Source organism: Streptacidiphilus sp. MAP12-16, from assembly GCF_041262165.1.
Taxonomy (GTDB): Bacteria; Actinomycetota; Actinomycetes; order Streptomycetales; family Streptomycetaceae; genus Streptacidiphilus.
In genome coordinates this window covers 57116-168056 of record NZ_JBGCBY010000011.1, presented here as the reverse complement: position 1 = coordinate 168056, position 110941 = coordinate 57116, and the positions used below count along the sequence as shown (strand labels likewise).

Genomic DNA, 110941 nt, shown 5'->3' with positions numbered 1-110941 from the left:
TGGTCGGCGACGTGGAGCTGCACGGCGAGGCGGGCGTGGCCCGTCCCGGGGAGACGGTCGAGATGACCGTGGAGCTGGGACGGCCCGTACCGCTGGAGCCGGGGCTCGGGTTCGCCGTCCGCGAGGGCGGCCGCACCGTCGGCGCGGGCAGCGTGACCGCGCTGCTCGACTGAGCAGCGCGCGCGGAGCCGTTCACGTCCGGTGGGGCCGGGGCGCACAGCCCCGGCCCCACCGAGGCGGCCGGTATTGGACGCAGACCGACCGGTCTCAGTACCGCTGGGCCTGGGCGACCTTCGGGATCAGCACCTGGTCGGCCGGCTTGGTGCTGAAGGCGATCGGCTGGGCCTTCTTGCCCGGGTCGAGGTTCTCGGCGCCCACGACGGCGCTGTCGACGACGTTGCCGGCGTTGTCGTCGAAGTCGATCTTCACCGCATAGGAGGCCCTTTGGCCGCTGTTGTTGGTGATGGTGACCACCACGGCGTGCAGACCCCCGGTCTGGGACCTGTTGATTCCGGTGAGGCCCACGTCCGCCACGGCGTTGCCTGTGCCGGACACCCCCGCCAGCTCTGCCCGGGCGGCTGCGGCGGCCCGGCTGGACTCCGCGGACACGGACGACGAGAACGCCGACGCGGCGGCCTGTGCGGATGAGGCGGCGGCTTGCACCGACGCCTGGGCGGCCGAGGCGAGCGATGCCAGTGCGGAGGGGGGCTCCCCGGAGAACGACGCCGTCGCAGGCGAGAAGGTGGACACGCCGGCCGAGGGAAGGCTCGTGCCGGTCGAGGAACTGCTGCAGGCCGACAGGCCGGCCGCGCTCCCGGCCGCGCCGAGCAGCGCGGCTACGGCCCCTACCCAAGATCTGTTCACTCGTCCGCCCAAGTCCACGGCCGGGGACCGGCTCCCACGCGACCTCTCCCCACCCTCGCTCCGCCCCACCCCGGCCGCGACCTGCGCTGGCCCATCCGGGGTGACGGCCGAGTGGCTGCGAGTCGCGCGACCGCGCAGCATGAGACCACCGGCTCAACACTCGTGGGGTTACCCCCGTGAGATCGCCCTCATGAGATCGCCCGCGTGAGATCGTCGCGCTTCGCCCGAAGGAGGCATCAGCGAATGGACACCGATGTCGGACCTGTGGAGTACATAGTCGTCGCCTTCCCCGGATCCCGGTTCCGAGGTGAGATCGTGCCGGAACTGAAGAGGCTCGTCGATGCCGGCATCGTGCGAATCCTCGATCTCACCTTCATCAAGCGCGACGCCGACGGCACCGTGCGGTACTTCGAACTGGACAGCGTGGAGGCCGACGAGGCGGCGATGTTCGCCGACCTCGACGGCGAGGTGGGCGGCCTGCTCAGCGAGGAGGACCTCGCCGTGATCGCCGAGGAGATCCCGGCAGGATCCTCGGCGGCCCTGCTGGTGTGGGAGAACACCTGGGCCGGTGCCATCGTCCGGGCGATCCGGGACGCGGACGGCGTGCTGGTGACCCATGAGCGGATTCCGGCCTCGGTGGTCGAGAAGGCCCTGCTTGCCATCGGCTCGAACGGAGCGGCGTCATGATCGGCCGACGACTCTCCCGAGGCGGCCGCCCCGGGCTGATCGGCGCCGCGGCGCGCACCGCCGTCGTCGCCGGCACCGCCACCGCGGTCAGCGGACGAGTGGCCGCCCGCCAGCAGGGACGCGCGGCAGCGGAGGAGGCGGCGCCGCCGCAGCCGGCCGCCGCTCCCCCCGCCGCGCCCGCTCCCGACGCCGCCTCCCCCGCCCTGGACGCCGAAGCCCTGTCCACGCTGGAGCGGCTCGGGAACCTCTACGGGCAGGGGCTCCTGTCGGAGGCCGAGTTCGCCGCCGCAAAGCAGCGCGTCCTTGGCACGTGACGGAGCAACGGGGTGATCCGTCCGGCGAAGGCAGCCGCCGACGCCGTCGCGACACTGCGGGCCCGGCTGCCCTTCACCAGCCGGGTGACCGAACAACTGCTGCATGTCGGCATCCTGGACCGGGGGACCAGGATCGCCGCGCAGCTCTTCCTGAGCGTCCTGCCCGCCCTGTTCGTCTTCGCCGCCTTCGCGCCCGCGGCCCTACGCGAGCAGTTGCTGTCCTCGCTGCGCGAGGAGGTCGGCCTGCGCGGTGAGGCACTCCACGAGGTGCAGCAGGTGATCTACTCGGGGACGGGCGAGACCAGGGACACGTTCGGGGTGCTCGGAGTGGTCGTGACGCTGCTCTCGGCGACAGCGTGCAGCCGGGCCCTGCAACGCGTCTGCGAGATCTCCTGGCGGCTGCGCAGGGCCCATGCCCGGGTCGCCGCCCTGCGCTGGTTCCTGTGGCTCGCGGTGTGGACGGCCACGCTCGTCGTGCAGGGACCGTTCTTCAACGCGTTCGGCGGCGGTCCGGTCCTGGGCTTCCCGCTGTCGTTGGCGGCGAGCACGCTGCTGTGGTGGTGGACCCAGCACCTGCTGCTGATCGGCAGGGTGCCCTGGCTGCCGCTGCTGCCGGGTGCGCTGTTGTGCGGCTTGGCGGGAGTCGGGTTCAGCTGGGCGGCGCGCCTCTATCTGCCCGGGGCGCTCGACCGCAGCGTGGCGCAGTTCGGCCCCTACGGCGCCGTGTTCACCCTGCTGTCGTGGCTGATCCTGCGCTGCGCCGGGCTCAGCGCGGCCATCGCGCTGGGCTACGTCATCGCCACCGAGAAGCCGGTGGCACAGTGGTTGGGGACCCCGCTGAGCGGCCGGCGGCAAACGCCCGCTGAGTGAAGGCACCCCCCTCTTCGGCCGAAGCCGCCGGGCAGGTCGTGGGGAGAGGACGCACAGTGGTGTCCGGGCCGAGCCGCGCGACGCGCAGCGCCCGCACGGCCGCGAGCGGGCCCGTCCGAGCGTCCCGCGACAAGCACGAGGGGGCACGCATGGACCATCGGTCCGATGCCGAGCGCGACACATCTGCCTCTGCCTCGAGTCCTGGCTCTACCTCTGCCCCACCGGATCGGCTCCCCCGCGCCGCCGTGAGCTTCCGGGTGAACGGAACCGGGTACCGGCTGGAGGAGGACACCCGGCTGACCCTGCTGGACGCGCTGCGCGAGCGGCTCGGCCTCACCGGCCCGAAGAAGGGCTGCGACCAGGGCGGATGCGGTGCGTGCACGGTCGTGGTCGACGGCAGACCGGTGCTTTCGTGCCTGATGCTGGCGGTGCAGGCGCAGGGCCGGGAGGTCACCACGATCGAGGGCCTGGCCACCGCGGACGACTCCGGCCCCGACTCCGGCGGCCTGCATCCGATGCAGCGGGCGTTCCTCCGCCACGACGCCCTGCAGTGCGGCTTCTGCACACCGGGTCAGATCATGTCCGCGGTCTGCCTGATCGCCGAGGGGCGGGCCGGCAGTGACGAGGAGATCCGCGAGTACATGAGCGGCAACCTGTGCCGCTGCGGCGCGTACCCGAACATCGTCGCGGCGATCCGGGAGGTCGCCGGGGCCGGTGGCGGTGACCGTGCGGGCGTTTGAGTACATCCGGGCCACGGACGTCGCCGAGGCGGTCGCGGCGGTGTCCTCGGACCCGCACGCGTCCTTCCTCGCCGGCGGCACCACCCAGCTGGACCTGATGAAGGACGGAGTGCTCCGCCCGCACCGGCTGATCGACATCGGCGCGCTGCCGCTGGGCGGCGTCACCCGGCTGGCGGACTCGATCCGGGTGGGCGCGCTCACCACCATGGAGGAACTGGCGGCCCACCCCGTCGTCGTCGAACGCCTCCCCCTGGTGCGTGAGTCCCTGCTGCTCGGCGCGTCCACCCAGCTGCGGAACATGGCCACGATCGGCGGGAACCTGCTCCAGCGAACCCGTTGTGGCTACTTCCGCGATCCCACCGTGCCGGCGTGCAACAAGCGTCTGAGGGGGAGCGGGTGCGCGGCGGTGACCGGTGCGGCGCGCCCGCACGCCGTGCTGGGGGTGAGCGACCACTGCATCGCCCTGCACGCCTCCGACCTGACGACTGCCCTGGTCGCCCTGGACGCGACGGTCCACGTCGAGGGGCCGGGCGGTCCGCGCAGCATCCCGCTGGCGGAGTTCTACCTGGAGCCCGGCGAGACCCCGGACCTGGAGACAGTCCTTGGCCACGGCGAACTGATCACGGCTGTGGAGGTCCCGCTGCTGCCGGTCGGCACCCGATCGGGCTACCTCAAGGTCCGCGACCGCGCGTCCTTCGACTTCGCGCTCGCCTCGTGCGCCGCCGCCGTGCTGGTCGAGGACGGGGTGATCCGTACGGTCCGGCTCGGGCTGGGCGGTGTGGGCACCACGCCTCGCCGGGCCAGGGCGGCCGAGGACCTGCTGCGAGGCCGAGCCCCGACACCGCGCGCTCTCCGTGCCGCGGCGAAGGCAGCACTGCTCGGCGCGGTGACGGTGCCGGGCACCGCCTTCAAGGTCCCTCTCGCGGAGCGCACGGTCCTGCGCGCCCTGCAGGCCGTGACCAGGGTGGGGTCATGAACCCCGTCGGGGGTCCGGGGGCGCTCGGCGATCCCGATCCCGCACCCGCACCCGCACCCGCACCCGCACCCGCACCCGCAATCCAACCCGAACCCGAACTCGTGGGCGAGTTGCCGCCGGTGGGCGAGCCGCTGGACCGGGTGGACGGCTTGGCGAAGGTCACCGGTGCCGCCGAGTACCCCACCGACCGCACACTGCCCGGCCTGGTCCACGCGGTACTCGTCCGCAGCACGGTCGCCACCGGACGGATGCCGGACCTGGCCACGGCCGAGGCCGAGGCATCGCCGGGCGTACTGGCCGTCCTCACCCACCTCAACGCGCCGAAGCTGTACCCGTGTTCGGCAACCGCCGGCGGGACCTGGGCCGCGCCGCCGCTCCAGGACGACCGCGTACTGCACTGGGGCCAGCCGGTCGCGGTCGTCGTCGCCCGGACCCCGGAGCAGGCCGCGGAGGCCGCGCACCTGGTCGGGGTCAGCTACGAGGACACCGAGGACGCCCTACTGGATCTCGACGATCCCCGGGCCCTGGTGCTCACCGACCCCTGGCAACGCGATGTTCGGCGCGGCGAGGTGGAGCGTGCGCTCGCGCGAGCGGACGTCCGCTACGACCAGACCTTCACCACGGCGGACAACACCACCAACCCGCTGGGCCTGTTCGCCACCGTGGCGGCCTGGGACGGCGACTCGCTGCTGGTCTACGACTCCACGCAGGCACCGCTCGTGGTGCGCCGGGCACTGGCGGCCACCTTCGACGTGCCCGAGGAGGGCGTCCGGGTGGTCGCGCCGTGCGTCGGCGGCGCCTTCGGCGCGGGGCTGCGGACGTGGCCCCACGTCATGCTGGCCGCGCTCGCCGCGCGGACCGTGGGCCGCCCGGTCAAGCTCGTGCTGACGCGCCCGCAGATGTTCTCCTCGCTGGGGCACCGCCCGCGCAGCGTCCAGCGCCTGCGCATCGGTGTCGACCGCGACGGCAGGCTCCTCGCCGTCGACCACGAGAGCACCACGCCCACCGCGCTGGAGGACGACAACGACGAGCCGGTCACCCCGGGGACGACCTACGCCTACGCCTGCCCGAACCTGTCCACCCGGGACCGGCAGGTGCGCCTGAACATCCCCTGCCCCGGGTGGATGCGCGCGCCCGGCACGGCGCAGGGCAACTTCGCGGTGGAGTCGGCGCTGGACGAGCTCGCCCACCGGCTCGGCATCGATCCGGTCGAGCTGCGGCTGCGCAACTTCGCCGGGACCGACGCCCGGTCGGGCCGTCCCTGGTCGAGCAACGCGCTGCGCGAGTGCTACGCCGTCGGCGCTGAGCGGTTCGGGTGGTCGGACCGCGACCCGAGGCCCGGCTCCCGTCGCGAGGGACGGTGGCTGGTCGGCCGGGGGATGGCGGGAGTGAGCTTCCCCTGGTCCCAACTGCCCTGCCAGGCCCGGGTCGTGCTGCACCGGGACGGCACCGCGATGGTCAGCAGCGCGGTCGCTGACCCGGGCACGGGGACCCGCACCGTCATCACGCAACTGACCGCCGGGCTGCTCGGGCTGGATCCGCGCGTGGTGCGCTTCGAGTTGGGCGACAGCGACCTGCCGGCGGCCCCGCCCGCAGGCGGCTCCGGTCTGACCGTCGCGCTGAGTGCCGCGGTGCACGACGCCTGCCGTCGCCTCGTGGGCATCTTCGCGGGGCTGGCGCGCCAGGACGCCGCCTCGCCGCTGTACGCGGTCGGGGACGAGGACCTGGCGGTCGACGGAGGCCGCATCCACCTGCGGGACGATCCGGCGGCCGGCGAGTCCTACCTCGACCTGCTGGCCCGGCACGGCGGCCTGCACGAGCTCGGCGCCAGGGGCGCCGGCGCCCCGCCCGAGCCGGAAGACCAGGACCGGGACCAGGACCAGGAACAGGACCGGGGTTCGCACCCCGGTTCCGGCCACGGCACCGCACCGGCCGGGGCGTTCGCCGCGCACTTCGTGGAGGTCCGCGTCGACCGCGACCTGGGGACGATCCGGGTGGCCCGGGTCGTCAGCGCGGTCGACGGCGGCCGGATCCTGAACGAGAAGACCGCCCGCAGCCAGATCGTCGGCGGCATCGTGGGCGGCATCGGCATGGCCCTGTTCGAGCAGACGGTCACCGACGCGGGGACCGGGCGCATCGCCAACGGCACTCTGTCCGACTATCTGGTGCCGGTCAGCGCGGACGTGCCGGACATCGACGTTGTGTTCGTCGGCGGCCCCGACCGGGCCAACCCGGTCGGGGTCAAGGGCATCGGCGAGATCGGGCTCGTCGGCATCGCGGCCGCCGTCGCCAACGCCGTCCACAACGCCACCGGCAGGCGGTTTCGCTCGCTGCCGATCACACTGGACCCGGCGCCCTGACCTCTGCATCGCCCCCACGTAAGGAGCCGAACATGCCGCTCATCCAGGTCAAGCAGGTTACCGGACGCTCCGTGGAACAGAAGCGGGCTCTCGCCCGCGAGCTCACCGACGCCTACGTCCGGGCCACCGGGGCCTCGGCGGAGAACATCTGGGTCACCATCGAGGACGTGCCCGCGGAGAGTTGGGCCATCGGCGGAACCACCGTCGCGGACGGGAGGACGATCGCCACCTGAGGCCGACCGCTCCGGGGCTCAGCCCACGGCCGGGCTCAACGCAATGGCCCGGCTCAAGGCATGGCCGGGCTCAACCCATGGCCCGGCTCAACGCACGGCCCGGCTCACCCCATCGCCGGCTCAGCTCATCGCCCCCGGCGTGCGACTGAGGATGCCACCCAGGTCGAGGCCCGACGGCAGCGTCCCGAAGGCCAGACCACGGTCGCCCGCAAGTCGGGACGCGCAGAAGGCGTCGGCGATCGCGGCGGGTGCGTACCGGACCAGCAGCGAGCCCTGCAGCACCAGTGCCATCCGTTCGACCAGCCGGCGGGCGCGCAGTTCGGCGTCCTCGGTCACCACCAGCTCGCCGCGCAACTGCCGCCAGGCGTCGTCCAGTCGGGAGTCCGCGCCGGCGGCGGCCGCAATCTCGGCGGCATACGCCTCGAGGGCGTCCGGCTCCCGGGTCATCGCCCGCAGCACGTCCAGCGCGTTGACGTTGCCCGAGCCCTCCCAGATGCCGTTGAGGGGGGCCTCCCGGTAGAGCCTGGGCATACCTGATGCCTCGTCATAACCATTGCCACCCAGGCACTCCAGCGCCTCTGCGACCATCGCGGGCTGCCGCTTGCAGACCCAGTACTTGCCGATCGCCGTGGCCAGCCGCAGGAACGACCGCTCCTGGGCGTCGCCGCGCAACGCACGGTCGGCGGCACCCGCCGTACGCAGCACCAGCGTGGTCGCCGCCTCCGACTCGACGCTGAGGTCGGCGAGGACGTTGCGCATCAGCGCGTGGTCGATCAGCTTGGTGCCGAACGTGGAGCGGTGGCGGGCGTGGTGGGCGGCCCGGGTGAGCGCGGTGCGCATTCCGGCGGCGGACCCGAGGCTGGAGTCGAGCCGCGTCATGGTCACCATGTCGATGATCGTCTTGACACCCCTCCCCTCGGGACCAACCAGCCAGGCCACCGTGTCGTCGAACTCCGGTTCGCTGCTGGCGTTGCTGCGGTTGCCGAGCTTGTCCTTCAGCCGCTGGATCCGGAAGGTGTTGCGGCTCCCGTCCGGCAGCACCCGGGGCACCAGGAAACAGGTGAGACCGCCCGGCGCCTGGGCGAGAACCAGGAACAGGTCGTTCATCGGCGCGCTGGTGAACCACTTGTGCCCGCGCAGCCGCCAGGTCCCGTCCGCCTGCTCGGTGGCGGTCGTGGTGTTGGCCCGGACGTCCGAGCCGCCCTGCTTCTCGGTCATGCCCATGCCTGCGAGCAGCCCGCGCTTGCCCGCCGGTGCCCGCAAACCGGGGTCGTAGACCCGACTGGTCAGCAACGGCTCGTAGACCGCTGCGAGTTCCGGGGCGGACCGTAGCGCCGGGACGACGGCGTAGGTCATGGACACCGGGCAGGTATGGCCCGCCTCGGCGGAGCTCCACACCATCAGGCCCGCCGCGCGGGCCACATGCACGCCCGGCCTGTTCTCAACCCAGGGCGCGCCGCCGAGGCCCTCGCGGATGGCCACCTCCATCAACGCGTGGTAGGCGGGGTGGAACTCCACCTCGTCGACGCGGTTGCCGTAGCGGTCGTGGGTGCGCAGCACGGGTTCGTACCGGTTGGCCTCGTCGCCCCAGCGCTGGACCTCCTCCGAACCGGCCAACCGCCCCAGGCGGTGCAGGTCGTCCAGATGCCACTCGGCGCCCTCCCGCCGTACGCCCTCCAGCAGCGCCGGGTCGTCGGCGACGTCGTGGCCGACCAGCGGCGGAGCCTGGTTGGTCACCTCGTGGGTGCTCGCCGTGGGGCTGCTGTGCGGTGACGCGGGCGGTGTCGCGTGCGGCGTCACGTGCTCTGCGGCGTGCGCGGTCGGGGTCATGCGGTCCTCCAGCTCACAGGGACGGTGCCTCACAGGGTCGGTGCCTCACAAGGACGGTGCAGCGAGGGGTACTGCGGCCGGTGCCGGGCGCGGGGCTGCGCCGGCGCAGCGCAGGGACATCGCAGCCAGCTCGGCGACGACGCGGTCGGCGGCGGCGCCCTCGACCGGTCCGGACAACGGGTCGACCAGCACCTCTCCGATCGCCCCGGTCAGCGCCGCCGCGGTGACCTGCGGGTCCTGCGCGGGCAGCAGTCCTGCGTCGACGCCCTCGCGGACCACTGCGGCGAACACCTCGCGGTAGCGGCGTCGGAACTCCAGTCGTTCCTGTCCGACCGCGGGCTCGGACGGGGCGGCGAGCAGGGCGTAGGCCAGCCCGCGTCGTTCCAGGGCGCGGCGGGCGAAGAGGACCACTCCCCGTTCCAGCCGTTCGACCGGGTCGCCGCCGCCCTCTCGCAGGACCTGGCCGAGGACGTCCACCTCGCGTCCTGCCGCCCGGCGGAAGACCTCGACCGCCAGCGCCGCCTTGGACGGGAAGTGCTGGTACACCGATCCGGCCGACATCCCGGCTGCCGCGGCCACGGCCGTGACCGAGGCGTTCGCCCAGCCGACGTCTGCCACCACCCCGATGGCCTGATCCACCAGGTGCTCCCTGGCGGCGTTCAGGCGGTCGTGGACTGCGGGTGTCCTGCGGTAGGCCATGAAAGAAGTGAACCACCGTTCAGAGCTTCACGCCAGCACCTGTCCCGGCCACACGGCCGGGGTCGCCCGGAGCCGGGTAGCGTCGAGGGCATGGCCAGCCCCGCGCACCCGACCGCCCTTCGCACGGAACACGACGACCAGGACCACCCGCTGCGGCTGGGCGACGTGCGGCGGGTGGTGTCGTTGGTGCCCTCGCTGACCGAGGCCGTGGCCACGACCGCGCCGGGACTGCTGGTGGGCGCCACCGACTGGTGCACGCACCCCGCGGATCTGGACGTGGTCCGGATCGGCGGCACCAAGAACCCGGACACCGGCAGGATCGCCTCGCTCGCCCCCGATCTGGTACTGGCGAACGAGGAGGAGAACCGCGTCTCCGACCTGGACGCCCTGCGCGCGGCCGGGATCCAAGTCTGGGTCACCGAGGTCCGCACGCTGGACCAGGCCCTGCGCTCACTCGACCGCATGCTCACCCTCGCCTGCGGGCTTCCCCGGCCGCTCTGGCTCGACCAGGCCCAAGCCGCCTGGCAGGACGTTCGCGGCGACGGCGCGAGGGTACGCGCCGTCGTTCCGATCTGGCGGCGGCCGTGGATGGTGCTGGGACGGGACACCTTCGCCGGGGACCTGCTGGCGCGCCTGGGCGTGCACCAGCTCTTCGCCGACCACGCCGAGCGCTACCCCGCCATTCCCCTGCCCGAGCTGCTCGCCGCCGGGTCGGAGGCGGTGGTGCTGCCGGACGAGCCCTACCGCTTCACCGCCACCGACGGCCCCGAGGCCTTCCCCGGCCTGCCGTCCGCGCTGGTGAGCGGACGCCATCTGACCTGGTACGGCCCGTCCCTGGTGACGGCACCCGCGCTGCTGGCCGCACAGCTGCGCCCGGCAGTCGCCTCCGTCCGGGGAGCCTCCGTCCCAGGAACCGCGCCGGGCCCTTCGCGGGGCTGACCCCGGGCTGCTCTCTCAGTGCACGGAAGTCTCTCAGTGCAGGGAAGCGGCTCGGTCGAGCAGAGCGCGGACGATGCGGCATGCGACCTACCTGGTCTTCCGCACATGCGGCGCACCGGCCGCGGCCTGTCATACCGCGCGGCCCCGCGCGCGCGACGCCGACCCGGAGTCGCTGCTCGACTCCCTGCTCCCGCCGACCCGCTGACCAGCCCTCGGCGGAGGCCGAAGCCCCGGGCTCAGGACTCTTCGGAGTCCCAGACCGGCCAGCCCCCGGGGCTGTCCACCCAGTAGGTCTGCTCCGGGTCGTTCAGGTCGAGGTTGGGGAATGCCTCGTGAACCCGCCTCTCGAACTCCTCGCGAGTCATCAGCACGTGCGGGGCGCCGTTGATACTGACGAGCCGGCGACGGGGATCGATGGCGAAGGCGTCCACGTGGACCAGGTGCTTGGGCTGCTCGCCGGGAGTGGACCCGGAAGAGGATGGGGTGGCGTCCATGTCTCCAGGCTGCGCCAAGTCGTCGGCGCCCGCACCGCGAACCCGGGCCCTCATGTCGACGAGCCCGGGTTCGGTCCGCCGCAGAGATCACCCCGCAGCCAACACCTCCCTCAGCAACCCGGCCTCCTTCACCAGACGGCTCGAACCACCACGCCCGGCCACTGCCGTGACCTCGGCGATCTCTCCGCGCGCCGCGCTGCGCCGGGCGCAGTCGCCGGCCACCGCCAGCAGATCGGCGCCGCCCCGTATCGGCTCCTCGGCAAGCAGCCCTGGCAGCGTCGCGGCCAGCACCGTCCAGACCGTGCCGTAGGCCCCGGTGTCGGCCGCGCTCCGCACCGAGTCGGCCAGCCGGTTCGACTTCACCTCTCCCGAGCGCACCAGCCCGGCCAACTCCCGTCCGAGCATCGGGCCGTCCAGGTCGCCGCGGGCCGCGAGCACCAGCAGGGCGTCCACGGCTGCGGACCGGTCCTCGGGAAAACGGGCCCCCAAGCCGTAGGCGACGGCCAGGTGCAATGCCGGACCGGCCGGACCGTCCGCCTCCGCGAGCAGGGGGAGCAACTGCGAGCTCCCTCGTTCCTCCATGCCCGAGGCACCGGCGAACCCGTGCAGCATGCGCAGGGCCAACTCCTCCCGGTGGTTGGGGAGCATCGCCAGCCAGTGCGGCGACGGCAGGTAGGACCAGGAGGAGAACCTCGGCTCACCCCGGCCGGAGGTCGGCCGCACCAGGCGCATGCTGTCGGCCGAGAGCAGCTCGTCCAGCGGGACGCCGGGCTGCCCGGCCGTGCTCCGGTCGCCGTCCGGCCAGGAGTACTCACCCCAGCGTGCCCGCGACGGAGGCGCGTCCGGCTCGAGCTCGGCCCGGACGGACGCCTGGTTCGGCAGTCCGCCGACCTGGATCCACCGGGCCGCACGCCGACCGGCGGCGGAGGTCAGCCGCTCGGCGGCGGCCAGCACCCCGGGATCCCGGGTCGGGACGACCCGGAGCAGTGCCTGCGAGAGGTCGGCAGGACCGGGCTCCACTCCCTGAGCCTCGTAGGCCGCCAGCCGTTCGACCAGCGTCGCGGCCTCCAGCGCGCCCGTGGCGGAGGTCGGCGTGGCCAGCAGGAAGGGAATGCGGCCGCTGAGTGCGTACCAGGCCGCCTCCTCCAGGCGGCTTGCGAGTTGCCCGCCGAAGGCGGTGGTGAGCCTGCCGCGCAGCGGGCTGTGAGGCCCTTGCAGCGGGGCGAGCAGGTGGTGCGCGGGCACCTGCCCGGCGACAGCGGCGGCGACATAGAGCAGGTCGTACGCGGTGCAGTCCCACCACTGGCCGCGCGCGCTCCAACGGCGGATCCGCAGCACGGGCTCAAGGGCCTCGGTGAGCGCCGCGCGGTCCAGGAAGGCGTGCCGCACCAGCCCGTCGAGGGCGCGTTCGAAGGCGATGACGTCGGCGTCGCCCGCGTCATGGGCGAGCACTGCGCTGACCTCCTCGGCCACCTCGGCGGCGCTCCCCAGCGGTGCGGGGACCTGCCGGGGTTGCGGCACCGGCGGCAGCAACTCGACGTACGGGCCGGCCGGTGTGTCGACCGCCAGGCCGAACAACTCCTCGGCCCGTCTGTGGTGGGCCGGGTTGAGTGCCGTGGCCGCCGCGCTCAGCTCCGGCAGGACGCCGCTGCCCGCAGCGTCGAGATGACGGGCGACCACCTTGAGCGCCCGCTCCTGGAGATCGGGATCGGGGTGGCCGAACGCGCCCGCCGCCGCCAGAACGACCTGCCAGGACCGCCCCGGGTCACGACGCGCGGCCCGGTCCAGCCACAGCAGTTGGGCGCGGACCAGCTTCTTCTCGCTGCGGAACAGCACCGTCTCCGATGCCTCGGCGAGCAGCTCGGGGTCCAGCAGCCCGGCCTCGTCCAGATCGGTCAGCACCTGCTGGGCATGCTCCGCCACGGGGGTGGGGCAGCCGAGCAGCGCGAGGTAGCTCCTGACCCGCTGCCTGATCTCGTCCTGGGTCGGCGCGAAGGCGGCGAGCAGCTTCAGGAACGCCCGCTGGTCGTTCTGGCGTCCGCCACGGGCCAACCGGGCGAGGCAGCGGTCGATCATCTCGCCACGGTCGACGAGACCCTGCTCGGCCAGCCGGACCAGGCACCCGGTCCACCGCTCCTTGTCGTCCGCCGCACCCCACGGCCCGTCGAGTTCGGCCCCGATGTCGGCGAGGTCGAACAACCGGGGCACGAGCAACGGCGCGAAGGAGTCACCGGACAGGCGCTCCCACAGACCGGGGCCCTGCGGCCGCCCGGCGAGATGCGCAGGCCAGGCGCGGTACCAGGTGCGGTCACGGAACCAGTTGGTGACGAAGGCGTCGGTGGTCGGCACCGGGCATCCGGTGGTCCGGACCAGGTGTTCCAGCAGCGGGTACTCCGAGGACCAGCCCCAGCGCGGGGCGCGTCGCTCGGCCATCCTGGCGATCACCGTCGTCTGCCACTCCAACGGCTGGCGCTCGATGACGTCCAGCAGGGCCGGACTGACCGACGCCGCGCTGTCGACGACGGCACGCCCGCCGAGCCAGCTCGCCGCAGCGGTGGCGGCGGTGTTGCACCCCGCACCGGCGACGGCCAGCGCCACCCACTGCTCCCCGCTGTGCGTCCGCCGTTCGACGCTCAGCTCCTTGAGCAGGGCCTTCAGCTCCGGTACGCAGGCCCGGCGCTGAGCCGGTGTAAGCGCGGCGACCTCCTGGACCACGCCCTGCACGTCCGCGGCGCGGACCAGGTCGATCAGGCTCATCGGACCCCGACCTCCGTCTCGCTCGGGACGGCCTGGGCGGCCGGGTCGGCCTGGGCGACCGGGTCGGCCTGGGCGGCCGGGACTCCCCGAACGCTCCGGACCAGGCTCACGGCGAGCGCGTGCTTGCAAGGCCCGCGTCCGCCCCGGTACTTGGCCCACCACAGGCAGGTGCAGCTCAGCGTGCTGTCCGCCGCCACCCGCACCCGCTGCACGTGGTCGTCCACCGCGACCGTGGCCGATCCCCCGTCCGCGTCCAACCGGACCGCCCCCGCCGCGACCAGGGCATGCGCCGCCCGCAGCCGCGGGTTCTGCGCCTCTGCCCGACCGGCGTCATACGGCAGCTGGCGGTGGAAGTACGCGGCCTCCGCCGTGTCGTAGCCGATCTGCCCGGCCGTGCCGAGCCGGGTCAGCGCGGCGCGGACGCGAGCTGCCTGCAGCCCGGACTGCTCGGCGAGCTCCGCCACGTCGATCCGCGGCTCCCAGGCGAGCAGGACCGAGACCAGCTCCGCGTCCGCCGCCGCGTCCTCGGAGGCCAGCGCGGCAGGTACGCCGCCCTCGCCGGAGAAGCCTCGCGAGGCGTCCGGCGACAGCATCAGCGTGAGCCGCATCCCCGGCAGCACCACCTCCCACGCGGCCGCCGCAGGTGACTGAACGGCAGGCGGCCCGTACACCCGCAGCGCCAGCGCGTACCGCAGCACCCGCTGCAGCGCGGCCAGGCGCTCCGGCCCGGGCAGGCACACCGCGCCGGGCACCGGGCGGCTGGTCGGACGCAGCGTCCGTCCGGCCGGCACCACCCACTGCGCGGTGCGGGCAGCCGAACGCCCCGCGCCGCCGCGCGGTAGCGAGCGCAGGAAGCGGACCGCTTCGGCGGCCGGCACCTCGGCCCGCAGGTCGAAGCCCGCCGCCAGCACCTGCGTCTCGGCGAAGCCGCGCAGCCACCGGTCGGGCAGCGGAACCTTCTTCTCGACCATCGGGCCGTCGAAGGTGGTGACTTCGAGCTCGTCCGGGCCGACGGCGAGATGCAGCGGGTCGGAGGGGCCGATCCGGGTGAGTGCGTCGCGGAGCGGATTGTTGACGTCCACGTTGGTCGTGCCATGGCCGACGTCGTCCCCGTCCAGCCCGTCCGCCAGCACGTCGAGGCGGGCGTAGACGCCGCAGCAGCCGGAGAAGGACTCGAAGCGGAGCCGATCGCCGTTGGCGGTGACCACCGGGTCCAGCGACGCGCGCAACTGCGGCTGGTAGTACCGGGCGGCGGCCACGTCCGCGACCGCGAGCAGCGCGGCGGCGGCAGCGACGGGGGCGGTCAGGAACCCGCTGAAGAACCGCGGGTTGGACACGGCCCCGGCCGGGGTCGCACCGCCGGAGGTCTCCAGCGCGAGGCTGCGCCCGGCGCTCGACTCGCGCACGGCGGAAGGACGGAGATAGGCGTACGCCTGTACTGCTTGTGTCATGCCGAGAACGTTAGAGCGCCCCACTGACAACACCGTTCCCACCGCAACGACGGGCCATTGACCACCCGTCAGTTCAGTCCGGGATGCCGATCCGACGCCCAACTCCTCACCAGCGCCAGTGCCGGCACCGCGACGATCCTGGTCCGGCCTCGAAGCGGCGGGGGCCCCTTCAGGGCGGTGAGCAGCACTTTGAGCCATGGGTGCGCGCCGGTCGCAGGAGCCCGCACCAACCCACCCGTTCCGAGCGGAGCCCGCCTCTCCCGCGGCCGCGCAACACTGTCCCCATGGACCGCTACGAAGGCATCGCGACACTGGAATGGTGGGCCAACCGTTCCACCCGCCTCGGCAGCTACGACGTCTACGTCACGATCACCGCCGCCCAGGGCGGCTGGCAGGCCGAAGCGGTAGCGGTGAACGCCTGGACGGCTGACGACGGCAAGGACTTCGACCTCCTGATCGCCCTCGACCCCGTCTTCACCCTCCGCTTCACCGACGACAGCTCAGTCCATGTCCAGGTCACCCAGTCCTGCGAGCGAGGACACCTCACCCTCACCGCGATTCGCGGAGACTGACGCCGCCCCCTGCTCGACCTGGCACGTCGGAACACGTCAGGCCCCCCGCGAGCCGCTACCGCCACCCCGAGCCGGCCCAGGCTCCCGCGAGCGGACGAACTCGTGTTCTCCCCCGCTCGTCCCCAGCAACGATCAAGGCCCAGTCCGAGGGAAACATCCCTCCGAACTGGGCCTTCGTCGTACTCTGCGATCACTCGCACAGGGTGGGCACAGCTGGTTTCGAACCAGCGACATCTGCTTTGTAAGCTCGAACGGGCAATCCCCAATATGCGGTCAAAACACCACACATTGCTCGGATCCAATGCCATGCATGTTCGAGCAGTTCGGCTGCATGTGGGGACGTTGATGTCAGAGGTTGATGTCATCCCCGTCCCCTCTATGCGAACTACCGGCAGTTCGGTTACTGAGGTCTCCCGTCCAGGCCAACCACGTTACTGGGGTCGGATTCGCTCTGCTGCGGTCGACACGGTTGCTGCACTTCCGTGCTGTGCACCGGACCAAGTAGTTTGGCTGCAACACCACTCCCGGAAGCGCCATGCCTCGCCGGTCGCCGGCCACCGTTAGAGCAACGATTCAGCCCCGTCAGCATCATTGGCAGGCCAGCCGTAACGGTCGGCCAACGTTCCATGGGCTGCCGCTCTCCACGCAGCGCAAGATCCGAGACTTCGAGCGCAGGAACGGTCTCGAATCTGGAAGCGTCGCCCTCGCGTTTCGCGCCTGGAAGGCTACGGGGAGGCGACGGCATCCGCGCTGGGGTGAGCATCCCACTTGCTACAGCAATGCTCTCTGGGCCGAGTCCGGTAGAACGCTGCTGGAGAGGGCCTGCCTGACCCTACCTGGCGAGCATCGAAGGAAGCTGCGCGCTCTCCTAAAGGAGCCGGATGCGGTTCGATACGCGCAGACAGTCCAGGACCCCTTCACCCCCGCCAACTGGCCGTGGTGGTCTCGACGGACCGGCATCTGACAGAGAGCCTCCTGCCGGGTTCGAACCGAAGACCCCCGCTTTACAAGACTGCGAGTGCCGCTGCCCCTCTGGCCTGTGCATACGCTGACCTTGGCGGGGGCCCGCCGGCGTCGCCGCTGAGTTCCGCGACTCCCCGCTGGATACCGCCCCGTCTGGCACGGCTGTGGCACGCCATACTGCGAGCGTGGAAAGGGATGAACTCGCCGCCGTCCTCGAACAGCACGGGACAGACGCTCCCTGCCAAGCGGCCGTGGCGGTCCGTGCCGGGGCAACGGTCCGCAGGCGTTTCGCCTGATCCGCAACGGTTTTCCTCACCTCCGTGACGCTTGATCAGTCCAGTTGCTGCCCGTACAGTCCCGGCATGCCTTCCGTCCTGCGCTACACGCTGATCACCCTCGGCCTGCCCGCCGTCGTGATGGCCAGCTACCTGCTGTCCTGCCTAATGGGGCAGACGTACAACACGATCGAGCTCTGGACGTCCGGCGGCGTGGGCTTGTGCTTCGGCGTCGTACTGGTTGGCAAGGCATTCGCCCGAGACCGTTCGGCGCGCAGGCAGTGAAGGACGTGCCGCTGTGGGTGAAGAAGGCGCTGCCCGGCGTCGCGGTCTTTGTCGGGCTGATGGTCGCGGTGCCCCTTGCCGGTCACTGGCTGGGCGTCTCGCATGAAGTCATCAGGCCCTTGATCTTCGGCCTGTCGATTAGCCTCAGCACAGTCACGTACGAGCCGTGGCGAAAGTACGGGACGTCCCGCCGAGCAGAAGAAGCTCGAAGGAAAGCGGAGGCGCTGAAGGCAGTCCGCGCCGCCCGCAGGAAGAACTGACTCCGCGCTGGTGCCCCAACCCCGCAGGCCAGCAGACGTGTGCGGCTATTGGCCCCCCGAGGACAGGAGATCCCGTGGCACTCACCAAAAAGGGCTCCCGGCCGATCAGCGTGGACGGAGCTTCCTATCGCTGGGTCGTGAGGCGCCGGCCCAGCTACGGCCAGGGGATCGGTCAGTCGCCGCTAACTGTGGCAGTCGAGCATGCCGAGCAGTCGGGATCCGTGCTTGTGATCCGATTGCCTCAGCCTCATCCGAGCAACTGGCTCGGCCTACCTGCGGTCGCTGTGCCCCCAGCCGATGTAGCCCTCGGTATCCGCTCTGCCCTTGCACGAGGGTGGCTGCCGAGCCGACCCGGCGGACCGTTTCACCTCGACTGGGACGCTGTTCGCGATTGACCCCCTCGATGCGAACTATCGGCAGTTCGGTCGCTGAGGTCTCCAGCCCAGGTCAAGCACGCTACTGCGGTCGGGGCCGGTCGGCTGTGGTCGACACGGTTGCTGTACTTCCGTGCTGTACATGTGGGGAGCCTTGACCGGAAGCCGTCTGCTAGCCTTCCCGCCTTGATCGCTAAGCAACCCCTCGGGGAGGACGCGTGTTCGTGCGCCACAGAGGAGTGCTGCCCCTGTCGACCGCCGTGGCGATGCTAGTTGCCGTGACCGCGTGCGGCGCGCAGGCCGGGGACAAGCAGGCGGCCCCTGCCAAGCCGCCGGCATCGGACGCGGAGCTGCGCACGCATCTACTCCCTGTCAGCATGGCCGACGGCTGGACCGCTCAGCCGTTCCCGGAGGGCTTCGTCGGCGGACCTGACTCCTCCCCGGAGTGCCACCTCATGGTGGGGCAGGACCTCGTGGACGCCACAACCACCGGTGCCGTCGGCTCCGCCTCCGCTGAACTCACCGGCCCCCGCAACGCCCGTGGGGGAAAGAACGGCGGCGAGGAGGCGCTCTACTCGTTCCGCGCGGGCGGCGCACATCGTGCGATGCAGGCCATGCGCGCGGACGCCGCGCACTGCGGGACGGTGATCCTTTCAGGCTCGGGGACCCACGCGGATACCTCGACCTTTACGCCGGTTGACGGACCGCATCTCGGTGACGAGAGCCTGGTCATCCGGACGGCGACCCGCTACAGCCGGTTCCCCGGGGTCACTCAGCGTAGCGACGCCACAGTCGTGCGAGTCGGTGACGCGCTGGTCGTGATCAGCCCCATGGTCTCGGTATACCCGGCCGACAACGACGCCGTCGCCGCCCTGGTGCCACTCGCGGTCGCCCAGCTCACCTCCAATCATCCTCAGCCGGTCGACCCGACGACCGTGCCCATGTAGCTCGCCGCGGCAGCACCTCTTCGTGTCCCATTCCCCATCGGGGCCCTAGTTTGGAAGTCTCCGCCGAAGGCCCGCCGATGAGCTGGGGAAACCGCCGATCTGGCCTTTCGTTTCCGTCGGCCTTCTTGCCTCCTTTCTTCCCCCTGGTTCCCCGCAGGAACGGGCACGCAACGGACATGGGACGGTCGGTGCCACGTCCCATGCCCCGAGCCACCAGAGGGGGCTCTCCACGCGCCAGTCGGTCAGTGCCCCCCATCTCGCGTGGTACCCCCTCAGAGGGCCTTCCAGGGCCCTTCCCGTAGGATGCGCCGGTGATCACGATCGGCGGTTGGCACATATCGGCCTATGAGCTCGGGCAGCAAGAGGGCAGCTGCACGGTGTATCTGGTTCTCGCACTGGTCGGGATCTGGCTGGGCACGATGTGGTGGCGTGATCCGAAGCCTTCCGAAGTCCGAGGGAGTGAGGAAACAGCTCGGCTGGAGCGACGCCGGACTCGCGTCGTCAAGTACGGCACCCTCGCGGTTTCGGCCGCATGGGTCCTGACGATGGTCTTGACCGACGTGTACGCAGCCAAGACAGGCTGAGCCGCCGGTCCGTAAATCTGCTGGCTATGTCTACGTTGGTTCGAACCCAACACCCGCCACGGTCAGCCGAACGGCCCTGTGACCAGTACCAACGTCCAGGGCCGTTCGAATGTCCGCGTGCCGTGACGCACCGTCACTCCCCCTGGTTACCCCCGGCGGAGGGCATGCGGAGAGCACACCGATCCGGGATCAGGGCAGGGCACGGCCGTATCTACACTTCCTTGGTGCACGTCAATCACGACCTCTTGTCCCAGGCGAGCGGGTCTTGGTGCGTGCGGCTCGTCGGGAAAGGACGCGCTTTTGCTGCCTTGCGATCTTCGGGCCGGCCCAGCGATCAAGGGGTGGCCTGATCACGATGTGCCAGATGGCACCGCTGACCAGCAACGTGATCAAGTGAATGAGATCGCTCTGCACGCTACAGCCGTTCCGGGTCGCCAAGTGGTTGCGGCACTGTATCGCGCGGTCCCTGACGACACCTCTGTCCGGTGTCCTGCCCTGTCTTGCTTGGTGCGGTCCTGCTCAGGGAGGACGCTCCTGCGACTCGTCAAACGGTTCGGAACCAGAAGTCGAAGAAGTGATGCGCCGGTTCCCTGACCTGCGGCATAACCGTCGATCACTCCCCTGAGCTGTGGGGGAGCGGTCGGCGGTTGTCATCGTTTGTCGTCGTCGATCGGCCTGGGACGGCCCGTAGACGGCCCGAGTTCGAGCCGGACCAGGGCGTGAATCCTGGTGCGAGGCTACGCGAATACACCCGCGGTCAGCGCAGCGAGGAAGAGTACAGCCAGAGCCGTGATCACTGCCGCGCCAGCGACAACGGCCGCGCAGAGCCCGCCTCGGGGAACCTGAGTCTGTGCGGGCAGCAGATCTGGTTCGGACCGGCCATGGCCGGCGCCGCGGTTACCCTGCGGATCGATGTGAACCGGCTGCACGTGCTGATCGGCGGCGCCCGGCACAAAACCCTGCCTTCCAAGCTGTCCGGACGTGACCTGCGCGCCCTGGTCGCCCGAGGGGACGCCCGGCCGGTGACCCCGAGCACCCTGGAGGCGGACCCGGCTGACGCCTCGACACAGCGGGAGGCGCACGTGGTGGAGGTGGACCGCACCGTCAACGCGGTGGGCTATGTGGGCCTGGGCGGGGACAAGTGCAGCATCGGCTGGGCCTTTGCCGGACAGCGGGTCACCCTGCGACTGGACGGCACGGTGATGCAGGTCCTGGACGAACAGCGGACCCCGCAGGCCGTGCTGCCCAGCCCGGTCCCACCCGCCGCCTGCGGACGCCTGCGGGGAGCGCGAACCGGCGGGTCCCCACCGCTGGTTCCGCCGCCCGCCGCGCAGATCGCGGAGCGGATCGTTAGCAGCACCGGCGGATTCATCGTGGCCAGCCAGCGGGTCCAGCTCGGCAAGGCCCACGCCCGCGCGGTCGTCCACGCCCACCTGGACCAGGACGTGATCCGGGTCTTCCACGGCGAAGACCTGATCACAACCGTCCCGCGCATCACCCACAAGGACCTGGTCGTGCGGAAGTCCGGCGAGAACCACCGGCGAAAGGTCGTCTGAGGTGGAACAACAAGCTCCCTTGGGACTTGGCGGCCCTTCGGGCAGCGTGCCGCGACCTCTCCTATCGGTCCTGCGACATGGCGCGGTGGACTCGGTACTCATCGAGGAAGGCGAAGAACAGCTCCACGGGCGAGGTCTCCGTATCGACGGCTTCGCGTTCGATCTCGGCAGCCCAGCCAAGCGAACTGGAGCGACCGAGCCGTTGCCACAACCACTCGGTGAACGGCCCGAGGTTCCAGAAGTCGAACTCCTCCTCGATGCCGTGGACTTCCAACGCGACCCGGTAGCCGCTCAGCACGGAGTCCAGATGCTGGAGAGAACTGGCGCGGATCCACATCCCGGGGCGAAGGCGCACCTCATCGAGGAAGCCGAACACGTCCCGCAGCTCAGCCAACTGCTTCGGTCCTCGCCCGACCATCCCAGCCTCCGACATGAGCGCACCCTACCGACTGGCAGAGGGCCACCCCTCGGCGACCTGGCATCGACTGCGCAACGAAGAAGCCGCCCCCTGCGGCACGAGATCGTCTAGGACAACCGTCACCCATCACCCGACGCCACAACGTCAACCATCACCCGAGACTAGACACCCCTGAGACCCCCCCATCCGACCTTAGTGCTGCTCCGCGGAACTTCGTGGAGGGGTGTCGAAATGGCTTCCGCCTCTTACTCAGGGGGTGCCACGTGTCAAGGAAGGACGCCAGGAGTTCCGTCGCAGTTTGATAGGGCACCATGGAGCGCTGGTTGTGTGACAGATCATCTGGCATGGGAACCGATCAAACTGCCGATACATCCCATCGGCATGAACCAGCTGATCAGCTCTGCCCGACCAGGACGTGCCCGGTGTGCGTCGATAGCCGCCGTGGTGGTGGCCACAGTCGCCTTCCTCCCGGGCTGCGGGGCCCCGCACCGACCATCCGACGATGTCCACGCAGCCCCGCCGACGCCCTCAGTCGCATCGGCGGACCCCGTCGGCGGCTACCTCATCTACGTTCACGGCGGCATCCGCTACGCCCTCGATGACCAATGGTGGGAGGCCGACATGCCGGAAGCGGCTCTCCTGGCGGAAGGAGCGCACGACGATCTACGCGGAGCAAGAATGATCCTTCTGGACCCGACCCATCTGCGCTTCCAAGCCGGCGTCGGCCCAAACGTGGACTTCCATCCGTACCCCGGTATGCCACCCGGCTACGGGCAGAGCCACTGACGGGGGCGCTCCGGCCCGGAGCCCTGGGCACCAGGTCACCACCGAGTGGCCGTTGCCCGCCCCGTCGGCTGCGGCCAGCACCTGTGCTTTCGCCGACGACGCGATCCGCTGCAACATCTCGCGCATCTCGTCGTCCAGTCCCACGGCAACCGCCGCACCCCGCCGAGATCCCGTCTTCACAGCCAGTGATCATGGCGCAGTGGTGGCCCGGTGGACTACGCCTTCGGCCTCTACCTTGACGGCATGGCGGCCGTGCCCCTCCACGAACCTGCGCAGAGCAGCACTAGAGGCCGTGACTATCCTCTGGGGGGCGGTTGGACATGGTGTCCGCGCACGATTTCGGTCGGCAACGTGCAGGGGGCGACCGTGGGGATTGAGCTGGAGCTTCACTCCGGGCGACCCATGCGCGGCAAGTCGTCCAGGACTTCCCTCCTTCGAAGGTCCTACGAGCACGGTGAAGCGTTGGCGCGGGCACTGGGCTCGTTCGGCCGGACCGCCCCGGGCAAGCTCGCCTGGGTGGACCCCTACGGCGACACGTTGTTCAACGAGCAGGAGGCGCAAGCCGCGCTTCGGGAAGTCGCCGTCCTGTCACAGGGGTGCGCGGATGGGCCGCAGCAGGCCGCCCTGCATGACCTAGCGGCCCTGCTCGCGGCGTGCGCCGCAACGCCGGGCAGCTACCTGTGGTTCATGGGCGATTAGCAATACCTGATCATTGATCATGTGACTGAGTCGTGGTGGCTTGCACGCGACTGACTCAGGCGGCCGGCTGTCCGTGCTCGAGGTAGACCGGAGCGGCGCTGTTGCGTGCCTCGGCTGCGGCCTGGATGCGGCGGGCAAGGCGTGGGATCGTCGCGTGCTCGACGTCGGTGAGGTCCAGGAACTTGAAGCTGACGAGTTCCTCGGGCTGGAGCTGGACGTGGGCCAACTGCCCGGCTGTGAGCTGTCCGCCGTCGAAGATGTAGAGCACCTTGTCGCCTTCGGCGTCGCTCGGCGCCCAGTCGACCGCCAGGAGTCTGCCGATCGGCGGCGTGATGCCCAGCTCCTCGCGGACCTCACGTACGCACGCCTGGAGCGGCGACTCCCCCTCCTCGACGTACCCGCCGGGGATCTCCCAATACGATTTGTACGACGGCTCGACCATCAGCACCCGTCCGGCGGCATCAAGAAAGAGCGCACCCGCAGCCATACGCGGGTGCGCCATTGCGGCTTCGGCCTGGTCCTCGTTCGTCGGCACGAGTCCGAGGGTACAGAGATCAGACGACATGCAGGCGCTGTGCCAGATCCGCCATCGGCCGGCTGGGACGTCCCCGCTGGTTGCGGACCCAGCTCAGCACCAGTTCACGGGCCAGGTAGTGGCTGCGAACCTGCTCGGGTGCCCATGCCTCGGCCTGGAGAATGAGTTCGAGGGCTTCATCCACCCGATTGCGGGCGCTGAACGCGCGAGCCATTTCCAGGTTGTGTCGGGTCCGGCGTTCGGTCGGCAGTCCGCTGGTGTCGACTCCGGGACCGAGGTCCATTGCCACTTGCATGTCACCCAGCTCGGCAGCAGTCGACACCCGGTGAATGGCCACGTTCGTCGGTCCGAAAGCCGTCCACATGTGGTTGGCGTCCGCACCGAGTCGCTGTGCTGCCCCGTCCGCCTCAGCGAGGAAGCCGCGCGTCGTCTCACGGTCGTCGGAGCGAGCCGCCGCCATGGCTCCAGTGAGGAACAGCGTCCCGTAGATCGACAAGTACTCAGGGCTCGCGTCGCCCAGACCAGGCTGGAGATATCCGGCCGCATCGGTGACGAGCTGGACGGCGGAGTCGAACCGGCCGTTGGAGAGCAGGCAGTGAGTGACTGAGCGGAAGAGCGAGCCGATGACCACACCGTTGCCGGACTGCTGCGCCGCCGCGAGTCCTCGATCCGCTGCGATCCATGCGAGGTCCGTCTCCCCCAGCTTGGTCAGCACCATGGCGGAGCCCTGGTAGGTCATCGCCATCAGCTCGTGGGCCTGCTCACGGTCGTGCCCCTGATACGACTGGGCCGCGATGAGTGCATCCGCCAGCAGCAGCGGCAATCGCCGAGTGGCGAACCCGTACCTCGACTCCTGGTAGGCGTCCCAGACTTCGGCGACGTTGATCCGCAGCTCCCCGAGCGGGGATGGCTCGCCCTCGGTGGGTACGCCGAGCAGCAGCGTGAGCTGGCGGTAGTTCACCAGGGCGGTACGCAGAGCAGGGACGGTCTGTCGCCCACTGTCCGGTGTCCACTCCAGCAGGCTCGGCTCGGCAAGCAGATCGCCGAGCGAGACATCGAGTGCGTTCGCCAGGGACTTGATGACGGAGAGTCGGTCAAGTTCGATCCGGTTGTTCTCCGCCTTGCTGAGTCAGTCGACTGCGCTGGCAGCGTTTCAAGCAGGCGGAGCAGCGTCGGGCCGCCGGCATGGCGGTGACCATGTCTTCACCATCCGGAACGGTCTGCCGGTCGAGCCGACCAATCTCGCCCGGTCCTTCGCCAGGATCGCTGCGGACGCCAAGCTCCGGAAGATCCGTCTGCACGACACCCGCCACGGCTGCGCGACGCTTCTTATCGCCGCTGGTGTCCCCGCCCGAGTCGTGATGGAGATCCTCGGACACTCGCAGATCGCCGTCACGATGAATGTGTACGCCCACGTCACGACTGACACGTCCCGCGAAGCTATGGGCAATATGGACCGCCTGCTGAAGCGGCGTCGCCACCTGCGTTGATGTCAATCTCTGATGTCAGAAGCCCCGGACCTTGATCGGTCCGGGGCTTCTTGGCTGGTGGGCACAGCTGGTTTCGAACCAGCGACATCTGCTTTGTAAGAGCAGCGCTCTACCACTGAGCTATGCGCCCGGGGCGAGTGCTCAGAATACCTGCTCCGGGAGGTGTTCCGTGTCGGGGCTGGTGCGGCGCCGTAGTGGTGGGTGCGAGGATGGGGCGCGCAGGCCGTAGCGGCCTGGTGGCGAGGGATGCGGAGCGGGAGACGACGTGGCGGCGGGATCAGCGCGGTGGCGGCGTGGCGAGGGTGTACGCGCGGACGCGCAGGCCGCCAAGGACGCCGCTGCGCAGGCGTTCTACGAGCTGGACACCGTACAGCGGGACGTGCAGCTCTCCGTCCAGGAGGTGGCGGCGGCCGACAACTCCCCAGGTGCGCGCCGCGCCATCGCGGACTTCGCCGCGCTCGGCAGCCGCATCGACGAGGTCAGCAGCGCCTACATCTCCGCCCTGGACGCCCACGACCTGGACGCCGAGGACCTCGACGCGGGCACGGCCGCCCGGGCGCGGCAGCAGCTGGAGCAGTCCCGGCAGCAGCTCGTGGCGGTCAAGACCGAGCTGGAGCGCTTCGCCGGCTTCCTGCAGCCCCTGGTCGCCGCCGCCGAGGCGCGGCTCGCGCAGGTCACCCCCGCCGTCGAGCGCGCCAAGCAGGCCTGGCTCGCCGCGAGCAACGCACTCGACGCGGCCCGGGCCGCCCGCCTGAGCGCCGACGACCTCGCCCGCCGCCTCGCCGCCCTCGGCCCCATGCTCGCGCTGCTGGGCGAGGGCGCCGGCAAGCACGGCGTGCAGACCGTCCTGCGCACCGCCGCCGAGGCCCAGAGCAGCGCGGAGGCGATCCGCGCCGAGGCCGAGAAGCTGCCCGAGCAGGCCCGGGAGATCGACCAGCGGCTCGCCTCGCTGCGGACCCGCACCCAGGCACTGGAAACCAGGGCGGCGAACATCGCCCCCACGCTCAGCGAGCTGCGCCGCCGCTTCAGCGCCGCCTGCTGGCAGGACCTGCAGCACGTCCCCGAGCAGGCCGAGTCCGCGGTGCGAAACGCCCAGGCGCGGCTCGCGGAGGCGGCCAAGGCCAGGGACGAGCAGCGCTGGGCGGATGCCACCACCGCCCTGACGACCATCCGCACCCTGCTGACCACCGCGGACGGCGCGGTCGCTACCGTCAACGACCGGCTGCACTCCCTCAACGAGGCCCAGCGCGCGCCCGAGGCCGAGATCGAGCGGACCCGCTTCGCTCTGCGCGACGCCCAGCGCCTCGCGATGGCCGGGCGCAGCGCGCCCGATCCCCGGCACGCGGCGCCCCTGGACGCCGCCGTGGTGAGGCTGGACCGCGCAGCGGAGGCGCTGACCGGACGTCACCCCGACTACTGGCAGTTCCTGACCGAGATGGCGGCGGTGCGGGAGGTCGCCGCGCGCGTGGTGCAGGCGATCCGCGAGGAGCGGGGCGGCGGGGCGCGGTAGGTGTCCCCCGGCGCGGTAGGTGTCACCAGCTGTCGGGACGCGCCGGGCGTCGGAACCCGAAGCGATGTGGGGAAAAGACCGCCGAGGGACGGCGGGGAGGGCGTCACGCCGTAGAGTACGGGCATGCCTCGCTATGACTACCGTTGCCGTTCCTGTGGCGCCACGTTCGAGCTGCGCCGCCCCATGTCCCAGTCGGACGCCCCCGCGATGTGCCCGGCCGGGCACGAGGACGCCGTCAAGCTGATGTCCATGGTCGCCGTGACCGGGACGGCCTCGGGCAGCGCCGCGCCCGCCCCGAGCCAGGGCGGCGGTGGCGGAGGCTGCTGCGGCGGAGGCTGCTGCGGCTGACTTGCCACGCCCGCCACGCCGGTCGGACCATGGTGTGGTCAGGCGTCACGCGTCTCACCCCCTTGGGAGGCGGCGATGAAACTCCAGGACAGCCTGCCTGTGGACCATCGGCTCGGCCAGGTCTACCGCTACAGCGCCGGCGGCATCGGCATCTTCCTGCTCGTCTTCGGCATCCTCGGCTTCACCAACAACGTGGGCTTCTTCAGCACCCACGGCGACAAGATCGCGGCTATGACCAGCAACGGCCTGCTCAGCCTGCTCTCCGTGCTCTTCGGTCTGCTGCTGATCGCCGGTGCGGTACGGGGCGGCAACTTCGCCTCCACGCTCAACATGAGCGTGGGCGTCCTCTTCATCCTCAGCGGCTTCGTGAATCTCGCCCTGCTCGGCGGCAAGCACAATTTCCTCGCCTTCCACATGCAGAACGTCATGTTCAGCTTCGCGGTCGGGTTGCTGCTGATGACGTTCGGGATGTACGGCAGGGTGACCACGCACCTGCCGTACGACAACCCGTACTGGCGCAACCGCCACCCGGAGGCGGCGCGGGCCTCACGCACCCTGACGTTGCCGCAGGGGCCCCCGCCTCGGCAGGGCCTGCCGCAGGGCTAGCCCACGGCCGTCCGGACCCGCACCCGCGCGAGGAGCCGGCGGACGATCTCCTCGCCCGCCGCGACGCCCACCTGCGGTAGCGCGGTGACGCCCGGCGCCATCCAGTCGCTGTCGGCGAGCTCACCGTGCCCGGGACGGAACCCGGCGTCGGCGGCGAGCAGGAGTTCCGCGTCCAGCAGCGAGTCGCCCGCCGTCAGTACGGTGGCCGCACCGATGCGCCGTTCGACCTCAGCCAGGGCGGCGGACTTGGTGAGCGGCTGCGGCACCAGGTAGACCTTCCGCCCCTGCAGCGACACGGTGTAGCCGCGCTCGTCCGCCCACCCGGTCAGCTCGTCGATCCAGCCCTCGGGCAGCAGCTCGCGGTCGACCACCAGGTAGGCGAAGAGGTCCTCGGCGGCGCGCCGCTTGAGGGTCCACTCGGGGTCGGCGGTGAGCGCCAGGTGGTGTACGACCTCGTCCAGCGGCACGCAGTTGTCCGTGACCGTGGCCCGGATCTGGCTGTGCCAGTCCTCGTCGGTAACGCCGTCCACCAGCAGGTGCCCGCCGTTGGCGCAGATCGCGTAGCGCGGCGCCCATCCGGGTACCGGGCCCGGCAGGTGCACCCGCTGGTACTGCGCGCGGGTACGGGTCGTCACGGGCACGAACTCGGCCGCCGCTATCAGCTCGACCAGCAGTTCGGCGCAGCGCTCCGTCATGAACGACAGCGGCTTGCCGTGGTGCACCTCGACGGTGAGCAGCCGGGGTGCCTCCTCGTCGGCCATGTCGAGGGCGAGGGCACGCGGCGAGTAGATCAGCGTCCGGTCGAGGTCGCTGCCGACCAGGAAGCGCGGCTCCGGGCCGGGGCGTTCCTGGTGGTCATGGCGGTCCTGGCTCAGGGCGCTCATACGGCTGTGCCCTCCTCGCCGGTCGCACCACGGGTGTACTGCGGGTGGATCAGCCCGACGCAGCTGTACGGCAGGTCGTCGACCACCTCCACCGCTACGCCGCGCTGCTCCGCGAGCAGCCGGATGTGCCCGAGCTCGGCCTCCGCTCCGCGCCGCACCAGGACCCGCCAGGGGACGCGCCGCAGCAGTACCCGGGTGGTCTCGCCGACGCCGGGTTTGACCAGGTTCACGCTGTTGATGCCGTACTCCTCGCTGATGCGCTCCACGGCAGCCCAACCGGACCAGTCGGGTGCGCGGTCGGGGGTGTCCGCAGCAGCGCTGGCGCGAACGTCGGGAAAGCAGGCGGTGACGGCGTCGAGGAAGGCGACGGAGACATCGCCTTCGGCCAGCTCGCGGTAGTACTTGGCACCGTGGAAGTCGTTGGGGCCGATCAGCCCGGGCCGCAGCACCGTGCGGGACACCAGGCCGGACACGGTGGAGTTGAGGCAGGCCGAGGGGATCAGGAAGTCCTCGCGGGTGCCGAAGGTGCGGACGCAGTGGCCCGGGTCGGCGAGCACGGCCATCTCCGGGTTGAAGCCGGATCCATCGGCGACTAGGGCGGCCTCCAGCTCCCGGGTGATCGCGCCCTTGCCCGTCCAGCCGTCGACGAACACCACGTCGGCGGGGTGGTGACGGTCCGCCAGGTAGCGCAGCGCGACGGTGTCGATGCCGCGGCCCCGCACGATGGACACGGCGTAGTGCGGCAGGTCGATGCCGTGCGCGTGCTGCGCCCAGCGCCGCATGAGGATGCCGACGGGCGTCCCGGCACGGGCGAGCGAGGCGAGGACGACGCCGGATCCGCGCTCGGCGAGCACGGTCTCGGTGACGACGGCGACGGCCTGGGCGATCCGGCCTGCGGACTCGCGCAGCGCCTGGTGGAACAGCTCCTGGTACTCGACCGTGGGCTGGTACTCGACCGGAAGCGACTCGGCGTAGTGGGCGCCGCCCTGCTGGATGGCCTCCTCGCGCTCCTCGGTGGGTGCTTCCAGGGTGATCCCGGAGAGGTCCTTGAGCAGCCAGGACACCTCGTCGGCGCGGTAGGAGGAGAACGCCGGACCGTGCAGCGCGGCGGGGAGGGACGCTGCGGCCCGGGGCCGGTACGCGGGGACGACAGCGAGCAGCACCTGGTCGGTCACGCTGCGCAGCCGGTCGAGCAGACCGCGTCCCGGCGCGTGCAGCGGAGCGCGGTCCGCCTCGTCGTCGATGACCAGCACGATCGCGTCGAAGCGGCGGGAGGCGTCGTGTCCGGGGGCGACGTTGTAGGCGTAGCGCCTGCCTTCGCCGTCGGCCGGGGCGTCGTGCGCGGGGAACGCGAGCCGGGTCCGCAGGGCGTAGCCCGGGTCGTCGACGGCGAGGGCCGGGGAGCGGGTCGTGGTGGAGAAGCGGACGTCGACGACGGATCCGAGGATGTCCTGCAGGGCCGCCGCGAGGCGCAGCGGCGCGTACATCAGCTCTTCGCTGCCGAGGACGAGGACACGACGCGACGGCGTCGACCTGCCGTCCACCCCGTCGTCGGCGCCTGCTCCGCCGTCCGGCAGTGCGGCCGCCAGGCGGGCGGCCATCCCGGGCAGCGCGGCGTCCAGGCGCAGGCGGTCGGCAGCGGTGAAGCCGTGCCGCCCGCCGTCCGGCAGCCCGCCGGGCCAGCCGAGGTCCACTCGGGTGAGCGGGGACCGGGGCCCGGCCGGCGGCAGCCCGCAGCCCTGGCGGGTCTCCTCGGCGGCGACCAGGGCCGCGCCGCGCGCGACCACCTCCTCCGGCAGGTCGACCGTGCCGGTCGCGGTGGCGACGACGTCGATCCGTGCGCCGAGATCGGCGGCGGTCTTGGCGAGCAGTTCCCGGTCCGCGGCGTTCCGCAGGTCGACCAGGGCGGCGATGACGTAGCGGGTGCGCGGGTGCCGGGCGTGCAGTGCGGCGATGGTGTTGAGGACGGTACGGCCGGTCGACAACTCGTCGTCGACCAGGACCAGCGGGCCTTCGCCGCCCAGGAAGTCCGGGTCCTTGGGCAGCAGCAGGTGGGAGGTGGCGTGCGAGTGCTCCTCCTCGAAGCCACCGACCGGTTCCAGACCGGCCACCGGCCGCCGGGTCGAGTGCAGGTAGGGAGCGGGGACGGTGCCGCCGACTCCGGCGTCGGTCTCAGCTTCAGTGGCTGCTTCGGTGGCTGCGTCGGTGTCGATACCGCCGAGGCCGTCCGCGACGCAGTGGCCCAGCGCCGTCGCGGTCTCCGCGTAGCCGAGGACCACGGCCGTTGCCGCCTCGGCCGGGCCGAGCAGCTTCCGCACGGCGAGGCCGAGCTGGTAGCCCGCCCCGTAGACGAGCTCGGGCCGCTGCGGGACGTGCTTTCCGAGCACCTGGGACACCAGCAGATGCGCGCGGCGCGGATTGCGCCGCAGGGCCAGGCCCAGCAGGTCCCGCACCGACGGATCGGGCAGGCTCACGCCGAGCCGGCGCTCGACCCATTCGCCCGCCCACGTTCCGGCGTCCGCGCGGCCGTCCGCGCTACCGTCCGCGTTCCGCTGCACCTGCTGCTCAGCTGTCATCGTGCTGCTTTCGTCGATCGTGCGTCTGCTCGGACCGGTACGCCGGTCCACTTTTTGGTCCACGCCGTCACACCCTGAGCCAATCAGGCGGGGGTGACATCCGAGTGTCCTGCATGCCTCATCAGGACTACGGGCGGGTCACGCGAGGAAGTGAGGAGGCAAGGATGTGACGAGGCGAGGAAGGCGAGGCGGTAGGGAAGGGCCCGGTCACGGGCAGAGGCAGGCGGCCAGGAGCTCCGCGAAGGTCACATCCTCGCGCGCCACGCCGAACACCGAGGCCCGCAGCATCACCCGCTGCGCCCAGGCCCGGTGCGGCTTCACCTCGTTCATCTTGTTCGTGTACGAGGAGCGCAGCACCCCGCCTCCGGTGCGGTCCTGGTGCAGGATGTCCGCCGCGTCCGACCACTCCTCGTGGGTCGGCACGGCCAGCGCGTGCACGGCGGGAACGTGGCTGGGATGGATGCAGGTCTTGCCGAGCAGGCCGTTCGCGCGGTCGAGTTCGATCTCGCGGATCAGCCCGTCCAGATCGTGGGCGATCAGCTTGCGGCGGACCTCGTCCGTCGGCGGCTCGGTCACCTCGAACGGGCTGCTGCGCAACTGCGGCTTGAACTTGCGTTCCTGGACCGGGAAGTACTCCCACACCGGCCCGGTGACGGTGAAGCCAGTCCCGTCCGAGCGGCCGAGGACGTTGACGACGTCGCCGATCACCGAGGCGACGAGCTGCACGTCGTAGGCGCTGAGGTCGGGCGGGCGACGCAGCCCGTAGGCGGAGCACAGGTCGGTGACACCCAGCCGTACCGCGAGGATCTGCTCGCGGTACTTCTCCAGCACCCGGGCTATTCCGCCCAGCGTCTCGCGCCGGGTCTCCAGATGTGCGAGTTCCGGGGACTCCAGGACGGGCATGGCGAAGAGCCGCAGCCCGGTGGTGCTGCGGACCTGCTCCAGCGCCTCCAGGAAGGGCAGCCCGCTCTCCTCGGTGAACTTCGGGACGACGAAACCGGAGAGCACGCCGAGCGCGGGGCCGAGCCGGGCCGCGAGGTCCGTGATCTGTCCGGGGTGCCTGACCCTGACGAACAGCAGCGGAGTCTGCATCCCGGGAGGCGTGGGCTGCTCCAGCAGCCGGGGCAGTTGCCGGACCAGATTGGCCTCGGCGTCGGCGACCTCGCAGTCGTCGATGGCGTCCTCCAGGCACAGCACCATGGAGACGACGCCCTGCGCGGCCTGCTTGCGGATGTCGTCCAGGAGCCGCGGCCGGGTCGCCGGGGAGTACAACGTCGCTCCCAGCGCCGTTGACAGCACGGCGGGTTCGCTGTCCCTGTCGAAACTCGCGGGCTCGTGCAGGAAGAGGCGTTCGCGCGTCTCCCGGTCGAGCTGGCTGAAATGGCGCATGGGCCCCTTCCGCTTCCTGGGATGGGATGAATCGGGTGGAATGGCTGGTCTCTGCAGGCGAGTGGGGACGTCCGGGGACCACCGGGGCCGTTGACGGCTCATCGTACGTAAGAAGGTGTAATAAATCTCCCTGGAAACATGACGTTTTCGGAAGCGTGGCCGCCGGTTAACACGGCACCCTCCGGCCTGCTTGCGCTGCTGCGCCGGTCCTGCATACTGGCGGCAGCCCGCCCTCGACCCGAGGGCACGGGGAACGTGCTCGAGCAGCCGACGACGGGGGTGGCCATGCAGCGTCTCGGCGCCCTCCTGCTCGTACTCCTCGGCCTCTCCGGCCTGCTCGTCTCCGAACAGGGCAACGGGCTGGTCGCCCTCGCCGCGACCGCAGGTCTGCTGTTGCTGGCCGCACTCGTCGCCACCGCACCGACCGGTCCCCGGCCGGGCAGTCCTTCCCCGCACGCCGTACGCAGCACCGCGCTGCGGCGGCGGGCCTGGCGCGCGGCCTTCCTGCCGCAGCGCGACCCCGACGCACGCGGCCGATGCCGCCCCCGAGCACCGGGCCCGGCCCCGGCAGCCGCGTAGCAGCGCCCGTCACCGACAGTCGACCTGCCGCACCGATCTGCGCGGCTGTCCTCCGCACCCCGTCGTTTCTGACATCCGGAGGGCTCAGCCACCATGTCCGTCCTTGCATTCCTCGACGCCCCCGCCGGCGTCGCGGGCCACGCCGTCAGCGCCCTGGCCCAGCTCGTCCACCCCCTCTTCGGGGCTACCGCGACCGCTGCCGTGATCATCGTGTTCACCGCCCTGGTGCGTCTGGCGCTGCATCCGCTCGCCCGCGTCCAGGTGCGCGGGGAGCGCGTCCGCGCCCGGCTCGCGCCGCAGCTCAAGGAGCTGACCCGGCGCCACAAGGGCGACCCGGGGCGGCTGCGGGAGGCGCAGGCGGAGCTCTACCGCAGCGAGCACGCCTCACCGCTCGCGGGCTGCCTGCCCAGCCTGCTGATGTGCCCGGTCTTCGCGGTGCTGTACCGGCTGTTCACGCTGCACACCCTGAGCGGCCACGCCAACGCCCTGCTCGCGAGCACCCTCGCCGGGGTGCCGCTGGGCGCCCACGTGCTCAGCGCCCTGCCCGGCCAGCTCCCGGTCTTCCTGGTGCTGTACGCGCTGCTCGCGGTGGTCGGCTTCGCCGCCTTCCGGCGGGCCCGCCGCACGGTGGACCCGGCGGCTCCCGGCGCGGCCCTCCTGCCCTACCTCTCCTTCGGCACGGTGCTCTTCGCGGCCTTCGTGCCGCTCTCCGCGGGTCTCTACCTGCTGACCACGACTGCCTGGACGGTCGCCGAGCGGATGCTGCTCCGGGCCTGACGCCAGAGGGCCGGGCGCCTAGGAAGGGTGCTGGGGAACCGGCCGCGGATCGCGGTCGGTTCCCCAGGCCGGCGCTGCCGCCTAGGCTTGGCCCGTGGCGGGGTCGCGCCGCCGGCGTCCACAGAGGGAGTGCACAGACCAGCTATGACCAAGGTCATGCCCAAGGGCTCCAACACTCCGCTCGCGAACGTCGCAGCGGTGCGCGCGGTGCTGCGCTGGCGGTTCGTACCCGGCGCTCCGGACGTGGACGTGTCCGCCCTGCTGCTCGCCCCGGGCGGCAGGGTCCGCTCCGACGACGACTTCGTGTTCTACAACCAGCCCCGGCACCCCAGCGGACTGGTGCGGCACCGCTCCAAGGCCCGGCTCGGCGAGGAGATCACCGACACCGTCGACATCGACCTGAGCAGGCTGCCGCTCGAGGTGGAACGCGTGGTGGTGGGCGGCTCGGTCGAGCACGGCGACTTCGGCGAGATCCCCGGCCTGCACATCCTGCTGTACGACATCGCGGGCGGACCGGGCGCGGAGCCCCTGGCCCGCTTCGACATCGGCGACACGGCGACGGTCACCGCCCTGCTCTGCGGTGAGCTGTACCGCAGGGGCGGGGGTTGGAAGTTCCGGGCCATCGGACAGGGGTACTCCTCCGGGCTGGTCGGGCTGGCCACGGACTTCGGGATCACCGTGGACGAGGAGGAGGAGAAGAAGAAGGAGCCGGCAGCGAAGCCGGCCGCCCCCGCGGCAGCAGTACCGGCGCCGGCGCCCGTGTCCGCTCCGATCGTCGAGCCGCCGCACCGGCCCGAGCCAGCAGCGGAACCCGAGCCACAGCCCCAGGTCGCGCCACAGCCGGAGCCGGCCGTCCAGCAAGCGCCTCCCCTCCCGGCCCAGCCTCCCGCCGCCGTGCCGGTCCCCGGCTACGGCTATCCCCCGCAGCAGCCTTCCCTGCTCCCGGAGCCGGAGGGCTTCGCCCTGCCGCTGCAGGGTCCGCAGTTCCAGGGCGTCGGCCGCTGACACCCCCTGCGGCGGGGACCGCCGGGGTGCGGCGGCGGCCGACGAACGCCGCCGGGGTCCGCCGAGGTCCGCCGAGGTCCGCCGAGGTCCGCCGGGGTCAGTTGCCCACCGGCTTGTACCCCCGCTGCCACTGCAGTCCCCACCCATACAGCCGGTCCAGCTCCGCCTGGAACCCGTACACGTACCGCGCCTCCCGACGCACCGTCAGGTTCCCACCCTTGTTCTCTATCAGCGCCACCGCGCAGGACCGCGCCTGCGAAGCCCGCTGGTCGAGCTTCACCTCGATCGGCCGTCCCCCCGGCGGGAAGAGCGTCACCACCGCGTGCGTCCGGTCGAAGGCCGGGGTCTCGTCGTAGATGTAGACGAAGATCAGCAGCCGCTTGAAGTGGTCCTTCTTGTCCAGGTCGATGTACATCATCTCCCCGGACGGCGCACCTGACCGGTCGTCCCGGCTGAGCCGGATGTACGGCGAGTGCTGCAGGTCGCCGAAGAAGCTCCCGAGCGGCTGGACCACGCCCTTGGTGCCGTCCGCGAGTTCGTACATGCAGCCCAGGTCGAGGTCGACGGCCAGCGTCTGGCTGGCGGTCTGAGGCATCGTCATCGGCTTGAAGAGCGCCGGGTGCAGCAGGCCCCGCCATCGGTCCCCTGCCGAGCGCGCCACCGGATCCGGCTCGCGCGAGGTCCAGTGCAGGTTGATCTGCATCGTGCCGTTGACCGTGCCCAGTTCGGTCAGGGACACCGACGGGGTCCCCTTGGTGAGCGTGACCCGGTCGACCCCCGTACCGAAGCCCTGGTCCGACTTGCGTAGAAAGTCCCTCAGCCCCGCCATGACTCCACCCCTCGCTCCCCGATGCCCCGCCGTACCCGTTCCGTACCCGAACCCGCCCCGTAACACGCCCCGGCGGCACAGGTCAGCAGCCCGGGTCCGCCGAGCGCCACCTGCGTGTTACCCGCCCGAAGGCCCTCGATCACCACTCTTCCGCACGGGTCCGACAATCCACCGCGAAGTCCCCCAACAGGGAATGACTGGAGGTCACAACTACCTCACGCGTACGATGCGTTCCCTGCTCACGCGATAATGTCTCCTCGCACGCGTGTCGCGGCGTCAACTCTGCCGTCTCTGGGGGACACCACCGTCGCACTCCCACTGCCCGATTCCGAAGCCGAGGCTATCCCGGTATGAACCTCTCCTCCATACAGCTGGTGTGGCTGGCCATCGGCTGCGCGATTGCGCTGGTCATCGCGGTTGTGATGGGCCTGCTGCGCACCAAGAAGCCCAAGCACGCCGCAGACCCGAACGACTCCTGGGAGCGCAGCGAGGAGCGACGCCGGCGCAAGGAGGCGGTCTACGCCAGCGCCTCCTACGTGCTGCTCTTCGCCTGTGCCTCCGTCGCCGCCGCGCTGTCCTTCCACGGCCTCGTCGGCTTCGGTCGCGAGAACCTCAACCTGTCCGGCGGCTGGGAGTACCTGGTCCCGTTCGGCCTCGACGGCGCCGCGATGTTCTGCTCGGTTCTGGCCGTGCGCGAGGCCAGCCACGGTGACGCGGCCCTCGGCTCCCGCATGCTGGTGTGGCTCTTCGCCGGCGCCTCGGCCTGGTTCAACTGGGTGCACGCACCGCGCGGCGGCGTCCACAACGGGGCCCCGCAGTTCTTCGCCGGCATGTCGCTGTCCGCCGCGGTCCTCTTCGACCGGGCGCTGAAGCAGACCCGCCGCGCCGCGCTGCGCGAGCAGGGCCTGGTCCCGCGCCCGCTGCCGCAGATCCGGATGGTCCGCTGGCTCCGCGCACCCGTCGAGACGTACCAGGCCTGGTCGCTGATGCTGCTGGAGAACGTCCGCACGCTCGACGACGCTGTCGAGGAGGTCCGCGAGGACAAGCGCGAGCGCGAGCAGGCCGCTGCCCGCGCCCGCAGCGAGAGCCGCCGCGAGCGCGCCGAGTTGAAGGCCATCTCCCGTTCGGCGCCGCTGCGCGAGCTCACCACCCTGGAGGCGTCGGGCAGCGCAGAGACGGCCGCCGCCCTGGAGCCCGCGTCGCCCCGCGGCGTCCTCCCCCGGCGCCGCCGCAGCGAGGCACTGGAGTCGTCGTCGTCGCCGACCGCCTCCGGTTCCGGCGCCGGGTCCGGCTACGACGACGAGGCCTCGCCACTGCCGCGACTCGACTCGCTGGAGAAGAAGTTGAAGGATCTGGAGCAGCAGTTCGGCTAACGGCCTGGGGAGCGACAGGGCTCGGGTCAGCGCACGCCGTCGCTGTGACACTGTGCGGCTCCGCCGCGCGGCCTTCGATTGCAAGGCGCCGGGACGCCCTTGTAGCGGAGCTACTTGGGCCCCGCGGCGCCAGCCGCTGATGTCAGAGCGGCAACGCCGCAAGCGGAGGTGCCAGACGGCGTGCGCCCGAGCCCTGTTGCTCCCCAGGCCGCAATGCCGGAGACAGGTGCGGGCCCGGCCAGGCAGGACCACTAAAGTGAGTGCATGATTGCCAGGCCCGCGACCTCCTCCACGCTCAAGGAGATCAACCTCCGGACCGTCCTCGACGTGATCCGAGCCGAACCACCGGTGTCCCGCGCGGAGATCGCGCGGCGCACCGGCATCTCCAAGCCGACTGTCTCGGCGCTGCTCCAGGACCTCCTGGAGATGGGCCTGGTCTCCGAGACGGTCCGCGCCGAACTCGGCCCCACCTACGGCGCGCTGTTCTTCGCGCCGCGCCCCGACGCGGCGTACGTGCTGGCGCTGGACGTCGGCGCACGCCGGCTCCGGGGCGCGGTCGCCGACCTGGACGGTACGGTGCGCATCCGCCGCGACGTGCTCGTCGAGGGCCTGGACGCCCCCCGGATCGTCCGGGCCTCGGCCGAGTTGGCGGAGGAGCTGAGCAGCGAGGCGGGCATCAGCCGCTCGTCCCTGCAGCACGCCGCCGTCGGTGTCCCCGGGGTTGTGGACCGGCGCGACGGCAAGATCTGGCAGGCCAACAACATCCCCTCGCTGGACGGCTTCCAGGCCCAGGTGTCGTTCGAGAGCGCGCTGGCCATGCCGGTGACCGTGGAGAACGACATCCACCTGGCGGCGCTCGGCGAGCAGCGCCACGGCAGTGGCACCGACACCGACAGCTTCACCTTCCTGTCGGTGGGCACCGGAGTGGGCGCGGGCCTGGTCCTGCACGGCGAGCTGCACCGGGGTTTCGCGGGTGCGGCCGGCGAGTTGGACTGCGCCGTGGACCCTGCGGGGTTCGACGACAACGACCCCTGCGCCGCCTCGCTGCTGCGCTACGCCGTCGGGCAACTCCCCGAGGAGGTGGCGCGCGGGCCGCTGAGCACGGAGCAGGTGTTCGCCCTGGCCCGTGAGGGGCATCCGGGCGCCTGCGCGGTGCTGGACGAGGAGGCCCGGCGGATCACCGGCTACCTGGCCCCGGTCGCCGCCGTGGTCGACGTGGAACTCGTGGTGCTGGGCGGCGGTATCGGGCTGAACGGGGATCTGCTGCTGGGCCGGGTACGCGAGCTGCTCGCCGCGCGCGTCCCCTACCCGCCCCGGGTGGAGGTCTCCGCCCTGGGCGACGCCGCGGTCCTGACGGGGGCCGTCTCGGTCGCCACCCGCGCCGCCCTGGAGCAGATCCTCACCCTGCGCTTCGCAGCCCTGGGCCACCGGCGGCCCTGACGGACCGTCCGGCGGGGGCCGGGGCTGACGACCTGACGTCGGGGACCGTCAGAGCACGGGTACGTCCTCGGCCTCGGCCGCGCCCTCGGCGGCCGCCAGGCGCTTGTTCCGCACCATCGAGGAGAACAGCGCGAGGGCGATGAAGGCCACGCCGATCAGGCCGGTCACGACCTCCGGGATGCTGTACTTGATGGAGACCATGAGGATGATCGCCAGCGCGCCGATGGCGTAGTGCGCACCGTGCTCCAGGTAGACGTAGTCGTCCAGGGTGCCCTGGCGGACCAGGTAGACCGTCAGCGAGCGGATGTACATCGCGCCGATGCCCAGCCCCAGGGCGATCTGGAAGATGTTCTGGCTGATGGCGAACGCGCCGACGACCCCGTCGAAGGAGAACGAGGCGTCAAGCACCTCCAGGTAAAGGAAAAGGAAGAAAGCGGCCTTGCCGGCCACCAGCACGACGGACCTGCCGGTCGCGGCGGGGGTGTGCTCAGCAGCCCCGGCCTCCGCGTCGTCCTCGTCCTCGTCCTCGCCTGCATCCTCGAACAGCTCGGACAGGCCGTTCACCGCGAGGTAGGTGGTGAGTCCGGCGACGCCGGCGAGCAGAACGGTTTCCGCACCCCCTCCGGCGAAGAACCGGGCGGACAGCATCAGCACGATCATCGAGACCACCACCGACAGCTGGTCCAGCTTGCCGATCTTCTCCAGCGGCCCCTCGAGCCAGTTCAGCCAGCGGACCTCCTTCTCGCCGAGGATGAAGTCCAGGAAGATCATCAGCAGGAACATGCCACCGAACGCGGCGATCGCCGGATGCGCGGCCGTGAGGTGCTGCGCGTAGGTCAGGCCGCCCGAGGTCTTGGTGGAGTCCAGCGCGAGCGAGATGACCGTCTGCGGCCCGATGTGGGCGGTGAGCGCGACGACGATCAGCGGGAAGACCAACCGCATGCCGAAGACCGCGATGAGCACGCCCACGGTCAGGAAGATCTTCTGCCAGAACGCAGTCATCCGCTTGAGGACGGTGGCGTTGATGACGGCATTGTCGAAGGAGAGGGAGATCTCGAGGATCGAGAGGATCAGGACGACGCCGAAGCCGCCCGCTCCCCAGAAGTACGCGGCAGCCGCGAGGCCGAGCAGAGTGATCCCGAAGGACCATCCGAAGGTACGGAGGAGCACGGGGGGCCTGTCCCTTTCGCTGAGGTGCGGGCGTCACAGGGGCGGGGACCGCTCGTCACGCTGGTGGGAGCGATCCCCGACGTTCCTCGAAACTGCCCGCAACCTTCTTACTGAACGTTAACCCCGAAGTCTAGGGCGATGCCTCTGAGCCCTGACGCGTACCCCTGCCCTACCGCTCGGAACTTCCATTCGTTGTTGTAGCGATACAGCTCGCCGAAGATCATCGCGGTCTCGCTGGAGGCGTCCTCGGACAGGTCGTAACGCGCCAACTCGGCACCGTCGGCCTGGTTCACGACCCTGATGTAGGCATTGCGAACCTGCCCGAAGTTCTGCAGCCGGGCCTCGGCGTCGTAGATGGACACCGGGAAGACGATCTTGTCCACCTGCGGCGGAACCTGCGTCAGATTGACCTTCACCACCTCGTCGTCCTCGGCTCCGGTGCCGCCGACGAGCTCGTCCCCCATGTGCTCGACCGAGCCCTCGGGGCTCTTGAGGTTGTTGTAGAAGACGAAGTACTCGTCGCCCAGCACCCGCCCACCGGAGCACAGCAGCGCGCTGGCGTCCAGGTCGAAGTCGGCCCCGGTGGTCGCCCTCGCCTGCCAGCCGAGCCCGATCTGAACGGCCGTGAGGTTGGGGGCGGCCTTGGACAGGGAGACATTGCCGCCCTTGGCCAGCGTGACACCCATTCGTTGTTCTCTCCCTCCCGCGCCGGCCTGGTCACGGATGTGGCTCAGGCTCCGCCGCCGAGTCTAGATTGCGACCGTGTGGATCGGGCATCGGATGGCCTGTTCCCCCGCAGGTCAGTCCGAGTGTCCAGGCCACAGCGGAGCCAACGGCAGGAGGGGCTGTCCGGCCTGGTTGGTTCCAGGCCGGACAGCCCCTCCGTCGAGCGGGGGTCGGTCAGACGTTGACGCCGAAGTCCTGCGCGATGCCGCGCAGGCCGGAGGCGTAGCCCTGGCCGATGGCGCGGAACTTCCACTCGGCGCCGTTGCGGTACAGCTCGCCGAAGACCATCGCGGTCTCGGTCGAGGCGTCCTCGGTGAGGTCGTAGCGCGCGATCTCCTGGCCGCCGGCCTGGTTCACGATGCGGATGTAGGCGTTGCGGACCTGGCCGAAGCTCTGCAGGCGCGACTCGGCCTCGTAGATCGAGACCGGGAAGACGATCTTGGCCACGGAGGTCGGAACGGCCGAGAGGTTGACCTTGATGACCTCGTCGTCGCCCTCGCCCTCACCCGTGAGGTTGTCGCCGGTGTGCTCGACGGAGCCGTCGGCCGACTTGAGGTTGTTGTAGAAGACGAAGTCCTTGTCGGAGACGACCTTGCCGGTTTCGGACGTGAGGATGGCGCTCGCGTCCAGGTCGAAGTCGGCGCCGGTGGTCGTCCGGGCCTCCCAGCCCAGGCCGACGAGGACCGCCGTCAGACCGGGCGCCTCCTTGCTGAGCGAGACATTGCCACCCTTGCTGAGGCTGACACCCACGAGTCCTCCAGATGCAGGGGGAGCACTTCTCCGTGCCCCCGTTGGTGCGGTTGCGGTTGCTGTCCAGCCAACGGCTCGATCGTAGTGGCGGGTTCCCGCAACGCGCAGCCGCACCGCACCGACGGAGTGGGAGTACGCGCCCTCCCGGGCGCGTCGCGGTGGGGCCCGGGAAGGTCAGAGCGCGGCGAGTGCCTTGAGGTACTCCTGCTCGTCCCGCGCGTCCGGCAGGCCGTTCACCACGGACCAGCGGACCACGCCGGCCTTGTCGATGACGAAGGTGCCGCGCACGGCGCAGCCCTTTTCCTCGTTGAAGACGCCGTAGGCGCGCGACGCCTCGCCGTGCGGCCAGAAGTCCGAGAGCAACGGGTACTCCAGGCCCTCCTTCTCGGCGAACACGCGCAGCGTGAACGGCGAGTCGTTGGAGACGGCCAGGATCTGCACGTCGTCGTTCTGGAACTGCGGCAGCTCCTTCTCCAGGCTGCACAGCTCGCCGGTGCACACACCGGTGAACGCGAACGGGTAGAAGACCAGGACGACGTTCTTCTCGCCCCGGAAGTCGGAGAGCTTGACCAGTTCGCCGTGCTGGTTCTTCAGTTCAAAGTCCGGAGCCTCGGTGCCGACCTCGATAGCCATGGTTGCCTCTCATCATGCTCGTGGACGCGTCAGCCGTCTGCCGGCGCGCCCCTGCCGGTCGTCGTGCCCGGGGACATCCTGCCATCCGTACCGGCACGGCCCGGCGACGGGGCGTCAGCGGATCCCCGGTAGCCGTCCGAGCAGCCCGACCACGCCGACCGCGCGCCGCAGCAGGGCCCCGCCGGGGAGCCCTGGGACCTGTTCCACCAGGGGTGCGAGGGCCATCAGACCGCCGATCCGGTGCAGCCGGATCTCGCCCTTCGCCAGCAGCGACGGCAGCGCCCCGCGCCCGGCGGGGACACCCAGCACGGTCGCTGCGGCGCCCTCGATCCCGGGTACCCCGGAACTCCCGGGCGTTGTCCGCCAGCCGTCGCCGTCCGCGGTGAAGACCCAGCCCGAGGTGCCGCTGCCCCACACCCCGGCGCTCGCCCGCACACCCTGGCGGTGCGCGAGCGCGCCGACGACGTCCACGAGGGCGGCCACCCCGGCGTCGGTGATCGCGACCGGCACGGCGGCCGGTCCTTCCGAGCAGCGCAGCGCGGCGAGAGCCAGCTCATGGCCCATCGCGTGGATCTGGGTGAGCAGCGGGAGCGGGCCCAGTGCGGAGTCCAGCTCGACGAGGGCGAGGGCCGGCTGTTCGGCGACCTCGTCCAGGGCCGCGGCGACCCGCTGCCGAGCGCCGGCCAGTGCGGCGAGGACGGCCTCGCGGTCCTCGCCGGCGTGGTCCTGCCTCGGCGGCTCGGGAGCTCGTTCCGGACTCCCTTCCGGGCCTCGTCCCGGGCCTCGCTCCGGGCCTGGATCCGAGCCTGGCAACCCGCTCCGGGCCTGGGCCATCAGCCGCGCAAGCACCGGCCGCTCCGGCCAGGAGCCGAGCTCGGCCAGGAGCGCCAGGTCCTGCCGCCCGGCGGAGTCAGCCAGGGCGAGGAGCGCGTCCCAGGCGCTCAGAACCCGCGTCCTGAGCTCCTCGGGCGGTCCCGTGGCGACTCCGCGATGATCGTCCATCCCTGCATTCTGCCCCGCCGCCCGGCTTGCGCCGCACTTACGACCTGGGGAGCCGCGGGTCGTCGCAACGCCGACCGCAATGCCTGCACCACGTCGCGAAGACACGGCCGCCCGGCCGAACGCCCACGTCGCTGGGTGTCCGGCCGGGCGGCCGGGGTCGACTGCGGCGCCCCGGCCCCCGCGAGGGCGGGGACGGGGCTGCGCCGACTGCTGGGTCTTTCGGCGTCAGGCGGTCAGCGCTTGCCCGCCTTGGCGGCCTTGGGGGTGGCCAGCCTCACGGCCGACCAGTCCTTGCTGACGGAGACCGTGCTGGTCTGGGAGAGGCCTGCGGTCTGCGCCGCGTCGGCGATGTCGCTGGCCTCGACGTGCCCGGTACGCCCGGTCTTGGGGCTGAGCAGCCAGACGAGGCCGCCCTCCACCAGGTACTCCTGGGCGTCGACGAGGGCGTCGGTGAGATCGCCGTCCTCGCTGTCCTCGCGGAACCACATCAGCACGGCGTCGGCGACGTCGTCGTAGTCCTCATCGACGAGTTCGGTGCCGGTGAGGTCCTCGACGGCCTCACGCAGTTCCTGGTCGACGTCGTCGTCGTAGCCGAGCTCCTGGACCACCTGTCCGGGCTGGAAACCCAACCGATTTGCCGGGTTGGACCTGTCCTCCGCGGGGTCCGCGGTCGCGCTCACGGGAATTGCCTCCTATATCCGACCCTGACTCCTGAAGCCAGGGCTGTGGCCGTAGTCCACACGGGCGGGGCGCTCAGCGCAAGTACCCGATCCCCTATCCCGTTCAAACGACGCTGTGTCACAACGCGACACGCCGTCGAGCGTGACACACATCACGCCCATTTGCCCCAGTATCAACTGGTGCGGGTGGTGCGCGCAGTGGATTGCCGACTCCCCTACCCGTCCCACCACCCCCTCACTCCTCGTGAGCGCGGCTATCCGCTCGGCGATCAGGGCCTCCACCCGGAGGAGCCGCCGGTCAGCGAAGCGTACGGGAGCACGCGGGTTCCGGGCGTAGAGTTCTGGATTGGCCCTCCCCAAGCCCTCCCCACCACCACAACGTTGTGGCACGGTCGGGCCCCCTCGTCGTAGCTCGGACCCCAACCCCGGGCCCGAGCTGCAGGACGGGACCGGTTTCACCCAAAAGTGGAGCTTGTGCGTGGAAACGACACAGTGCACCACGCGGGCAGGAATTGGTTACCCATGGGTAGAGATGACGTTTCTCGACCTGCGGTCCACGATGGAGGCGGCGCGACACCACCTCTTAGTTAGACCGACAGTGAAGGAACAGCGTGGCTTCCGGATCCGATCGCAACCCGATCATCATTGGCGGCCTGCCCAGCCAGGTCCCGGACTTCGATCCCGAGGAGACCAGCGAGTGGCTGGAATCGCTCGACGCCGCCATCGACGAGCGGGGCCGTGAACGCGCCCGCTACCTGATGCTCCGGCTCATCGAGCGCGCCCGCGAGAAGCGCGTCGCCGTGCCCGAGATGCGCAGCACGGACTACATCAACACCATCGCGACCAAGAACGAGCCGTTCTTCCCCGGCAACGAGGAGATCGAGCGCAAGGTCCTCAACGCGACCCGCTGGAACGCGGCCGTGATGGTCTCCCGGGCGCAGCGCCCGGGCATCGGCGTGGGCGGGCACATCGCCACCTTCGCCTCCTCCGCGTCGCTCTACGACGTGGGCTTCAACTACTTCTTCCGGGGCAAGGACGCGGACGGGGAGTCCGGCGACCAGATCTTCTTCCAGGGTCACGCCTCCCCCGGCATCTACGCCCGCGCCTTCCTGCTGGACCGGCTGTCCGAGCAGCAGCTCGACGCCTTCCGCCAGGAGAAGTCGAAGGCCCCGTACGGTCTGTCGAGCTACCCGCACCCGCGCCTGATGCCGGACTTCTGGGAGTTCCCGACCGTCTCCATGGGCCTCGGCCCGCTGGGCGCGATCTACCAGGCGCGGATGAACCGCTACCTGCAGGACCGCGGCATCAAGGACACCTCCAGCTCGCACGTCTACGCCTTCCTCGGCGACGGCGAGATGGACGAGCCGGAGTCGCTGGGCCAGCTGTCCCTCGCCGCTCGCGAGAACCTGGACAACCTGACCTTCGTGGTCAACTGCAACCTGCAGCGACTCGACGGCCCGGTCCGCGGCAACGGCAAGATCATCCAGGAGCTGGAGTCGCAGTTCCGCGGCGCCGGCTGGAACGTCATCAAGCTGGTCTGGGACCGCAGCTGGGACCCGCTGCTGGCCCAGGACCGCGACGGCGTGCTGGTGAACAAGCTCAACACCACCCCGGACGGCCAGTTCCAGACGTACGCCACCGAGTCCGGCGCGTACATCCGGGAGAACTTCTTCGGCAGCGACCTGCGCCTGCGCAAGATGGTCGAGGACCTCACCGACCAGCAGATCCAGCACCTGGGTCGCGGCGGCCACGACCACGCCAAGGTCTACGCGGCGTTCAAGGCGGCCCGCGAGCACGTCGGGCAGCCGACCGTCATCCTGGCGCACACGGTCAAGGGCTGGACCCTCGGTCCCAACTTCGAGGGCCGCAACGCGACCCACCAGATGAAGAAGCTGACCACCGAGGACCTCAAGCGCTTCCGCGACCGGCTGCACCTGCCGATCACCGACAAGCAGCTGGACGAGGGCTACCCGCCGTACTACCACCCGGGCAAGGACTCGGAGGAGATCCAGTACATGCACGACCGCCGGCGCGAGCTCGGCGGCTACATGCCGACCCGCAAGGTGCGGCCGCGCAAGCTGGAGCTCCCGGGCGACGACGCCTACAAGGTCCTCAAGAAGGGCTCCGGCCAGCAGGAGATCGCCACCACCATGGCGTTCGTCCGGCTGCTCAAGGACCTGATGCGGGACAAGGAGATCGGCAAGCGCTTCGTGCCGATCGCCCCCGACGAGTACCGCACCTTCGGCATGGACTCGCTGTTCCCCTCGGCGAAGATCTACAACCCGCAGGGCCAGCTGTACGAGTCGGTGGACCGCGAACTGCTGCTCGCCTACAAGGAGTCGCCGACCGGCCAGATGCTGCACGACGGCATCTCCGAGGCCGGCTGCACCGCCTCGCTGATCGCCGCCGGGTCGTCGTACTCGACCCACGGCGAGCCGCTGATCCCGGTCTACGTCTTCTACTCGATGTTCGGGTTCCAGCGCACGGGCGACCAGTTCTGGCAGATGGCCGACCAGCTGGCGCGCGGCTTCGTCCTCGGCGCCACCGCGGGCCGCACCACCCTCACGGGTGAGGGCCTGCAGCACGCCGACGGCCACAGCCACCTGCTCGCCTCGACCAACCCGGCCGTCGTCGCGTACGACCCGGCGTACGGCTTCGAGATCGCGCACATCGTGCAGGACGGTCTGCGCCGGATGTACGGCTCCAGCGCCGAGTTCCCGCACGGCGAGGACGTCTTCTACTACATGACGGTCTACAACGAGCCGATGCGGATGCCGGCCGAGCCCGAGAACGTGGACGTCGAGGGCATCCTCAAGGGCCTGCACAAGTACGCCCCCGGGACCAGCGGCCACATCCCCGCGCAGATCCTCGCCTCGGGCGTGGCTGTGCCGTGGGCGCTGGAGGCGCAGCGCATCCTCGCCGAGGAATGGAACGTCCGGGCGGACGTCTGGTCGGCGACCTCCTGGACCGAACTGCGCCGCGACGCGATCGCCGTGGAGGAGTTCAACCTGCTGCACCCGGACGAGGAGCAGCGCGTCCCCTACGTCACCACCAAGCTGTCCGGCTCCGAGGGCCCGTTCGTGGCCGTCTCGGACTGGATGCGCGCGGTGCCGGACCAGATCTCGCGCTGGGTGCCGGGCCAGTGGCAGTCGCTGGGCGCGGACGGCTTCGGCTTCGCCGACACCCGTGGCGCGGCCCGTCGCTTCTTCCACATCGACGCGCAGTCGGTGGTCCTCGGCGTGCTCACCGAGCTCGCCAAGCAGGGCAAGGTGGACCGTACGGCGCTGAAGGCGGCCATCGACCGCTACCGGCTGCTGGACGTCTCCGCCGCGCACCCGGGCGCGGCCGGCGGCGACGCCTGAGCCCGGTCCGGAAACTGATGCGGCATCGGATTCCGGCTCCGATGCCGGCAGCTGATCCCCCGTAGCACCTGAACGAGCCTCGCCCGGCGGCAGTCCCTGTCGCCGGGCGAGGCTCTTCGTTTCGCCACCACCTCCGCGATCTCCGGCGGTACGGCCTTCTCGGTGACCTGGAAGCACTCCTGACCGGGACTTAGACCGGTCGGTCTTAGACCGACCCCTGACCTCGGCTCCGGGAGCCGACTGCCTATGCTGTGGCCGAGTTCCGTCGGCACTGGGCAGACGGGTGCCGAGAGGAAAAGCGCATGGACAGCCAGATCGTGCACAAGGCCGCGTTCCTGCTCCACGAGTGCCACGAGCCGGAGCAGGTCGTGGTGGAGCGTCTCAAGGACTACTTCCCCGAGCTGACCCTCGTGGAGCGCGAGCGCTACGTGTCCGAGGCCTGGGACCAGGTCCACGGCAAGCAGGCCGAGGACGCCCAGGTCTGACAGCCTGGTCCGACCCGTCGCACCGACCTCCGGGGCGGTACCCGCTACCGGGGTACCGCCCCGAGCCGGCTCCGCGGCGCGACGGTGAAACCGTGTGAAGCCGCCGTGAAAATCTGCTCCATTTGGGGCCTCATGTGACGGTTGTCGCAGTTTGCTACTCAGGCGTACGCCGTACGCACCCCCGTGGAGCGCTTACGCTGGCGCAGAACTCCCTTCAGCTCAGTTCAGCAAGACCTCCGGGCCCGGCCCGTCAGATGGTCGCCGGAACCCTAGGAGACACACGCGTATGCGGTTCAGGCGAACGCTGATAGCGGCCATGGTCTCCTTCACCGTCCTCGCGGGGACCGGGGCCGCAGCAGCGGGAGCGGCGGTGTCGGACGAGCAGATCGCGATCACCACGCCGCCGGCCGGAAGCAAGGCGTGGGTCCACGATCAGTGGCTCGGTCATGACATGCCGAACCCGGCGAAGGCCACCGCCGCCGAGGCCGCGGACTTCTTCGGCTCGCTCAGCCAGGCCCAGCAGCAGCGCCTCGTCCGGGACTACCCGCTGGTCGTCGGCAACTTCGACGGCGCGCCGCTGGCCTTGCGCTACCAGGCGAACGCGCTGGCGATGGAGCAGGAGCTGAGCCGGCAGAAGGACCGGGCCGCCAACTCCGCCCTCGCGGTCACCGACCGCTCGGCGGCGGCGACGCGCGTCGCGATGCTGCAGAAGCTGCTTGTCCCGGGCCGCCAGATCCTGGCCTTCGACCCGCGTGGACGCGGTCTCGTCGCCGAGGTGTACGGCGACCTCGCCACGGCGCAGCGGGTGTCGGTGCTGGTCCCCGGTTCCGACATGGACCTGGCGCACTTCGACCGCAGCGATCCCTCGCTGACCGGCACGGCGGGGGCGGCCCAGGCGCTGAAGGGCGCGGCCGGCGTCGCCCAGTCGCTGCACGCCGAGGAGTCCCGGGTGTCCCCCGGCACCAGCACGGCGGTCATAGCGTGGTCCGGCTACGTGACCCCGGTGGGCCTGGGCGCGGACGCCGCGACCGCTCGCCTCGCCGAGGCCGCCGCACCCCGGCTAGAGAGCCTCCTGGCCGGCCTGAATCTCACCTCCCATCCGGTGGCCGCGCCGACACTGCTGTGCCACTCCTACGGCTCGGTGGTCTGCGGGATCGCCGCACCGCACATCCACTCGACCGAGGGCGTCACCGACATGGTGGTCTTCGGCAGCCCGGGCATGGACGTCCAGAACGCCGCCGCGCTCGGCGACGGCGTCCGCGTCTGGGCTGCCGCGCGCAACCCCGGCGACTGGATCGGCAACGTGCCCTACCTGGAGATCGGCGGCCTCGGCCACGGCGCTGATCCGACCAGCCCGGACTTCGGCTCCCACGTCATCGCCTCCACCGGCGCGAACGGCCACAACGGCTACCTCGCGGACGGCACCACCAGCCTCCGCAACTTCGCCGACATCGCCCTCGGCCGGTACGCCGACGTCGTCTGTTCCAACAACAACGGCGCCTGCGTCTCCGGGCTCTGAGCTCCTGAGCCCTGCGGCCCCGGAGCTCTGCGCTCCCGGCGCGGTTACTCGCGCGCGGCCGAGGTGGAGCTCATGTCCGGGTAGCGGTCGCCGGAGACCTGCGCGGCGATGGGCTCCAGCGCGGTCAGTTCCGTGGCATCCAGGTGCAGGGCCGTGGCGGCGGTGTTCTCCTCCAGGCGCGAGCGCTTGCGGGTGCCCGGGATCGGGACGACCGTCAGGCCGTGCACCTCGGCACGCTGCTGCACCCAGGCGAGGGCGACCTGAGCCGGGGTGAGGCCGCGGGCTGCGGCGATCTTCTGGATCGGGGTGAGCAGCGCCGCGTTGCGTGCGGCGTTGTCGCCGGTGAAGCGCGGCTGGTACTGGCGGAAGTCTCCCGCGCCCAGCTCGCCCGCGTCGGCGAAGGCGCCGGTGAGGAACCCGCGGCCGAGCGGTGAGTAGGGGACGAAGGCCACGCCGAGGTCCGCGGCTGCCCGCACCGCGCTGTGCTCCACGTCGCGGGAGAACAGCGACCACTCCGACTGGAGCGCGGTGATCGGGTGCACCTCGTGGGCCTCCCGCAGCTCCGCGCCGGTCACCTCGGAGAGGCCCAGGTACTTGACCTTGCCCGCCTGGACCAGCTCCGCCATGGCGCCGACGGACTCCGCCAGCGGCACCTCCGGGTTGCGGCGGTGCATGTAGTACAGGTCGATGACGTCCACGCCCAGGCGGCTCAGGCTGGCGTCAACGGCCTGCCGGATATAGGCGGCGTCGTTGCGGACGGCCCGGTAGGTGGGGTCGTCGGCGCGGCGCTCGATGGCGAACTTGGTGGCGAGGACGACCTGGTCCCGGTTGGCCCGGACGAAGGGGCCGATCAGCTTCTCGTTCTCGCCGTTGCCGTAGATGTCGGCGGTGTCGAACAGGGTGACGCCCAGTTCCAGGGCCCGGTCCAGGGTGGCCAGCGCCTCCGCGGTATCGGTCTCACCGTAGAACTCGCTCATGCCCATGCAGCCGAGGCCCTGGACTCCGACGACGGGGCCGTGCGAACCGAGGGGGGTGGTCGGGATGACGTTGCTGCTCATGCGTGCTGCTTCCTCTCCGCATAGAAGTCGATCTTGTAGTCGATGATCAGAAGGGTGGCCTGCAGATCGGTGATCCGCTGCCGCACCTCGTCCCGGTGCCGCTCCAGCAGCTCCTGGCGGGCGGCGGCCGTGTGCTCGCCCTCCCGCCGCAGCTCCGCGTACCGGACCATGTCGGCGACGGACATCGCGGTGAGCCGCAGTTTCCCGAGGAACTCCAGCCAGGCCAGGTCGCGGTCGCTGAAGCGGCGCTGGCCGGAGTGCGAGCGGGCGGGACGCTCCAGCAGCCCGATCCGCTCGTACCAGCGCAGGGTGTGCGCGGTCAGCCCGGTTCGGGCCACGACCTCGCCGATGGTGTAGCGCGGGGTCTCGTCGGGCTGGTCCGGCAGACCCTGCTCGGGCTGCTCGAACTGCTCGGCCGCTGTCGCGAGTGACATCCGCTGCTCCCTTCCGTACGTCTGCCAACGAACCTACAGACTTAGAGTGCACTCCAAGCAACAGCCCTTCGACGGTCCTCGCTAGTCTGGGCGCCATGGACAGCCTGCGGATGATCGACAAGTGGCCCGTGCCGACAGCGGCAGCGGTGGTGGTACGGCGCGACGGCACCCTCGCCGGGTCGCACGGCCCACAGCAGCACTCCTTCCCACTGGCCTCCGTCACCAAGCCGCTCAGCGCGTACGCCGTGCTGGTCGCCGTGGAGGAGGGCGCGCTCGAACTGGACGACCCGGCCGGGCCCGAGGGCTCGACGGTTCGCCACCTGCTCGCCCACACCTCCGGTCTGGCCTTCGACGAGCACCGGCAGATGGCCGCCCCGGGTACCCGCAGGCTCTACTCCAACGCCGGCTTCGACGTGCTCGCCGAGACCGTCGAGAAGGCCACCGGCATCCCCTTCCCGCAGTACGCGGCCGAAGCAGTGTTCCGGCCGCTGGGCATGGCCGACACCAGGCTCGACCCGGCGTCCAAGAGCCCGGCCGGGGCGGGCGGCGTCTCCACCACCGCCGACCTGGCCCGTTTCGCCGCGGAGCTGCAGGCACCGCGGGTGCTGCACGCGTCCACCCTCGCCGAGGCGACGACCGTCGCCTTCCCCGGTCTCGACGGCGTGCTGCCGGGCTTCGGGCACCAGCGCCCGAACGACTGGGGCCTCGGCTTCGACCTGCGCGACCACAAGGCCCCGCACTGGACCGGCCGCACCAGCTCCCCCGCGACCTTCGGCCACTTCGGCCAGACCGGCACCTTCCTCTGGGTCGACCCGGTGGCGGGCGCGGCCTGCGTCGCTCTCACCGACCGCGCCTTCGGCACCTGGGCGGTGGAGCTGTGGCCCGTCCTCACCGACGCCGTCCTCGCGGAGCTGGCCCTGGACCACTGAGCAGCGAGCGCTGAGCCGGCAGCACTGAGCCGACAGCGCCGACCCGGCACCGCTGACGCGCCGTCAGCCGTAGCGCACCGGCGAGTGCATCTCCCACAGCAAAGCCTCGACCCCCTCGGGACCCGCGACCGGATCGACCAGCTCCACCGCCCCGCTCAACCGGACGCTGTCACCGGCTCCCAGCTCGCGCCCGACGCCCCGCGGCCCGGCCGCCGTCCGGTAGCCGAACCCGCCGCCCGCCACATGCAGATACCGGTACGGCGCGGCGGGAAGCGGCGGCAGCGGTGCGTAGGGGTCGAGTCGCAGCAGGTGCAGAGCCGCGTCGGCCCGGCGCAGGTCCGCACCCCCGGCGAGCCGGGTCAGCCCGGTCTCGACGGGCACCTCCCGGAGCCCGTATCCGGGCTCCACCCCGAACTGGTCCGGCTGCAGCCAGAACTGTACGAAGCGCACCGGGCCGTCCGCACCGCCGACGTTGCTCTCCCGGTGCGTCACGCCGCCGCCCGCGCTCAGGTACTGCAGCCGGCCGGGCCGGACGACGGCCGCGTGCCCGTGGTCGTCCCGGTGGGCCAGCGCGCCCTCGACGACCCAGGTCAGGATCTCGGTGTCCCGATGCCGGTGCGGCGCGAACCCCGCACCCGGTGCGAGGGTCTCCTCGTTGCACGCCAGCAGCGCCCCGAAGTGCGTGTTCGTCGGGTCGTAGTGACCCGAGAACGAGAACGCGTGCCGCGTCTCCACACCGGGTTCGGGCGCGGATCGGTACCGCTGGCCGGCGCGGTGCACCGTCACGTCGGGGTCGGGCTGCTCGGACATGGCACGACGCTATCGCGCCCCCGCCAGGCGGGTGGCGGACCGCCTTGCGACCCCGCTGCGACCGCTCCTGTGACCGTTGCCACGCGACAGGAGGGCCCTGCTCGGCGCGCATCCGGCTCCAGGTAGGGCACGCTTGTGCTGTGCCAGCCGCCCCAGCCAAGAAGTCCGCGAAGCAGTCCGCCAAGAAGGCCGCCGCCAAGGCGGTGCCGCCGGCAGCAGCCGTGCCGCCCGCCGACAGTGGCGGCACCGGCGGCGAGGAAGAGCCCGTACGCCGCGGTTCGCCGCGCGGGACGGCGATAGAGCGCCGGGTCGCCGCCGAGCGGGCCGAGCGGCACGCCGCGACGCTGAAGCGGCTCGAGCGCGCCTCCGGGAAGCTGTCCACCGCGGCCATCGCCCGCATGGACGAGCAGCTGTCCTGGTACCGCAACATGCCGCCGGAGCACCGCTCCTGGATCGGCCTGGTCGCGCAGGCGGGTATCGCCGCGTTCACCGAGTGGTTCCGCCACCCGGAAGCCCCGCAGGCGATCACCACCGACGTGTTCGGCACCGCTCCACGCGAGCTGACCCGGGCGGTGACGCTGCGCCAGACCGTGGAGATGATCCGCACCACCATCGAGGTCGTCGAGGAGGCCATCGACGAGGTCGCCTCCCCCGGCGGCGAGGACGGGCTGCGCGAGGCCGTGCTCGTCTACGCCCGCGAGCTCGCCTTCGCCACCGCGCAGGTGTACGCGCAGGCGGCCGAGGCGCGCGGTGCGTGGGACGCCCGGCTGGAGGCCCTGGTCGTCAACTCGTTGCTGTCCGGTGACGCCGACGAGGGTGTGCTGTCGCGGGCGGCCGCACTCGGCTGGGGCTCCCCCGATCGAGTGATGGTGGTGATGGGCAGCGCGCCGTCGGGAGACAGCGAGCTGGTGGTCGAGGCGATCCGGCGGGCCGCCCGGCACGCCAAGCTGCACGTGCTGACCGGGGTGCTGGGGGCACGCCTGGTCGTCGTGGTGGGCGACGGCGGCAAGAACCCGGACCGGCTCTGGGACCCGGTCCCGGCAGCCCGCGCCCTGATCGGCCAGTTCGCCGCGGGTCCGGTCGTGATCGGTCCGACCGTGGGCGACCTGCTCTCGGCGACGCAGTCCGCACAGGCCGCCGCCGCCGGGCTGCGCGCGTGCGCGGCCTGGCCCGACGCACCGCGCCCGGTCCTCGCGGACGACCTGCTGCCGGAGCGTGCCCTGGCCGGCGACCAGGCCGCACGCAGCCAGCTGGTGGAGGAGATCTACACGCCGCTGGACGAGGCGGGGTCGGCGCTGCTCGACACGCTGTCCGTCTACCTGGAGCAGGCGTCCTCGCTGGAGGGCGCGGCACGGATGCTCTTCGTCCACCCCAACACCGTGCGCTACCGCCTGAGGCGTGTGACTGATGTCACCGGGTATGCGCCCAGCGACGTCCGTTCCGCGTTCACGCTCCGCATCGCCCTGGCGCTGGGACGACTTCAAGCGGGGTGACCTGCGCAAATGTCCTACTGTAGGGAACCCACAACTGCGGGTGCGGTTCTTCGTCGCCGTCCCCACCCGCGTCCGGTGGGCTCGGCGAGAGAAGGTTGGTTTCGTGCTCGTACTCGTTGCTCCCGGACAGGGCGCCCAGACGCCAGGATTCCTCGCCCCGTGGCTTGAGGTCGACGGTGTGGCCGACAGGCTGCACTGGTGGTCCGCCGTGGCCGGGCTCGACCTGGTGCACTACGGCACCGAAGCGGACGCGGACGCGATCAAGGACACCGCCGTCGCCCAGCCGCTGCTGGTGGCCGCCGGCATGGCCGCCGCCGGAGCCCTGCACGCGCACCCCTCCCAGCAGCGCCACCGCGTCGGCGCGGTGGCCGGGCACAGCGTCGGCGAGATCACCGCCGCGGCGTTCGCCGGGGTGCTCCACCCCGAGCAGGCGATGGCGTTCGTCCGGCAGCGCGGCCTGGCCATGGCCGGTGCCGCGGCCGAGACCGCGACCGGGATGTGCGCCGTCCTCGGCGGCGACCCGGACGAGGTCGCGGCGAAGCTCGCCGAGTACGGGCTGACGGCTGCGAACAACAACGGCGGCGGCCAGATCGTCGCCGCGGGCACGCTGGAGCAGTTGGAAGCGTTCCGGGCCGACGGTCCGGCCAAGGCCCGGCTGATCCCGCTCTCCGTCGCGGGCGCCTTCCACACCCGGCACATGGCCCCTGGCGTGGAGCGCCTCGCTCGGATCGCCCCCGGCATCTCCGTGTGCGACCCGCAGATCGCCTACGTCTCCAACGCCGACGGGAAGACCCTGGACGGCGGCGCCGAAGTGCTTTCCCGCCTGGTGTCGCAGGTCTCCAACCCGGTTCGTTGGGACCTCTGCATGGAGGCGCTGGAGCGCCTCGGCGCGACCTGCGTGATCGAGGTCCCACCTGCTGGGACGCTGACCAACCTGGTTAAGCGCAACCTCAAGGGGGTGGCTACGCTCGCCCTGAAGACTCCGGACGACCTCGACAGGGCCCGCGAGTTGATCGCCGAGCACGCCGCACCCGAGGGGGACGACGCATGACCGTACAGATCAAGCCGAGCACCGGCGCCGCGTACGCGCGGATCATGGGCGTGGGCGGCTATCGTCCGGTCCGGGTGATCCCCAACGCCGAGGTGCTGAACTGGATCGACTCCTCCGACGAGTGGATCAGGACCCGCAGCGGCATCACCGAGCGCCGCTGGGCCGGGCCCGAGGAGACCGTCGCGGAGATGTCCGTGCAGGCCGCCAGCAAGGCCATCGCCCAGGCCGGCATCGCGCCCGACCAGGTCGGCGCCGTGGTCGTGGCGACCGTGTCGCACCTCAAGCAGACCCCCGCCATCGCCACCGAGATCGCCGAGCGCCTCGGTTGCGGCACCGCGCCCGCCTTCGACATCTCGGCCGCCTGCGCCGGCTTCGGCTACGGCCTCAGCCTGGCCGACGGCATGGTGCGCAGCGGCAGCGCCGAGTACGTCGTGGTGATCGGCGTCGAGCGGCTGTCCGACCTCACCGATGTGACGGACCGTTCGACGGCGTTCATCTTCGGCGACGGCGCGGGCGCGGCCGTGGTCGGCCCCTCCGAGACCCCCGGCATCGGCAAGATCATCTGGGGCTCGGACGGTTCGCAGAAGGACGTCATCAGCCAGACCCAGGCGTGGGACACCGCCTTCGCCAAGCCGGACGCCGTCAACGGCACCGGTGACGAGGTGAAGTGGCCCGCGCTGCGAATGGAAGGTCAGGCGGTCTTCCGCTGGGCGGTCTGGGACATGGCGAAGGCCGCGCAGCGGGCCCTGGACGCCGCCGGCATCACCGCCGACCAACTCGGCGCGTTCATCCCGCACCAGGCCAACATGCGGATCATCGATGCCATGATCAAGGCACTGAAGCTTCCCGAGAGCGTTCCGGTCGCCCGCGACATCGCGGAGACCGGCAACACCTCGGCTGCCTCCATCCCGCTGGCCATGGAGCGGATGCTCCAGACCGGTGAGGCGAAGAGCGGCGACCTGGCCCTGATCATCGGGTTCGGGGCGGGTCTCGTGTATGCCGCAGCAGTCGTTACTCTCCCGTAGTAGTCCCTCACCAGAGACGACCGAGGACCGCATCCCGGCGGGCTTCGGACAGAGCACCACACGAACACAACACGAACGGAGTGCCGAAATGGCCACCCAGGACAAGGCCGAGGTCCTTAGCGGACTCGCTGAGATCGTCAACGAGATCGCCGGTATCCCCGCCGAGGACGTCGAGCTGGACAAGTCGTTCACCGACGACCTGGACGTCGACTCGCTGTCCATGGTCGAGGTCGTCGTCGCCGCCGAGGAGCGCTTCAGCGTCAAGATCCCGGACGACGAGGTCAAGAACCTGAAGACCGTCGGCGACGCCGTCGACTTCATCATCGCCAACAGCTGATCAGCACCCACAGCTGAGCCCAGTCGCTCAGTCGGGGTCGTCCCCCGGCCCGTGCCGGGGGGCGGCCCACCGCACCAGCCAGCCACCCAGATCAAGTAGACGTAGACGTGGGAGACATTGCAGTGACCAACGACAACCGCACCGTGGTCGTCACAGGGATCGGCGCTTTCACGCCGCTCGGCGGCGACGCCGCGTCCACCTGGGAGGGCCTGGTCAACGGGCGTTCCGGAGTCAGGCTCCTGACCGAGGAGTGGGCTGCGGACATCCCCGTCCGGATCGCCGCCCGCAGCGCGGTGGACCCGGGCGAGATCATCCCCAAGCACCAGGCCCGCAAGCTGGACCGTTCGGCGCAGTTCGCGCTGATCGCGGCCCGCGAGGCGTGGGCCGACGCAGGCTTCCCGGTCACCGCGACCGACCCCGCGTCGACGATCGACCCCGACCGCCTGGGCGCCGTCATCGCCTCCGGCATCGGCGGCGTGACCACCCTGCTCGACCAGTACGACGTGCTGAAGGAGAAGGGCGTCCGCAGCGTCTCCCCGCACACTGTGCCGATGCTGATGCCGAACAGCCCGGCCGCCAATGTCGGCCTGGAGATCGGCGCCCGCGCCGGCGTGCACACTCCGGTCAGCGCCTGCGCCTCGGGCGCCGAGGCCATCGGCTACGCCATCGAGATGATCCGCACCGGCCGGGCCGACGTCGTGGTCGCCGGCGGCACCGAGGCGGCCATCCACCCGCTGCCCATCGTCGCCTTCTCCAACATGATGGCGATGTCCAAGAACAACGAGCACCCCGAGGCGGCCTCGCGCCCCTACGACAAGGCCCGTGACGGCTTTGTCCTCGGCGAGGGCGCGGGCGTGATCGTGCTGGAGTCCGCCGAGCACGCCGCCGCGCGCGGCGCCCGGGTGTACTGCGAGGCCGTCGGCCAGGGACTGTCCTCGGACGCCCACCACATCGCGCAGCCGGAGCCGACCGGCGCGGGCATCGCCCGTGCGCTCGCGCACCTCTTCGAGTCGACCGGCCTGGACAAGGCGGAGGTCGTGCACCTCAACGCGCACGCCACCTCCACCCCGCAGGGCGACGTCGCCGAAATCAAGGCACTGCGCAAGCAGCTCGGTGACCATGTCGACCACATCGCGGTCTCCGCGACCAAGTCCATGACCGGTCACCTGCTCGGCGGCGCGGGCGGCATCGAGACCGTCGCCACCGTCCTCGCCCTGCACCACCGGACCGCGCCGCCCACGATCAACGTGGACGACCTGGACCCGGAGGCCGACGCCGACATCGTCACCGGCGAGGCCCGCAAGCTGCCCGAGGGCCCGATCGCGGCCCTGAACAACTCCTTCGGCTTCGGCGGCCACAACGTGGTGCTGGCCTTCCGCCGCGACTGACCTGCGGTCGGCGCAGCAACGAACAGCGGGGCCCGGCGGATACCTCCGCCAGGCCCCGCTGTTCGTTGTGGTGAGGGATCGTCAGCCGTTGATGAACGACTTCAGGTACGCCTCGGTGGGCGAGCCGACGCCGGTGGCGTTGTCGTAGCCCTTGGTCGCGGTCAGGCCGTAGTCCTGGCCGAAGGCGATCAGGCGGACCCGGAGGCTGCCCGCGATGATGCCGAAGTCGGCGACCGCGTTCAGCGGCGGCTGACCCTTGACGGACGCCTGGTTGACGACGTCACGGAACGACTTGCTGCCGGCGCGCTCGTAGATCGCCGGGTTGGCGAAGCCGATCGGACGGCCGTGCCGGGCCTGGATGGCGTCGGCCTGCATGGCGGAGAACTCCGGCGCCGAGACGCTGGTGCCGCCGTAGCCGCCCTCGCTGTAGGGGCTGCCGTCGGACATGCCGACCAGGACCGAGGTGTAGAGGTCGCCGTTCATGGCGACGTCCGGGGTGACCCGCTGCGCGGTCTTGCTGGGAGCACCGGTCATCAGGGTGTGCGACAGCGCGCTGGGCACGACCGTGCCCTGGTACCACGGCTGGGCGAAGTCCTCGCTGGTGCCGCCACCGCCGCCGAAGTAGAAGTGACCCGGCAGGGGAGTCCAGCCCTTCTGGTCCGGCGTCAGCGAGGAACGCAGGGTGCCCATGTCGGTCTCGAAGCCGTAGTCACCCTTCTTGTCCTTGGTGCCGAGCGCGGTGCCGCCGACGTCGGTGACCCACGGGTCGGAACCGGGGAATCCGTCCTGCGCCCGAGTGGTGGTGGAGTCGCAGTTGACGCCGGTCGCCGCCGCACCGGGCGAGTTGTCGCCGCAGTCGCCCGAGGAGAAGTCGAACCCGATGCCCTCGATCGCACCCTGCTGGAAGATCTGCTCGTACGCCGCGATCAGCGCCGGGGGCTCGTCACCGTTGGTGGTGTGCATCAGGCCGTCCCAGGAGTTGGAGACGACGTCCGCGAGGTGCTGGTCCACGATGTTGGCCAGGGCGGCCGACAGGTCGTTGTCGTTGCAGGAGTTGGCGCCGACGTAGACGACGTTGGCGTCGGGGGCGAGCCCGTGCACCATCTCGACGTCCAGCGCCTCCTCACCCGCCCAGCCCGCGGGACCGCCGCAGGCGGCCTGGCTGTTCCACTGGGCCGGGGTCACCAGTTCGGTGTACTGGCCCTTGCGGAAGGCCTTGTCACCGTGGTTCGTCGAGAACTGGTTGGCGTCGGCCTGCATGGTGGTGGAGCCGTAGGCGTCGACGATCGCGACCGTCACACCCTTGCCGCTCAGGCCGGAGGCGGTGATGCCGTAGGCCTGGCGCAGCTGCGAGGGCTGGAAGGAGCACTCGTCGAAGGTGGTCTTGTCGGTGTACCCGCGAGGGGCGCCGGTGACCTTCTTCTGGCCCCAGTAGTCGGAGCAGGTCGCCACGGTCGGCAGGCCCTTGCCGGGCGTGACGCCGTCGCCCTTTGCGGCGGTGGTGACCGGGATCGACTGCGGCCTGACCGTGGGCGTGGTGGAGCTGAGGCCGGTGACGCCCAGGACCGCCGAGGCGACGGAGGCCGGGATGACCACGTTGCCGGCCGGAGCGTGGGCGCTCTTGCCCTTCACCTTGTACGTGTGCAGCGCGGCGCCGAAGGCCCGCTTGATCGCCGCGGCGTCGCCGCTGACGGTGATCGCGTGCTCGCTGGTGCTGCCGACGGTGAGGCCGGCGCCGGTGAGCCAGGCCCGCACGGCCTGGATCTGCGCCGGGGTTGCCAGGAACCGGGCCTTGGCCTGGGCGGCCGTCAGGAACTTGCCGTACGCGGCGTTGCCGGGGGTGGCCACCGCCTTGGCGTAGGCGGCGAGTGCGGCCGGGTTCTGGCCGCTGAGGTAGACCGTCGCAGTGGTGACCGTGCTTGCGGCGACCGCGCCCTGGTCGGCTGACGCCGTGGCCCAGGCGGGACGGGCGTCGGTAAGGATCTTGGCCTGGGGTGCGACCGGGGCGGCCTGGGACGGCGCGGCGAGTGCCAGCGTGCCGGAGGCCAGCGCGAGCGAGGCGAGGGTAGCGGTTGCTATCCGGGCACGCCGTCCGTGTGAGGACTGGTTAGCGGTAATGACGACTCCAGGAGTGATGGTCCGTCAGGACTGGGGGCGTCGTTCGACCCGCGTGAACGCTCGTTCGGATCGCCCCCCAGTGATGTGTACACGGGGTAAGAATTGCGGCGCAAGAGTTTGGAGTGAACTGATTGCGCACCTGTCACCACTGCCAGTGGATGCAACACGGGATTTACCCTGGCGTGATCTGATCGTCCGACAGATCGGCCTCCTATGCCGATAATCGGATAATTGCGGGTCAGTGGAGGTGTGGGCGACTCGAAAGGGGTGCCCGTCGGGGCCGGCGGCGGTTCCCATGATGTGGATATACCCGGACATCTGACCCGCACTGCGATCCCGTGGATCGCGGCCCCCGCGCACGGCGCGAAACAGTGTGAAAGCGCCCCGACCCGGACGGATTCGGACGGCTGGTGACGGCTTCCGACGGCTGCAGCGACCGGAGCGAGCTTCGGACGGCCCTCGGACGACCCTCAGACGACCTGGTGCAGCCAGCGCACGGGGGCTCCTTCACCCGCGTGACGGAAGGGTTCGAGCTCGTCGTCCCAGGGCTTGCCCAGTAGTCGGGAGACCTCGGCCTCCAGATCGCCCTCGCCCATCCGGGCGCGCAGCAGCGCGGCGCGAAGCCGGTCCTCGGGGATCAGGATGTCCCCGTGCATTCCGGTCATGGCATGGAAGATGCCCAGGTCAGGTGTACTGCTGTAGCGCTCGCCCTCGACGCCCGCGCAGGGCTCGGCGGTCACCTCGAAGCGCAGCAGCTGCCAGCCGCGCAGCGCGGAGGCAAGGCGGGAGGCGGTACCGGGCTCCCCCTGCCAGGAGAACTCGGCACGCCAGGTGCCGGGCGAGACGGGCTGGCGGATCCAGTCGAGGCTGACCCGCACGCCGAGCACGCCGGCCGCGGCCCACTCCACATGCGGGCAGAGCGCGCGCGGCGCGGAGTGCAGGTAGAGAACTCCACGAGTCGTCACCAGGACCTCCAGTGTGGTGCGAGGGGCGCCTTCCCCAGCGGCCTCGTTGCCACGTCTGCATGCTCCTGATGTCAGCACGTCACAGCGGAATGACTACCCGACATGACTTTCTGTAAACACTACGCAGCCAAAAGACTAAACAAAACGGACAGAAACTCACTCACCGTGGCCGGAGTCAGCCCGACTTGAGTCAATCCGACGAGAGTTGACGCACGCATCGGAAAGCTGAGGAAACGGTACCGCGCGCCAGCCCCCCGTGGGTGACGGTCCCTCGGAACCACCCGAAAGCACGCGCATCCCACCCCTGACGAGTGGAATGCGCGTGCTCATCGGTCGATCAGTTCATCGCTCTAACCGATCGTCAACACCGTGACGGAGTAGGCGGGGAAGGTCCGCGTGAAGGTCGCCGCCAGACCGGTGACCGGACTGGTGACCGGCACGACGTTGGCCGGATCGCTGATGGTGTTGGTATCGGTCGGATGGGCCGAACTGAGCACCGTCTGCGTCCCGCTGGAGCGAACCGTCCCGGCGCCGGACAGGTTCACCGTGACCGGTTGCGCGCTGCCGCCCGGGTTGACCACGGTGACGTAGATCCGCCCGTTGGCCGAGTTCCTGGTGACCACGGTGTTGAGACCGCCGACTCCCGCGTAGGAGGCCGTGAGCACCTGGTCTCCGTGCTGCTGGGCCAGCATCGACTGCGCGTAGTAACTCGGCGAGCCGTAGCTGGTCAGGGCGTCGAAGCCGATCAGGTTGGTGTTCCACTGCACGCTGTTGACGTTGGCGAGCAGCGGCGCGTACGCCTCCTGGGTGATCACGTCGGAGTTGCGTTCCAGGCCGGTGAGCCAGGAGGCGTCGCCGAGGGCGGCGTTGAGGTCGGGCGTCGGCCGGCCCTCCTGCGAGGCCCACTCCCCCACCATGATCTTCGGACCGCTGCGGGAGGCCGAGTCGAACAGGTTGGCGTGCGCGTTCATCCAGGCCGGGGACTGGTAGTAGTGCTGGTCCACCACGTCGGGGGTGCGGGCGGTGACGCCGGTGGTGGCGATCACCTTGATCGATGGGTACGCCTTCTTGATCGCGTCGTAGAACTGGGCGAAGCGCCCGTTGTTGCCGTCGTAGCTGCCGGAGCCGTCGAAGAAGTCCTCGTTGCCGACCTCCACGTAGCCGACCGTGAACGGCTTGGGATGCCCGTCGGCCGCACGCTTGGCGCCCCACACCGTGCTGGTCGATCCGGTGGCGTACTGGATCTCGTCCAGGGCGTCCTGGACGTAGGGGCCCAGCTGGTCGAGGGCGACATGACTGCCGTTCAGGTTGTAGCCCGCGTACACCGCGAGCAGCGGCTGGGCGCCCAGGCTCTCGGCCCACTCCAGGTACTCCAGCAGGCCCATGCCGTCGGTGGACCAGTAGCCCCAGGCGTCGTCCTGGTGGCCGGGACGGGTCCAGACCGGGCCGATGGTGGTCTTCCAGTCGAAACGGGTGGCCAGGGTGTTGCCCTCCAGGTAGTTCCCGCCGGGCTCGCGGATGAACGAGGGCTTGAGACCGGCCAGCTTGGTCATCAGGTCGGTGCGCAGCCCGTTCTTGACGTTCTTGTAGGTCGGCGGGAAGAGCGAGACGTTGTCCAGCCACAGGGTGGCCCCGCTGCCGGACTTCGCCGAGATGACGAAGCGGGCGGCGGCGGTGGTGGGGGCGCTGCTTCCGGTCCTGAGCGTGAGCGTGTGCTGCTTCCAGGCCGTCCCGAGGCCGGTGACCGTGCCCTTGGCGTAGACGGTGCCGTCGGCGCCCTCGACGTCGACCGTCAACGGGCCGGTGAAGCCCTTGGTCGCCTTGGCGAAGAAGCTCGCGGTGTAGCTGCGGTTCGCGCCGACCGGGATGCCCCAGAAGCCGGAGTTGGCGACCCCGGCCCGGCTGGACCTGGTGGCCGTGGTCAGGGACACCGCCAGCGAGCGGGTGAGTGCGGTGTTCAACGGGTTGGCGCTGTCGAGCGCGATGGCGGAGGCGCCCACCGGCGACCAGTCCACCGGGCTGCTCGCACTGGCCATCATCGAGCGGTTCTGGATCAGCTCGGGGTACAGGCCGCCCTCCCCCGAGTGGTTGATGTCCTCGGTCATGACGCCGAAGAAGGTGGAGGGGAGGGTGTGGGCGGGGGTGGCCGCGTCCACCGAGAGCACGCCGCCGGCCGTACCGACGACGCCCTGCACCTCGTCGGCGCTCAACGCGTGGTCAAACACCTGGACGTCGTCCACGCCGCCGCCGAAGAAGTCGGCGGGAGCGCTGTTGTAGCGGCCGCGGCCGATCGCCGTGTCACCGGTGGCCTGCCAGTTGCCGGTGTAGGGCGCGGAGCCCTGGAGCACCCCGTTGACGTACAGCGACAGCCTGCCTGCGGCGACGTCGTCCACGCCGACCAGGTGGTACCACTGCCCGGCGGTGGGCGCGGCCGTCGCCGGGACGGTGGAGACCGCCGCCGCGACGGAGTCGGCGGCCAGCCTGGTGAAGGCGAACCTGCCGGTGTCCCCGCGCAGTTGCAGGTAGTAGCCGCTGACGTTGGCGCCGTCGACGCTGACCGCGGTCTGGAAGCCGCTGACCGCCGTCGGCTTCACCCAGGCGGCGACGGAGAAGGAGTGGCTGGTGTCGACGACCGGGCCGGTGGCGAGGGCGGTGCCGTTCGCGGTGCCGTCCAGGGTCAGCGCGTGCGCGCCGATCCGGCCGGGGGTGGCCCAGGTCGCGCCGCTGCCGAGGGCGGCGGTGTGGCCGTTGCCGGTGGCGTCGGCGGCCGTGGCGCCGCTGCCCTCGTCCAGGGCCCAGTGGGCGGAGGTGTTGATCGCCTGGGCCTGAGCACCTGTCAGTGCCCCCTGGTAGACCTGGACATCGTCGACGGACCCGTTGACGAAGTCCACCGGGTTGCCGCCGAACAACCCGCGGCCGATCAGGGTGTGCCCGGTGGCCTTCCAGCCGCCGCCGGTGTACGCGGCGTCGGTCTGCGGCTGGCCGTCGACGTAGAGGTGCAGCTTGCCGGTGCTCTCGTCGTCCACGCCGACAAGGTGGTACCAGGTGCCGGTGACGGGCGCGGCGCCGGCGGTGGCGATCGCCGAGGTGGCCGCGCCGGTGCTGTCCGAGGAGAGCCGGGTGAAGGCGAACTCGCCGGTGTCTCCGCGTAGTTGCAGGAAGAATCCACTGACGTTGGCACCGTCGATGCTGACCGCGGTCTGGTATCCCGAGGTGGAGTTGAGTTTCACCCAGGCCGAGACGCTGAAGCTCTGCGAGGTGTCCACGACTGGCCCGGGGACGTCGACGTTGCCGCTCGACGTGCCGTTCAGGGTGAGCGCGTGGGCGCCCACCTGGCCGGCGGTCCAGCTCGCTCCCGCGCCGACGGTGCCGGTGTGCCCGATGCCCGACGAGTCGGCCGCGCTGCTGCCGCTGCCCTCGTCGAGAGCCCAGTGACCGGCCAGGGTCGGCGCGGCGGCGGCCGGTGTCGCGGTGGCCAGGGTGGTGAGGCCACCGGCGAGCAGGGCCGCCGAGGCGGCGAGGGCGGCGGAGAGCCGCCGGCCCCGGCTCCAGAATGATCTATACATGACACCTCTCAGCTGACGTTGTGTCCCGAACAGTCACGGTGCTGTGGTGCTGGTGCTGTGGCGCTGTGCTGGGGCGCAGCTGTTGTGCGTCGTGCTGATGTCGTCCGCCGCGCCGCCTGGGAGGGTGCTGAAGATCCAGGCCGGATCGGGGAGCGGCGCAGGGCGACGCGAGCCCGGCCTGGATCTTCAGGACCCTCCCAGGGGGAGTCGTCGCCGGGCAGGCGCGGTCAGGGCGGTGAGCCCTGCCCGGCGACGCGTCCCCCCTGGGTCACCTGCGGCGCGCGAGCCTCCGCGCCCGCAGGCGGTCTGCGGTGATCGCGATGCCGAGCACCGCGCCCAGCACGATCTGGGTGTAGTCGGAGTTGATCTGAAGGGTGGTCAGTCCGTTGTTGATGAGCTCCAGCAGCACCGCGCCCGCGACGATGCCGAGGATCCGTCCCTGCCCGCCCATCAGGCTCACCCCGCCGATGACGGCCGCGGCAATCGCCGACAGCTCCCAGCCGACGCCCACGCCGCTCGCGGAACCCACGCCCATCCGGCCGAGCACCAGGATCCCGCCGAGCCCGGAGAGCAGCGAACTGGTGACGTACATCGCCACCACCCGCCGGTTGCCCCGGATGCCGGCCAGCCGGGCCGCCTCGCTGTTGCCGCCCACCGCATACACCTGACGGCCCTGGTAGGTCCGTTCCAGGAAGAACCAGGCGCCGACCGCGACCACCGCGAACAGCACGAGCGGCACCGGTATCTGGGCGAGGTAGCTCTGCCCCAGGTCGCCGAAGAAGCCGGAGATCCCCGGGATCGACGTGCCGGAGGTGATGGCCAGCGTCACGCCCTGCGCGACCGTGTAGGTCACCAGAGTCGTCACGAAGGGCGGCATCTTCAGCCGGGTCACGGCCAGGCCGTGGATCAGGCCCACGGTGCCGGTGATCGCCAGCGTGAACAGGATCGCCACCCCGGCCGGCAGTCCGGCCTTGACGTTGAACCAGGACGCCAGGATCACGCTGGTGCCCAGCAGGGCGCCCACCGACAGGTCGATGCCGCCGGTCAGGATCACCAGTGACTCACCGATCGCGATCAGCCCGTACTGGGCCAGGTCGAAACCCATCCCCTGCAGGTTGACCGCACTGGCGAAGGTCGACTTGTCCAGCGCCAGAGCGACGAAGACCACCACGCAGGCCACGACCACGCCTACCTCGGGCGTCTCGACCAGTCGCCGCAGCAGGGTGGATCCCTGCCTACCGCTCTCTTGCTCCTCCGCCTTCGCCGGAACGGTGTCGGTGGTCATGCGATCGCCTCCTTCGGCGTTTCCGTCTGTGCTCGGTTCGGTGTCCCGACCTGTGTCCCGGCTGCGGCGGTCATGATCAGCTCCTTGCTGAACCGCTCCCTCGGGATGTCCGCGACCACCCGCCCGTGCGCCATCACCACGATCCGATGGCAGATCCACAGCAGCTCCTCCAGCTCCGAGGAGGCCGCGATCACCGCGAGACCCTCCTTCGCGGCCTCGTCGATCAGGCCGTAGATCTCCGCCTTCGCGCCCACGTCCACGCCGCGGGTCGGCTCGTCGAGCAGCAGCAGTCCCGGCTTGGTCGCCAGCCACCGGCCGAAGACGACCTTCTGCTGGTTGCCGCCGGACAGGTCGCCCACCGGCTGCTCGGGGGTGTGCAGCCGCACCCCCAGCTCCTTCACCAGCCGCCCCGCGTGCTCCCGGTCCGCCTTCGGGGTGAGCACGCCGCGGCGGCTGATCCGGCGCAGCGTGGCCAGCGTGATGTTCCAGCGCACCGATGCGCCCAGGATCAGCGACTGCTCCTTGCGGTCCTCGGGCACCAGCCCCACCCCGGCCTCCACCGCCTCGGCGGGATGGCGCGGGTGGAAGTCCGCACCCTGGTAGGTGACCGTGCCGCCGGTGCGGGGCTGGGCTCCCATGATGGTGTGCAGCAGGCGGCTGCGCCCCGAGCCCATCAGCCCGGCAACGCCGAGGATCTCCCCGGCCCGCACCTCCAGTTCCACCGGGCCCAGACCGTCCGCCGTCAGGCCGCTCACCCGGAGCACGACCTGCTGCTCCACCGACGGCGGCGGGCTGACGTCGGCACGGGCCAGCTCGCTGCCGACCATCTCCCGGATCAGCCGCTCCTCGCTGGCCTGCTCCGGCGTCAGGTCCGCGACCAGCCGGCCGCCGCGCAGCACGATCACCCGGTCGGCCAGCGACCGCACCTCGTCGAGACGGTGTCCGATGAACAGCACCGCTCCTCCGGCCTCGGCATGGCGCCGGGCCAGGGCCAGGACCCGGTCCGCCTCCACCGGGCCGAGGGACGAGGTCGGCTCGTCCAGGATCAGCACCAGCGGGTGGTGACCCCAGGCCTTGGCGATCTCGATCATCTGCCGGACGGGCACCGGCAGGCGCTCCACCGGACGGTCGACGTCGACCTGCTCCACGCCGACGTCCGCGAGCAGCGCCTGCGCCTCCCGGCGGGTACCGGCCCGGTCGAACAGCCAGTGTCCGAACCGGCGGCCGGCGTTGCTCTCGGGGTGCCGGCCCAGCAGCAGGTTCTCGGCCACGCTCAGCTGTCCCACCAGCGGGAACTCCTGCGCGACCAGGCTCACGCCGAGGGCCTGCGCGTGGTCGGGCCGACCACCGTGCAGTTCCTCGCCGTCGATGAGGATGGTGCCGGTGGTGGCGGTGACGGTGCCGGAGAGAACTCCCATCAGGGTGGACTTCCCGGCACCGTTCTCACCTACCACGCCGACGATCTGACCGCGCCTCAACTCCAGTTCCGGAATGTCCAGAACCTTGACCGGTCCGTAGCTCTTGCTCACTCCGCTCAGCGACACGGCGATGTCCGCCACCGCGCCGGGGGAGGTCGTCTCCGTGGCGCTCATGATCACCCGATGCCGAGCTTCGTCAGCATCGACTGGTAGTCGCTGATGTTGCCCTGGGTCACCAGGCCGACGCCGGAGCTGAGGGTGGTGCCGTCGCTCTCCAGGTAGGGCTTGACGATCGCCAGGGTGGCGTCCTTGCCCAGCACCTTGAAGGCCGCGAGCAGGTACGCACCGGTGTAGCCCTGCTGGTACGGCTGCTGCAGCACGGTGGCCTGGATGACGCCGCTCTGGATGAACTTGAGCGTCTGCGCGTCGCTGTCGGAGGAGATCACCTTGATCGAGCCGGTCTTGCCCGCCGACTGGACGGCCTGGCCGGCGGCCGGACCGTCGTAGGAGTACACCCCGTACAGGCCCTTGACGGTGGGGTCGGTCTGGAACGAAGTCGAGGCGTTGGACAGCGCCTTGGAGGCGTCCGTCCCGTCGTTCAGGGTCTGAGTGATCTTGATGTTGGACCCCTCGAGCGCCTTCTTGAAGCCCGCGATGCGCTCCAGCGAGTTGGACGCGGTCAGCGAACCGGTGAGGATCACCACCGAGCCCTGGTTGTTCAGTGCCTGCTTCATCGCCGCACCGGCCTTCTCGCCCATCTGCTCGTTGAGAGTGCCGAGGTAGAGGTCGGAACCGTCGTCGGCGGGCAGCGGGGAGTCGATCGCGAGGACGGGTATGCCGGCCGAGTTGGCGGCGGCGATCGGCGCCTTGATCGCGGTGGGGTCGATGGCGGAGACGCTCAGGCCGGTGATGCCCTGGCCGCGCAGCGTCTGGATGATCGACAGCTGCTGGTCGAGACGCCCGTTCGCCGGGGCCTGGAAGGTCCCCTTGATGCCGAGGTCGCTCAGCCCCTTGTTGAAGCCGATCTTGCCCGCGTTCCAGTAGTCGACGGCGACGTTGACGACCATCGCCTCGTTGATCTTGGAGAGGTCCTTGCCCGCGAGGGCCGCCTTGAGCGCCGCGTCGAGCTTGGCGAGGTTGGCGTCGTTGAAGGTGATGTCACCCTGGAGGGTGACGGCCGGAGCGCTGCTCGACGCGTCGCCCGAGGCGGGGGCCGCGGACGTGGTGCTACCGGCGGCACCGGTCTTGCTGCAGGCAGCGGCACCCAGTGCGAGCAGCAGGGCGGTGGCGATGACGCCGAGCTTCTTGCTTCTGGTGGTACCGGAAGAGAGCGCGGACTGCATGGTGGTGGTCCTCTCGGTTGGTTTCCTGGTACGTCAGGCAGGGCGTCGGGAACGGGAAGTGACGCCACCGTGGATGTTTGCGCTAACAATTGGCCGCATGCGAACATGCGCGCCGGCCGGACGGCCGACGGTCCTGTGGGGGTTGTTCAGCTGGCGCCGGGTACCGCCGCCGTGGCGGCGGTACTCCCGCGCAGCACCAGCTCCGGCGCGACCAGCACCCGGTCGCGGGGGCTGCGGCCGCCCTCCAGCTGCGCCACCAGCAGCTCCAGCCCGCGGCGGCCGAGCTCGCCGAAGTCCTGGCGCACGGTGGTGAGTGGCGGCGTGAAGTACGACGCCTCCGGAATGTCGTCGAAACCGACCACACTGATGTCACCGGGAATGGCGCGGCCCGCCTCGTTCAGCGCCCGCAACACCCCCAACGCCATATGGTCGTTCGCACAGAAAATGGCGGTGACCTGCGGGTTGTCCAGCAGTCCCAGCCCTGCCTCGTAACCCGACCTGGCGCTCCAGTCTCCGCCCACGACCTCGGGCACGGGCGCCCCCGCGTCCTCCAGCACCGCCCGCCAACCCGCCTGCCGCGCCTGCGCGTCCAGCCAGCTGGTCGGCCCCGCGACATGGTGGACCGTGCGGTGGCCGAGGTCCAGCAGGTACTGGGTCGCGGCCCTGGCCCCCGCCTCGTTGTCCACCGCGGCCCCCGGCACCCTGGCCTGTGTCCCGGAGCCCACCGCCACCACCGGCACCACACTCTTGACCTGCGCCAGCGCACCCACGGCCGAGGTCTGCGGCGCGATCACCAGGACGCCCTCGACCGCCTGGTCCCGCAGCCGGTCCACCGCCTCCTGCACCGAGCGGCCGTCGAGCGAGCGCAGGCTCGCGATGCTGACGAAGTAGCCCGCGCTGCGGGCGGCCTGCTCGATCCCGTAGAGCATCGAGGCAGGGCCGTAGAGCGTGGTGTCGAAACTGACCACGCCCAGGGTCTGCGACCGGCGGGTGACCAGCGTGCGTGCGGCCGAGTTGGGACGGTAGTCCAGCTCTCGGATCGCGGACAGCACCCGGTCCCTGGTCTCCTCCTTGACGTGCGGATTGTCATTGAGCACCCGGGACACGGTCTGGTGCGAGACGCCGGCGAGCCGTGCCACGTCCGCCATGACGGGCTGCCGCCCACTGACGGCGCTTCCTGCTCCCATGGCTCCTCGTTCCGGTGCGGGTGAGATGGACGGCGGACAGTCTTGAAAGGTACGGCATGTATTTCACCGCCGTTTCCGACACTGCATTGTTAACGCTCACATAATGGGCCGTCAACGGGTTGCGCATATCACGTTTTGGACACCGTGACGGGGCGGGACAGAGCTGGGTGGGGCGCGGGGACTCGTCCCCCGCGCCCCCTGTCCTTCGACGGACGTCAGCGGGTAGCCGCCGGCCGGAGGACGTTCCAGGGGACGGCCGGGCAGGTGCAATGCCAGGCGGCCGTCAGCGGGGGTGGCGGGTGGGTGGTGCGGCGGGGCGGGAGGCGCGGCGGGGTGGGAGGTGGTGGTCAGAACCCCTTGGCGAGGCGGTGGTAGGCCTGGTTCCAGCGGAGCTCCCTGGTGAACTGCCGCATGGTGGTATCCGCGTCGACGAGCAGGAGCTCGGTGCCGGTCATCTCGGCGAAGTCGGCGAGCTCCTCGGCGCCGAGGGCGCTGGAGTAGACGGTGTGGTGCGGGCCGCCTGCGGTGAGCCATGCCTCGGTGGAGGTGCGCAGGTCAGGGCGGGGCCGCCAGACCGCGCGGGCGACCGGCAGCTTCGGCAGCGGCTCGGGCGGGGCCACGGTGTCGATCTCGTTGGCGACCAGGCGGAAGCGGTCGCCGAGGTCGGAGAGGCCCACCACCACGGCCGGTCCCGGAGCGGCGTCGAAGACCAGGCGGACCGGGTCCTCCCGGCCGCCGATGCCGAGCGGGTGGATCTCCACGGTGGGTGTCCGGACCGCGATGCTGGGGCAGACCTCGAGCATGTGGGCGCCGAGGATCAGTTCCTGACCTGGCGTCAGGTCGTAGGTGTAGTCCTCCATGAAGGAGGTGCCGCCGGGCAGGCCGCCGGACATGGACTTGAGGGTGCGCAGCAGCGCCGAGGTCTTCCAGTCGCCCTCGCCGCCGAAGCCGTACCCGTCGCCCATCAGTCGCTGCACGGCCAGCCCGGGGAGCTGGCGCAGGCCGCCCAGATCCTCGAAGTTGGTGGTGAAGGCGCCGAAGCCGCCGTCGGCGAGGAAGCCGCGCAGGCCGAGTTCGATGCGGGCGGCGTAGCGCAGGGACTCGTGCCGCTCGCCGCCGGCGCGGAGTTCGGGGGCGACGCGGTAGACGTCCTCGTACTCCTTGACCAGTTCGGTCACGGCTGCGTCGGCGGCCGAGTCGACCAGCGCGACCAGGTCGTTGACGCCGTAGGTGTTGACCGAGACGCCGAAGCGCAGCTGGGCCTCGACCTTGTCGCCCTCGGTGACGGCGACGTCCCGCATGTTGTCGCCGAAGCGGGCCAGGCGCAGGCCCGCCAACTCGGCGCGGCCGATCGCGGCGCGGGCCCAACTGCCGATCCGGGCGCTGACGCTGGGGTCGCTGACGTGGCCGGCGACGGTCTTGCGCGGCACCCCGAGCCGGGCCTGGACGTAACCGAACTCCCGGTCGCCGTGAGCGGCCTGGTTCAGGTTCATGAAGTCCATGTCGATCGTGGACCACGGCAGTTCGCGGTTGACCTGGGTGTGCAGGTGCAGCAGCGGCTTGCGCAGCGTGTCGAGGCCCGATATCCACATCTTGGCCGGTGAGAACGTGTGCATCCAGGCGATGACGCCCACGCAGCCGTCCGCGTTGTTGGCCTCCAGCATGATCCGGCGGATCGCGGACGCATCGGTGAGCACCGGCTTCCACACCAGCCGCAGCGGCAGTCCGTCGCCCAGGGCGTCGGCGATCTCGCGGGACTGGTCGGCGACCTGGCGCAGGGTGTCCTCGCCGTACAGCCCCTGGCTCCCGGTGAGGAACCAGATCTCGCGGGCTTCCACTGCGGTCATGCTCGGGCTCCTTCGGGGCCGGCGGTGGGCGCGGCCTGTCCGTAGACGTTCTGGTAGCGGTCGTAGAGCTGGTCGATGTGCTGCTGCTGCAGGCGCTGGACCTGTCCGAGCTGCCGGGCCAGGTGGACGGTGCGGGCCACGTCCTCGCACATCACCGCCGCCTTCACCGCCGCCTTGGCGCTTGCGCCGATGGTGAAGACGCCGTGGCCGCGCATCAGCACGGCGGGCGAGCGGTGTCCGTCGAGAGTGCCGACGATGCCCTGGCCGATGGAGTCGTCGCCGATCAGCGCGAACGGTCCGATCGGTATGTCGTCACCGAATTCGTCACCCATCGCGGTGATCGCGCAGGGGATCGGCTCCCCCGCCGCCGCCCAGGCGGTGGCGTACGGGGAGTGGGTGTGCACCACGCCGCCGACGTCGGCGCGGTGCCGGTAGACGTAGGCGTGGGCGGCGGTGTCGCTGGACGGGGACAGCTCGCCTTCGAGGACCTTGCCGTCGAGGTCGCACACGATCATCAGATCCGGCGTCAGCTCCTCGTAGGAGACACCGCTCGGCTTGATCACCATCAGCTCGCTGCCGGGGACCCGGGCGCTGACGTTGCCGCTGGTCCAGGCGACCAGCCCCCAGCGCAGCAGCTCGGCGTGCAGCGCGCACACCTCCGCCTTGAGCCGGTCGAGCGCGGCCCGCTCGGTCGTCGTCACTGGTCGTCCTCCGTACGGTCGGTGAGTGCGGCGTCGCGCAGGGCGCGCAGGCGGTGCATCGCGTCGCTGCCGCCGCGCCCGAAGTGGTCGTGCAGCTCGCGGTACTCGGCGAAGAGTCGGTCGTAGACGTCCGCACGGTCGTGGTCCGGGGTGTGCACGGCGAGGTTGATCCGGCCCATGGCCGTGGAGGCGGTGCGGATGTCGGGGTATGCGCCCGCGGCGACGGCGGCGTGGATCGCCGAGCCGAGCGCGGGGCCCTGCTCGGACCCGATGACGTTGATGGGGCGGCGCAGCACGTCGCTGTAGATCTGCATCAGGAACCGGTTCTTGGGCAGTCCGCCGGCCACGGTGAACTCGCCGACCGGCACGCCCCCCTGTTCGAACGCCTCGACGATGACCCGGGTACCGAAGGCGGTGGCCTCCAGCAGTGCCCGGTAGATCTCCTCGGGCCTGGTGTCCAGGGTGAGGCCCAGCACCAGTCCGGACAGATGGTGGTCGACCAGTGTGGAGCGGTTGCCGCTGTGCCAGTCGAGGGCGACCAGGCCGTGCCCGCCCACCGGCTGTTCGGCGGCCTTCTCGGTGAGCAGTTCGTGCAGCGAGAGGCCGCGGGTCCGGGCCTCCTCCGCGTAGGACTCGGGCGCGGCGACGCGGGCGGCCCAGGCGAAGATGTCGCCGACGCCGCTCTGTCCGGCCTCGTAGCCCCACAGCCCGGGGACGACCCCGTCGCGGACCACCCCGCACATCCCGGGGACCTCGGCGAGCACGTCGGAGTTGAGGATGTGACAGGTGCTGGTGCCCATGATCGCGAGCATGTGCCCGGGGTCGAGGGCCCGAGCGGCGGCGTTGGTGACGTGGGCGTCGACATTTCCCACGCTGACCGGGGTCCCCTCAATGATCCCGGTCATGGCCGCCGCTCGGGCAGTCAGGGTGCCCGCCTGTGCGCCGAGTGGCGACAGCGGGTGGTCGAGCTTCGCGGTGAAGTCGGCGAAGCCGGGGTTGAGTGCGGCCAGGTACTCCCGGCCGGGCCGGGCGCCGTCCTGGTGGATGCCCTTGTAGCCGGCGGTGCACAGGTTGCGGCTCTCGGCGCCGGTCAGCTCCCAGACGATCCAGTCGGCAGCCTCGATCCACCGGTCGGCCGCGGCGTACAGTTCCGGGTCCTCCTCCAGGAGTTGGAGCGCCTTGGCGTACTCCCACTCGCTGGAGATCTTGCCGCCGTAGCGGGCGAGCCAGGGCTCGCCGAGGTCGGCGGCGAGGGCGTTGATCCGGTCGGCCTGGGGCTGGGCGGCGTGGTGCCGCCACAGCTTGGGGTAGGCGTGCGGCCGGCCGGCGAGACCGGGCAGTTCGCACAGCGGCACGCCTTCGGCGGTGGTGGGGAGCACGGTGCAGGCGGTGAAGTCGGTGCCGATCCCGATGACCTGGTCGGGGGTGACCCCGGCCAGAGCGAGGGCCTTGGGGACGGCGTTGCGCAGCACGTCCCGCCAGTCGTCCGGGACCTGAAGAGCCCAGTCCGGGGCGAGCTCGGTCGTCCCGTCGGGAAGCGTCCGGTCCAGGACGGCGTGGCGGTACTCGTGCACGGCCTCGGCGAGCTGGGTGCCGTCCGCGACCGAGACCACGACGGCGCGACCGGAGAGAGTGCCGAAGTCAATGCCCACGGTGACGGGAGTCTCGACCGCTGTGACGTTGAACGGCTCGATGTTAACGCTCACAATATGTTCTCCGGAGGTACGCGGTATCGACGGTCGGGCGTGGCACGGTCGCGGGCATGCCAGGTGTGCGGCGCAGGGCCGGCGAAGACGACAGGGTGCGGACGCGGGCGGCGGGCAGGTCCCGCATTCCGACCCCCAACGTGTCTGCGGGACAATTGTTAACGCTCACATGTGGGTAGCGTCAAGAGATTGCGCAGAAGTAAACGCGAGGCCATGCGACACCGCTGGGCTGCCGCCACCCATTGGTGACGGCAGCCCGGTACGGTCCGGCGGTGTCAGCCGTTCAGGCGGACCAGCATCTTGCCGGTGTTGGCGCCGTGAAGCATGCCCAGGAAGGCGTCCGCGGTGTTCTCGAAGCCGTCGACCACGGTGTCCTCGACGACCAGCTTTCCCTCACGCAGCCACTCGCCGACCTCGGCGACGAACTGCGGCTGCAGGCCGTAGTGGTCCCCGACCAGCATGCCCTCCAGGCGCAGCCGCTTGCCGATCGCCAGCGCCAGGTTGCGGGGTCCGATCGGCGGGTTGGTGTCGTTGTACTGCGCGATGGCGCCGCAGAGCACCGCACGGCCCTTGAGCTTCAGCGCGCCGATGGCCGCCTCCAGGTGCTCGCCGCCGACGTTGTCGAAGTAGATGTCGATGCCCTCGGGGGCGACCTTGGCCAGCTGCTCGGCGACCGGACCGTTCTTGTAGTCGAACGCGGCGTCGAAGCCGAAGTCCTCGGTCAGCCGGCGGACCTTCTCGTCCGAGCCCGCGCTGCCGACGACCAGGGAGGCGCCGCGCAGCTTGGCGATCTGGCCGACCATGCTGCCGACCGCACCCGCCGCACCGGAGACGAACACCGCGTCACCGGGCTTGAAGCCGCCGACCTCGAGCAGGCCCGCGTAGGCGGTGAGCCCGGTCATGCCGAGCACGCCGAGGTAGGACTGCAGCGGCAGCGAGGCGTCGACCTTGACCGACTTGGCGGCGTCCAGGGTGGCGTACTCGCGCCAGCCGAGCCCGTGCAGCACCGCGTCACCGACGGCGAAGCCCTCGGCCTCGGAGGCGACGACCCGGCCGACCGCGCCGCCGTCCATGACCGCGCCCAGCCGGAACGGCGGTACGTACGACTTGACGTCGTTCATCCGGCCGCGCATGTAGGGGTCGACCGAGAGGAACTCGTTGCGGACCACGATCTGACCCGCACCCGGGGCCTGTACCGGGGCCTCGACCAGAGCGAAGTCCTCGGGTACCGGCCAGCCGTTCGGCCGCGCCGCCAGGTGCCATTCGCGGCCGGTCGCGGGCAGGGTCTGCTCAGCCATGTCGTTTTCCTTTAGATTCTCGTTCATTGATGACATCAAGCAACTCTGCAGCCAAAAGGTTCACCATGTCAAATGTTCAGCTACCCTGAGTTCATGTCGCAACCGCAGGACCCGCTCACCCTTGAGGTGGTCGATCTGATGGCCACCATGGTCTCCCTGTTCCACAAGGAGTACGAGGAGGCCGCCGCCGCCCGCTCGCTCACCGGCGCACAGGCCAAAGTCCTGGCCCTGCTGCGCCGCGGTCCGATGCCGATGCGCCAGATCGCGCAGACGCTCAGCTGCGAGCCCTCCAACATCACCGGCATCGTCGACCGCCTGGAGATCCGCGGCCTGGTCGAGCGCCAGCCCGACCCTGCCGACCGCCGGATCAAGCGGGTCGCGGCCACCGACGCCGGACGCGTGGCGTCCGAGGAGCTCCGGGAGTCGCTGCACTTCGCCCGCGCCCCGCTGGCCGCGCTCGCCCCCGACGAGCGCGGCCAGCTGCGTGACCTGCTGCAGCGCGTCGTCGACGGCGCACAGCGGCCCTGAGGCACAAAGGCGCTGATCAAGCGGGTCGTCCGCCCGGCCGTGGTCCCAGAGGATGACGCGGCTCCTCCGCTCGGGGGGCGTTCCTGTCCGAGCCCCCCGCTAGGCTCTTCGGGGTGACGGGCCGGGGGGCCGATCGGGCAGAGGCGGGGGAAGTGGCGGTAGACAGCAGTCGACGCAGCAGCACCACCGAGGACCTACGAGCGGAGGAGCCACCGGGAACCGCCCGAGGCCGGCGCGTCGCACCGTCCCGGAAGTCCGCTCTGGTCGTCGGCTGCGCCCTGATCTCCCTGCTGCTCTACGAGGTTGTCCGGTACCTGGGCCACGCCACCATGGTCGACATGATCGTCTACCGGGCGGAGGGCGACACTGTCCGCCACGGCCAGGACCTCTACGCGATGATCGTGCCGGGCTTCAAGCTCTCCGCGACCTACCCGCCCTTCGCAGCCATGATGTTCGTTCCCACCAGCTACATCCCGCTCGGGGTGCTGCGCATCCTGGTCACCGGAGCGAACCTGGGTCTGCTGGGGCTGCTGGCGGCGCTCTCCTTCCGGCTCGTGGACTGGCCGCGAAGACCGTCCCGGCCGCTCGCCGTCGTCGCCTTCGTCGGCGCCGGCGTATGGCTCGAACCCGTGTGGACCACGCTCCAGTACGGGCAGATCAACCTCCTCATCGCCTGCCTGGTGCTGGCCGACCTCACCCGACCCGACCATGCGCGCAGCAAGGGACTGCTGATCGGCATCGCCGCCGGGCTCAAGCTCACCCCCGGCCTCTTCGGCGTCTACCTGCTGTTGACCGGCCGCCCACGCGCGGCGATGGTCTCCTTCGCCGGCTTCCTGGGTACCGCACTGCTCGGCTGGATCGCCCTGCCCCACGCGTCCTGGAGCTTCTGGACGCACTACCTCTACGACTCCCGCCGGGTCGGGCTGACCCAGATCACCGACAACCAGTCGCTGCGCGGGGCGCTCGCGCGCTTGCTGCACCAGCCGGACCCCGGGCTGCTCTGGGTCGCCACCGCCGCCGTCACCGCGGTGGCCGGGCTCACGATCGCCGCCCACACCGCTCGCAGCAGCCGCTACGTCCCCCACGCCGAGGCGTGGGGCGTCACCTGCGCCGCCGTCACCGCTCTGCTCATCTCGCCGATCAGCTGGACCCACCACTGGGTGTGGTGCGTCCCCCTGCTCGTCCTGCTCGCCGCCGAGGCCGCCACGGAGCGGTCCCGGCCCGAGGCACTCCGCCACCTGCGCTGGCGGCTGCTGCTCGCTGCCGCGTTGGTGACCTTCCTCGGATACACCATGTGGCTCACGCCGGAGTCCGAGGGCCCCTCGCTCCGGCTGCACGCCTGGCAGCAGCCCTTGGGGTCGCCCTATGTGGCCTTCGGCGTGCTGCTGCTCGCCGTCGCCCTGGTCCGGGTGATCCGCAGACGCCGGGCCGCGGTGACCCCGCCGTCCATACGCCTGCCCCTGCCGCGCGAGACGGGAGTACCCGTCCCGAGCAGTACTCCGGCCACCGCCGGGGAAAGATCCAGTTGAGGGAACCCCACGCGCGGGCCACGCGTCTCACCAGCTATGCTGCGGCGAGCGGTCCACACGTGGGCCGCTCGTCCTGATGTACGACGATCGGTAGGAACGATCAGCGTGACCATCAGTGCGGCACGACTGACCTGGGGCGGTAGCTCAGCCGGTTAGAGCAGGGGACTCATAATCCCTTGGTCGTGGGTTCGAGTCCCACCCGCCCCACTCAGCCAAAGCCCAGTTCAGCGCCCTTGAACTGGGCCTTTCGCTGTCCGGCGTGAGCCTGAATCCGGCCTCTGCTCGCTCGCTGCTCGCTCGAACGCTAGGCGATCATGGAATCGCCGGAGTGTTGTCGGGTCGTCAGGACGTGCGACCTGGAGGCCGGCCGCCCTTGCGTGCCCGGCGCTCCGTCAACTCCCGTTTTGACGCCGGATCAGCTGCGGGCCCTGGCGGACGGCCTGGAACGGCATGCCGCGTTCCTGCGCTCCTTCGCGGTCGAGGTCGAGGAGCTCCGCGCCGCCGCGGCTGAGGCAAGGCGCCCGACCGGATACCCCGCGCACCTCCCCTATCCGATGCCGCTGGACGGCGGTGACCGGTGATGCGGATCCGCCTGATCGGCACCCCGGCCGAGGTCCAGCTCGCCCTGATCCGCCTGCAGCAGGCGTTCAGCGAAGTCACCGCCACGGCGCCGCGCCCGTGCCGCCGAGACGGCCAGCTCGTGCGCGTGTACGCCACCTGCAAGTTCTGACGCCGCATCCGCCCACGGGGGCGGAAGGCCAGCAGTCCGCTGCCGAGGCCACCGCCCCCGCCTTCCCGAGAACGGACACCCCTGTGAAGACCCGTATCCGCACCATCACCCGCGACGTCCCGCACACCATCAACGGCATCACCCGCATGGTCCCCACCACCGACCGGGTCCAGGTCCCCGTGACGCCGATCGACTGGGACCGCATCGTCTTGTCCGGGGTCTCCGGGACCGCGGTCCTGGTGATCTTGGCCTCGATCATCTGGTCGACGGCCAGCGTCGGCGCCCTGCTCACCATCGCCGTGCCGCCGGTCATCGCCTACACCGCGGCGATCGTGTTCGACGCCACCTGGATCGTGGCCCTGGCCGTCGAGTGGCTGTCCCGCTACAACACGGCCAAGGCCCGGCTGCCGCGCCGCGTCGGGTACGTCGCTCTGGCCATCGCCATGACCGCGGTCGCCGTCCACGGCTCGCTGACCGGATCCCTCGCGGCCGGGCTGATCGGCGGCGTCATCTCCGGCCTGGCGAAGGTCGTGTGGGCCCTGGTGCTGCACCACAACTCCAAGCCGCTGGATGACCGCACCCAGATGTGGGTCAACCAATACTCCGCCGAGGCCGGCGCGGAACTCGCCATGGTCACCGTGAACCGGCAGCTCGCCCGCGCCCGCGAAGCCCTCGCCGGACACGCGATCCCGGTCATCACCACCGCCGAGGACAGCGCCGGACAAGCCCACGCCGCTGTCCGCGCCGCCGTCGACACAATGCCCGACGCCACCGCCGAGGAGGTCGTCGCCCAGCTAGCCCGGGTCGGCATCACCGTCACGACGGACGTGGTTCGCGAGGTGTCCGGACAAGGCCAGGACACGCAGGACAGCAGGTCGGAGGCCTCGATCACCGAGCTCGTGCGCGGCCTGGTCGTCCTCGGCGTGCGCGACAAGGACACCGTCCTCGCAGCTGTCCGGACAGCCCTCGGGCCGGAGACCAAAGAGTCCTCGGTCATCCGGACCCTCAACCGCGTCACCGCCGCCTGAGACTCAGTCCGAGCCGTGAGGAGGCGAGCGTCATGTCACTCCGTGTCGAACCAATCCTTGCCGTCAGCCCAGTGCCGGACCCAGCCGGTGAATCCCGATTCGCCGCTGGTGAGACCGAATTCGGTCCCAAAGGGAAGGGCGCCGTTTTCGTCGATGAGCCAGATGTGCCCGCGGGAGGGTCCGGTGACGATCAGGTGCCAGTACATGCCGCACCCATCGGTGCCCAGCAGGATCGAGCCGTGGTCGAAGACGGGGGCCAGGACCAGATCCAATTCGGAGTCCGGGCGGGGGTCGTCCACCCACAGCAGCTCCTCGGTCAGCGGGAAGGGCTTTGCCAGCTCGCGGACCGGGCGGTAGTTGCCCCAGTCGCCGGGCTGATCCGTCAGCGGAATGAGCCCGTAGTGGGGAGGCCCCGAGCTGGCGCCGTCGCCGATCTCCGCCACGAAGGTCCGATAGGGCTCGGGCACGACGATTCCGTGTTCCGCCTCGAACGCGCGGACGGCGTCCCAGCCAAGCGGCGCATCCGTCTCCAACGCTTCCCGAAGAGTCGCCAGATCCTCAGGGCGGGCGTGATCAGTATTCATGCGGCCCATGGGTACCACGCCCCGCCGACAGCGCCAGCGACCAGGCCCCATTCCGGGTCGCCCCTCAACTCCTTCAAGGAGGCACCGCCATGACCGTCCGCCCCGTCACCCGCCCGTCGACCGTCGTCATCCTCGGCCTGCTGCTCGTCCTGGCCTACAACCTGCGGCACCTCCTGGTGCCGGTCACCGCGGCTGTCGTGCCGTGGGTGGCTACCACGCCGGCCGCACTCCTGCTGCTCCTGCTCGGCGCCCTCTGGTGGCGCGCCGCCCACCCCACGACTCAGGTCAGGACTCGATGATGACGATCACCGACAGCACACCTGCAATCAACGGGCATCCGCAGCCGGTCAAGCTCGACAAGGCCGTCCCCGAGACGCGGAAGCCCATCGAGGGCACCGTCGTACCCGCCCGGCGCCGAACAGCTGGCCACCGAAGCCACCAGCGCCCAGCCAGCCGCCCGCCCCGGGCGGGTACGGCGCAGTGCCCGCACCGTCCGGGTTGCCGCCACGCATGAGCGCACGGTCGCGCTGGGCCGGTTCCTGGTCCGGCACCCGTCGTTCGTCGCCGCCGGCGGCCTGGTCGCCACTCGCCGCGCCTGGGACGGACACACCGCAGCCCGCTACGAGCGCATGATCCGCGCCGCCGAGGCCGTCGGGAACATCGAGGCAGCCCAGGAGTGGGAAGCGCGCGGAGCATCGTTCCGCGCCGCCCGCCACCGGCGGCGCATGGACCTGCTCGCCGCGCCGATCCACCTCGCCCGCGGCACGGCCATCGCCACGCTCCCCGGCACCGGCACGCTGCTGGCCATCGGCATCGTGATGGCCGTCGCCGAGCACCAGGTCCGTGATGTCCTGGTGCCGATCACTGGCGCCGTCGACACCGTGGCCTGGATCTGCGCCGTCATCGCCGTCCTCTGGGGCCCGGCCCTCGCCGCGGCCCCGTTCGTCGCCCTGGCTGCCTTGTGGGCGGTTGGTAGGCGGCACGGCGCTGCTCCGGCGTGGATGCTGCCCGGCGGCAAGCCCAGCAACGAGGGCGCACCGATCACCCCGTCCATCGTCGTCACCGCGCTGCGCGACCTCGGTGTCGCCCCGCTGCGCAACGCGATCCGCGAGATGGGCGACGCTGGTGCCGCGATGCTCGGACCGATCACCATGGCCGGCTGCGGCGTCGAGGTCGACGTCCACCTGCCCTCCGGATCACCCACCGAAGAGGTCATGAACCGGCGCCGGAAGATGGCGGAGAACCTGGGACGCCACGAACACGAGCTCTATATCAGCGTCGCCCCGGCCGCCCGCACCGTGCGCCTGTGGATCGCCGACAGCGGCGCCCTGGACGAGCCCGTGCCCGCCTCGCCGCTGGTCACTGACCCCACCATGACCGCCAACTACAAGACCGGCCGCGCTCCTTGGGGCCTGGACCTGCGCGGTGATGCCGCCACCCTCAGCCTGTTCCAGAAGCACGTGCTGGTCACCGGACTGTCGAACCAGGGCAAGACGGCTTCCTTGCGGGCCCTGGCGCTGTGGCTGGCCCTGGACCCCACGGTCGACTTCCGGCTCGGGGACCTCAAGGGGGTGGGTGACTGGTCCATGTTCGAGGGCCTCGCCTCGGTGCTGATCGAGGGCCCGACCGATGACCATGTCGTCCTGGTGACCGAGATGGTCGAGGAGGTGTTCATCGAGATGCAGCGCCGGCTGATGGCACCGAAGGGCACCGTGTTCACGCCGCTGGTCGTGATCGTGGACGAGGCGCAGGTGGCCTACGGGTCTGCGGCCGTCGGCTTGGACAAGCGCCCGTTCGGCGGGGCCAAGGCGACCAGCCGCTACTTCCAGGCGGTCAAGGGCATTCACGACCAGGGCCGTGCCGTGAATGTCACGATTTGGGAAGGCACCCAGGACCCGACCGACCAGAACCTGCCCAAGCGTTCCCGCGAAGGCAATCACATCCGCGCCGCGCTGGTCCTGGGCACCGAGTCGCAGGCCCGGATGGCGCTCGGCGAATCGCCGGTCGAGGCCGGCGCCGCACCCCACAAGCTCCGGCAGGGCCTGGACAAGGGGCAGCTGGTCGTCGCTGGCGACGGCGTGCAGCTCCCGCCGGCACAGGTGTCGCTCAACGTGCGCACGCACTACATCAACGACGAGGAGGCCGTGCAGATCACCAACCGCGCCAAGGCCCTCCGGTCCGGCGTCACCACCCGCGCGGCCGTCGAGCCGGCCGCACCAGTCGACCACCTCTCCGCCATCGCCGCCGTCATCGGCAACGAGCCCCGCATGGGCACCGACGAGGTCCGCCAGCACCTGGCGCAGCGCAACCCGACCGAGTACCGCAGCTGGACCGCATCCGATCTCAAGCAGGCCCTGGAGCCCTTCGGGGCGGCCCCGTACAAGTCCAACGGCAACATGGTCGTCAGCCGCGACCGAGTCCTCGAAGCGCTCGCCGAGCGGGCCGCGGAGGACGACGGGGACGAGTTTTGATCCAGGGAGGCGGCCGGGGAGGCGGGGAGTTCTCCCTATCCGCCTCCCTGACCCAACTCCCCGGGCCTGACCTGCGGCGATGGCCGTTCAGGGAGGCAGGGAGGCAGCCCCAGAGGTAGCCCGGAAAGGGCCTGGAGAGAGGAATCGGGCAGGTCTGTGACATCCCTGACTTGTGCTCAGTTCGGCGGGCCAGCTGGCGGGTACGGCGACGCTGGTGGCATGTGCCACGGATTCGCGCCCGGCGGCGAAAGGGAGGTCTGCTGCGAGGACTGCGCCGGCCACGGTGCCCCCATGATCGGCGGCGGCCCGAAGCCGCCGGGCTGTGCAGTCACGGCCGGTGGCTGAGGCGCTCTTGCGACGCGCAGCGCAGCGATGGCGGTAATGAGGCCAGCGATGGCGGAGATGAGCCCGGTGGCGGCGGTGATGATGCCCGCGATGTCGACCGTGGATCCCGGTGACGATCCCGGAACGGTACCTGACCCCGCCGGCCCCGGCAGAAGGAGCACGGCGACCACCAGGAAGACGAAGCCCACGATGACCAGGATGAGTGCGTTGCCCGCCAGTTTCCGTGCGCGCGGCGGCCACGGGCGTCTCTTGTCTGCTGTTCCGTCCCACTTCCCCATGTGGAACACGGTAGAGCGATCAAGTGTCTTTACGGAGCGGTTCCGCGGGATGCTGCTGGCCCGCCACACGTGGAGAGCTGGGCAGGGCGCCTCGGCCGCGGACTCCACATCCGGGCCCGGCGGCTCCACCGATCAATTCGATAGCCCTCGCCATCAACCGACACCATCATCGAGCGCATGACGCCACCCGATCCGGCAGTGACCATCCTCCGACTCGAAGAGCTGATCACCCCAGACCTCCATGAGCACCTGGATCCGCAGAACCGCGCGGCCGTGGTGGGCTGGGGCTGGTTCTTCCTCATCAGAGATCAGATCAGCGCTGTGCTCCTGCTCCATCGGGAGCAGCGCTGCGCCGCTGCCGCACCGAACAGGCGAGCCGCCGTTGAACACACGATGACGCTGCTCTGGCTTGCCGACGAGGGGGACTCGGTGGTCGATGTCTTCAACCGCGGACTCCAGCAGGACCAGATTCAGCTGGCGAACATGCTGCGAGCTGCCGACATGACGCACACCATGCAGTCGGATGCCTACGCGGTTTTGGAGGCCACGGTCGCCACGGACATTCCTCCTCATCCCGATGAGCGGCTTCGCAAGATCGACCACCTGTTCAGGGCGTATGAGTCTCACACCCTCCGGGCGTACTACCAGGTCGAGTCGCGCTTCGCGCACCCCAGCCTGACTGGCGCGCAGTTGTACTTCAGGGACCAGGAGAACGGCTTCCAGATAAGCCAGGAATCACTGTTTCCGGAGGCGGTCCCATGTCAGCTCTTCTCGCTGCATGTGCTGTATGACGCGATGCTGGCCTTCAACGGCCTCCTCCTGGGGACACCCTGGTCCGAGACCCTTGCCTCGGTCGCCGACAAACACGATCTCTCGGCACAACCGATACGCCGACGCTGAACGCTGGTTCCACCGAGGTGGACATGCCTGGACCCTCACTCCCACACGTCGGGTCCGCCGCCCTGCCACTCCACGAACTGCGGATCCTCGTAGTGCACATCCTCCAGGCCGGCGCGGCGCATGAACTAGACGACGTCCTCCAGCCGGTACGCCTTGCCGACCCGTGTGCCGAGGATGTCCACGTTCCGGTAGGCGATGGCGACCTCGTCGCCGAGCGGTCGGTGAACCACGACGTGTGCGTGATGCTGGTGAGCCGGGTCGGGCGTGGTGTCGCTCATGTGTTCAGAGTCCCCGCTGCGCCGCGGATCGGCATCCCGAAGCCGCAACCGCGTCCGTCCGGGTCACGGTTGCTGGGCGAGTCGTTGCTGAGACGGCGACAACTGAACCGTGGGATATGCCTACGACTGCCGTCCAGTTGTGGTCAGGACGGTCACAACTGGCGGGGACGACACTCCTCCAACCCTGCGTCAGGGCTGACTGAAATTCCATCGGTTCTATGTGCGAATATGTGGCGCCTGTGCAGCGAGCACGCGCGCAGGGGAGGCGCCGTCCGTGCAGCCTCCCTGTGGAAACCAGGGCAGGAACTACTCCATGAACACCAGTCAGCGTGCGGCCTCAACCGCGCTCCTCTGCGCCACGCTCGCAGCCGGGGCGACGGCCTGCGGCAGCGGCGGCACCAACCCGGCGAGCCAGGCCAGCCCGGCAGCAGCGTCCGCCCCGGCCGCGCCTTCATCATCCGCAGGGCCGCTCGACGGCCTCAGCGCTGGCGAGGTAGCGACGAAGGCCATCGCGAACCTCAAGGCAGCAAAGTCGGTCCGCATGGTCGGCAATGGCAAGTCCTCGGGTACGTCGATGTCCATGGACGTGTCGATCGCCCCTGGCCGGGGCTGCACAGGAAAGATTTCCATGGGCAGTTCCGGCTCGTTCGAGATCGTGGTCATCGGTACCAAGGTGTGGATGAAGCCGGACACCGTCTTCTGGAAGTCGGTAGGGGGGAGCGACCCGGCCACCCTGAAAGCGCTCACCGGTAAGTACTACTCGACCAGCGCCAAGAGCAGCGGATTGGGATCACTCGCCGGTTTGTGCGACCTGACCAAGAACATGACCGACTCGATCGGAAATGTCTCGGGGGCGACCAAGGGCCCCATCGCCACTGTCAACGGCCAGAAAGTCATCCCGATCGACGGGACGGGTGCCGGAGGCACCATGGACATTTCCGACTCCGCGACCCCGCTAATCCTGCGGGTCGTCACCACCGGGGCCGACAACGGCCAGCTTGACTTCACCGACTACAACAAGACGCTGACCCTCACCGCCCCTCCCGCGGGCGAGACACGGGACGGCGCCGCATACGGCATGTGACATGCCCGCCTTACGAACCCCGTCAGGCCGCCCTGCCGCGCCTCCACGCAGCGGCAGGGCGGCCCGTACAGCGCCGCCCGGGTCCGCCTGGGGGGCGTGGACAACCGGACGGCAGACCATGAGTCAGGTCGGCGACAGGTCCGGCAGGGCAGGCACGAACGGGCGCTGCGCCTGCGCCGCGGCGAACCGGGCACGTCGCAGGAACAGCGCGACACAGGCCCGGCAGAACCGCAGCTCATAGCCAGGGCCGGACGCGCCCTCGATGTGCCCGACCGGGATCGTCGCCGCGCGCTCGGCGCACTTGTCGCAGTAGTAGCGCAACCAGCTGTTGGTCCACGCCTGCGCGCGTCGAGGAACACGGTGTCGTCGGGGTGCTCAGTCATCGCGCTGGCCGTCCGCCGCGGCCAGCCATGAACGTTCGGTAGCAGGCGTCGTGGCCGACGTCGACACGCTTCGAGGTGGGATCACCCGGGCGCCGGCGCACCATCACACCCTCGGCAGGCTGCTCGCAGTAGTCGCACGTCCGGCCCGCAGGCCGCGGCTTGGTCGGCATGCTCACTCGGTCACCTCCGCCAGGTCGCCAACGAGCCGCAGCAGGTCGAGGACGGAGCCGATCAGACTGCTCACGGTGAGGACCAGCTCCGCCGGCGGCGCACCCCCGAGGTCGAGCTGCCGGGCCCGTTCGAGGTCGATGCGGGCCACGCGTACCCGGAAGTCCTGCGCGGGTGTCAGGCGCGGCCTGGTGGTGCTCGGTTCGGTCAGTGGCTGCATCATGGGTGCCCCCAGTGCCTCGGGCAGCGTGAGCGTGGAGGGGCTCACTACATCCGCCATGACCAGAACCGTAGAGAGCAGCGTTGCCGCAACGTGCCGAAGTTGCCCGGAGTTGCTTTCGCGGGCTCGTCTGCTTCGCAGAGTTGCTTACGCGAGGTCCAGCGCGGCCCGCGCTCGGGCAATCAGGCGGTGCGCCTGGGGACCGTAGAACGCAGACTCGTTGAGGGTGTCCCAGATCTTGGTGAACAGGGCCACGTCCGTGGCGTCGTCCAACCACATCTCGGTGTTCCACGTCTCGGAGATCACGAGCCGGTCGTCGTAGATCCAGAAGCCGTCGCCCGGTGCGATCCGTAGCGGTGCCTCGAAGGGGATGATGCCGAGCGAGACTGTGCCCAGTCCCAGCAGACCGACGAGCCGATCCAGTTGGCCCACCAGGACGTCAGGACGGCAGATCAGGACTCGAAGCGCTCCCTCCCAGATCAGGGCATGGAACTCCCGTCCGGGCTCGTACAGCGCCTCCTGGCGGCGCATCCTCGCACTCACTGCGGGCTCGACGTCCCTGACGGTGCCGCGCAGCTCGACGTAGCGGGTCAATACTGCACGGGCGTACTCCGCCGTCTGGAAGATCCCCGGGATCACGCCGAACTCGGCGCCGCGCATCACCCGCGTCTGCGAGAGCTCGACGATCCCGGCTTCCTGCCGCGCCCGGTGGCCGCCGGCCAGCTGCCTGCGCCAGGACCTGTACCGGGTCTCGAAGCCCCGCAGCCGGCCCTTCAGCTCGACCGCGGACTCGGGATTGCCCACACCCTGCGCCCACGCGTCCAGGTCGGCCAGGCTGGGCGTCTGCTTGCCGTTCTCCAGTTTGGAGACCTTGGAGGGCAGCCAGCCCAGGCTTGCAGGCCAGCTGTCGACCGGTGAGCCCGGCCTCGGTGCGCAGCTCCCGAAGCCGCGCACCGAGGGTGATCCGGGCCTGCTGGAAGTCGGTGCTCACACCGACGACGGTACCTGCGCCTTGAACTCCCTGGCAGGGATCGCGAAGTGCAGGGCAGCGTCCCGGATCTGGCAGCCCTTCAGCACCTCGGCCGGGTCGTCGCTCAGGGCCATGCCGAGGGAGCGGTCACCGTCGAAGTGGAAGATGCCGATGGTGCGGGAGTCGAACAGCCAGAAGTCGCGTTCCGGCAGGCCGTGACGCTGCGCCTCGGAGCGCTGCAGGTACCGGATGTCCTCGCCGGCCTCGACGCTGTCGGTGACGTCCGCCAGCAGGAACCGCTGGTAGTCCGTCGGCGGATCGTCGACCAGGCGGACGCGCCCCACCGTCTTCCGCTGCTCTGTGAGCTGCCGGATCAGGGCCAGCCAGGGGCGCCCGGGGTCGGATACGTCCTCGCCGCGCAGGAACGCCAGTAGTGCCTCGGTCTCGGCGGCGACGCCGTAGGCCCGCCGGGTCTCCCAGCGCCAGGCGGTGTGCTGGAAGCCGTCGCGGAAGAACTCCGTGATGGCGGGGCCGCTGATCAGGTCGGACACGCGGGCTACTCCTTGGGGGCGAAGCGGGTGAGCAGGGCGCGGGGGATGACGACAAACGTCTCGGAGTCCTTGACGTCGCGCAGCTGCTCCAGCGCTTCGGGGTCGGTGAGGCGGTCGCCCTGGACGACGATGTCACCGGTCTCGGTCTCGTACAGGGTGGGGCAGTCGCCGTCCTTGGACGTGGTGCCGAGGAACTTGAGCTTCATGGTGGTCACCCTTTCGCTCGATCCCGGACGTGTTACCGGGCTGCTGCGCACCGTAGCGCCGTCCTGGCGAGGAGTAGTAGATGGCCAACCCCTTCCGGCCTATCACGGAATCATCACACCGTGTGCACAGTCTTCCCATAGCTGGCAGGCTCCCGCCAGGACAAAGCCGCCACCACCCTCACGGAGCCGAGCCATGACCACGCCTGAGTACGGCCAGCCCGCACCCGCACCGAAGTCCAAGGCGAAGGGGTGTGCCGGGATCGGCTGCCTCGCGGTCGTCGCGGTAGCCGTCGTGATCGGCGTCATCGCGGCCATCGGCGGCACCAAAACCACCGTCACCAGCTCCGGACCCGACGCGCCCGCAGCATCCACCACCGGGGCAGGTGCGCCAGCACCCGCACCCGCCAAGCCGAAGACCCTGCTCACGCTCAAGGGCACCGGCATCAAGAACTCGGCGCAGTTCACCGCCGCCGGGAACTGGACCCTCGCCTACACGTTCGACTGCGCCAGCTTTGGCAGCCAAGGCAACTTCATGGTCTCCGACGAAACCGGCATGCCCCTCGTCAACGAGCTCAAGACCAAGGGTGCTGGCTCCAGCCCGCAGTACAACGCTGGGCAGCACCACCTAGAGATCAATAGCGAGTGCGACTGGACCGTCACCGTCACTGGCTGAAGCCAGATCAAGCGAGACCGTGCGAGGCGACCGGAAGGGGCTGCGTGATGTAGCCGACCATGTGGCCCATGTACGGCGTGCCGCGGTCCGCAAGCTGGCCGCCGGGGGCCCTGGCATGGGTCGAGCGGGGCCTCCGCACCTACCCCGCACCAGAACCGGCCCGGCCGTCCGGGTGATGTACGGGACACGGGCGGACGCCCCGGCGTCGCAGTGCTGCGCCGCCTCAGATCTGGCGCAGCGCCTGAGAGCAGGCCTTGCACTCCCACGGGGTGAGGTTCGGCGGGTACCAGCTCGCGCCCGGGCCCTGCGACTGGTAGCTGTGCTTCTCCATCCTCGCAGTGGCCCTGCCGCAGAGCGTCTGGTTAGCGGGATCCTCCGGGACCTCGGGGTCGGTGAGGGCAGCGTGGACCGCTCGAAGGCCGGAGATCACCCAGTTCTTGGCGTCGAAATTGGGTGCGTGCTCCGCTTGCGGCTCGATCATCACGATGACGCCCATGACTCAACGAGCCGCCCCGCCGTCACCACCCGCATCCGGGCACTGGCGGGCAACCGGGACCTCTCGGTTTCACTCTGCGCACCCCGCAGCTCATCGAGATTCCTCTTACACGGCCCGCACAGCGTGCCGTCTACGACGAGCGGGTCAACCCAGGGAGTGAGCCTCTGCGGACGGGCTGAGTGGTCTCCCGCACAGGCTCACAAGGGCCCCTTCGCGGGTGATGTGCCACAGCTGTTCAAGGGATCCGGGCGTGTTGCATTCGTACTGCGCGCGGAGGTCATACATGCCGATCACCTCCGCTCTCAACCGTGCGGCTGGAGGAGCGCTGTGCCACCCAGCGACCACGTCAGTCGGCGAGTGCGGCGGCCAGGGCGTAGACCGGGATGGAGTCGAGGCGGCAGCGCAGGCGGTCGTAGCGCTCGGTCGTGCGGGCGTCGGCGTGGCCGGCCATGGCCTGCACGTCCCGCAGCGATCCGCCGGCCTCGAGCGCCCCGGTGATCGCCGAGTGCGGCAGGCTGTGCGGGTGCAGGTCGGCGACCAGCGCAGCGGGTAGCCCGGCCTTGGTGGCGAGGCGCTTCACCGGACGCCACAGCGCGGGCTCATCCATCCGGCCGTGGTGACCAGAGCGCGCGGCGGTGGCGAACAGCGGGCCGTCCGCACGGCCGTCGAGGTAGGTGTCGACAGCCTCGCCGACCCAGGGTGCAAGCGGCAGGGCCTGGCGCTTCCCACCCTTGCGGGTGACGGTCACGAAGCGGTGTCCACCACGCCAGGACCAGTCACTGACGTCAGCGGCGAGGGCCTCGGTGGTGCGGCAGCCGGTGGTGAGCATCACCGCCGCCAAGGCGAAGGCACGGGCAGAGTGCGCGCGGGCCGCCGCAAGGAACGCCTTCGACTGCGCGGTGTCCAACCAGGCGACCCGGTCCTCGTCGACGCCGACAGGCTGCGGGCGCTTCATCGTCTTGACCGGGTTCGAGGGCCGGGCGTCCTGGTCGACGGCGTAGCTGTAGAAGCTGGACACGGCGGAGAGTCGGCGGGCGATGGTGGTCTCCCCGGTGCGGCGGCTGCCGACGGGCTTGAGGTCGCGGCGCATCGACTCGGCCCACGCTGCGGCTTGAGGGCGGGTGGCCTCGAGGAGGTCGACGCCGTGCTGCCCGAGGAACGCGGCGAACCGGCCGAGGTCCCTGCCGTACGCCTTCCGCGTGTTCTCGGACGTCTGCTCGAGCAGCCATCCCGCGATCAGGTCGAGGGTGAGCGGCCCGGGGCCCGGGAGGGCGAGTGAGGAGTGCGAACTGGCAGAGCGTCAGCATCCATGCCATACAGGATAAGTGGAATTATCCTGTCACTGGTGAGCGTTCGGGCGATGTTCTAGGGCATCGCGTTCTGCTGCCTCTTCGAGGGCGATTCGAAGCTCTCTGCGATGCCTCAACCACTCGGTCGCCGGTCTCGTCCCGCAGATGGGGTGGTGCGAGGAACTTCGGCCAGTTGAACCACGCGACGGTGGCGTGTGCGGCCAACGAAAGCATGAAGCCCGGTATGCACGCACCGGCGATCAACGTGAAGACGGTGTGCGACGTTCCGGTTACAAGGGTGCTCGCGAGTATCGCGGGAAACAGGACGGTAAGACCCAGCGGGAATCCGACGAACGGCAGGATGCCGCGGACGTGTCCGCGGATCACCGACGGGTCCGAGGACTTGGTCAGGTTGATGCGCGGTGCACGGTCGGGGTGGAACCAATAGAGCCACGCCACTCGCGCCATGAACACTGTCATGGTCAGGAAGAACAGCCAGACGAACGCTGCGATGCTGATGTTGGCGACCATGATTCCCCTCGGCGACGGCGCCCTAGTATCAGCTTCGCTTCGAGGGGAGAGTCGGGCGGGGTACCGCTAAGCGGCGTGGCGCGCCGGATGGTCCCTACCCGCGTCTGAGACGGCGGCGGCGAGTACGGTTCCTTCGAGGTGCACTGCAAGACCTCCCTGCGCTTGCCGTCGAGGGCGGCGACTCCGACGGGTCGGGCTTTCCTGACGCTGCGACAGGCGGGGCAGACGACCTTGACGACGGGCGGCCAGGAGGTGCGGGACACCTTGATCAGGTGCGTGCCATGTCGGTTTCCTTCCTGGCTGGGGACGGTTTGGTGATCACGATCTGGCTGCTGTGATCGTGTGGGCTGCCGTATTGGGGTTGGTGGCGGCTACGTTCCGGGGCTATGGCCCCTGGCGGCGACGATCGCCGGCGGGCGGGTTGCACGTGTTCGGGTGGGCTTGCGGGTCACGATTGCGTTTCCTTGATCGTCGGGGATGTTGGTGCTGGACTTGGTCGCTTAGGGTGCCGCCCATGTCTGCTGACTTTCGTAACAAGCCGCTGGCCATGGGGCTTCGGGCCTTGGCCGTCAATGCCATCACCACGCTCGGCTTCCGATTCGGTTCCAACTATTCGTGGGCTACGTCGTTGACGCTCGGTGCGGTGCTGGCGGTGCTGACCGGTGTCGGTGTGGCGTACATGTTCTGGGAGCAGCGGCATCCCGAGATTGCGGCGAAGAAGGCGGAGCGTGCTGCCCGCCGGGCTGCTGGCTGACATATCAGGCACGCGTGACTGCCATCGGGGTCTCCTCCTTGGCAGCCCGGCCAGTCGTCGTCCGACCGGGCTGGTCGTTCAGTCCTGGTTGGGGAGTCATGCGAGCGTGATGCCGATCTTGTTGAGCGCGGCGAGTGCCTTGTGCTCCGAGCCGTAGGTGCGCACGCAGTAGTTGGCGGGCTGGCCCGCGAGCGCGGCGAGGGCGTGGCGAAGTTCGTCCTAGGTGAGCGTCTCGATGAGCTGCGAGCCGGCGTCGAGGGCCTGCTCGGTGTTCTTGACGGCGGCGGTGAAGAGAGCGTGTCCGTGGCCGTCACCGTTGCGAATGATGGCGGAGTAGTTGTTGACGGGGTGCCTTTCGGGGGGTGGACCCTCAGGGGTGGGGCGGGCCTACTTCGCCTGGGCCCGCCCCGATGGGCTTTCTCAGTCGGCGGCGTACGGATCAGGCTGGCCAGGGACGGCGGGCGGCAGGCAGTCGGCCATCATGGCGACCTCTTCGGCCCACATCTCCGCGGTGCCGTCCTGCTCGGCGGCGAGGGCTGGCTGTGGATAGCGCGCATGGCTGCGGTGACCTCGTCGGTCCAGGAGATCCAGAACCGGCCGTCGAGGAGCGTGGCCTTGAAATCGGCGACGGCGGTCGGAGGCCGCTCGCTGCTGACGTAGAACACGTTCACGTTGGGTTCGGCGTGGACGGTGGCGCTCTTCGGCGTCAGGACGCCGGCGATGTACTCGGCGGTCTCCTGCGCGATCCGGTCGCGGGTGGCCTCGGTAGTGTCGGTCATGGTGCTGTTCTCTCCGGCGAGAAGTGGACCGAGACCGGGAAGTTCTTCACGACCAAAACCGGTGAGTGGCTTCACCCGGCGTTCGTCTCGGACGAGTTCAAGCGGCTGTGCGAAGAAGCTGACCTGCCGCCGTTCAACCTGCGGGACCTGACTGTCGGCGCCTCCTACCCCGCTGCGCGACCAGGGCGCTTGCCCAGCGGCAGCCCTTCCTGAAGCTCGATCAGATTCCCTTCCGGGTCCTCCAGATACGCGACCCGCATCCGGTCGCCCGTCGGTTCCGGATCGCGGCTGAACTCCGCCCCCGCAGGATGCGGTGTTCGGCGCCGCTCTCTAAGGAAGCGTGAAGGTTTTGTGAGACCTGCTCTGAAGCGGGTGCGGTTCGCTCCTGGGTGGGGACCGGCGGCTGCCGGGCTCAAGGGACATGGAGGGGAGCGATGATGCGTCGCAGGGTGCGGATGTTGGTGGCGGGCGGGGTGGCCGTCGTGGTGGCTGCGGGGGTCTCCGGGGCGGCGGCCTCGGCCTCGACGCCGAGTCCGGCCGCGGGCAAGCAGGGTCAGCGGCCGTGCCAGGTCGTCGACATGGCGGGGAAGGGCTCGGTTGCGCCGTCGGCGGCGCCCGGGGCGGGGGGTTTTGTCCTCAAGGTGCCTTCGGGAGACGGGAAAGCCAACGTCAAGGCATTGCCGCCGGGCGACGCCGCCGCACTCAAGGCCAAGCTGCAACAACTGGCCAAGGCCGGGAAGCCGGTGGGGCCCGGGGGCACGGCATGCGTGGTGAAGGTCGGCCGGGACCAGGGTCAGCTGGTCGCGGCGCTCGCCGAGCGGCTCGGGGTCAGCGCGGCCGCGGTCGACCGCGCGCTCGCGGATCTGAAGCAGACGGTCCTGGCCAAGGGCGGTGCGCCGACCGGCGCCGCCGCCGTCCAGCTCTTCGCCCATGACCTGGGCGTCTCCACCGGTCAGGCGCAGTCGGCACTGCAGCACCTGTTCGGGGCGAAGCAGGTCGTGGTCGGTGTCCAGCCCGCTGAGTTCGCGGCCGACCTGGCCAAGCAGCTCGGGGTGACCCAGGCGCAGGCCGAGCAGGCGCTCAAGCAGCTGGACGCGCTGTCGGCCCAACCGGGCGGCGTGGACCCGAAGTCGACCGGGTTCGCGGCCGTGGCCACGTCGCTCGGGGTGAGCACGGACCGGCTCGTCCAGGCATTGACCCACGTCAAGCAGGACTTGGGCAAGCAGGAGTTGGCCAAGCAGTCTCCGGGCGGGCCCTCGGGGACGCCCTCGCCCAAGGGCTGACCCCTGGTGCTGCCGGGACGCGCACGTCCCGGCAGCACCACCCTTATGTTCTCTTCACCTGCTCTTGAGAAATGCTGTGCCCATGCGCGTGCTCGTGGTGGACGACGACGAATCGGTGCGGCGGTCGCTGCTGCACGCCCTGGGCCGGGACGGCTACCAGGTCGCGCAGGCAGCCGACGGCCTCGCGGCCCTGGACCAACTGGCCGGCGGGCGGCACGACGCGGTCGTGCTGGACATCCTCATGCCCGCGCCCAACGGCCTTGAGGTCTGCCGCCGGCTGCGTGAACGCGGGGACCGCACCCCGATCCTGATGCTGACCGCGCGGGACCTGGTCGAGGACCGGGTCGCCGGCCTGGACGCGGGAGCGGACGACTACCTGGTCAAACCCTTCGCACTGGAGGAGCTGCGGGCCCGGCTGCGCGCACTGCTGCGCCGGAGCGGGGCGGACCGCGAGCTGCTGCGCTACGCGGACCTCGAAGTGGACACCGCCGCCTGCCGTGCCCGGCGCGGCGACCGGGTGCTGGACCTGACCCGTACCGAGTACGCCCTGCTCGAGCTGTTCCTGCGCAACCCGCAGCGGGTGCTCAGCCGCACCCTGATCTTCGACGCGGTCTGGGGATACGACTTCGGCCACTCCTCCAACGCGCTGTGGGTGTACGTCAGTTACCTGCGCGCCAAGCTGGAGGCCGACGGCGAGCCGCGACTGGTGCAGACCGTGCGCGGGCTCGGATACGTGCTGCGGGAGGAGGCTTGAGCCTGCGCAACCGGGTCGCGCTGGCCGGCGGCGCGGTGGTGCTCGGGATGCTGCTGCTGGCCTCGCTGGTGCTCTACCCCGCCATGGACGCCAACCTCAGCTCCCAGCACGACGGCACGCTGGTGGCCGCCACCGCCGAGGCCCCCAAGCTGATCCAGGCGTTCAAGATGAAGGCCGCCATGGCCGGCCGGCAAGTGGTGATCCCCGCCGGCACCGTCCAAGTCGGCGGGACCACGCTGCAGTTCCTGCTGCCGCCGGTCAGCGCGGGCCCCACCGACGGTTTCGTACCGGTCACCGGCCAGGACGTACAGGTGGCGGCAGGCCAGGGCCCCGCCTATTTCAGCAACGCCGTGCACGACGGCATCCGGTACCGCGTCTACACCGCCCCGCTGGCCGACTCGGGCGGCACGCTCGTGCGCGCGGCGATTCCGCAGTCGCTGGTCGGCGACACCTTGGGGCGGCTGCGCCTGCTGCTGGCCGCGATCGTCGTCGGCGGAACCCTGCTCTCCGCGCTCGGCGCCCGGCTGGCGGCCGGACGCGTACTGCGGCCGGTCCGCCGGCTGACCGAGACCGTCGAGCAGGTCGCCGCCACCCAGGACCTGGGCGCCGTAGTGGAAGCGCGCGGGCGCGACGAGATCGGCCGGCTGGCCCAGTCCTTCGCGGCGATGATGTCGGCCCTGGACGGCTCCGTGCAGGCACAGCGCCGCCTGGTCGCGGACGCCTCGCACGAGCTGCGTACCCCGCTGACCAGCCTCACCACCAATCTCGAACTGCTCCAGGACGGCCCCGGCCTCGCCGATCCCCAGGCCCCGGCCCTCGTCGGCGACGCCCTGCGGCAGGTCGGCGAGCTGACCGGCCTGGTCAACGACCTGATCGACCTGGCCCGCTACGGCCGCGAGTGCGCTCACACCGAGGACACCCGCCTGGACCTGCTCGCCGAACGCGTGGTCGACCGCGCCGCCGCCCGCACCGGACGGGTGCGGTTCCGCACCGAGCTGACGGAGTGTCTGGTCCATGTGGACCCGGACGCGGCGGAGCGCGCCATCGGCAACCTGGTCGACAACGCGGTCAAGTGGAGCCCCGACGGCAGCGAGGTGTCGGTGCGGGTGGAGGCCGACGGCGCGGTCTCCGTCAGCGACCAGGGCCCGGGCATACCCCAGGCGGACCTGCCCTTCGTCTTCGACCGCTTCTACCGCTCCCCTGCCGCCCGCTCGCTGCCCGGCTCGGGTCTCGGCCTCGCGATCGTCCGCCAGATCGCCGAGACCCACGGTGGCCAGGTCAGCGCCGAACCGCTGGCGCGGGGGGTCCAGCTGAGGATGACCCTGCCGCCGGTGACTGCGTAGGAGGGTGCTGAAGATCTAGGCCGGATCAGGGAGCGGCGTCATGCGGCTTCGATTGCAAGGCGGAGGAGGGAGCCAACCGTGGTTGGTAGAGGGCGACCAGGGGGCACCTCCCGCCCGAAGGGTGGGGGAGACAACGCGGCAAGCGCCCGCGGCGGAGCCGCTGTCGTTGCGAGCGCAGGGCGCCGCGAGCCCGGCCTAGATCTTCAGCACCCTCCTTGGGGCCGGTCCGGCCGGACCGGCCCAAGCGCGGAATCGAGCACCGCACGTGGAACACGGCGAACCTACCGGGCTCCGAGGCCGTTGGTTGTTACCGTGGCTCCGTCGTTTTCGCTTGCTGACGGAGGTCACGGAGTATGAGGGCGGTCACCTGCCAGATCTCGATGTCGCTGGACGGCTTCGTCGCCGGGCCCAACCAGAGCGTTGACGATCCGATCGGCGAAGGCGGCATGCGCCTGCACCAGTGGGCCTTCGCGACCGAGAGCTGGCGCGCGCAGCAGGGGCTGGAGGGCGGCGAGCGCAACGCCGACGCGGAGGTCGTCGACGAGGTCGTCCGAGGTGTGGGGGCCTACGTCCTGGGCCGCAAGATGTTCGGCGGCGGCGACGGGCCGTGGGACCAGACCTGGACGGGCTGGTGGGGCGAGGAACCGCCGTACCACGCGCCTGTGTTCGTGCTTACCCACCATCCGCGCGAGCCGCTGACGATGCAGGGCGGCACGACGTTCACTTTCGTCACCACGGGAATCGGGTCCGCGCTCGAGCTGGCCCGGACGGCGGCCGGCGACCGGGATGTCGCGATCGCCGGTGGCGCGAGCACGGTGCGGCAGTACCTCGCGGCGGGGATGCTCGACGAGCTCTACCTCCACATCGTTCCGGTCATCCTCGGGGCGGGCGAGCGACTGTTCGACGATGTCGGCGATCCCACCCTGGAACTTGTCAAGGTGATCGCCTCGCCGACGGTCACGCACGTCAAGTACCGCATCGTTCACGGGAGTTGAGCATACGGCGGACAACGGGCTCGCCCGGGCGGCGGGCGGCGCCGGCGGGACCTGCGACCGGCGTGCCCTCCCCCCGTCGAAGCTCTCAGTTACCGAACGGTAACCGAGCGAGAAAGATGGCGCAGCTACCTAGCGGTAACAAACGGCGGCATGCCACATTCTTGGCGTCACCGGCCGGCGGCTCCCCCACCCAGCGCGCCTTCTGCGCCCTCACGCAGGAGGCCGAACGCAGGAGTTCCGCCGTGTCCAAAAGCTGTGACAGACCCGCGCGTACTCACAGAGCCGGACGGCTCGCCGCCGCCCTGCTCGCCCTCCCCCTCAGCGCCACCGGCCTGCTGGTCGCGGCCGCTCCCGCCCACGCCAGTCCGGTCGCCGGACCGGCCGTCACCGTCTCGATGGGCGACAGCTACATCTCCGGCGAGGCCGGTCGCTGGCAGGGCAACAGCGACTCCTTCAGCGGCAGCCGCGACGGCACCGACCGTGCCTACACCGGCAGCGGCTACGACCCCACCGTCGTCTACGGCAGCACCTACTCGAGCGGGTGCGACCGCTCGGCCTCCGCCGAGGTCGACAGCGCGTTCGGAACCGCCCAGGCGATCAACATCGCCTGCTCCGGCGCCACCACCGCCGACGTCTTCCGCGCCGCCGACGGCGGCCAGACCTTCAAGGGCGAGGCCCCGCAGGCCGACCAGCTGGCGACCATCGCCGCACACCACAACGTCAGTCTGGTCACGCTCTCCATCGGCGGCAACGACCTCGGCTTCGCCAACGTCATCTCCAACTGCGTTCAGGACTACGAGGTCTGGTACTCCTACTGCCAGCCCTCCCAGCAGGCCGCGATCGACTCCGCGATGGGCACCGCGATGGCGAACGTCGGGAAGTCCATCGACGAGATCCGCGCAGCGATGTCCGCCGACGGCTACGCGGCCTCCGACTACCGGATCGTGCTGCAGTCGTACCCCTCCCCGATCCCGCGGAGCGCGGAGAACCGGTACCCCGAGAGCGGCTGGAGCCGCACCGACAACGGTGGCTGCCCGTTCTGGAACGCCGACTCGGACTGGGCCCGCGACACCCTGGTCCCGGAGATCTCCGACCATCTCGCCGCCGTCGCCGCGGCCCGCGGCGTGCAGTTCCTCGACCTGCGCGATTTCCTGCAGGGCCGCGAGGTCTGCTCCACCGCGACCCGACTGGCCGGCTCCACCCAGGCGCCGTCCGCGACCACCAGTGAGTGGGCACGGTTCCTCACCACCGGCGCCACCCAGGGAACCCTGCAGGAGTCCTTCCACCCGAACTACTACGCGCAACTGGCCCTCGGCCGTTGCCTCGCACTGATCCAGGCCCAGCCGACCGGCAACTTCGCCTGCCGCAACACCGCAGGCCAGGACGCATCGGGGGTGTACCTGAGCGGCATCTCCTGACCTCCGCGCACAGTGACAGAAGTGCGGCGTGACAGAGGTTCAGCCCCCGTACTCGCGGCTTCGGGCAGCGTCCGGCCGCCGCAAGGTGCACGCTGGAGAGCGTACGAGCCGGAGGACGACCGGGGGCGATGAGGCATGGGTCTGACCAGTCACAGGGTGCTGGCGCTGTCGGTGGCTCTCTCCGTCCTGACGGTGGTCGGCACGCTGTGGATCTGGCCGCGACTCGCCGTGCACAGCTGGCCCGCGCTGTTCGCCCGGCTCGGCACCATCGTGGTCACGCAGGTCGCGGTGCTGTGCACGCTCGCCCTGATCGCCAACAACTACTTCGTGTTCTACAGCAGCTGGTCAGACCTGCTCGGCACCGGCAACAAGGGACCGGTCAACTTCTCCAGCCCGAATCCGGACAGCAGCGGCGGCACAGGAAGGGGCGGCGGCAACGGCAACGGGAGGAACCCCGGCACCCCTGGCAGCCGCCCGGCCGGAGTCCAGCCCCTCGGCACCGACTACATCCGCGGCATCAACGCCATCAGCCGGGACCCTGCGCAGATCGGCCGACTGGACCAGGTGCGGATCCCCGGCGTGACCAGCGGTCTGTCCACCGACGGATACGTCTACCTGCCCCCGCAGTACTTCCAGCCCGCATTCCGGAACAAGAAGTTCCCGGCGATCATCGCCATGACTGGCTTTCCCGGTGAAGCCAAGAACCTGATCACCAAGCTGAACTACCCGGCCACCGAGCTCCAACTGCTGCAGGACGGCAGGATGACGCCCGCCGTCCAGGTCCTGATGCGCCCCTCCCCGTCGATGCCTCGGGACAGCGAGTGCGAGGACGTCCCCGGCGGCCCGCAGGCGCAGACGTACTTCACCAGGGACGTGCCGCAGGACATCGAGGCCTCATACCGGGTGGCGGGCGGGACGCACAGCTGGGGCGCCATCGGCGACTCCACCGGCGGCTACTGCGCGCTCAAGCTCGCCATGACGACCCCGTCCGTGTTCACCACCGCGGTCGCCCTGTCCGGATACTTCAAGGCCGCCCAGGACATCACCACCGGAGACCTCTTCGGCGGCAGCCGGCAGCGGCGCAACGAGGCTGATCTGAACTGGCGGCTCGGCAACCTCCCGCAGCCTGCGGTGGCCCTGATGCTGGCCACCAGCAAGCAGGACGGAAATTCGTACGCACAGTCACAGGCGTTCGCCGCTGCGGTGCGCGCCCCCATGACCGTGGCAGAGGCGTCGGTCGACAGCGGAGGCCACAACTACACCACGTGGATCAGACTGCTCCCGGTCTCGCTCGAATGGCTCAGCGCCCACCTCACCGGTCCGACCTGACCTCACGGAACGGCCTGCCCACGGACGCGCGCGCCTACGGGAGGGCGTGCGCCGCCCGCGGGTCCAGCAGTCCGGCCAGCAGGTCGCCGTGCCGCTCGACCCGGTGCAGGACTTCGTCGGGGGTGAACGCGAGCTCACTCCCGGCGAGGCCGGCCTCCACGTCGTCCCAGCTGATCGGCGCCGACACCGAGACCGGATCGACCGCGCGGAGGGTGTACGGCGCCGCGGTGGTCTTCGACGTGGAGTTCTGCGACCAGTCGACCAGCACGCGGCCGGTGCGCAGCGCCTTGAGCATCTTGTGGACCACCAGGTCGGGGTGATCGCGTTCCAGACGTTGGGCGACTCGCTTGGCGTATCCCAGGACCGCCTCGCCGGTGGCGCCCGCGATCGGGGCGTAGAGGTGCAGGCCCTTGGAGCCGGAGGTCTTGACCCAGGCGGTGAGTCCGTCGTCGGCCAGGCGCTCGCGGGTCAGCAGGGCGACGGCGCAGCACTCGGCCATGCCGGCGCCCGGTCCGGGGTCGAGGTCGATCACCAGCCGGTCGTGCCGCTCGGGGCCACCGGTGGTGGTCCACTGCGGGACGTGGATCTCCAGCGCGTAGAGGTTGCCCAGGGCCACGAGGTCGCCCAGCGTCTCGACGACGACGTTCCGTTTTGGTCCCTCCTTGCTCGGCACGGGGGCCGTGCCCACCCACTCCGGCAGGCCGGGCGGCGGGTTCTTGGCGTAGAAGCGCGGCCCGTCGATGCCCTCCGGAAAGCGGACGAAGGAGGCCGGACGCCCTGCGGTGTGCGGGAGCAGTACGGGGGCGATCATCGCGAGGTAGTGCAGGGCCTCACCCTTGGTGAACCCCGGCCACAGCAGTTTGTCCAGGTGGGACAGGGCGAGGAGGTGACCATCGACCTGCGTGGGCGTCTTTCCCGGCATAGCCTTTAATTCTCCCCGAAAGGGGCGAATCGTGCGTCATGCTCCATCGAGTGCGCGATCCCGGGTACGTCGGCGGGGGTGTGAGAAACGGAGTGGATCGTGCCGCGTTCCATCTGGACCGGATCCATCAGCTTCGGGCTGGTGAGCATCCCGGTGAAAGTCGTGTCCGCCACCAGTTCCGAGCACACCGTGCGCTTCCGCCAGCTCCACAAGGAGGACCTCGGCCAGGTGCGCTACCGCAAGGTCTGCGAGCTGGACCAGGAGGAGTTGGCCGCTGACGACATCGTCCGCGGCTACGAGGCCGCCGACGGGCGCATCGCGGTGGTGACGGACCCGGATCTCGCCGACCTGCCGCTGCCCACCGCGCACACCATCGAGGTCTCCGGCTTCGTCGAGATCGACACGGTGGACCCGCTGCGGCTGGGCAAGTCCTACTACCTGACCCCCGACAAGACCGGCGCCAAGCCGTACACCCTGATGCGCGAGGCCCTGCGCCGGAACGGGAAGGGCGCGGTGGCGAAGCTGGCGATGCGCGGCCACGAGATCCTGGCCCTGATTCGGGTCCACGACGACATCCTGCTGATGACCCAGCTGCTCTGGCCGGACGAGATCAACTCCACGCAGGGCATCGCCCCCGAGGGCAGGGTCACCGTGACCGACCCCGAACTCGACCTCGCCGACGTACTGATCGACACGCTCGGCGCCGCGGACCTGGACGCCTACAGCGACGACTACCTGGCCGCGGTGGAGGAACTGGTCGCGGCCAAGCTCGAGAACGCCACGGTCCGCACCCCCGCGACGACGGAGGCGCAGGCCCCCCAAGGCAAGGTCGTGGACCTGATGGCGCTGCTGCAACGGAGCGTCTCCGCTGCCCGGGACTCCCGCCGGTCCGCCGACGACGAGCAGCCGGAGCAGGTCGAGCGGCCCGAACGTTCCCGCCGCCGGCCGGCCGCGGAGCAGACCGCGACCGGGTCCAGCGGCGGTCGGGCACGCAAGTCCACCGCCGACCGCCATCTGCAGTCCGCGCCCGAACCCAGCCCCAAGGCGGCGACCGCTCGCAAGTCGACCGCGAGGACCGCGGCGAAGAAGGCCGGCGAGAAGAAGGCCACCGAGAAGAAGACCGCGGAAAAGAAGACGCCGGCGCCGGCAAAGAAGACCGCCACCCGTAAGGCGTTGTGATGCCCCGAAGCGACGCGGTGAAGGCACCGGTTGACCTGCCGGTGCTGGACCCGATGCTCGCCAGCGCCGGAACGCTGCCCCGGGACCGCGACCAGTGGGCTCTGGAGTGCAAGTGGGACGGCATGCGGACCCTCGCGTACCTCGACGGTGCCGGGGGCCTGCGCCTGGTGTCGCGCAACGGCAACGACGCCACCGACCGCTACCCCGAACTCGGGGTGCTGCCGGAGCTGCTGCCGGGCCGTGACCTCATTCTGGACGGCGAGATCGTCGCCTTCGACCCGAGCGGCAGACCCTCCTTCGGGCAGCTCCAGGAACGCATGACGCTGCGCAAACCGGCCGCGATCAAGTCGGCGATGCACGAAATCCCGGTCACGCTGATGGTGTTCGACCTGCTGTGGCAGGACGGTGTCCGCACCACCGACCTTCCCTACGCCGGACGCGGTACGCTCCTGGACTCCCTGGACCTGCGCAGCCGGCATGTGCACGTGCCGCCCGGCTGGCCGGGCGAGGCCGCCGACGAGGCACTCGCCTGGACGGAGGCGATGGGACTGGAGGGGGTGATCGCCAAGCGGCTGAACTCGCGGTACCGGCCGGGGGTGAGGTCCCGCGAGTGGATCAAGATCAAGCACGTGCACAGCCTCGACGTCGTCGTGGGGGCGTGGGTGCCCGGCGGCCCGGACGGCGACATGGTCAAGGCTCTGCTCGTGGGTGTCCCCGGCAAGGGCGGCCTGCGCTACCGCGGCGCGGTCGGCACCGGCTTCTCGCAGGTCGAACGCCGCGCTCTGGCCGCGGTGCTGCGTCGGCTGGACGCCAGGACCTCGCCGTTCACCGATCCCCTGGACGGTCTGGACCGGGGCGAACTGGTCCGCTGGGTGCGCCCGGAGCTGACCGGCGAGGTCGAGTTCGCGGAGCTCACCGACCGCGGGCGGCTGCGCCAGCCGGTCTGGAAGGGACTGCGGGGACAGCTCCAGGACGAGCCTCCGTGGGATTGGTCAGGATAGTTGTCCCTTGGTCGCGATATCTGTCACTCCGCCGACGCCCACCATGGGTGCCGGACTTGAGAGTAGAAAGGAAGGATGGGAAGACCGGCAGTCGTCGTGCTCTACGTGTTCGCGCTGGTAGCCGTCGTGGTTGGCGTGGACGTCCTGTTCTTCAGGCACCAGTTCTGGGAGCGGCTGATGGTGAACATCGGAATCGTCCTGGTGTTCGCAGCGTTCTATTTGAGGTTCCTGAAGCGTTCATGAGCGCAGCCGCCGCAATGCGGCTCGCCCGGCGGGCGGGTGATCAAGCCTGACCGGGTCAGGTCCGGCCGAGGCCGCGTCCATGAGAAACGCCGAAACCGTACCGGACTTCTGCTGTGCGTTCCCGCGGCCCGCGCAGCGCTAGCGTTGGGTCCCATGATCGTATGGCTCAACGGCACCCACGGCGCGGGCAAGACGACGACCAGTGCACTCGTGCAGCAGCTGATCCCGGATTCACGGGTGTTCGACGCCGAGAAGGTCGGCGAGACACTCATGGACATCACGCCGGGGCTGCCCGGGACGGACAACTTCCAGCACTGGCCGCCGTGGCGGCCACTCGTAGTCGAGACCGCCCGCCGCGTACTCGACTACACCGGCGGCACTCTGGTGATGCCCATGACTGTCCTGGTCGAGCAGTACTGGCGCGAGATCAGCACCGGCCTCGCCCAATATGCCATTCCGGTACGGCACTTCGTCCTCCACGCTGACCAGGACACGCTCCGCGGGCGCATCGAGGGGGACACTCTTCTCGGCCCCTCCCCGTTCCGTCTCACATACCTTGAGCCCTACGCCGAGGCGGCCCGCACGTGGCTACACGGCGAGGCCGAGGTCGTCGACACCTCGCACCTCACGCCCGCCCAGGCCGCCCTGCGGATCGCAGAGGCCGTCAAGAGTTGAGGTCCGCCCGCCACCCGACCAGGGGCCCGGCTCAGCCCGGCACCGCGGCGTCATCTACCCCGAAAAGTCGCACGGCCGTAGTCGATTGAGTGCGGGCAAGGCCGGGCGCAGAGCAGCTCAGCAGCGGATTTCCGGTCGATTGACTGCCCGAGGTCGGCTCGGCGGCTGCTGCTAGCGAAGGTCCGCGGCTGCCGCGCGGAGTTCGTCGAGTGCGGCTCGCGTGTGGGTCGCCAGCTCGCCGGGGTCCTGGTCGCGGTCGGGGTCGGCCCACTGGCTGAATCCGAGCTTGAACGCGAGCACGCCGAGTTCGGCGGCCACCTGCGCCGTGGGTTCTTTGACATCGCGTCTCTTCAACGCATCGACCATCGCCGCGGCCATGCCGATGCTCTTCAACGCGTCGCGCTTCTGCAACTCCTCGTTCGCCTCGATCGCCGCGCGCAGCAGCGGGCTGAGCTCGCGGTTGAACGATGTCATCTCGGCCGATGCGCGCTCCAGGCCGGCCTCGACGGCCGTCATTGGCGTCGCATCCGCGGGAGCGGCATCGATGCCCTCGGCCAGCAGGCGGCTGAGGGCCTTCTGCCCCGCTGTGAGGATCTCCCGCTTGTCGGCGAAGTGGCGGAAAAAGGTGCTCCTCGTGAGACCTGCCCGCTCGGAGATCTGAGCGACCGTCGTGTCGTCATAGCCCTGCTCGGCGAACAGGCCGAGCGCCGCCACGACCAGGCGCTGGCGCGCATCAGGCTTCCATCTCGGCATATGGCCAGTCTAGACGATGCGACATGTGTCGCATCGCGGTGTACGGTGATGGGACACATGTCGCATCACTTTTCGGAGCTCACCATGCGCGTCTTCATCACCGGCGGAACGGGCCTGATCGGCTCGGCCGTCGTCGCCGAACTGCTCGCCGCAGGCCATTCGGTCACTGCCCTCGCTCGTTCCGACGCCTCTGCGGCAACCGCCCGAGCCGCCGGCGCCGAGGTGCTCCGCGGAGGGCTCACCGACCTCAAGGTGCTGCGAACCGGCGCGGAACAGGCAGATGGCGTGGTCCACCTCGCCTTCAGCAACGACTTCAGTTCGCCCGAGGCACTCGCCCAAGCGATCGCCGAGGAAGGCGCCGCGCTCGCGACGCTCGGCGACACCTTGGTCGGCACGCACCGGCCGCTCGTCACCGTGTCGGGCACGCCCTACGTGCCGGGACGCGCATCGACCGAGGACGACCCGTCGCCGACCGATGGACCCGTCGGCGGACGTAGCCAGTCGGTCAACCGCGTACTCGAACTCGCCTCGCGCGGCGTGCGCAGCACAGCAGTACGGCTGCCGCGCACAGTCCACAACCAGGGCCGGGGCGGGTTCGCCGGACTGCTCACCGACATCGCCCGCCGCACCCACGTCGCCGGCTACCCCGGCGATGGCGCGCAGCGCTGGCCGGCCGTCCACGCGCTCGACGCCGCCGTCCTGTTCCGGCTCGCGTTGGAGAAGGCGCCGGCCGGAAGCTCGTGGCACGCCGTTGCCGACGAAGGTGACGCGGTACGCAACATCGCTGCGGTCATCGGGCGGCGGCTCGACCTCCCGGTCGAGTCGGTGCCGCAAGAACGCTTCGGTCCCCTCGGCCCGATCTTCGCGACCGACCAACCCGCATCCAGCGGTCACACCCGCGCCGCTCTCGGCTGGGAGCCGACGCACCCGAGCCTGCTCGACGACCTGGAGAACATCGAAGCCTGAGTCCGCTGCCGGACTGACCGGCGGTCGCAAAGGAACGCGGGCCTCGCTCGCCCGCCGAGCGGGGCCCGGACCTGCTACTGCACAGCAGGCGGCAGGCGGCCGGGCAGTGAGGTCAGGCCGGGTCAGGCCAGTGCTTTCCGTACCCGGGCCCACAGTTGCTGGTCCACCGCGCCGACCCGGCGGCGGAAGTCCTCGAGCGGGACCTCGCGCGACTCGTCAGTCTCCAGCCAGCTCTCGCGGTGGTCGCGGTCACCCACCGTTCCCGGCGGCAGCGGGAGGACGCCGGGGCGCTCGGCATGGTGCTTGCTCGTGATCTTCAGCACCGTCGCCGCGCGGGCACTGCGGTGCAGCACCAGGCAGGGGCGGTCCTTGGACCCCGGCCCGTCCTCGAACGGCACCTGGGCCCACCAGATCTCGCGCGGCTCAGGAAGCCGGGACGGCGCACCTCGGGACGGGCCCCTGACCGGGCCCGTGGACGGGCGGCCCGGCGGGCGCGTCGACCGCGGGCGCTGGCCGCCGGGCCGGGCGGAGCCGCCGCCGCGCCGCCTGCCGTAGCCGAACACGCCGGCCGCCAGTACCGCCGCCAGCGCGAGCACCGCGATCAGCGCTCCCGCGCCTCCCGCACTCCCGTGTCGGGCGGCGGCCTCGAGCAGTTGAGCGTGCGTCATCCCTGGTCCCCATCCTCGTTGCCACGTCCGCTCGCACCGGAACAACGCCGAAGGCCCCGGCGGCGTGCCGGGGCCTTCGGGTGAAGCTCCTCCAATTGGACTCGAACCAATAACCTGCCGATTAACAGTCGGCTGCTCTGCCAATTGAGCTATGGAGGATCGTCCACTGCACCGGGACCGGACCGTCGTGGTCGACCTCGGCAGCTCCCCCAATTGGACTCGAACCAATAACCTGCCGATTAACAGTCGGCTGCTCTGCCAATTGAGCTATGGGGGAAGGTGCGGCTTCGTCGGCCCTGCTCCGTCGAGCTGGGCGGCGGCGTCTGCTGCGGGTCATACATTAGCGCACGTAGGGGGGTGCTCCGCCAATCCTTACCCGGACGACCGGCCCGCCCCGGCCCGGCCCCGGCTCCGCCGCGACCGGCGGGAGTGGGTTCGCCGGCGGGTCGCCGGGGTAGGCGTCAACGGATGGGCAGCCGAAGGCACGGACCGGCGCGGCAGCCGTACGGTCCGCGGCAGGCCCCCGTAGGCTCCCCACGAGTGATCGGCGCGGACGCGGACTCGCGCGCGGACGGCCGTACGGACAGAGGTGGAGGCGACATGCGCAAGCTCCCTTTCATCGCGGGACTGGCCATCGGCTACGTACTTGGCACCCGCGCCGGACGCGAACGCTACGAGCAGCTCCGCAAGACCGCCCGTGATCTCTCGCAGACCCCGGCCGTGCAGTCGGCCGCCCGGAACACCAAGCAGGCTGCGGGCTCCGCAGCCGGCAAAGCCGCGGACGCGGTCGCCGGGAAGGTCGGCGACAAGCTGCCGAGCGCGGTGATCGAGCGCGTCCCCTACCTCCGGGACCGCGCCACGGCCGGTACCTCGACCGGCGACACCGACGCGTGGGGCAGCCCCGGAAAGTAGCGCCGCGGAGACGCGGGCGGCGTGCGAGTGCGGCATGATCTCGTGATATGGCGATATCGGCTGGCATCGACTGTTCCACCCAGTACACAAAGGTCGTCATCTGCGACACCGACACCGGCGCGGTGCTGCGGGAGAATCGCGCTCCGCACCCCGGCGCGACGACCTCGGCCACCGCCGGCGGCACCGTCGCAGAGATCGACCCGCAGGCGTGGTTGCGCTCGCTCGGCGCAGCCGCGGCCGACGGAATGCTCGAAGGCGTGCGCGCGATCGGCGTCAGCGCGCAGCAGCAGGGCCTGATCGGCCTGGACGCCGGCGGGGTGCTGGTACGTCCGGCCCTGCTGCGCCACGATCCGCGCTCCGCCGCCGCGGCCGCCCAACTGGTGTCCGAGCTCGGCGGCCCCGCCGCCTGGGCCGAGGCCGTCGGGAACGTGCCCAACGCGGGATCCACCGTCGCCAAGCTCCGCTGGCTGGCCGAGCACGAGCCGCAGGCGGCCAAGCGCGTCGCCGAGGTCCTGCTCCCCCACGACTGGCTGGTCTGGCAGCTGCTGGGCCATCCCGCGCGAAGGACCACGGACCGCGGCGACGCCTCGGGGACGGGCTACTGGTCGTCGCTGACCGGCCAGTACCGGAGCGACCTGCTCACCCTGGCGCTCGGTCACGAACCCGCGGTGCCGGACGTGCTGGGCCCCGCCCAGCCCGCCGGGCACAGCCCGGAGGGGCTGCTGATCTCCGCGGGGACGGGCACCACCATGGCCACCGCCCTGGGCCTCGGTCTGGGCGCCGGCGACGTCGTGGTGTCGCTGGGCAGCACCGGCACCGTCTACGCCGTCCACGACAAGCCCCTGGTCGACGCCACTGGCACCATCACTTCCTACGCCGACGCCTCCGGGCGCCACCTGCCGCAGGTCGGGACGCTCAACGCAGCGCGGGTGCTGCGGGCCACGGCCGAACTGCTCGGCACCGACGCGGAGGGGCTGAGCGATCTGGCGCTGCGCTCCACACCCGGCTCGTACGGCCTGGTGCTGCTCCCCTACCTGGACGGTGAGCGGACCCCGAGCCTTCCGCGCGCGGCGGGAACCCTGGCCGGTCTGCGGATCGACTCGATGCGGCCCGAGCATCTGGCCCGAGCCGCCGTCGAAGGCATGCTGTGCGGTCTCGCGGACGCGCTCGACGTGCTGCGGGACCGGTCGGTGCGGGTCCGCCGGGTGTTCCTGACCGGCTCCGCCGGGCGGCTCGCCGCCGTGCAGAGCATCGCGCCGCTGGTGCTCGGCGTGCCGGTGGTGATCCCCGCGCCGGGCGACTACGCCGCCCTCGGGGCGGCCCGGCAGGCGGCCTGGTCGCTGGCCGGGACGTCCGTACCGCCGCAGTGGCCGCTGCGCGACGCGGTCACCGTCGACCCCGGCGAGGACGTCGCGGTGGGCAGAGCGGTGCGGCAGCAGTACGCGGCGGTACGTGCGCAGATGCATCCCGAGCTGGGCTGACCGGCGGTCGGCCGGCTCGGGGCGGAGGCGCTCAGTCCAAGTAGCCGCGGAGCTGGTCGGCGAAGGCGTGGTCGCGGAGCTTGTTGAGGGTCTTGGACTCGATCTGGCGGATGCGCTCGCGGGTGACGCCGAACAAGCGCCCGATCTCCTCCAGCGTGCGCGGCCGGCCGTCGACCAGCCCGTAGCGGAGCTGGACGACTCTGCGCTCGCGCTCGCCGAGGGTGGACAGCACCGCTTCCAGGTGCTGCCGCAGCAGCATGAACGCGGCGGACTCGACCGGCGAGGCGGCGTCGCCGTCCTCGATCAGGTCGCCCAGCGCGACGTCGTCCTCCTCGCCGACGGGCGCGTGCAGCGACACCGGCTCCTGAGCGAGCCGCAGCACCTCGACGACGCGCTCGGGCTGCAGCTCAAGGACAGCGGCGACCTCGGTCGGGGTGGGCTCGTATCCGCGCTCCTGGAGCAGCCTGCGCTGGACCCGCACCACCCGGTTGATCAGTTCCACGACGTGCACCGGGACGCGGATCGTCCGTGCCTGGTCGGCCAGGGCGCGGCTCATCGCCTGGCGGATCCACCAGGTGGCGTAGGTGGAGAACTTGTAGCCGCGCGCGTAGTCGAACTTCTCGACGGCGCGGATCAGGCCCAGGTTGCCCTCCTGCACCAGGTCGAGCATGGTCAGACCACGGCCCACGTAGCGCTTCGCCACGGAGACGACGAGACGCAGGTTGGCCTCGATGAGCCGCCGCTTGGCGATGCGGCCGATCACGATGATGCGGTCGAGGTCGTCCGCCAGACGTTCGTCCGGGGTGCCGTCGAGGCCGACGAGACCTCCCGTACCGCCCAGGCCGGCATGGGAGTTGAGGTACTCCTCGGCGAACAGTCCGGCTTCGACCTGGCGGGCGAGTTCGACCTCGTCGACCGCGGTGAGGAGAGGGATGCGACCGATCTCGCGGAGGTACTGGCGGAAGAGGTCGGCGGAGGGGCCCGCCGTGTCGTCGAGTGCGGGTGCGGGCTCGTCGGCGCGGGTCTCGACGGGCCGGTCGGCGGGCGGGTCCTCGGGCAGGTCTGCCGGAAGGTCGACGGGGAGGTCGGGCAGGTCGGGTAGGTCGGCGGGCACCTCGGCGGGGTCGACGGAATCCAGGGCGGCGAGCTCCTCCGGCGTGGGCACTGTCTCGGGAGGCTGGTCGTCGGGTGGCTGGCCTTCGGGCGGCGGGAGAGTGTCCTGGGGGGCTGGTCGGACGGCCGTGGCGAGGTCCACGTCCTTCCCTTCCGGCGCCGGGGGTCGCTCTGCGGACGAGGAGGTCGGCGCCTGCTGGCCGGAGCTGCGGCTGGGACAGAGGCTGTGACGTGTGCTGTGACCGGTGCGGGCGGCGCCTGGCATCGGAACGTCGGGGGCCTCGCCGCCCTCCGTCCGGGACGCGGTAGGCGAAGATCCGCCGGGGTCGACGGTCCCGCGCTCAGATGATTGGGGCACCACAACCCAGTGTGCGCCCCCGCTGACGCTCAGGCAGAGATGTGTGCGTGCACTTTCTGCAGCGCGCCGCAGGCGTTTCCCGGGCCGCCGCGCCGTCGGTCAGAGGGCAGCGGCACCGCGTTCGCGCAGCGCCTGGCCGTACTGCTGGAGGGCCCACAGCTCGCCCTGGACGGCCGCGAGTTGCTCGGGAGTGGCGCGCGGACCGAGCCGCTGGAGGTGCGCCCGGCAGTCGGCGATCCGGCGGTCCACGGCCTGGAGCCGCAGCTTGACCAGGAACTCTCCGGCGTAGATGGCGTCGGCGGTGCGGCGGGTGCGGACGGGTTCGACGGTGAGCTCGGTGATCAGTCCGCGCACGGCGTCGTCGGGCGCGGCCGCGCGGACCAGCGCCGACCAGGCGTCCGGCGCGGCGGCCCCGGTGGCGGCGCCCCCGGCGGCGGCGACGGCGGCCCGCACCGTGGCGTAGGGCGGGGTGGGGAACTCGTCCTCGGTGTAGAAGTCGAAGGTGGGGGCGACCAGGGCCGGGTACTGGAGGGCGAGCTTCAGCAGCTCCCGTTCGACGAACTGGGCCGGGTCGCGGGGGTTGAGCCGGAACGCGGGGCGGCGCGGCGCGGTGGTGGGAGTCGGCGCGCCGACGGCGCGCCGGTCGCCGGGGCGGTCGCCCGGACGGTTGCCGTTGCGGTCACGCTGCTGCTCGTCCCGCTGCCGCTGCCAGCGGGCGAGTTGGTTGACCCGGCGGACCACGAACTGCTCGTCCAGGATGCCGACCATCCCGGCGAGCTGGACCGCGTAGTCGTGCTGGATCGAGCCGTCCTTGATCCGCGCGACGATCGGCGCGGCCTGCTCCAGGGCGGCGGAGCGGCCCTCCGCCGTCTCCAGGTTGTGCTGGGCGACGGCGGCCCGGATGGCGAAGGCGAACAGCGGCACCGGGTTCTCGATCAACGCTCGGACGGCTTCGTCCCCCTGGGCCAGGCGCAGTTCGCACGGGTCCATGCCGCCGGGGCTGACCGCGATGGAGGTCTTGGCGGCGAACTTCTGGTCGTCCTCGAAGGCGCGCAGTGCGGCCTTCTGGCCTGCGGCGTCGCCGTCGAAGGTGAACACGACCTCGCCCCGGTACTGCGAGGTGTCCATCAGCAGCCGCCGGAGGATCTTGATGTGGTCCTCGGCGAAGGCGGTGCCGCAGGTGGCCACGGCGGTGGTGACGCCCGCGAGGTGACAGGCCATCACGTCGGTGTAGCCCTCGACCACGACGGCCCGGCCGGTCCTGGCGATGTCCTTCTTGGCGAGGTCGATGCCGTAGAGGACGTGGGACTTCTTGTAGAGCGGGGTCTCCGGAGTGTTCAGGTACTTGGGGCCCTTGTCGTCCTCGCGGAGCTTGCGCGCGCCGAAGCCGATGACCTCGCCGGTGATGTCCCGGATCGGCCAGATCAGCCGGCCCCGGAACCGGTCCATCGGCCCGCGGTTGCCCTCCGAGCAGATGCCGGAGAGCAGCAGCTCGCGGTCGGTGTAGCCACGGCCGCGGAGGAAGCGGGTGAGGTTCTCGAAGCCGCCGGGGGCGTAGCCCAGGCTGAAGTGCGCGGCGGCGTCGGCCTCGAAGCCGCGTTCCTTGAGGAAGCGGCGGCCGATCTCCGCCTCGGGGCTGCTCAGCTGCTCGGTGAACCACACGGCGGCGATCTTGTTGATCTCCAGCAGGCGGGTGCGCTCGCCCTGCTGGCGGCCCGGCTGGTAGCCGCCGCCCTCGTAGCGGAGGGTGATGCCCACCTGCGCGGCGAGACGTTCCACGGTCTCGACGAACGACAGGTGTTCGATCTTCATGACGAAGCTGAGGGTGTCGCCGCTCTCCTGGCAGCCGAAGCAGCTGAAGACACCCTTGCTCGGGCTGACGTAGAAGGACGCGGACTTCTCGTCGTGGAACGGGCACAGACCCTTCAGCTGACCGCCGCCGCCATTGGTGAGCTGGACGTACTCCCCCACGACAGCGTCGATCCGCACGGCGGCTCGCACCGCCTCAACATCTTCGTCCCTGATCCGCCCGGCCACGTCTCGCAGTGTACGGCCGGGGGCTGACAGGGTTCGACGGGTCAGAGGTCGGCCAGGGGGGTCCCGGGGTCGGCGAGGCGGTCGGGGTCGATCGGGCGGGCGGAGCGGATGAGCTGCTGGATGCTGCCCGCCACGTCCCAGACATTGACGTTCATCCCGGCCAGCACCCGGTTGTC

The 110941-nt window shown here is 70.6% G+C and carries 109 protein-coding genes, 4 tRNA genes and 2 pseudogenes (2 of these 115 cut by a window edge); 61 read left to right on the top strand and 54 right to left on the bottom strand.

The genetic code is table 11. From position 1 onward, the window contains the following. Nucleotides 1-173, top strand: the 3' portion of a protein-coding gene (tuf, locus tag ABIA33_RS17185; RefSeq protein WP_370082370.1) for an elongation factor Tu. The gene continues 1009 nt to the left of window position 1, outside the view; the window shows 173 of its 1182 coding nt (coding positions 1010-1182); the start codon falls outside the window, past its left edge; the stop codon is at nucleotides 171-173. Nucleotides 174-267: 94 nt separating this feature from the next. Here the strand turns inward: tuf and ABIA33_RS17180 are convergent, their stop codons facing one another. After that, the gene (locus tag ABIA33_RS17180) at nucleotides 268-864 is read right to left on the bottom strand and encodes a hypothetical protein (RefSeq protein ID WP_370082368.1); all 597 of its coding nucleotides are present in this window, start codon (nucleotides 862-864) and stop codon (nucleotides 268-270) included. A 243-nt stretch (nucleotides 865-1107) separates the two neighbouring features. On the opposite strand from ABIA33_RS17180, the gene ABIA33_RS17175 reads away from it, so the two are divergent. The 7 genes from ABIA33_RS17175 (at nucleotide 1108) to ABIA33_RS17145 (ending at nucleotide 7044) form a co-directional block, all read left to right on the top strand. After that, on the top strand, nucleotides 1108-1551 hold the full coding sequence (locus ABIA33_RS17175) for a DUF6325 family protein (protein ID WP_370082366.1): 444 nt from the start codon (nucleotides 1108-1110) through the stop codon (nucleotides 1549-1551). After that, nucleotides 1548-1865, top strand: a complete 318-nt coding sequence (locus ABIA33_RS17170) for an SHOCT domain-containing protein (protein ID WP_370082364.1) — start codon at nucleotides 1548-1550, stop codon at nucleotides 1863-1865. The genes ABIA33_RS17175 and ABIA33_RS17170 overlap by 4 nt, the downstream gene beginning before the upstream one ends. A 12-nt stretch (nucleotides 1866-1877) precedes the next feature. Further along, nucleotides 1878-2735 (top strand): YhjD/YihY/BrkB family envelope integrity protein, encoded by an 858-nt coding sequence (locus tag ABIA33_RS17165; protein WP_370082362.1) that lies wholly within the window; start codon nucleotides 1878-1880, stop codon nucleotides 2733-2735. Nucleotides 2736-2884: 149 nt separating this feature from the next. Further along, nucleotides 2885-3475, top strand: a complete 591-nt coding sequence (locus tag ABIA33_RS17160) for a (2Fe-2S)-binding protein (RefSeq protein WP_370082359.1) — start codon at nucleotides 2885-2887, stop codon at nucleotides 3473-3475. Continuing rightward, nucleotides 3450-4451, top strand: coding sequence for a xanthine dehydrogenase family protein subunit M (locus ABIA33_RS17155; RefSeq protein WP_370082357.1), 1002 nt, complete (start codon nucleotides 3450-3452; stop codon nucleotides 4449-4451). Before ABIA33_RS17160 ends, ABIA33_RS17155 begins: the two co-directional genes overlap by 26 nt. Then, nucleotides 4448-6811, top strand: a complete 2364-nt coding sequence (locus ABIA33_RS17150; protein ID WP_370082355.1) for a xanthine dehydrogenase family protein molybdopterin-binding subunit — start codon at nucleotides 4448-4450, stop codon at nucleotides 6809-6811. Before ABIA33_RS17155 ends, ABIA33_RS17150 begins: the two co-directional genes overlap by 4 nt. 32 nt (nucleotides 6812-6843) lie before the next feature. Continuing rightward, entirely contained in the window at nucleotides 6844-7044 is a 201-nt protein-coding gene (locus ABIA33_RS17145) for a 2-hydroxymuconate tautomerase (protein WP_370082353.1), read from the top strand. A gap of 120 nt (nucleotides 7045-7164) precedes the next feature. On the opposite strand, the gene ABIA33_RS17140 is transcribed toward ABIA33_RS17145, so the two are convergent. Together ABIA33_RS17140 and ABIA33_RS17135 are read right to left on the bottom strand one after the other, a co-directional pair. Then, nucleotides 7165-8874, bottom strand: coding sequence for an acyl-CoA dehydrogenase family protein (locus tag ABIA33_RS17140; protein ID WP_370082351.1), 1710 nt, complete (start codon nucleotides 8872-8874; stop codon nucleotides 7165-7167). A 45-nt stretch (nucleotides 8875-8919) separates the two neighbouring features. Continuing rightward, nucleotides 8920-9573, bottom strand: coding sequence for a TetR family transcriptional regulator (locus ABIA33_RS17135; RefSeq protein WP_370082349.1), 654 nt, complete (start codon nucleotides 9571-9573; stop codon nucleotides 8920-8922). A gap of 90 nt (nucleotides 9574-9663) precedes the next feature. Here ABIA33_RS17135 and ABIA33_RS17130 point away from each other — a divergent pair, with 90 nt between their 5' ends. Both ABIA33_RS17130 and ABIA33_RS17125 read left to right on the top strand, forming a co-directional pair. Beyond that, complete coding sequence (locus ABIA33_RS17130) at nucleotides 9664-10512, top strand: helical backbone metal receptor (RefSeq protein WP_370082347.1); 849 nt, start codon at nucleotides 9664-9666, stop codon at nucleotides 10510-10512. Between the two features lie 73 nt (nucleotides 10513-10585). Continuing rightward, nucleotides 10586-10717: a hypothetical protein gene (locus ABIA33_RS17125; RefSeq protein ID WP_370082345.1), complete on the top strand. Its 132-nt coding sequence runs from the start codon at nucleotides 10586-10588 to the stop codon at nucleotides 10715-10717. 31 nt (nucleotides 10718-10748) lie between these two features. On the opposite strand, the gene ABIA33_RS17120 is transcribed toward ABIA33_RS17125, so the two are convergent. The 3 genes from ABIA33_RS17120 to ABIA33_RS17110 all read right to left on the bottom strand — a co-directional run bounded on the left by ABIA33_RS17120 (nucleotide 10749) and on the right by ABIA33_RS17110 (nucleotide 15214). Next, nucleotides 10749-11006 (bottom strand): hypothetical protein, encoded by a 258-nt coding sequence (locus tag ABIA33_RS17120; RefSeq protein ID WP_370082343.1) that lies wholly within the window; start codon nucleotides 11004-11006, stop codon nucleotides 10749-10751. Between the two features lie 87 nt (nucleotides 11007-11093). Further along, nucleotides 11094-13763 carry a DUF6493 family protein gene (locus ABIA33_RS17115; protein WP_370082341.1) on the bottom strand — a complete coding sequence of 890 codons (2670 nt, stop codon included), beginning with the start codon at nucleotides 13761-13763 and terminating at the stop codon, nucleotides 11094-11096. Beyond that, nucleotides 13760-15214 (bottom strand): SWIM zinc finger family protein, encoded by a 1455-nt coding sequence (locus ABIA33_RS17110; RefSeq protein ID WP_370082339.1) that lies wholly within the window; start codon nucleotides 15212-15214, stop codon nucleotides 13760-13762. Before ABIA33_RS17110 ends, ABIA33_RS17115 begins: the two co-directional genes overlap by 4 nt. 284 nt (nucleotides 15215-15498) lie before the next feature. On the opposite strand from ABIA33_RS17110, the gene ABIA33_RS17105 reads away from it, so the two are divergent. From ABIA33_RS17105 to ABIA33_RS17080, 6 genes and pseudogenes are all read left to right on the top strand, one after another. After that, nucleotides 15499-15786, top strand: a complete 288-nt coding sequence (locus tag ABIA33_RS17105; RefSeq protein ID WP_370082337.1) for a hypothetical protein — start codon at nucleotides 15499-15501, stop codon at nucleotides 15784-15786. A gap of 1325 nt (nucleotides 15787-17111) precedes the next feature. Continuing rightward, nucleotides 17112-17309, top strand: coding sequence for a hypothetical protein (locus ABIA33_RS17100; RefSeq protein WP_370082335.1), 198 nt, complete (start codon nucleotides 17112-17114; stop codon nucleotides 17307-17309). A gap of 17 nt (nucleotides 17310-17326) precedes the next feature. Then, nucleotides 17327-17569 carry a hypothetical protein gene (locus ABIA33_RS17095; protein WP_370082333.1) on the top strand — a complete coding sequence of 81 codons (243 nt, stop codon included), beginning with the start codon at nucleotides 17327-17329 and terminating at the stop codon, nucleotides 17567-17569. A 598-nt stretch (nucleotides 17570-18167) separates the two neighbouring features. Then, nucleotides 18168-18890 carry a hypothetical protein gene (locus ABIA33_RS17090; protein WP_370082331.1) on the top strand — a complete coding sequence of 241 codons (723 nt, stop codon included), beginning with the start codon at nucleotides 18168-18170 and terminating at the stop codon, nucleotides 18888-18890. A gap of 311 nt (nucleotides 18891-19201) precedes the next feature. Further along, nucleotides 19202-19474, top strand: a complete 273-nt coding sequence (locus ABIA33_RS17085) for a hypothetical protein (RefSeq protein WP_370082329.1) — start codon at nucleotides 19202-19204, stop codon at nucleotides 19472-19474. An 818-nt stretch (nucleotides 19475-20292) separates the two neighbouring features. Continuing rightward, nucleotides 20293-21030 (top strand): annotated as a pseudogene (locus ABIA33_RS17080) (IS481 family transposase); the annotation flags it as partial. A gap of 61 nt (nucleotides 21031-21091) precedes the next feature. Here ABIA33_RS17080 and ABIA33_RS17075 read toward each other — a convergent pair. Next, nucleotides 21092-21463 carry a hypothetical protein gene (locus ABIA33_RS17075; RefSeq protein ID WP_370082327.1) on the bottom strand — a complete coding sequence of 124 codons (372 nt, stop codon included), beginning with the start codon at nucleotides 21461-21463 and terminating at the stop codon, nucleotides 21092-21094. A gap of 366 nt (nucleotides 21464-21829) precedes the next feature. Here ABIA33_RS17075 and ABIA33_RS17070 point away from each other — a divergent pair, with 366 nt between their 5' ends. Together ABIA33_RS17070 and ABIA33_RS17065 are read left to right on the top strand one after the other, a co-directional pair. After that, nucleotides 21830-22234: a hypothetical protein gene (locus ABIA33_RS17070; protein ID WP_370082325.1), complete on the top strand. Its 405-nt coding sequence runs from the start codon at nucleotides 21830-21832 to the stop codon at nucleotides 22232-22234. A gap of 210 nt (nucleotides 22235-22444) precedes the next feature. After that, nucleotides 22445-22933 carry a hypothetical protein gene (locus ABIA33_RS17065; RefSeq protein ID WP_370082323.1) on the top strand — a complete coding sequence of 163 codons (489 nt, stop codon included), beginning with the start codon at nucleotides 22445-22447 and terminating at the stop codon, nucleotides 22931-22933. A gap of 55 nt (nucleotides 22934-22988) precedes the next feature. On the opposite strand, the gene ABIA33_RS17060 is transcribed toward ABIA33_RS17065, so the two are convergent. Together ABIA33_RS17060 and ABIA33_RS17055 are read right to left on the bottom strand one after the other, a co-directional pair. Continuing rightward, nucleotides 22989-23435, bottom strand: coding sequence for an NUDIX domain-containing protein (locus ABIA33_RS17060; protein ID WP_370082507.1), 447 nt, complete (start codon nucleotides 23433-23435; stop codon nucleotides 22989-22991). A 52-nt stretch (nucleotides 23436-23487) separates the two neighbouring features. Then, entirely contained in the window at nucleotides 23488-24429 is a 942-nt protein-coding gene (locus ABIA33_RS17055) for an XRE family transcriptional regulator (protein WP_370082321.1), read from the bottom strand. Between the two features lie 118 nt (nucleotides 24430-24547). Between ABIA33_RS17055 and ABIA33_RS17050 the strand changes: the two genes are divergently transcribed. Next, nucleotides 24548-24958: a tyrosine-type recombinase/integrase gene (locus tag ABIA33_RS17050; protein ID WP_370082319.1), complete on the top strand. Its 411-nt coding sequence runs from the start codon at nucleotides 24548-24550 to the stop codon at nucleotides 24956-24958. 55 nt (nucleotides 24959-25013) lie between these two features. Here the strand turns inward: ABIA33_RS17050 and ABIA33_RS17045 are convergent. Beyond that, nucleotides 25014-25088 (bottom strand) — tRNA-Val (locus ABIA33_RS17045). A gap of 135 nt (nucleotides 25089-25223) precedes the next feature. On the opposite strand from ABIA33_RS17045, the gene ABIA33_RS17040 reads away from it, so the two are divergent. From ABIA33_RS17040 to ABIA33_RS17030, 3 genes are all read left to right on the top strand, one after another. Beyond that, on the top strand, nucleotides 25224-26468 hold the full coding sequence (locus ABIA33_RS17040; protein WP_370082317.1) for a hypothetical protein: 1245 nt from the start codon (nucleotides 25224-25226) through the stop codon (nucleotides 26466-26468). A 123-nt stretch (nucleotides 26469-26591) separates the two neighbouring features. After that, nucleotides 26592-26816, top strand: coding sequence for a zinc ribbon domain-containing protein (locus tag ABIA33_RS17035; RefSeq protein ID WP_370082315.1), 225 nt, complete (start codon nucleotides 26592-26594; stop codon nucleotides 26814-26816). Between the two features lie 75 nt (nucleotides 26817-26891). Next, entirely contained in the window at nucleotides 26892-27422 is a 531-nt protein-coding gene (locus tag ABIA33_RS17030) for a DUF4383 domain-containing protein (RefSeq protein WP_370082313.1), read from the top strand. On the opposite strand, the gene ABIA33_RS17025 is transcribed toward ABIA33_RS17030, so the two are convergent. The 3 genes from ABIA33_RS17025 to ABIA33_RS17015 form a co-directional block, all read right to left on the bottom strand. After that, nucleotides 27419-28306 carry an HAD family hydrolase gene (locus ABIA33_RS17025; RefSeq protein ID WP_370082311.1) on the bottom strand — a complete coding sequence of 296 codons (888 nt, stop codon included), beginning with the start codon at nucleotides 28304-28306 and terminating at the stop codon, nucleotides 27419-27421. The genes ABIA33_RS17030 and ABIA33_RS17025 overlap by 4 nt on opposite strands. Continuing rightward, nucleotides 28303-30882 carry a phosphoribosyltransferase gene (locus ABIA33_RS17020; RefSeq protein ID WP_370082309.1) on the bottom strand — a complete coding sequence of 860 codons (2580 nt, stop codon included), beginning with the start codon at nucleotides 30880-30882 and terminating at the stop codon, nucleotides 28303-28305. Before ABIA33_RS17020 ends, ABIA33_RS17025 begins: the two co-directional genes overlap by 4 nt. A 207-nt stretch (nucleotides 30883-31089) precedes the next feature. Next, a complete protein-coding gene (locus tag ABIA33_RS17015; RefSeq protein WP_370082307.1) occupies nucleotides 31090-32271 on the bottom strand; it encodes an HpcH/HpaI aldolase/citrate lyase family protein in 1182 nt (393 codons plus the stop codon). 138 nt (nucleotides 32272-32409) lie between these two features. On the opposite strand from ABIA33_RS17015, the gene ABIA33_RS17010 reads away from it, so the two are divergent. From ABIA33_RS17010 to ABIA33_RS17000, 3 genes are all read left to right on the top strand, one after another. Then, a complete protein-coding gene (locus ABIA33_RS17010) occupies nucleotides 32410-32850 on the top strand; it encodes a DUF6412 domain-containing protein (protein WP_370082305.1) in 441 nt (146 codons plus the stop codon). A 93-nt stretch (nucleotides 32851-32943) separates the two neighbouring features. Further along, nucleotides 32944-33627 carry a YidC/Oxa1 family membrane protein insertase gene (locus tag ABIA33_RS17005; protein ID WP_370082303.1) on the top strand — a complete coding sequence of 228 codons (684 nt, stop codon included), beginning with the start codon at nucleotides 32944-32946 and terminating at the stop codon, nucleotides 33625-33627. Nucleotides 33628-33771: 144 nt separating this feature from the next. After that, on the top strand, nucleotides 33772-34632 hold the full coding sequence (locus ABIA33_RS17000) for a TerD family protein (RefSeq protein ID WP_370082301.1): 861 nt from the start codon (nucleotides 33772-33774) through the stop codon (nucleotides 34630-34632). 97 nt (nucleotides 34633-34729) lie between these two features. On the opposite strand, the gene ABIA33_RS16995 is transcribed toward ABIA33_RS17000, so the two are convergent. Continuing rightward, on the bottom strand, nucleotides 34730-35461 hold the full coding sequence (locus ABIA33_RS16995; protein ID WP_370082299.1) for a Tellurium resistance: 732 nt from the start codon (nucleotides 35459-35461) through the stop codon (nucleotides 34730-34732). A 350-nt stretch (nucleotides 35462-35811) separates the two neighbouring features. Between ABIA33_RS16995 and ABIA33_RS16990 the strand changes: the two genes are divergently transcribed. Beyond that, nucleotides 35812-36834: a DUF2637 domain-containing protein gene (locus ABIA33_RS16990; RefSeq protein ID WP_370082297.1), complete on the top strand. Its 1023-nt coding sequence runs from the start codon at nucleotides 35812-35814 to the stop codon at nucleotides 36832-36834. 264 nt (nucleotides 36835-37098) lie between these two features. After that, nucleotides 37099-38274, top strand: coding sequence for an ROK family transcriptional regulator (locus ABIA33_RS16985; RefSeq protein ID WP_370082295.1), 1176 nt, complete (start codon nucleotides 37099-37101; stop codon nucleotides 38272-38274). A 48-nt stretch (nucleotides 38275-38322) separates the two neighbouring features. Here the strand turns inward: ABIA33_RS16985 and ABIA33_RS16980 are convergent, their stop codons facing one another. From ABIA33_RS16980 to ABIA33_RS16955, 6 genes are all read right to left on the bottom strand, one after another. After that, a complete protein-coding gene (locus tag ABIA33_RS16980) occupies nucleotides 38323-39444 on the bottom strand; it encodes a DUF475 domain-containing protein (protein WP_370082293.1) in 1122 nt (373 codons plus the stop codon). 107 nt (nucleotides 39445-39551) lie between these two features. Further along, nucleotides 39552-40130 (bottom strand): TerD family protein, encoded by a 579-nt coding sequence (locus ABIA33_RS16975; RefSeq protein WP_370082291.1) that lies wholly within the window; start codon nucleotides 40128-40130, stop codon nucleotides 39552-39554. Nucleotides 40131-40344: 214 nt separating this feature from the next. Further along, nucleotides 40345-40920, bottom strand: coding sequence for a TerD family protein (locus tag ABIA33_RS16970; RefSeq protein ID WP_370082289.1), 576 nt, complete (start codon nucleotides 40918-40920; stop codon nucleotides 40345-40347). 174 nt (nucleotides 40921-41094) lie between these two features. Next, a complete protein-coding gene (locus ABIA33_RS16965) occupies nucleotides 41095-41553 on the bottom strand; it encodes a peroxiredoxin (RefSeq protein ID WP_370082287.1) in 459 nt (152 codons plus the stop codon). Nucleotides 41554-41667: 114 nt separating this feature from the next. Beyond that, on the bottom strand, nucleotides 41668-42555 hold the full coding sequence (locus ABIA33_RS16960; RefSeq protein WP_370082285.1) for a hypothetical protein: 888 nt from the start codon (nucleotides 42553-42555) through the stop codon (nucleotides 41668-41670). 233 nt (nucleotides 42556-42788) lie between these two features. After that, a complete protein-coding gene (locus ABIA33_RS16955; RefSeq protein WP_370082283.1) occupies nucleotides 42789-43235 on the bottom strand; it encodes a DUF3052 domain-containing protein in 447 nt (148 codons plus the stop codon). A gap of 611 nt (nucleotides 43236-43846) precedes the next feature. On the opposite strand from ABIA33_RS16955, the gene aceE reads away from it, so the two are divergent. The 3 genes from aceE to ABIA33_RS16940 all read left to right on the top strand — a co-directional run bounded on the left by aceE (nucleotide 43847) and on the right by ABIA33_RS16940 (nucleotide 48601). Continuing rightward, on the top strand, nucleotides 43847-46597 hold the full coding sequence (gene aceE, locus ABIA33_RS16950; protein ID WP_370082281.1) for a pyruvate dehydrogenase (acetyl-transferring), homodimeric type: 2751 nt from the start codon (nucleotides 43847-43849) through the stop codon (nucleotides 46595-46597). Between the two features lie 302 nt (nucleotides 46598-46899). Then, nucleotides 46900-47082, top strand: a complete 183-nt coding sequence (locus ABIA33_RS16945) for a hypothetical protein (RefSeq protein WP_370082279.1) — start codon at nucleotides 46900-46902, stop codon at nucleotides 47080-47082. Nucleotides 47083-47368: 286 nt separating this feature from the next. Next, the gene (locus ABIA33_RS16940; RefSeq protein ID WP_370082277.1) at nucleotides 47369-48601 is read left to right on the top strand and encodes an alpha/beta hydrolase; all 1233 of its coding nucleotides are present in this window, start codon (nucleotides 47369-47371) and stop codon (nucleotides 48599-48601) included. Nucleotides 48602-48645: 44 nt separating this feature from the next. On the opposite strand, the gene ABIA33_RS16935 is transcribed toward ABIA33_RS16940, so the two are convergent. Together ABIA33_RS16935 and ABIA33_RS16930 are read right to left on the bottom strand one after the other, a co-directional pair. Further along, a complete protein-coding gene (locus ABIA33_RS16935) occupies nucleotides 48646-49659 on the bottom strand; it encodes an aldo/keto reductase (RefSeq protein ID WP_370082275.1) in 1014 nt (337 codons plus the stop codon). Further along, a complete protein-coding gene (locus ABIA33_RS16930; RefSeq protein ID WP_370082273.1) occupies nucleotides 49656-50093 on the bottom strand; it encodes a MerR family transcriptional regulator in 438 nt (145 codons plus the stop codon). Before ABIA33_RS16930 ends, ABIA33_RS16935 begins: the two co-directional genes overlap by 4 nt. A gap of 95 nt (nucleotides 50094-50188) precedes the next feature. On the opposite strand from ABIA33_RS16930, the gene ABIA33_RS16925 reads away from it, so the two are divergent. Then, complete coding sequence (locus ABIA33_RS16925) at nucleotides 50189-51022, top strand: serine hydrolase domain-containing protein (protein WP_370082270.1); 834 nt, start codon at nucleotides 50189-50191, stop codon at nucleotides 51020-51022. A gap of 63 nt (nucleotides 51023-51085) precedes the next feature. Here ABIA33_RS16925 and ABIA33_RS16920 read toward each other — a convergent pair whose 3' ends face one another. Then, nucleotides 51086-51832 (bottom strand): pirin family protein, encoded by a 747-nt coding sequence (locus ABIA33_RS16920; RefSeq protein ID WP_370082268.1) that lies wholly within the window; start codon nucleotides 51830-51832, stop codon nucleotides 51086-51088. A gap of 296 nt (nucleotides 51833-52128) precedes the next feature. Between ABIA33_RS16920 and ABIA33_RS16915 the strand changes: the two genes are divergently transcribed. The 5 genes from ABIA33_RS16915 (at nucleotide 52129) to fabF (ending at nucleotide 57126) form a co-directional block, all read left to right on the top strand. Then, nucleotides 52129-53325: a PucR family transcriptional regulator gene (locus ABIA33_RS16915; protein ID WP_370082505.1), complete on the top strand. Its 1197-nt coding sequence runs from the start codon at nucleotides 52129-52131 to the stop codon at nucleotides 53323-53325. A gap of 103 nt (nucleotides 53326-53428) precedes the next feature. Then, nucleotides 53429-54376 carry an ACP S-malonyltransferase gene (locus ABIA33_RS16910; RefSeq protein WP_370082266.1) on the top strand — a complete coding sequence of 316 codons (948 nt, stop codon included), beginning with the start codon at nucleotides 53429-53431 and terminating at the stop codon, nucleotides 54374-54376. Next, on the top strand, nucleotides 54373-55401 hold the full coding sequence (locus ABIA33_RS16905; RefSeq protein WP_370082264.1) for a beta-ketoacyl-ACP synthase III: 1029 nt from the start codon (nucleotides 54373-54375) through the stop codon (nucleotides 55399-55401). Before ABIA33_RS16910 ends, ABIA33_RS16905 begins: the two co-directional genes overlap by 4 nt. Nucleotides 55402-55489: 88 nt before the next feature. After that, a complete protein-coding gene (locus ABIA33_RS16900) occupies nucleotides 55490-55738 on the top strand; it encodes an acyl carrier protein (RefSeq protein WP_370082262.1) in 249 nt (82 codons plus the stop codon). Nucleotides 55739-55860: 122 nt separating this feature from the next. Further along, nucleotides 55861-57126 carry a beta-ketoacyl-ACP synthase II gene (fabF, locus tag ABIA33_RS16895; RefSeq protein WP_370082260.1) on the top strand — a complete coding sequence of 422 codons (1266 nt, stop codon included), beginning with the start codon at nucleotides 55861-55863 and terminating at the stop codon, nucleotides 57124-57126. Nucleotides 57127-57207: 81 nt separating this feature from the next. Here the strand turns inward: fabF and ABIA33_RS16890 are convergent, their stop codons facing one another. From ABIA33_RS16890 to ABIA33_RS16840, 11 genes are all read right to left on the bottom strand, one after another. Further along, on the bottom strand, nucleotides 57208-59109 hold the full coding sequence (locus tag ABIA33_RS16890) for a protease pro-enzyme activation domain-containing protein (RefSeq protein WP_370082503.1): 1902 nt from the start codon (nucleotides 59107-59109) through the stop codon (nucleotides 57208-57210). A gap of 605 nt (nucleotides 59110-59714) precedes the next feature. Continuing rightward, a complete protein-coding gene (locus tag ABIA33_RS16885; RefSeq protein WP_370082258.1) occupies nucleotides 59715-60209 on the bottom strand; it encodes a DUF3145 domain-containing protein in 495 nt (164 codons plus the stop codon). 350 nt (nucleotides 60210-60559) lie between these two features. After that, complete coding sequence (locus ABIA33_RS16880) at nucleotides 60560-63775, bottom strand: LamG-like jellyroll fold domain-containing protein (protein ID WP_370082257.1); 3216 nt, start codon at nucleotides 63773-63775, stop codon at nucleotides 60560-60562. A gap of 268 nt (nucleotides 63776-64043) precedes the next feature. Then, a complete protein-coding gene (locus ABIA33_RS16875) occupies nucleotides 64044-65060 on the bottom strand; it encodes an ABC transporter permease (protein ID WP_370082255.1) in 1017 nt (338 codons plus the stop codon). Then, nucleotides 65057-66652, bottom strand: a complete 1596-nt coding sequence (locus ABIA33_RS16870; protein WP_370082253.1) for a sugar ABC transporter ATP-binding protein — start codon at nucleotides 66650-66652, stop codon at nucleotides 65057-65059. The genes ABIA33_RS16875 and ABIA33_RS16870 overlap by 4 nt, the downstream gene beginning before the upstream one ends. Nucleotides 66653-66654: 2 nt before the next feature. Then, nucleotides 66655-67821: a substrate-binding domain-containing protein gene (locus tag ABIA33_RS16865; protein ID WP_370082251.1), complete on the bottom strand. Its 1167-nt coding sequence runs from the start codon at nucleotides 67819-67821 to the stop codon at nucleotides 66655-66657. A 146-nt stretch (nucleotides 67822-67967) separates the two neighbouring features. Next, the gene (locus ABIA33_RS16860) at nucleotides 67968-69008 is read right to left on the bottom strand and encodes a LacI family DNA-binding transcriptional regulator (RefSeq protein WP_370082249.1); all 1041 of its coding nucleotides are present in this window, start codon (nucleotides 69006-69008) and stop codon (nucleotides 67968-67970) included. Between the two features lie 347 nt (nucleotides 69009-69355). Further along, nucleotides 69356-70855, bottom strand: a complete 1500-nt coding sequence (araA, locus tag ABIA33_RS16855; protein WP_370082247.1) for an L-arabinose isomerase — start codon at nucleotides 70853-70855, stop codon at nucleotides 69356-69358. Beyond that, complete coding sequence (locus tag ABIA33_RS16850; RefSeq protein WP_370082245.1) at nucleotides 70852-71556, bottom strand: L-ribulose-5-phosphate 4-epimerase; 705 nt, start codon at nucleotides 71554-71556, stop codon at nucleotides 70852-70854. The genes araA and ABIA33_RS16850 overlap by 4 nt, the downstream gene beginning before the upstream one ends. Beyond that, nucleotides 71553-73262 carry a ribulokinase gene (araB, locus tag ABIA33_RS16845; protein ID WP_370082243.1) on the bottom strand — a complete coding sequence of 570 codons (1710 nt, stop codon included), beginning with the start codon at nucleotides 73260-73262 and terminating at the stop codon, nucleotides 71553-71555. Before araB ends, ABIA33_RS16850 begins: the two co-directional genes overlap by 4 nt. A 275-nt stretch (nucleotides 73263-73537) precedes the next feature. Further along, a complete protein-coding gene (locus ABIA33_RS16840) occupies nucleotides 73538-74560 on the bottom strand; it encodes an NADP-dependent oxidoreductase (protein ID WP_370082241.1) in 1023 nt (340 codons plus the stop codon). 93 nt (nucleotides 74561-74653) lie between these two features. Between ABIA33_RS16840 and ABIA33_RS16835 the strand changes: the two genes are divergently transcribed. From ABIA33_RS16835 to ABIA33_RS16810, 6 genes are all read left to right on the top strand, one after another. Beyond that, nucleotides 74654-75088 (top strand): MarR family winged helix-turn-helix transcriptional regulator, encoded by a 435-nt coding sequence (locus ABIA33_RS16835; RefSeq protein WP_370082239.1) that lies wholly within the window; start codon nucleotides 74654-74656, stop codon nucleotides 75086-75088. 152 nt (nucleotides 75089-75240) lie between these two features. Continuing rightward, nucleotides 75241-76617: a glycosyltransferase 87 family protein gene (locus tag ABIA33_RS16830; RefSeq protein WP_370082237.1), complete on the top strand. Its 1377-nt coding sequence runs from the start codon at nucleotides 75241-75243 to the stop codon at nucleotides 76615-76617. A gap of 133 nt (nucleotides 76618-76750) precedes the next feature. Continuing rightward, nucleotides 76751-76824 (top strand) — tRNA-Ile (locus ABIA33_RS16825). 197 nt (nucleotides 76825-77021) lie between these two features. Then, on the top strand, nucleotides 77022-77198 hold the full coding sequence (locus ABIA33_RS16820; protein WP_370082235.1) for a hypothetical protein: 177 nt from the start codon (nucleotides 77022-77024) through the stop codon (nucleotides 77196-77198). Further along, the gene (locus tag ABIA33_RS16815) at nucleotides 77198-77347 is read left to right on the top strand and encodes a hypothetical protein (protein WP_370082233.1); all 150 of its coding nucleotides are present in this window, start codon (nucleotides 77198-77200) and stop codon (nucleotides 77345-77347) included. Before ABIA33_RS16820 ends, ABIA33_RS16815 begins: the two co-directional genes overlap by 1 nt. Before the next feature lie 83 nt (nucleotides 77348-77430). Continuing rightward, nucleotides 77431-78375: a protein transporter Sec31 gene (locus ABIA33_RS16810; protein WP_370082231.1), complete on the top strand. Its 945-nt coding sequence runs from the start codon at nucleotides 77431-77433 to the stop codon at nucleotides 78373-78375. A gap of 35 nt (nucleotides 78376-78410) precedes the next feature. Here ABIA33_RS16810 and ABIA33_RS16805 read toward each other — a convergent pair whose 3' ends face one another. Beyond that, complete coding sequence (locus tag ABIA33_RS16805) at nucleotides 78411-78959, bottom strand: SMI1/KNR4 family protein (RefSeq protein WP_370082501.1); 549 nt, start codon at nucleotides 78957-78959, stop codon at nucleotides 78411-78413. An 89-nt stretch (nucleotides 78960-79048) separates the two neighbouring features. Here ABIA33_RS16805 and ABIA33_RS16800 point away from each other — a divergent pair, with 89 nt between their 5' ends. Then, nucleotides 79049-79258: a hypothetical protein gene (locus tag ABIA33_RS16800; RefSeq protein ID WP_370082229.1), complete on the top strand. Its 210-nt coding sequence runs from the start codon at nucleotides 79049-79051 to the stop codon at nucleotides 79256-79258. A gap of 330 nt (nucleotides 79259-79588) precedes the next feature. Continuing rightward, nucleotides 79589-81430 carry an ATP-binding protein gene (locus ABIA33_RS16795; RefSeq protein ID WP_370082227.1) on the top strand — a complete coding sequence of 614 codons (1842 nt, stop codon included), beginning with the start codon at nucleotides 79589-79591 and terminating at the stop codon, nucleotides 81428-81430. A gap of 176 nt (nucleotides 81431-81606) precedes the next feature. Here ABIA33_RS16795 and ABIA33_RS16790 read toward each other — a convergent pair whose 3' ends face one another. Next, nucleotides 81607-81963, bottom strand: coding sequence for a hypothetical protein (locus ABIA33_RS16790; protein WP_370082225.1), 357 nt, complete (start codon nucleotides 81961-81963; stop codon nucleotides 81607-81609). A 267-nt stretch (nucleotides 81964-82230) separates the two neighbouring features. Here ABIA33_RS16790 and ABIA33_RS16785 point away from each other — a divergent pair, with 267 nt between their 5' ends. Then, nucleotides 82231-82953, top strand: coding sequence for a DUF5677 domain-containing protein (locus ABIA33_RS16785; RefSeq protein ID WP_370082223.1), 723 nt, complete (start codon nucleotides 82231-82233; stop codon nucleotides 82951-82953). 125 nt (nucleotides 82954-83078) lie between these two features. Here the strand turns inward: ABIA33_RS16785 and ABIA33_RS16780 are convergent, their stop codons facing one another. Beyond that, the gene (locus ABIA33_RS16780; protein WP_370082221.1) at nucleotides 83079-83231 is read right to left on the bottom strand and encodes a hypothetical protein; all 153 of its coding nucleotides are present in this window, start codon (nucleotides 83229-83231) and stop codon (nucleotides 83079-83081) included. A 313-nt stretch (nucleotides 83232-83544) separates the two neighbouring features. Between ABIA33_RS16780 and ABIA33_RS16775 the strand changes: the two genes are divergently transcribed. Further along, entirely contained in the window at nucleotides 83545-84315 is a 771-nt protein-coding gene (locus tag ABIA33_RS16775; protein WP_370082219.1) for a hypothetical protein, read from the top strand. A gap of 123 nt (nucleotides 84316-84438) precedes the next feature. On the opposite strand, the gene ABIA33_RS16770 is transcribed toward ABIA33_RS16775, so the two are convergent. The 5 genes and pseudogenes from ABIA33_RS16770 to ABIA33_RS16750 all read right to left on the bottom strand — a co-directional run bounded on the left by ABIA33_RS16770 (nucleotide 84439) and on the right by ABIA33_RS16750 (nucleotide 86813). Continuing rightward, nucleotides 84439-84636, bottom strand: coding sequence for a hypothetical protein (locus ABIA33_RS16770; protein ID WP_370082217.1), 198 nt, complete (start codon nucleotides 84634-84636; stop codon nucleotides 84439-84441). A gap of 234 nt (nucleotides 84637-84870) precedes the next feature. After that, the gene (locus ABIA33_RS16765; RefSeq protein ID WP_370082215.1) at nucleotides 84871-85146 is read right to left on the bottom strand and encodes a hypothetical protein; all 276 of its coding nucleotides are present in this window, start codon (nucleotides 85144-85146) and stop codon (nucleotides 84871-84873) included. A gap of 87 nt (nucleotides 85147-85233) precedes the next feature. Then, a pseudogene (locus tag ABIA33_RS16760) lies at nucleotides 85234-86077 on the bottom strand (helix-turn-helix domain-containing protein). Beyond that, entirely contained in the window at nucleotides 86074-86607 is a 534-nt protein-coding gene (locus tag ABIA33_RS16755) for a DUF6879 family protein (protein WP_370082213.1), read from the bottom strand. The pseudogene ABIA33_RS16760 and the gene ABIA33_RS16755 overlap by 4 nt, the downstream one beginning before the upstream one ends. A 5-nt stretch (nucleotides 86608-86612) precedes the next feature. Then, the gene (locus tag ABIA33_RS16750) at nucleotides 86613-86813 is read right to left on the bottom strand and encodes a hypothetical protein (RefSeq protein ID WP_370082211.1); all 201 of its coding nucleotides are present in this window, start codon (nucleotides 86811-86813) and stop codon (nucleotides 86613-86615) included. 193 nt (nucleotides 86814-87006) lie between these two features. Between ABIA33_RS16750 and ABIA33_RS16745 the strand changes: the two genes are divergently transcribed. After that, nucleotides 87007-87486 carry a hypothetical protein gene (locus ABIA33_RS16745; RefSeq protein ID WP_370082209.1) on the top strand — a complete coding sequence of 160 codons (480 nt, stop codon included), beginning with the start codon at nucleotides 87007-87009 and terminating at the stop codon, nucleotides 87484-87486. Between the two features lie 223 nt (nucleotides 87487-87709). Here the strand turns inward: ABIA33_RS16745 and ABIA33_RS16740 are convergent, their stop codons facing one another. From ABIA33_RS16740 to ABIA33_RS16730, 3 genes are all read right to left on the bottom strand, one after another. After that, on the bottom strand, nucleotides 87710-87982 hold the full coding sequence (locus tag ABIA33_RS16740; RefSeq protein WP_370082207.1) for a hypothetical protein: 273 nt from the start codon (nucleotides 87980-87982) through the stop codon (nucleotides 87710-87712). A 346-nt stretch (nucleotides 87983-88328) separates the two neighbouring features. Next, nucleotides 88329-89207 carry a tyrosine-type recombinase/integrase gene (locus ABIA33_RS16735; RefSeq protein ID WP_370082499.1) on the bottom strand — a complete coding sequence of 293 codons (879 nt, stop codon included), beginning with the start codon at nucleotides 89205-89207 and terminating at the stop codon, nucleotides 88329-88331. Nucleotides 89208-89313: 106 nt separating this feature from the next. Continuing rightward, entirely contained in the window at nucleotides 89314-89802 is a 489-nt protein-coding gene (locus tag ABIA33_RS16730; protein ID WP_370082205.1) for a hypothetical protein, read from the bottom strand. 514 nt (nucleotides 89803-90316) lie between these two features. Here ABIA33_RS16730 and ABIA33_RS16725 point away from each other — a divergent pair. Beyond that, the gene (locus ABIA33_RS16725) at nucleotides 90317-90556 is read left to right on the top strand and encodes a hypothetical protein (RefSeq protein ID WP_370082203.1); all 240 of its coding nucleotides are present in this window, start codon (nucleotides 90317-90319) and stop codon (nucleotides 90554-90556) included. A gap of 479 nt (nucleotides 90557-91035) precedes the next feature. Here ABIA33_RS16725 and ABIA33_RS16720 read toward each other — a convergent pair whose 3' ends face one another. Next, nucleotides 91036-91335, bottom strand: a complete 300-nt coding sequence (locus ABIA33_RS16720) for a hypothetical protein (protein WP_370082201.1) — start codon at nucleotides 91333-91335, stop codon at nucleotides 91036-91038. A 434-nt stretch (nucleotides 91336-91769) separates the two neighbouring features. Here ABIA33_RS16720 and ABIA33_RS16715 point away from each other — a divergent pair, with 434 nt between their 5' ends. From ABIA33_RS16715 to ABIA33_RS16690, 6 genes are all read left to right on the top strand, one after another. After that, the gene (locus ABIA33_RS16715; protein ID WP_370082199.1) at nucleotides 91770-92618 is read left to right on the top strand and encodes a hypothetical protein; all 849 of its coding nucleotides are present in this window, start codon (nucleotides 91770-91772) and stop codon (nucleotides 92616-92618) included. 82 nt (nucleotides 92619-92700) lie between these two features. After that, complete coding sequence (locus tag ABIA33_RS16710; RefSeq protein ID WP_370082197.1) at nucleotides 92701-93372, top strand: response regulator transcription factor; 672 nt, start codon at nucleotides 92701-92703, stop codon at nucleotides 93370-93372. Then, on the top strand, nucleotides 93369-94715 hold the full coding sequence (locus tag ABIA33_RS16705; RefSeq protein ID WP_370082195.1) for a sensor histidine kinase: 1347 nt from the start codon (nucleotides 93369-93371) through the stop codon (nucleotides 94713-94715). The genes ABIA33_RS16710 and ABIA33_RS16705 overlap by 4 nt, the downstream gene beginning before the upstream one ends. 353 nt (nucleotides 94716-95068) lie before the next feature. Next, complete coding sequence (locus ABIA33_RS16700; protein WP_370082193.1) at nucleotides 95069-95710, top strand: dihydrofolate reductase family protein; 642 nt, start codon at nucleotides 95069-95071, stop codon at nucleotides 95708-95710. Between the two features lie 242 nt (nucleotides 95711-95952). Beyond that, nucleotides 95953-97128: a GDSL-type esterase/lipase family protein gene (locus tag ABIA33_RS16695; RefSeq protein WP_370082191.1), complete on the top strand. Its 1176-nt coding sequence runs from the start codon at nucleotides 95953-95955 to the stop codon at nucleotides 97126-97128. A 135-nt stretch (nucleotides 97129-97263) separates the two neighbouring features. Continuing rightward, entirely contained in the window at nucleotides 97264-98457 is a 1194-nt protein-coding gene (locus ABIA33_RS16690) for an alpha/beta hydrolase (RefSeq protein WP_370082189.1), read from the top strand. Between the two features lie 34 nt (nucleotides 98458-98491). On the opposite strand, the gene ligD (ABIA33_RS16685) is transcribed toward ABIA33_RS16690, so the two are convergent. Next, a complete protein-coding gene (gene ligD / locus ABIA33_RS16685) occupies nucleotides 98492-99379 on the bottom strand; it encodes a non-homologous end-joining DNA ligase (protein ID WP_370082187.1) in 888 nt (295 codons plus the stop codon). Nucleotides 99380-99478: 99 nt separating this feature from the next. On the opposite strand from ligD (ABIA33_RS16685), the gene ABIA33_RS16680 reads away from it, so the two are divergent. The 4 genes from ABIA33_RS16680 to ABIA33_RS16665 all read left to right on the top strand — a co-directional run bounded on the left by ABIA33_RS16680 (nucleotide 99479) and on the right by ABIA33_RS16665 (nucleotide 102477). Further along, the gene (locus ABIA33_RS16680) at nucleotides 99479-100558 is read left to right on the top strand and encodes a Ku protein (protein WP_370082185.1); all 1080 of its coding nucleotides are present in this window, start codon (nucleotides 99479-99481) and stop codon (nucleotides 100556-100558) included. Next, nucleotides 100558-101559, top strand: coding sequence for a non-homologous end-joining DNA ligase (gene ligD, locus ABIA33_RS16675; RefSeq protein ID WP_370082182.1), 1002 nt, complete (start codon nucleotides 100558-100560; stop codon nucleotides 101557-101559). Before ABIA33_RS16680 ends, ligD (ABIA33_RS16675) begins: the two co-directional genes overlap by 1 nt. Nucleotides 101560-101634: 75 nt before the next feature. Further along, entirely contained in the window at nucleotides 101635-101802 is a 168-nt protein-coding gene (locus tag ABIA33_RS16670) for a hypothetical protein (RefSeq protein ID WP_370082180.1), read from the top strand. A 153-nt stretch (nucleotides 101803-101955) separates the two neighbouring features. Further along, complete coding sequence (locus ABIA33_RS16665) at nucleotides 101956-102477, top strand: ATP-binding protein (protein ID WP_370082178.1); 522 nt, start codon at nucleotides 101956-101958, stop codon at nucleotides 102475-102477. Nucleotides 102478-102648: 171 nt separating this feature from the next. Here ABIA33_RS16665 and ABIA33_RS16660 read toward each other — a convergent pair whose 3' ends face one another. Beyond that, nucleotides 102649-103230 carry a TetR/AcrR family transcriptional regulator gene (locus ABIA33_RS16660; protein WP_370082176.1) on the bottom strand — a complete coding sequence of 194 codons (582 nt, stop codon included), beginning with the start codon at nucleotides 103228-103230 and terminating at the stop codon, nucleotides 102649-102651. Nucleotides 103231-103314: 84 nt separating this feature from the next. Here ABIA33_RS16660 and ABIA33_RS16655 point away from each other — a divergent pair, with 84 nt between their 5' ends. Next, nucleotides 103315-104196, top strand: coding sequence for an SDR family oxidoreductase (locus tag ABIA33_RS16655; protein WP_370082497.1), 882 nt, complete (start codon nucleotides 103315-103317; stop codon nucleotides 104194-104196). A gap of 122 nt (nucleotides 104197-104318) precedes the next feature. Here ABIA33_RS16655 and ABIA33_RS16650 read toward each other — a convergent pair whose 3' ends face one another. From ABIA33_RS16650 to ABIA33_RS16640, 3 genes are all read right to left on the bottom strand, one after another. Beyond that, complete coding sequence (locus ABIA33_RS16650) at nucleotides 104319-104864, bottom strand: type II toxin-antitoxin system PemK/MazF family toxin (protein ID WP_370082174.1); 546 nt, start codon at nucleotides 104862-104864, stop codon at nucleotides 104319-104321. Nucleotides 104865-104950: 86 nt separating this feature from the next. Further along, nucleotides 104951-105023 (bottom strand) — tRNA-Asn (locus ABIA33_RS16645). A gap of 45 nt (nucleotides 105024-105068) precedes the next feature. After that, a tRNA-Asn gene (locus ABIA33_RS16640) sits at nucleotides 105069-105141 on the bottom strand. Nucleotides 105142-105464: 323 nt separating this feature from the next. Here ABIA33_RS16640 and ABIA33_RS16635 point away from each other — a divergent pair. Both ABIA33_RS16635 and ABIA33_RS16630 read left to right on the top strand, forming a co-directional pair. Next, nucleotides 105465-105776: a hypothetical protein gene (locus ABIA33_RS16635; protein ID WP_370082172.1), complete on the top strand. Its 312-nt coding sequence runs from the start codon at nucleotides 105465-105467 to the stop codon at nucleotides 105774-105776. 47 nt (nucleotides 105777-105823) lie between these two features. Then, entirely contained in the window at nucleotides 105824-107257 is a 1434-nt protein-coding gene (locus ABIA33_RS16630; protein ID WP_370082168.1) for an FGGY family carbohydrate kinase, read from the top strand. Between the two features lie 31 nt (nucleotides 107258-107288). On the opposite strand, the gene ABIA33_RS16625 is transcribed toward ABIA33_RS16630, so the two are convergent. The 3 genes from ABIA33_RS16625 to ABIA33_RS16615 all read right to left on the bottom strand — a co-directional run. Then, a complete protein-coding gene (locus tag ABIA33_RS16625) occupies nucleotides 107289-108512 on the bottom strand; it encodes an RNA polymerase sigma factor (RefSeq protein WP_370082166.1) in 1224 nt (407 codons plus the stop codon). A gap of 315 nt (nucleotides 108513-108827) precedes the next feature. Further along, on the bottom strand, nucleotides 108828-110765 hold the full coding sequence (dnaG, locus tag ABIA33_RS16620) for a DNA primase (RefSeq protein WP_370082164.1): 1938 nt from the start codon (nucleotides 110763-110765) through the stop codon (nucleotides 108828-108830). Between the two features lie 41 nt (nucleotides 110766-110806). Continuing rightward, nucleotides 110807-110941 carry the 3' portion of an NAD(P)/FAD-dependent oxidoreductase gene (locus tag ABIA33_RS16615; protein ID WP_370082162.1) on the bottom strand. 1125 nt of this gene lie beyond the right edge of the window, so the window shows 135 of its 1260 coding nt (coding positions 1126-1260); the start codon falls outside the window, past its right edge — the gene reads right to left on this strand; the stop codon is at nucleotides 110807-110809.

Bases quoted from the DNA above. Each gene is read 5' to 3' on its own strand.
- ABIA33_RS17175 (WP_370082366.1), top strand. From the start codon at position 1,108: ATGGACACCGATGTCGGACCTGTGGAGTACATAGTCGTCGCCTTCCCC.
- ABIA33_RS17170 (WP_370082364.1), top strand. From the start codon at position 1,548: ATGATCGGCCGACGACTCTCCCGAGGCGGCCGCCCCGGGCTGATCGGC.
- ABIA33_RS17160 (WP_370082359.1), top strand. From the start codon at position 2,885: ATGGACCATCGGTCCGATGCCGAGCGCGACACATCTGCCTCTGCCTCG.
- ABIA33_RS17150 (WP_370082355.1), top strand. From the start codon at position 4,448: ATGAACCCCGTCGGGGGTCCGGGGGCGCTCGGCGATCCCGATCCCGCA.
- ABIA33_RS17145 (WP_370082353.1), top strand. From the start codon at position 6,844: ATGCCGCTCATCCAGGTCAAGCAGGTTACCGGACGCTCCGTGGAACAG.
- ABIA33_RS17140 (WP_370082351.1), bottom strand. From the start codon at position 8,874: ATGACCCCGACCGCGCACGCCGCAGAGCACGTGACGCCGCACGCGACA.
- ABIA33_RS17135 (WP_370082349.1), bottom strand. From the start codon at position 9,573: ATGGCCTACCGCAGGACACCCGCAGTCCACGACCGCCTGAACGCCGCC.
- ABIA33_RS17130 (WP_370082347.1), top strand. From the start codon at position 9,664: ATGGCCAGCCCCGCGCACCCGACCGCCCTTCGCACGGAACACGACGAC.
- ABIA33_RS17125 (WP_370082345.1), top strand. From the start codon at position 10,586: ATGCGGCATGCGACCTACCTGGTCTTCCGCACATGCGGCGCACCGGCC.
- ABIA33_RS17120 (WP_370082343.1), bottom strand. From the start codon at position 11,006: ATGGACGCCACCCCATCCTCTTCCGGGTCCACTCCCGGCGAGCAGCCC.
- ABIA33_RS17115 (WP_370082341.1), bottom strand. From the start codon at position 13,763: ATGAGCCTGATCGACCTGGTCCGCGCCGCGGACGTGCAGGGCGTGGTC.
- ABIA33_RS17110 (WP_370082339.1), bottom strand. From the start codon at position 15,214: ATGACACAAGCAGTACAGGCGTACGCCTATCTCCGTCCTTCCGCCGTG.
- ABIA33_RS17105 (WP_370082337.1), top strand. From the start codon at position 15,499: ATGGACCGCTACGAAGGCATCGCGACACTGGAATGGTGGGCCAACCGT.
- ABIA33_RS17100 (WP_370082335.1), top strand. From the start codon at position 17,112: ATGCCTTCCGTCCTGCGCTACACGCTGATCACCCTCGGCCTGCCCGCC.
- ABIA33_RS17075 (WP_370082327.1), bottom strand. From the start codon at position 21,463: ATGTCGGAGGCTGGGATGGTCGGGCGAGGACCGAAGCAGTTGGCTGAG.
- ABIA33_RS17070 (WP_370082325.1), top strand. From the start codon at position 21,830: ATGAACCAGCTGATCAGCTCTGCCCGACCAGGACGTGCCCGGTGTGCG.
- ABIA33_RS17060 (WP_370082507.1), bottom strand. From the start codon at position 23,435: ATGGCGCACCCGCGTATGGCTGCGGGTGCGCTCTTTCTTGATGCCGCC.
- ABIA33_RS17050 (WP_370082319.1), top strand. From the start codon at position 24,548: ATGACGGAGAGTCGGTCAAGTTCGATCCGGTTGTTCTCCGCCTTGCTG.
- ABIA33_RS17035 (WP_370082315.1), top strand. From the start codon at position 26,592: ATGCCTCGCTATGACTACCGTTGCCGTTCCTGTGGCGCCACGTTCGAG.
- ABIA33_RS17030 (WP_370082313.1), top strand. From the start codon at position 26,892: ATGAAACTCCAGGACAGCCTGCCTGTGGACCATCGGCTCGGCCAGGTC.
- ABIA33_RS17025 (WP_370082311.1), bottom strand. From the start codon at position 28,306: ATGAGCGCCCTGAGCCAGGACCGCCATGACCACCAGGAACGCCCCGGC.
- ABIA33_RS17020 (WP_370082309.1), bottom strand. From the start codon at position 30,882: ATGACAGCTGAGCAGCAGGTGCAGCGGAACGCGGACGGTAGCGCGGAC.
- ABIA33_RS17015 (WP_370082307.1), bottom strand. From the start codon at position 32,271: ATGCGCCATTTCAGCCAGCTCGACCGGGAGACGCGCGAACGCCTCTTC.
- ABIA33_RS17010 (WP_370082305.1), top strand. From the start codon at position 32,410: ATGACGTTTTCGGAAGCGTGGCCGCCGGTTAACACGGCACCCTCCGGC.
- ABIA33_RS17005 (WP_370082303.1), top strand. From the start codon at position 32,944: ATGTCCGTCCTTGCATTCCTCGACGCCCCCGCCGGCGTCGCGGGCCAC.
- ABIA33_RS17000 (WP_370082301.1), top strand. From the start codon at position 33,772: ATGACCAAGGTCATGCCCAAGGGCTCCAACACTCCGCTCGCGAACGTC.
- ABIA33_RS16995 (WP_370082299.1), bottom strand. From the start codon at position 35,461: ATGGCGGGGCTGAGGGACTTTCTACGCAAGTCGGACCAGGGCTTCGGT.
- ABIA33_RS16990 (WP_370082297.1), top strand. From the start codon at position 35,812: ATGAACCTCTCCTCCATACAGCTGGTGTGGCTGGCCATCGGCTGCGCG.
- ABIA33_RS16985 (WP_370082295.1), top strand. From the start codon at position 37,099: ATGATTGCCAGGCCCGCGACCTCCTCCACGCTCAAGGAGATCAACCTC.
- ABIA33_RS16975 (WP_370082291.1), bottom strand. From the start codon at position 40,130: ATGGGTGTCACGCTGGCCAAGGGCGGCAATGTCTCCCTGTCCAAGGCC.
- ABIA33_RS16965 (WP_370082287.1), bottom strand. From the start codon at position 41,553: ATGGCTATCGAGGTCGGCACCGAGGCTCCGGACTTTGAACTGAAGAAC.
- ABIA33_RS16960 (WP_370082285.1), bottom strand. From the start codon at position 42,555: ATGGACGATCATCGCGGAGTCGCCACGGGACCGCCCGAGGAGCTCAGG.
- ABIA33_RS16945 (WP_370082279.1), top strand. From the start codon at position 46,900: ATGGACAGCCAGATCGTGCACAAGGCCGCGTTCCTGCTCCACGAGTGC.
- ABIA33_RS16940 (WP_370082277.1), top strand. From the start codon at position 47,369: ATGCGGTTCAGGCGAACGCTGATAGCGGCCATGGTCTCCTTCACCGTC.
- ABIA33_RS16935 (WP_370082275.1), bottom strand. From the start codon at position 49,659: ATGAGCAGCAACGTCATCCCGACCACCCCCCTCGGTTCGCACGGCCCC.
- ABIA33_RS16930 (WP_370082273.1), bottom strand. From the start codon at position 50,093: ATGTCACTCGCGACAGCGGCCGAGCAGTTCGAGCAGCCCGAGCAGGGT.
- ABIA33_RS16925 (WP_370082270.1), top strand. From the start codon at position 50,189: ATGGACAGCCTGCGGATGATCGACAAGTGGCCCGTGCCGACAGCGGCA.
- ABIA33_RS16920 (WP_370082268.1), bottom strand. From the start codon at position 51,832: ATGTCCGAGCAGCCCGACCCCGACGTGACGGTGCACCGCGCCGGCCAG.
- ABIA33_RS16905 (WP_370082264.1), top strand. From the start codon at position 54,373: ATGACCGTACAGATCAAGCCGAGCACCGGCGCCGCGTACGCGCGGATC.
- ABIA33_RS16900 (WP_370082262.1), top strand. From the start codon at position 55,490: ATGGCCACCCAGGACAAGGCCGAGGTCCTTAGCGGACTCGCTGAGATC.
- ABIA33_RS16880 (WP_370082257.1), bottom strand. From the start codon at position 63,775: ATGTATAGATCATTCTGGAGCCGGGGCCGGCGGCTCTCCGCCGCCCTC.
- ABIA33_RS16875 (WP_370082255.1), bottom strand. From the start codon at position 65,060: ATGACCACCGACACCGTTCCGGCGAAGGCGGAGGAGCAAGAGAGCGGT.
- ABIA33_RS16870 (WP_370082253.1), bottom strand. From the start codon at position 66,652: ATGAGCGCCACGGAGACGACCTCCCCCGGCGCGGTGGCGGACATCGCC.
- ABIA33_RS16865 (WP_370082251.1), bottom strand. From the start codon at position 67,821: ATGCAGTCCGCGCTCTCTTCCGGTACCACCAGAAGCAAGAAGCTCGGC.
- ABIA33_RS16860 (WP_370082249.1), bottom strand. From the start codon at position 69,008: ATGGGAGCAGGAAGCGCCGTCAGTGGGCGGCAGCCCGTCATGGCGGAC.
- araA (WP_370082247.1), bottom strand. From the start codon at position 70,855: ATGACCGCAGTGGAAGCCCGCGAGATCTGGTTCCTCACCGGGAGCCAG.
- ABIA33_RS16840 (WP_370082241.1), bottom strand. From the start codon at position 74,560: ATGGCTGAGCAGACCCTGCCCGCGACCGGCCGCGAATGGCACCTGGCG.
- ABIA33_RS16835 (WP_370082239.1), top strand. From the start codon at position 74,654: ATGTCGCAACCGCAGGACCCGCTCACCCTTGAGGTGGTCGATCTGATG.
- ABIA33_RS16815 (WP_370082233.1), top strand. From the start codon at position 77,198: ATGCGGATCCGCCTGATCGGCACCCCGGCCGAGGTCCAGCTCGCCCTG.
- ABIA33_RS16805 (WP_370082501.1), bottom strand. From the start codon at position 78,959: ATGAATACTGATCACGCCCGCCCTGAGGATCTGGCGACTCTTCGGGAA.
- ABIA33_RS16800 (WP_370082229.1), top strand. From the start codon at position 79,049: ATGACCGTCCGCCCCGTCACCCGCCCGTCGACCGTCGTCATCCTCGGC.
- ABIA33_RS16795 (WP_370082227.1), top strand. From the start codon at position 79,589: ATGATCCGCGCCGCCGAGGCCGTCGGGAACATCGAGGCAGCCCAGGAG.
- ABIA33_RS16785 (WP_370082223.1), top strand. From the start codon at position 82,231: ATGACGCCACCCGATCCGGCAGTGACCATCCTCCGACTCGAAGAGCTG.
- ABIA33_RS16780 (WP_370082221.1), bottom strand. From the start codon at position 83,231: ATGAGCGACACCACGCCCGACCCGGCTCACCAGCATCACGCACACGTC.
- ABIA33_RS16775 (WP_370082219.1), top strand. From the start codon at position 83,545: ATGAACACCAGTCAGCGTGCGGCCTCAACCGCGCTCCTCTGCGCCACG.
- ABIA33_RS16765 (WP_370082215.1), bottom strand. From the start codon at position 85,146: ATGGCGGATGTAGTGAGCCCCTCCACGCTCACGCTGCCCGAGGCACTG.
- ABIA33_RS16750 (WP_370082211.1), bottom strand. From the start codon at position 86,813: ATGAAGCTCAAGTTCCTCGGCACCACGTCCAAGGACGGCGACTGCCCC.
- ABIA33_RS16745 (WP_370082209.1), top strand. From the start codon at position 87,007: ATGACCACGCCTGAGTACGGCCAGCCCGCACCCGCACCGAAGTCCAAG.
- ABIA33_RS16740 (WP_370082207.1), bottom strand. From the start codon at position 87,982: ATGGGCGTCATCGTGATGATCGAGCCGCAAGCGGAGCACGCACCCAAT.
- ABIA33_RS16730 (WP_370082205.1), bottom strand. From the start codon at position 89,802: ATGGTCGCCAACATCAGCATCGCAGCGTTCGTCTGGCTGTTCTTCCTG.
- ABIA33_RS16725 (WP_370082203.1), top strand. From the start codon at position 90,317: ATGTCTGCTGACTTTCGTAACAAGCCGCTGGCCATGGGGCTTCGGGCC.
- ABIA33_RS16720 (WP_370082201.1), bottom strand. From the start codon at position 91,335: ATGACCGACACTACCGAGGCCACCCGCGACCGGATCGCGCAGGAGACC.
- ABIA33_RS16715 (WP_370082199.1), top strand. From the start codon at position 91,770: ATGATGCGTCGCAGGGTGCGGATGTTGGTGGCGGGCGGGGTGGCCGTC.
- ABIA33_RS16710 (WP_370082197.1), top strand. From the start codon at position 92,701: ATGCGCGTGCTCGTGGTGGACGACGACGAATCGGTGCGGCGGTCGCTG.
- ABIA33_RS16700 (WP_370082193.1), top strand. From the start codon at position 95,069: ATGAGGGCGGTCACCTGCCAGATCTCGATGTCGCTGGACGGCTTCGTC.
- ABIA33_RS16690 (WP_370082189.1), top strand. From the start codon at position 97,264: ATGGGTCTGACCAGTCACAGGGTGCTGGCGCTGTCGGTGGCTCTCTCC.
- ligD (WP_370082187.1), bottom strand. From the start codon at position 99,379: ATGCCGGGAAAGACGCCCACGCAGGTCGATGGTCACCTCCTCGCCCTG.
- ligD (WP_370082182.1), top strand. From the start codon at position 100,558: ATGCCCCGAAGCGACGCGGTGAAGGCACCGGTTGACCTGCCGGTGCTG.
- ABIA33_RS16670 (WP_370082180.1), top strand. From the start codon at position 101,635: ATGGGAAGACCGGCAGTCGTCGTGCTCTACGTGTTCGCGCTGGTAGCC.
- ABIA33_RS16665 (WP_370082178.1), top strand. From the start codon at position 101,956: ATGATCGTATGGCTCAACGGCACCCACGGCGCGGGCAAGACGACGACC.
- ABIA33_RS16660 (WP_370082176.1), bottom strand. From the start codon at position 103,230: ATGCCGAGATGGAAGCCTGATGCGCGCCAGCGCCTGGTCGTGGCGGCG.
- ABIA33_RS16655 (WP_370082497.1), top strand. From the start codon at position 103,315: ATGCGCGTCTTCATCACCGGCGGAACGGGCCTGATCGGCTCGGCCGTC.
- ABIA33_RS16650 (WP_370082174.1), bottom strand. From the start codon at position 104,864: ATGACGCACGCTCAACTGCTCGAGGCCGCCGCCCGACACGGGAGTGCG.
- ABIA33_RS16635 (WP_370082172.1), top strand. From the start codon at position 105,465: ATGCGCAAGCTCCCTTTCATCGCGGGACTGGCCATCGGCTACGTACTT.
- ABIA33_RS16630 (WP_370082168.1), top strand. From the start codon at position 105,824: ATGGCGATATCGGCTGGCATCGACTGTTCCACCCAGTACACAAAGGTC.